Genomic DNA, 83863 nt, shown 5'->3' with positions numbered 1-83863 from the left:
AGAAATCCCTTTACTTATCAGTACTAGCACATGGTGGAAGTTACTTTTTCATTCAACCAGAATTTGTGTTCCGTAAAATGAAAAACTAACTTCCGCCCTTACGTTCTTATATTAAAAAACGGATCGGACAAGGACTGAAAAGCTTATGCAGATTGAACATTCTGCAATGTTATAATAACTTTAAAGCATAGAAAAAAACAAAAAAATCAATATAATAAGGCATATAGACAAAATGTATTAAAAAAATTTTTCGTACATTCTTCTGAGTTGAACAGACGATAGAAAGACAGTATTCATGAGTATGCAGGTAAAGCAAAATGTAAATAAAAAAGTACAGGAGGAGAGAATAATGCAGAAAAAATATGCAGATTTTAAGCTTGGGGTACCGGATTATGTAACAGTGGAAACAGAAGAGGAGAGACTTGTGTGCCAGGGAGGGCAGACGACAGTAGCTGCCGGTGCAACTACTGTGGAATTCCAGGACGCAGGTGAACATGAAGATATACTTGTCACATCCGAGGATACAGTGAGATGCGTGAAGTTGAGATGGAACTATAAGATCCCGAAATCAGCCAGATTTCTGGGAGATGCCTGGGAACGTACCTATGGTGATGTGGAATGGCATGGAATGAGCGGAAACCGTTATCTGCCATGGTATTTTCTGGCGAAGCTTTCTGAGAAGGTTCTCTGCTTTGGCGTAAAGGTCCGTCCCTCTGCTATGTGCTACTGGCAGGTGGATACCAAAGGAATTACTTTGTTTCTGGATGTTCGCTGCGGAAATACAGGAGTACAGCTGAAAGGAAGAAAACTGTGTGCCGCACAGATCGTCTGCATGGAAGCAGAGGGAGCAGATACTTTTGAAACTGCACAGAAATTCTGTGAAAAAATGTGTACAGATCCGATCTTCCCGGAGTTTCCGGTGTATGGAAGCAATAACTGGTACTATGCTTACGGTGACAGCTCCGAAGAGGAGATCTTAAGTGATACCGATTATATCCTGAAACTGACTGAAGGTGTAAAAAATTCTCCGTTCATGGTCATTGATGACTGTTGGCAGGAGCATCATCGCCTGGATGAATACAACGGTGGACCATGGACAAAAGGCAATGCCAGATTTCCGGATATGAAAGGTCTTGCAGACAAGCTGGAGAAAAAAGGTGTCCGCCCGGGTATCTGGGTCCGTCTGCTTCTTAATGAAGATGAGAATATCCCGGATGAGTGGAGAATTTCCTATAATGACTGTCTCGATCCGTCCCACCCGGATGCACTGGCATATATCCGTAAAGATATCGAGAGGATCTGTGATTGGGGATACACGCTGATCAAGCATGATTTTTCTACCTTTGATCTCTTTGGGAAATGGGGATTTGAGGCGAATTTAAGAGACAATTCCATGGAGAAATGGCACTTTTATGATCAGACCAAAACCAGCGCAGAAATCGTAAAAATGCTTTATCAGGAGATTTATGATGCTTCCCGGAGCAATAACGCAGTGATCATCGGCTGCAATACCATCGGACATCTCGGCGCAGGCCTGATGCATCTGAACCGGACCGGTGACGATACCAGCGGACGTATCTGGGAGCGTACCAGACGAATGGGCGTAAATACGCTGGCATTCCGTCTTCCGCAGCACAATACGTTTTACCATATTGATGCAGACTGTGTCGGTATTTTCGGAATGATCCCATGGGAGAAAAATCGTCAGTGGGCAGACGTTCTTGCAAAGAGCGGTACACCACTGTTTGTATCCGCAAAACCCGGAGTTTTAAACCCGGAGGAATTTGAGGAGCTGCATCAGATCATGCTGCGTGCATCAGAACAGAAAGAACACTTCGTTCCGCTTGACTGGGAAGAAATCGACTGCCCGGAGGTATGGGGAGAAAGCGGCGAAACCATCACTTATGACTGGTTTGACAACGAAGGTCCGACTATGGATGCTGCGGTGGAATACTACAATGCCAAGGTAGTTGTTCCGTAAATCAGGAAAAGTGGTTCAGCAATCCAGAAGATTCTCGGCATGATGATATTTTTCCCGGTATTCCCGTGGCGTCATGCCGGTTTCTTTTTTGAAGGCACGGGAGAAGGCAAAGGGATTCTGATAACCGCAGGAAGTTGCGATATTGGCAATGGGGATATCTGTGATCGTCAGAAGCTCCCTGGCATTGATGATCTTGGCTGAAGTCAGAAAGGCCTGAGGAGTAGTACCCAGATGTTTTTTGAAAAGTCCGTAAAGGTGGCTGCGGCTGATGTGGAGGTAGTCTGCGACATCTGTCACTGTGATATCCAGAAACGGACTTTTTTTGATGTAATCCACAGCCTGGGTAATGTAAAAATTATCGTTGGCTTCCATGGTGGTGTAGGAAGCATGAAATTCTTCCTCCAGCATGGCGATGATTCGGTAAAGACTGCTCTGGATATAAGCTTCGTTGGAAGGTGTCAGCTGGGGATGGGTCATCATTTCACAGATCGTTTCCGCATAGGGAATTACAGAAGTAAGCTGCTGAACCGGATTTTCCAGGGTGAGATGACAGTGTTCGGAAAGTGCGGCAGCATTTTCACCGTTAAAACAGATCCAGGTATAGGTCCAGGGATCAGAAGGCTCCGCTTTATAAAGCGTGCTGACAACTGGCGGGATAAAGAAGCACTGTCCGGCTTTCAGGGTATATTTCCGGTTATTGATGTAGAAATAGCCCTGTCCTTTCAGAACAAAATGTACGGTATAATAGCGGCGCACCCCTGGGCCGTAGGACTGATCCGGCGTACATTTTTCCCAGCCGCAGGAAATCAGATGAAGTTCTTTTGATGAAGTTTTCCGGTTCATGACCTGCTTATCTTCCATGATTATCATGCCTTTCCACATAATATGATGTAACTTTTACATATTTCGGGGCTGAAAGCAGATCAGCATTTTCTGCTTTGACAGCATTCCTGAAGTTCGATACCATCAGTGTAAAATATTTGATCAGAGGTGTAAAGAATAAAAATGAATTCATTAACAGTAAAAAGAATCTTTATGACTTTTGTCGGGATTTTTCTGGCCGGGGTTAGTGTGGCCATTTTTAAGGCATCGGATTTTGGAACAGATCCCAATTCTTGTTTTGTTATGGGAGTATGGAATCTTGCAGGAATAAAGTACAGTTATGTTTATATCATCATCAATGCGTTGATGCTGCTGGGAGTATTTTTTCTGGATCGGCATTTTATCGGGCTGGGAACTGTGCTGAACCTGTTTTTTATGGGGATCATCGTGGAAAAAGGAATGCAGCTTTTTGACAAATATCTGCCGGAGAGAACTTTTGGGGTAAGAGTTCTTCTGATGTGCATTGCCGTTGTGATGATGTGTTTTGCGTCAGCGTTGTATTTTACTGCAGATATGGGTGTTTCCGCCTATGATGCCTATGCGCTGATCTTAGATAAAAGAACCCGGATTCCTTTCCGGATGTGCAGGATTGGGACCGATGTGCTCACAACTGCGGCGGGATTTTTTATGGGTGCGGTTGTAGGAGTGGGAACTCTTGTCACTGCATTTTTTATGGGACCGCTGATCGAGTTTTTCAACCGGACGGTGGCAAGGCCGTTTCTTTATGGAAAAGAGAATAAACAGATGCAGAAGCAGTAAAACGAAAGGCAGTTGTCGTGTTAGAAAAGAGCGGCAGCTGCTTTTTTGTTTACAGCAACAAGAGCGCCACTGTCTTGACACTTGTAAAAGAAAAAGGTTTACTGCTGAAGAAAATACCATTATAATAGGAGAAACGCAGTTTTTTTCCTGTAGTAAAATATAACTGTCCGGGAAATATCAATGTCTGGAACATTGTTTACCAGACGATATAGCAGATGATATAATAATATGGGAAATTTTCCGGAATGGAATAAGAAGGGAGAGAAAAATATGGCATATTTAGGCGAAGAGATCAAAAAACTTGGTTTTGGCCTTATGAGACTTCCGCAGAAATCAGAAGGTGTGATCGATGTGGAGCAGACCAAAGTCATGGTGGACAAATTTATGGAAGCCGGATTTACATATTTTGATACAGCATGGGCTTATGCAGGAAGCGAAGATGCTATCCGCGAAGCGCTGGTAGAGCGTTATCCGAGAGAAAAATATCAGCTAGCCACCAAGATGGCAGCCTGGATCAACTGCAAGACAAGAGATGAAGCTCTTGCACAGTTTAAAACATCTCTGGAGAGAACAAAGGCAGGATATTTCGACTTTTATCTTCTCCACAATCTTGGAGAGCACAGAACAAAATATTTTGATGAGTACGGTTTATGGGACTGGATCCGTGAACAGAAGGAAGCCGGTCTGATCAGACATGCAGGATTTTCGTTCCACTCCACACCGGAGGAGCTGGATGCACTTCTCACTGCACATCCGGAAATGGAATTTGTACAGCTGCAGATCAATTACGCAGACTGGGAAAATCCGGCGATCCAGTCAAGAGCCTGCTACGAGGTAGCCAGGAAACATGGAAAACCGGTCATTATCATGGAACCTGTAAAAGGCGGCATGCTTGCAACTCCGCCGGAATCAGTGGAAAAGCTTCTGAAGGCAGCAGAGCCGGAAGCATCCACAGCATCCTGGGCGATCCGTTTTGCGGCAAATCTGGAAGGCGTGATTACCGTACTTTCCGGAATGAGCAATGTTGTGCAGATGGAGGATAACCTTTCTTTTATGAAGGATTTCAACGGCCTTACTGACAGTGAGAAGGAGACTCTTGATAAGGCAAGAGAGGCTATGAGCAAAATTCCTTTGATCCCATGCACAACCTGTAACTACTGCGCAAAGGTCTGTCCGATGGAAATCGGAATTTCCGGTTCTTTTACAGCAATGAATTATCTGACATTGTACGGAAATAAAGCCGCCGCAGCGCATCAGGAAGACTGGCTGGTAGTCAGTCATGGCAGAAAGCGTGCAGATGAATGTGTAAAATGCGGACAGTGTGAGGAAGTATGTCCGCAGCATATTTCCATCCGCGAGGAACTTGAGAAAGTAAGCGAGGCTTTTTGCAAATAAAGGAACTGATCCGGCAGGAAGCGGATCAGGGTAAGGAGAGAGTTTAAAAATGGAAAAATTCAAAGCATTTCTGAAACGGAAGGATATTGAGATCTCTCTGAAGAGATATGGTATCGATGCACTGGGAGCTATGGCACAGGGACTTTTCTGTTCCCTGCTGATCGGTACGATCATCAACACCATTGGCACACAGTTTCACATTCCGTTTCTGACTATGGCAGTTGCCACAGTCAATGATACCCAGTACACAGTAGGTTCTCTGGCATCTGCCATGAGCGGCCCTGCCATGGCAGTAGCCATCGGTTACGCCTTGCATTGTCCGCCGCTGGTATTGTTTTCGCTGATCACCGTTGGATTTGCCTCCAACGCACTTGGCGGAGCAGGCGGTCCTCTGGCTGTACTGTTTGTTGCCATTGTTGCAGCTGAGATCGGTAAGGCAGTTTCCAAGGAGACGAAGATCGATATCCTTGTAACGCCTCTTGTAACCATCGGTGTGGGCGTAGGTCTTTCCGCATGGTGGGCACCGGCCCTTGGAAAAGCTGCTATGAAGGTAGGAAGCGTGATCATGTGGGCAACAGATCTGCAGCCATTCTTTATGGGCATCCTGGTTTCTGTATTTGTTGGAATCGCACTGACGCTGCCGATCTCTTCTGCTGCGATCTGCGCGGCTCTGGGACTTACCGGACTGGCAGGCGGCGCTGCAGTAGCGGGCTGCTGTGCGCAGATGGTAGGTTTTGCGGTTATGTCCTTTAGGGAAAACAAATGGGGTGGTCTTGTCTCTCAGGGAATTGGAACTTCCATGCTCCAGATGGGTAATATTGTCAGAAATCCAAGGATCTGGATCGCTCCGATCGTAACATCTGCTATCACAGGACCTATTGCAACCTGCTTGTTCAGGCTTCAGATGAACGGAACTGCTGTATCCTCAGGAATGGGTACCTGCGGTTTTGTAGGTCAGATCGGTGTGTATACAGGATGGATGAATGATATTGCAGAAGGAACCAAGACAGCTGTTACAGCTATGGACTGGGCAGGACTTTTTCTGATCTCTTTTATTCTCCCGGCAGTTCTCTGCCCGTTGATCAATATGTTTGTACGTAAGCTCGGATGGGTGAAAGATGGAGATATGACGCTGTCATAAGCTATATCAGATCTTACTTTAAAATCAAAAAAGAGTATCACAGGAACTCATTGATAGTGATGAGCTTTGTGATACTCTTTTATTTTAACTTTTATGCTACATGTGATCCGGTGGCATTACTCCGTTCCAGTCCACAGGCCTTTGCATATTCATGGAGTTTCTCTTTTGCGGAATAATTCAGATTTTGAGGAACCTGAATCTGAATGGTTACATACTGATCACCGCGGACGGAAGGGTTCTTCATGGAAACAATGCCTTTTCCTCTCAAGCGGATCTTGGAACCGGACTGCATACCTTCCCTGATCTTACAGATAACATTTCCGTAAAGGGTAGGAACGGTGGCTTCACCGCCGAAAACAGCGGTTGTGTAAGGAATAGAAATGGTGGTATAAACATCCGATCCTTTTCGTTCATAGCCAGGACGTGTTCCTACGGTAACCTTCAGAAGAAGGTCACCAGGCTCGCCGCCGCCGGTTCCGGGCATGCCTTTTCCTTTCAGACGGATACTCTTGCCGGTATCAATACCTGCCGGAATATGAATCTGAAGTGTCTGCGGTGCACCGGAGCTTCCGTCCGGACCGGACAGAGAAATTCTTTTATCAGCACCAAAAGCTGCCTCATTAAAGGTAACGTTGATGCTGGCCTTCACATCAGAGCCTTTTTGCGGAAAATCCTGCTGATGGAATCCGCCGAAGCCGTTGCCGCTGTGAAAGCCACTTCCGCCAAATCCACTGTGAAAGCCGCCACCGTTACCGGTGAAATGCTCATATGTGCCATTACTGCTGAAACCGCGGCTTTCGCCGTGACTGCCGTGGAACATATTTCCGAAGATATCACCAAAAATATCGTCCATGTTTTCACCGTTAAAATGAAATTCCTGATAGCTGCCATTGCCGCCACCCTGGAATCCGCCGAATCCACCGGCGCCAGGATCAGCTCCTGCCTCAAACGCGGCATGACCAAACTGATCATACATTTTTTTCTTCTTTGGATCACTTAAGACATCGTAGGCTTCGTTTACTTCTTTAAATCTATCTGCGGCATCTGCATTACCTGCGTTTGTATCCGGATGATATTTTTTGGCCAGTTTACGGTAGGCTTTTTTTATTGTTTTTTCATCTGCGTTCCGGTCAATGCCCAGAACATCGTAATAATCTTTTTTTACTGCCATGGTATTCACCTTCCCTTATATTATAGTCTGCAGCGTCCCGGATGATCGATCTGTCCTCTCAGGGGACAGATCTCCCGGACTGTCATATATTGAACGTATGTGTATAAAATTCCCCGGGAAAAATCCCGGGGCATTACTTTTATCCTGTTCTACATGTAATATAACACTACTAATTAAAAGTGTCAATACCTGCATTACGGAAAGGAACATTTTGGACTACGATAAGAGATATGATTCTTACAGCTATCAGCTGAAAATATGATATAATACTACCATAAATTCCGGTGCGGTCTGCTCAGTAAATAAAAAACAGAGAGAGCAGCAGATCAGAGAAAGATCCAAAAAAGAAAAGGAGGCGTATAATATGAGAAAAAGAACTCTTCTGTCTAATATAAAGGCAGTAAAAAAGCTGGTACTTCTGACATTTATACTGGCAGCAGCTTTTCCGGCGACGATCCGGGAGGCAAGGGCAGCAGCAGGAACCACTTTTAAAGTCAAAGTCACAGATGGATACCTGGCTCTTCGAAGTGAGAAGGCTTTTGACAAAGGCAATGAGATCGGACAGCTGAATACAGGAGATCTTGTGGAAGTTACAAATCGGAAGGACGCTACCTACTGGTATGCATACGTGCCAAGACTGGATAAGTCCGGATATCTGGACAAAAACTATATCCAGATAGCAGAGAACGCCACAGCTTCCAACGATTCCTGGACAGTAAAGGTAAAAAAAGGCTATCTGGCTCTTCGAAGTACCGCAGCTTACAATGACAGTAACGAGATCGGACGCCTGAATACCGGAGATACCGTTCTTGTAAAGGACAGCAGTGATTCTACTTACTGGTACGTATATGCTCCGGGGCTTGATAAATCCGGATATGTGGATAACCGGTATATTTACAACAGTGGTCTGTGGACAGTTAAAGTAGAAACTGGTTATCTTGCCCTTCGCAACAAGGCAGCCTATAATGAAAGCAATGAGATCGGACAGCTGAATACCGGTGACACGGTTCAGGTGAAGGACACCAGCAACGATCAGTACTGGTATGTATATGTTCCGCAGCTGGATAAGACAGGTTATGTTGACAGAAACTATCTTACCGGAGGCTCAGGTACGACAACTCCATCCATGACTGTTAAAGTGGAAAGCGGATATCTGGCTCTGCGCAGTGCAAAGGCGTATGACAAGGACAATGAGATCGCCCAGCTGAATAACGGAGATACGGTGGAAGTCATTGAGAAGAAAGACAGTACTTACTGGTATGTATATGTTCCGAAGCTTGGAAAAGAAGGATATGTAGATAAGAACTACCTTAAATAAAAAGATAAAGGATGCTTGTTGCCGGATCTGTCTGAAGAGGAACAGAGAGCCGGAACAAGAAACGGGGAGGCAGAAAGATGACTCTGGCACAGCTCAGATATACCATAGCAATTGCAAAAGCCGGATCTATGAACGAGGCAGCAAAAAGCCTTTATATTTCTCAGCCCAGTCTTTCCACGGCAATCCGGGAGCTGGAAGCAGAAACCGGTGTTGAGATATTCCGAAGAACGAACCGCGGAATCGCCGTAACTCCTGCAGGCGAAGAATTTCTGGGGTATGCAAGGCAGGTGGTGGAACAGTACGAACTGATGGAAGCCAAATATATTTCCAAGGAACAGTCACGCAAAAAATTCAGTGTTTCCATGCAGCATTATACCTTCGCAGTCAATGCCTTCGTGGAGCTGGTAAAGCAGTTTGGTATGGATGAGTACGAATTTGCGGTCCACGAGACCAAGACGCATCAGGTCATCGAAGATGTCCGTAATTTCAAGAGTGAGATCGGAATCCTCTACGTAAATGAGTTTAACCATAATGTACTTGCAAAAATGTTTCACGAGTATGGTCTGGAGTTTCACGAACTTCTTAATTGTCGGATCTACGTTTACATGTGGAAGGGGCATCCTCTGGCGAAGCGTGAGAAGATCACGCTGGAAGAACTGAAGGAATATCCGTGTCTGTCCTTTGAACAGGGAAAAAATAACTCCTTTTATTTTGCGGAGGAGGTTTTGAGCACCTATGAATACAAACGGCTGATCAAAGCCGATGACAGGGCTACTATGCTGAACCTGATGGTAGGACTGAATGGATATACCTTATGCTCCGGTATTATCTGTGAGGATCTTAATGGTTCCGATTACTGTGCTGTGAAGCTGGATTCCGATGAGATCATGACAATCGGTTATATTGCCAGAAAGGGTGTTAACATCAGTGCCCTTGGAAAAAAATATCTGGAGGAGATTTCCAGATATAAGGATAAAGCACTGAAATAAGAGAAAATAAAATCTGACAGATCACTGCCGGAGAAGAAGGGAAAAGCTTCTGGTATTTATGATACCGGAGGGCTGTTTTCCTGTGTATTCTCAGATACGTAGCAATGCGTATCATGCAGGAATTTGTCAGATTTTTATTTACATTAAAAATTTTTGGCAGTGGAAATCTTATTTGCAAGACGATCACACGCGGATTACAAAACCATCCTTACGTGGTTTGGCTGTTGGATACTCACAGTCACGGTATCCAAGAACACAGTGACCCACGCCGATATATTCTTCTGGAACACCCCACTGCTTCTTCAGCTCTTTTCCCTCCTCGGAGTCAAAAACTTCTCTTGCACGGTGAATCCAGCAGGAGTCCACGCCGAGAGCATGTGCGGCATTCATGAGATTTCCCATCACAAGACTTCCGTTTTCCACACAGGTGCCCATTTTGCTGTCGGAAAAGACAATGATCACAGTTGGGGCGCCGTAGAACGGATCTGAGGTGCTTCCCATAACAGCTGCGTTCATTTTGGAAAGCCTCGCAACCAGCTCCGGATCCTGTGTCACTACCATAAGAGTGCTCTGCTGTCCCATGCCGCTGGGGGAATATTTTCCTGCTTCCAGGATCGTATCCAGAGTTTCTTTCGGAACAAGTTCTTTTTTGTAGGCGCGGATGCTTCTGCGTTCTAACAGGTTTTTGATGCTTTCATTCATGATCATTACCTCCTGATGTTAAATTTTGTTGAAAATATTTTCTGCAAAAGAAAGTAAATTTCTTTTTATTCTGATAAAAACTATTATAACGTAGATGATTATAGTTTCCAATAGGCAGAAGGATATAACTTTACAATTTATAAAGAAATATTATATAATCTGGTTATGATATTTCTGCGGCAGATGCGGGAGACTTTCGGGTGGAGATACAGAGACAGAATAGTTAAGACAGAAAATATGAGGTGCCAGATGGAAAAGATTCGGAAACATTTTTATTTTTCAGGAAGAGTACAGGGAGTAGGCTTTCGTTACCGCTCTTATTATATTGCACAGTCCATGGGACTGACCGGCTGGGTACGGAATCTCTGGGATGATCGTGTGGAAATGGAATTACAGGGAACCAGAGAAGAAATCCGGGAGATGGTAGAGCGCCTTTCTCAGCAGAGCTTTGTGGAGATCGAGGGGATTGAAGCGAGGGAGATCCCACTGGAGGAGGAGTTTGGATTTCATGTGAAAGGATAGTGAAATGACTGGTTCATTCCAGCTCCAATGCCAGATACAACAGAACAGCGTCCCGGAATTTCCGGGGATTGAGACCACATTTTTTATAAATGTGGTTTAATTTATATTGAAGAGTATTTTTGTGGAGAAAAAGCTTCTCTGCGGTATCAGCCAGAGACATTTCCAGGGAAAAATAAGTTCGCAGAAGGTCCTTTTCATCCGGGGAAAGCCGATAAATAGTTTTTACGAAAAATTCTTCGCGGTCTTTCCGAGACACAGAAGAGAGAATGATTTCCAGAGTGAGATCATCAAAAACTGCATAATTTTCTGTACAGATATTGTCAGTAAGGGGCTGGTGAAGGCTCCTCAGGGTAGTTTCCGCAGTATTCAGGGAAAGTCCAAGCTGATACAGAGGTACAGGCTTTCCAACTGCAATGGCCAGAGTGTCTGCATGCTTTTGGGCAAAATTACGAAGCACTGCGGAAAGAGCAGAAAAATTGGAATTATCTGCAACAGCAAGATAATCTCCGGGATAGCGGAAGGTGTGCAGGGTGATCCCGGCGGTTTTGAAAAAAATTTGGATCTGATGTTCCGAAAGAACAGATCCGATGCCAGAGTCTGATTCCGGAGTTTCTGGCTGCGGAGAGGATTCCGGAGAAAGAGTCGTATTTTCGGGATCTGTCAGGGAAGCAGAACTTTCTGAGGATTCCGGAATCCTGCGGGCGATCTTTACGGAAGGATTTCTGCCGGAAGCAGCCGGATACGTATGAATCAATATCAGCCGTTTGGGCGTATCCGGATCGATCTGAAATTCTCTCAGGCATTTCAGAAGATATTCCGGATTCTGGGTCTCCCCATGGAGAAGAGAGCTGATGATAAACTGCTTTTTGTCCGCCTGGTGCCGGCTGTACTGGCCAAGCTCCTGCTCACGGATCAGAAGGCTGGTGATACGCTGTGCCAGAAAGGCATACTTGCGTACCTTTTCCGGGGAACCGGTGATGCCAATCACAGCCAGAAGACAGTCTTCATGGTAAAGAGGCATGTTGATACCCTGGCGTGTTCCTGTAAAATTGTCAGATTCAGCCACCTCGATGGTAGTACCGGTTACAGCAGCTTTCCGTCCGATCTCATGATAGGTTCCGATCCTGGCAGAGTTTGTACTGGCGATAATGGTGCCGGACGGGTTGATAAAATTGATATCGTAGCTGCAGACGTCCTTGATCGTGTTGACGATCTGCTGGGCAAGAGTGTGGCTGATGTGTGTGATCATGGAATCCTCCTGGAAAGACTGATAGTATTTATATTACGGAAGGCCTGATTTTATATTTATGCAGGTAAACGAAATGAGAATACAGGATCTACAGGGTGCTTTCTTTTGGTCAGTATATCATATATGTTTTATGAATTCAATTTGAGTATGTTATTTATAACAAAAAAATATGAAAATAAAGAAAAAATATAGTATACATAATATATACATCCATGCTTAATTTTATTATGATAAAAAACAGAAGCAAGCTTGAATGGAACGGAGAGTACGGATATCAGGTTTACATAAAGATCATGCAGGAGGAAAATAAAATGAAGGTAGTAACAGCGATCGATTCTTTTAAGGGCAGTATGACATCCATGGAGGCAGGCTTTGCAGCCGCTGAAGGTATCCATCGTGTGGATGCGGACGCAGAAGTTCAGGTAAGACCACTGGCAGACGGTGGAGAGGGGACCGTGGAAGCCCTTGTTGCAGGAATGAATGGAAAAACAGAGTATGTAAAGGTTACAGGGCCTCTTGGCGAGCCGGTGATCTGTGAGTATGGCATCATCGAAAGCACAAAGACTGCAGTGATCGAAATGGCCGGTGCAGCAGGGATCACGCAGGTACCGGACGAAAAAAGAAATCCTCTTTATACCACAACCTACGGTGTCGGTGAGGTGATCAGGGACGCCATCGAAAAAGGCTGCCGCAGATTTATTGTGGGCATCGGCGGAAGCGCCACCAATGACGGTGGTGTGGGAATGCTTCAGGCACTTGGCTATGCATTTCTGGACAAAGACGGAAAACAGGTCCTTCCGGGAGCAAGAGGCCTGAAAGACATCACAGAGATCACAGATGCCTATGTGATCCCGGAGCTTGCAGAATGTAAATTCCGTGTTGCCTGCGATGTCACAAATCCTCTTTGCGGAGAGCTTGGATGCAGTGTCATCTACGGACCGCAGAAGGGTGCTACACCGGAAATGATCCAGGACATGGATCAGTGGCTGGGTGCCTACGCAGAGCTTGCAAAGGAGCGTTTTCCGAAAGCGGATCCAAAGTATCCGGGAACAGGTGCCGCCGGCGGAATGGGATTTGCATTCCTGACCTTTACCGATGCAGTTCTGGAATCCGGGATCAATATCGTGCTGGATGAGACAAAACTTGAGGACTACATCAAAAACGCGGATTTTGTGATCACAGGTGAGGGACGCATGGATGGACAGACAGCCATGGGAAAAGCGCCGGTAGGTGTTGCAAAGCTTGCAAAGAAATATGGAAAAAAAGTGATCGCCTTTGCAGGTGCCGTACAGCGTGACGCAAGAGCCTGCAACGATGCAGGGATCGATGCCTTTTTCCCGATCCTCCGTGGAGTGGTAACTCTGGAGGAGGCCATGAAAAATGAGAATGCAAAGCAGAATCTGGCAGATACTGCAGAGCAGGTTATCAGACTGATGAAATAAAAGATATTGAAGAGAACGATACCGCAAAAAGACAGGCCATTCAAAGACCTGTCTTTTGCAGTTTATAAGGTTTATAATTTGTAAAAACAAGGGAGTTGTAACCGGATAAGATCAGCTGATCCAGATTTTTGCCTTATCCTTCGATCGGCTCAAAATCCACAGCGCCATGCTTGCACAGCGGGCAGATGATATCTTCAGGAAGTTCATCGCCTTCATAGATGTATCCGCAGACTTTACATACCCAGCCTTTTTTGCCCTCGGTCTGTGGCTTTGGTTTTACATGTTTCTGGTAGTAGGTGTAAGTCATGGTATCCTGATCGCTCATGACGCGGGCCTCTGTGACGCTGCAGATGAACATTCCGTGAGTGCCGAGATCCACATAGTTTTCTACCTTCAGGGACATGAAAGCATTGATATATTTGTCCAGGAATACCAGGCCGTTGTCGGAGTGGTTTACTTTCTGGCCGGCAAATTTATCGGTGCTTCTGCCGGACTGGAAGCCGAACTGCTCAAAAACAGAGAACGGAGCATCTGTGGACAGGCAGTTTACGTTCATGATACCGGTCTGCTGAATCACGTGGTGAGAGTAGTTTGCCTTGTTGATGTTGACAGCCACGCGATATGGGTTGTCGGTAAGCTGTGTAACGGTATTGACGATCAGACCGTTGTCCTTTTTGCCATCGTTGGAGGTTACCACATAGAGGCCGTAACCGATGCGGAACAGAGCGGTCATATCATTTTTGTTGGCAAGATCATCGCTTTTTGCAATGTATTCCTGGCAGAGCTCATCAGCCATAGCTTCCATCTGTCTGCGGTTTTCTTCGTTTACTGCAGACATGATCTTAACTGTGGTATTCAGCCAGTTGATCTTTTTGCATTTGGAAAGCATTTCTTTCATGACCTTCGCTGCCAGCGGTGCCCAGCTTCCGTTTTCAATCAGTCCTACAGTGCGGTTCTGGAAGTTGTGCTCTGCCAGACGGGTAATAAAGTCGTTCATAAACGGATAGATACCTGCATTATATGTGGTGGTTGCGAGAACCAGCTTGGAGTAACGGAAAGCATCGCTCAGTGCCTGGGACATATCATCTCTTGCAAGGTCATAGATCAGAACACGCGGACATCCTTTGGCACGGAATTTATCGGCAAGCTGTGCGACTGCTGTTCTTGTGTGGCCGTAAACGGAAGTGTAGGCGATCACGATTCCGTCATCCTCCGGTGTATAGGAAGACCAGGTATCATAGAGACTGATATAATGTCCAAGATCTTCAGTAAGAACCGGTCCGTGGAGCGGGCAGATGGTCTGGATATCCAGAGTTGCGGCTACTTTCAGAAGATTCTGCACCTGCACACCATATTTTCCAACGATGCCGATATAGTATCTTCTTGCCTCATCGTCCCATGGTTCATCTGCATCCAGGGCACCGAATTTTCCGAAGCCGTCTGCGGAAAAAAGAACCTTTTCTGTGCTGTCATAAGTGACCATAACCTCCGGCCAGTGAACCATCGGTGCAAATACAAAAGTCAGATTGTGTTTTCCAAGGGAAAGGGTTCCGCCGTTATCTACGATGATCTGATGACTTTCCAGATCCAGGTCAAAGAAATTCTGCATCATGGCGAAGGCTTTTTTGTTGGAAACAACGATGGTGTCCGGATAAGCCTTCAGGAAGTTTGCGATGTTGGCTGCATGATCCGGTTCCATATGCTGTACGATCAGATAATCCGGTTTCCGGTCACCCAGAACTTTCTGGATATTATCAAGCCATTCGTGAGTAAAATTTGCATCTACCGTATCCATAACCGCAATTTTTTCGTCCAGGATCACATAGGAGTTGTAGGACATGCCGTTCGGCACTTTGTACTGGCCTTCAAAAAGGTCAACCTGATGATCATTAACGCCTACATATTTGATGGTATCTGTGATTTTCATGAGCGATTCCTCTTTTCTTTCTATGGTGGATTTATTTATATGCTTCAGGTTTTGTTTGTTTCTTAACTTTGATAAAAATATAACAGAAATCGACAACAAAAACTGTTGCAAATACAACAAAACAGAAAAAAATTCCAGACTTTACATTTTTTTCGTGCTGGTATAAAATCAGAAACATGCAGCAAAATAAAATACGGATATCTGCTTTGAGAGTCCTCTTACATAGTCCTGGATGCAGAGAGAAAAGTACAGATATGCGGAAGATTATTTTGCCGGTGGGAGGAAAATTTATGGAGCATATCACTTTATTTACGGATATTTTGCCCGAAGAACAGGAAAGGATGCGTGTCTGCTTCAAAGTCCGGGAGAAAGTTTTTCAGAATGGAGAAACCATAATGGAATATTCCAGCTCCATGAAAAAGATCGGTCTGATCCAGGAGGGAAGAGCAGTTCTCTACTGCTGTGACGAGGATGGAAATGAGTATGTCATCGATGAATTGAATAAGGACAGTGTATTTGGCGAACCGTTTCTGCTTTCGTCAGATTCCCAGCATTATTATGTATGTGCCACTACCGTGACGAAAGTGCTGTTTATTGATTATGAGCATGTGATCAAGCGCTGTGAAAATGCCTGTCATCATCACAGCCAGATGGTCAGTAATCTGCTGCAGATGACGGCCCTTCGTTCCAGGCAGCAGACAGATCGGATATACATGCTTTCACGATCCTCCACCAGGAAGAAGCTGATAGCCTATCTGCATTCTCTGGCTGCGGAAAAAAATGCCGGGAAATTCAAGCTGCCCATGTCCTATACCGCACTGGCCCAGTACTTAAGTGTGGACCGGAGTGCTATGATGCGGGAGATCAAAAATCTCTCGGATGAGGGTGTGATCCGAAGAGACGGACGGAATGTGGAGCTGCTTAAATAAAGAAGATCATCATGAGAGACTTGGATTTATCCAGCTTGGCGTGATCCCGAAGGGATTCCGTATGAAGGACGGACATTATGAGGATATCTGTCCGTATTATCATGAACTGTAAGAGAATTTTGAAAGGATTTTTAAATGAAAAATCTTCAGATCACTGCATACACGCAGCATTTTATACGGCAGCAGGTCATGCCGGGAGACATTTGTATCGATGCAACAATGGGAAATGGCAATGACACGGCTCTGTTAAGCCAGCTTGCAGGAAAAAGGGGACGGGTTCTGGCTTTTGACATTCAGAAGCAGGCACTGGAACATACGGAGGAGCGCCTGAAAAGAGATAACTGTCCGGAAAATTATCAGCTTCTTCTGGAATCCCATGAGAATATGGATGTTTATGCAGAAGCAGAAACAGTGTCCTGCATCACCTTTAATCTGGGATATCTTCCCGGCGGAGACCATTCGGTGGCAACCAGAGCAGACAGCAGCAAAAGAGCGGTGGAAAGCGGACTTAAGCTTCTGAAAAAAGGCGGACTTATGACACTTTGCATTTACAGTGGCGGGGATACGGGATATCAGGAACGGGATGAGATGCTTGTGTTTATCCGTCAGCTGGATCCTCATAAATATCTGGTGATCCTGTCGGAATATGCAAACCGGCCCAATGATCCGCCCATACCGGTGCTGATCATCAAACTGCAATGAAGACATAAATCGGTTACTGTCCGAAATACAGGACACAGATCCTGGAGAGAGCTATCATGAATGATTACATATATTATTATCTGCTTGCAGTCAATATCCTGGCCTTTGTGCTTTTTGGAGTTGACAAGCAGAAAGCACGTCGTAATAAATGGCGGATCCCGGAGAAGACTCTGATCTTAAGTGCTGTCATCGGTGGCAGCGTCGGGGCGATCCTTGGCATGAGATTTTTTCACCACAAAACCCGAAAAGCCAGATTTGCAATTGGTGTACCGGTGATACTGCTGGTGCAGATTGGTGTGGTGTGCCTGGTACAGTGGGCGATGAAGTAAAATTATGAAGGCAATAACTATAAATGCAATAACCATAAATACAATACTTGTCTGAAAAAAACAAGACAGCTGTCACAGGACAGAGGAGAGACCAATACTCCACGCCTGGGCAGCTGTTATTTTTTTCATAAAAGGATGCTCAAAAATTCCTTCTTGACAAATACTTTTATGATGATATAATTTGATAATCAAAATATTTTAAGATAAAAGATAATTCAGAGAACAGCAGTACAGATTTATACAGACTGATTTAAGACAGATATCATGGAGAAAAATATGACAGGTAAAATATGCGGAACCGGTTCCTGGGCACCGGACAGAGTGTGGGATAACAACGATCTGGCAAAGATGGTGGAAACCAGTGATCAGTGGATCCGGGAAAGAACCGGTGTGGTACAGAGACATATTGCAAAAGAGGACGAAGATACTGTGACGATGGCAGCGGGGGCAGCATTAAGAGCTCTGGAAGACGCAGAAATGAAGGCAGAAGAGATCGATCTGATCCTTGTGGCAACCATTTCTCCAACAGAGATCATGCCCTGTGTGGCATGTGGGGTGCAGGAGCGGCTCGGAGCGGAAAATGCTACCTGCTTTGATCTGAACGGCGCCTGCACAGGATCTCTTCTGGCACTGAACACTGCGCAGGCATATCTGGCCCAGGGGATATACAGGAATGTCCTTGTGATCGGTGCGGAAAAGCTGTCCGGTTTAACGGACTGGACAGATCGCGGCACCTGCATTCTTTTCGGAGATGGTGCAGGAGCAGTCGTACTGAGAGCAGAAGAGGGTGGAAGCTATGCACAGGTAACCCATTCCATCGGAAAAAAAGGCGGTGCACTTACCTTACAGAGCAGAAATCAGATCCGCTATGAAAATGATCCGAAGGCAAAGGAAACCTACATACAGATGAACGGAAAGGAAGTGTTCAGCTTTGCCGTGAGCAAGGTACCGGAGGCTGTGAAGGAGCTTCTTTCCCGAGAGCAGGTTTCCTGTGAAGATATCAGTTATTATCTTCTCCATCAGGCAAATGAGCGGATCATCTGTTCCGCAGCAAGGAGGCTGGGCGAAGACATTTCCAAGTTCCCTATGAATATGGACAGATACGGCAATACTTCTTCCGCAAGTCTTCTTATCCTCCTGGATGAGATGAAAAAAAGCGGAAAACTGCAGCGTGGTGACAGACTGGTCCTTGCAGGCTTCGGCGGCGGACTGACGTATGGAGCAAGCCTGATCGAGTATTAAAGCCCCTGTTAATGGAATGTTGAAAATAAGAGTGGAACCAAATAAACCGCGGATGCTTTTATCCGCTTGATTTAATTTTCCGGAGGTAAAAGATGAAAACAAGAGTTACAGAATTACTTGGTATTGAATATCCCATCATCCAGGGCGGTATGGCCTGGGTGGCAGATCATCACATTGCGGCAGCAGTATCCGAGGCAGGCGGCCTGGGACTGATCGCAGCTGCAAATGCACCGGCAGAGTGGGTGCGTGAGCAGATCCGTGAGGCGAAAAAACTGACAGATAAACCTTTTGGTGTAAATATCATGCTGATGAGTCCGAGTGCCGATGAGGTTGCGAAGATCGTTGTAGAAGAAGGCATCAAGGTAGTAACAACCGGTGCCGGAAGCCCGGAAAAATACATGGAAGCATGGAAAGCTGCCGGAGTAAAGGTGATCCCGGTTGTTGCATCTGTAGCTCTTGCAAGAAGAATGGAGCGCTGTGGCGCAGATGCAGTGGTAGCAGAGGGAACCGAGTCCGGAGGACATATCGGTGAGACAACCACTATGGCGCTGGTACCGCAGGTCGTGGATGCAGTAAAGATCCCGGTAATTGCAGCAGGTGGAATTGCAGACGGTCGTGGGATCGCGGCAGCCTTTATGCTGGGTGCAGAAGCCGTACAGATGGGAACCCGATTTGTGGCAACAGAGGAATGTCATGTACATGAGAATTACAAACAGTTCCTTCTGAAAGCCAGAGATATCGACACAAGAGTAACCGGCCGTACCACAGGTCATCCGGTCCGTACCTTAAGAAACCCTATGACAAAGGAATATCTGGAGAAAGAAGCAGCAGGCGCATCCTTTGAGGAACTGGAAATGCTGACACTTGGTGGTCTCAGGAAGGCTGTTGTTGATGGCGATGTAAAAACCGGAAGCGTTATGTCCGGACAGATCGCAGGTATGGTAAAGGATGTACCGACCTGTAAGGAGCTGATGGCAAGACTGATCAGAGAGACAAAAGAGACTGTAAAGAAAAACAGCTTTCTTGTGGAGGAATAATAAATGGGAAAAACAGCATTCATCTTTCCGGGCCAGGGTGCACAGAAGGCCGGAATGGGAAAAGATTTTTATGAGAAATACGATACAGCAAAGGATGTTTTCGACTCTGCCGGCAAGTGGCTGGATTTGGATATGAAAGCACTTTGCTTTGAAGAAAATGACAGGCTTGACCTGACTGAATATACACAGGCTGCACTGGTCACCACCTGTCTTGCCATGGAGAAGGTGGTAGAGGAGATGGGACTTCACCCGGATGTAACTGCAGGATTAAGCCTTGGCGAGTACTGCGCTATTGAAGCTGCCGGCGGCATGGAACTGAAGGATGCTGTTACTACCGTGAGAAAAAGAGGAATCCTTATGGAGCAGGCAGTTCCGGCAGGTAAGGGAAGCATGGCAGCAGTTATGGGAATGGAGACAGAGAAGATCGAGGAAGTGCTTGCAGACATTGCAGATGTAAGTATTGCAAACTACAACTGTCCCGGCCAGATCGTGATCACAGGCCTTGCGGAAGCAGTTGAGGAAGCTTCTGAAAAGCTGAAGGCAGCCGGAGGAAGAAGAGTGATCCCGTTAAATGTCAGCGGACCGTTCCACTCCGCAATGCTTGCCACTGCAGGAAAAGAACTGGGAAAGGTTCTGGAGGGTGTCACACTTCATGAACTTAAAATCCCGTATGTGACAAACGTGACCGCAGAGTATGTGGAAGATCCGGCGGAAACAAAAGAACTTCTGGAAAAACAGATTTCTTCTTCCGTGCGCTGGCAGCAGAGTGTGGAAAATATGATCCGTCAGGGAGTAGATACATTTATTGAGATCGGACCGGGAAGAACCCTTGCCGGATTTATGAGAAAGATCGACAGAAATGTAAAAGTATATAACATCCAGACCGTAGAAGATGCAGAGAAGGTCTGCCGGGAACTGGTATAAATATTGGGAAAAACAGATAAAGAATCAAAAGTAAAGTAGGCATAGGGCAGCAGACAGAAATGCCAGGTAACAAATGCGGATCACGGACGACCGCATAACATCAGAAAGGAATTCATATGTCAGAGAAAAAAATCGCAGTCGTAACAGGCGGTGCACGTGGAATCGGGAAAGCCATCGCCCTGGAACTTGCAAAGGCAGGAAATCTTGTAGTGATCAATTATAACGGCTCAGAAGAAAAAGCCCGGGAAACAAAAGCAGAGATCGAGACAGCCGGTGGCCAGGCAGATATCCTGCAGTGCAATGTGGCAGATTTTGATGCATGTGAAGCTTTTTTTAAAGCCGTTGCAGAGAAATACGGACGTGTTGATATTCTGGTAAATAATGCCGGAGTTACGAAGGACGGACTTCTCATGAAAATGAGTGAGGAAGATTTTTCCAGAGTTGTTGACATCAATCTGAAAGGAACCTTCAACTGCATCCGTCATGTGTCCAGAATGATGCTGAAGCAGAGAAGCGGACGGATCATCAGCCTTTCATCGGTGGTAGGACTTCGTGGAAATGCAGGACAGGCCAATTATGCGGCATCCAAAGCCGGGATCATCGGTCTTACAAAATCCGCTGCAAAGGAGCTGGCATCCAGAGGAATCACGGTCAACGCCATTGCACCGGGATTTATCAAAACAGACATGACAGACGTGCTTTCTGACAAAGTAAAAGAAAATATTGCGGCATCTATCCCCATGGGAAGCATGGGAACAGCAGAAGACGTGGCAAAGGCAGCCGCATTTCTGGCATCAGACGGTGCACGTTACATCACAGGACAGGTACTTCGCGTAGACGGCGGAATGGCAATGTAAAGGAGGCTCCCCGGAGTCAGGAGGATAGATTGATGAAAAGACGAGTAGTAGTAACAGGACTTGGAGCAGTAACACCGATCGGAAATGATGTGGAAAGCTTCTGGAACGGAGTAAAAGAAGGAAAGGTGGGGATCGGACCGATCACCCGTTTTGATACGACCGGATACAAGGCAACATTGGCAGCAGAGCTTAAAGATTTTGTGGCAAAGGATCGCATGGATCCGAGAACTGCAAGAAGAATGGAGCCTTTTTCCCAGTATGCGGTAGCAGCTGCACTGGAAGCAGTGGAAAATTCCGGGCTTAAGATGGAAGAGGAAGATCCGTACATGGTAGGCGTTATCATCGGCTCCGGTGTGGGAAGTCTTCAGGCTACCGAGACCAATGAGAAGAAGCTTATGGAAAAAGGTCCTTCAAGAGTGGATCCGCTTCTTGTTCCGAAGATGATCACAAATATGGCAGCCGGAAATGTTTCTATCGCTACCGGCGCAAAAGGAAAATGCACCAACGTGGTAACGGCATGTGCGACAGGAACACATTGTATCGGAGATGCTTTCCGTGCCATTCAGTATGGTGATGCAGATGTAATGCTTGCCGGTGGTACAGAGGGAGCTGTCTGCCCTATCGGTATCGCGGGCTTTGCAAGTCTTACTGCACTGAGTACAAGTGAAGATCCGCTGCGTGCATCCATTCCGTTTGATAAAGACAGAGGCGGTTTTGTAATGGGCGAGGGTGCAGGTGTGGTTGTTCTGGAAGAATTGGAGCATGCCAAAAAGAGAAATGCCAATATCCTGGCAGAGGTTGTGGGATACGGTGCAACTGCAGATGCATTCCATATCACATCTCCGGCCGAGGACGGAAGCGGCGCCGCACGTGCTATGGAAAATGCCATGAAGGAAGCAGGTGTTGCACCGGCGCAGGTAGATTATATCAATGCACACGGAACCGGAACACATCACAATGATCTGTTTGAAACAAGAGCTATCAAGCTTGCGTTTAAGGACGCTGCCAAGGATGTAAAGATCAATTCCACAAAATCCATGGTGGGCCATCTTCTTGGCGCAGCAGGAGCTGTTGAGTTTATCGTATGCGTAAAATCCATTCTGGACGGATTTATCCATCAGACAGTGGGAACAACAGAAACAGAGGAGGAGCTTGATCTGAACTATATGATCGGCGCTCCGGCAAAACAGGAAGTTCGTTATGCAATGAGCAATTCCCTTGGATTTGGAGGACACAACGGAACATTGCTTGTAAAGAAGTATGAGGAGGACTGAAGCTATGGAATTTAACCAGATTCTTGAACTGATCGATCACGTATCTGCATCAGAGCTTACTGCCTTTACATATGAGACAGCAGATCTGACCTTAAGTATGGAGCATGGAAAGCCACAGATCATTCAGGGGGTTATAGGAGAAACTGTGGAAAACATTCCGGCAGTAGGAATGACCGGTGGAAAAGTCCGCAGGGCAGTGAATACAGCACCGGTGGCAGGCAAAGATCCTGTGGTACCGGCTTCAACAGATGAAATGGCAGTGACAGTGACAGGAAAAACTGTGGCAGAAGCACAGGGAGTGAAAGGTACTGAGCAGTCGGAAACCGTACCACAGAGCGGGGAAGATCAGACAGGCAGCCTGGTAACATCTCCGCTGGTAGGAACCTTCTATGCTGCACCGTCCCAGGATCTTCCGCCTTACGTTCAGGTGGGAGACAAGGTAAAAAAAGGCCAGGTTCTTGCAATCGTGGAAGCTATGAAGCTGATGAATGAGATCGAAAGTGATTTTGACGGCGAGATCGCAGAGATCTATGTGGAGAACGGACAGCCGGTAGAATACGGTCAGAAGCTTTTCCGTATCCGATAAGTACCTTCAGATCAGAATCAGAGAATAAGAAAAATTATTGTTTCAGGAGGATAGAGAATGAAGCATCTTGATGTAAAACAGATCGAGGAGATCATTCCACACAGACATCCGTTTCTGCTTGTGGACTATATTGAAGATTATGAGCCGGGTGAATTTGCTGTCGGATATAAATGTGTGACCTTCCGCGAGGATTTTTTTCGGGGACATTTTCCCCAGGAGCCGGTAATGCCGGGTGTTCTGATGGTAGAAGCGCTGGCACAGGTGGGTGCGGTAGCCATTCTTTCCCTGGAGGACATGAAGGGAAAAACCGCTTATTTCGGAGGCATCAACAAGTGTAAATTCCGCAGAAAGGTAGCTCCGGGAGACAAGCTCCGTCTTGAAACAAAGATCATCCGCAGAAAGGGTCCTGTAGGCATTGGTTCTGCAGTGGCATCTGTGGATGGCGAGGTTGCCGTAGAGGCTGAGCTTACATTTATGATCGGGTAAGGTGATTGTATGATTCGAAAGTTACTGATCGCCAACAGAGGCGAGATTGCGGTGCGTATTATCCGTGCCTGCAGAGAAATGGGAATTGCCACAGTGGCGGTTTATTCTGAGGCAGATGAGGAAAGCCTTCACACACAGCTGGCGGACGAAGCAATCTGTATCGGACCGGGACCATCTGCACAGAGCTATCTGAATATGGAACAGATCATCAGTGCAACCATGGTTTCCGGTGCGGATGCCATTCATCCGGGATTTGGTTTTCTTTCTGAAAATGCCAGATTTGCGGAGCTCTGTGAAAAATGCGGGATCACATTTGTGGGTCCGCCATCAAAGGTCATCCGTATGCTGGGCAACAAAAAAATTGCAAGAAGCACCATGATCGCAGCTGGTGTTCCGGTAGTTCCGGGCAGCGAAGGGGATGTGGAGGATATTGAAACCGGTCTTAAGGAAGCTGAGAGGATCGGTTATCCGGTGATCATCAAGGCAGCTCTTGGCGGCGGCGGAAAAGGCATGCGTGTGGCAAACACACCGGAGGAATTTCCGGAAGCCTATGCAACCGCCAGAAAAGAGTCTGAGATCGCTTTTGGCGACGGTACCATGTATATTGAACATTTCGTGGTAAATCCGAGACATATTGAGTTTCAGATCCTTGCAGACAGCTTCGGAAATGTGATCCATCTGGGAGAGCGTGACTGCTCTATCCAGAGAAATCATCAGAAGATGATCGAGGAATCTCCAAGTGCTGCAGTTTCTCCGGAATTAAGAGAAAAAATGGGGCATGCGGCGGTGACGGCGGCGAAAGCAGCCGGTTACGTAAATGCGGGAACGATCGAATTTCTTCTGGAACCGGATGGAAAATTCTGGTTTATGGAAATGAATACAAGGATCCAGGTGGAGCATCCGGTGACAGAGTGGGTAACAGGAATCGATCTTGTAAAGGAGCAGCTGAAGATCGCTTCCGGAATGCCTCTTGAGATCGCTCAGGAGGATGTCCGGATCCAGGGACACGCCATTGAGTGCAGGATCAATGCTGAAAATCCTCAGAAAAATTTCCGCCCTTCGCCGGGAACTATCCAGGGAGCGCATTTTCCGGGGGGAAACGGGATCCGTGTGGATACCTGTGTGTATAACGGCTGTAAGATCCCGCCTTATTATGATTCCATGCTTGCGAAGCTGATCGTTCATGCAGGTAACCGAAAAGAAGCCATTGCAAAAATGCAGAGTGCTCTTGGTGAGGTGATCATTGACGGAATCGATACAAATATTGACTATCAGTACGAAATCCTGAAAGATGAGGATTATCAGTCCGGAAACTTTGACACTGGCTTTCTTGCCAGCCATATCATTGCGGGAGTGAAGATCAATGAGAATTAAGCACATGTTCAAAAAAACAGTCAGGGATATCCGGGGTGAGGAACAGGAAAACATTCCGGAGGTGCCGGATAATCTGATGCGTAAATGCAACGCCTGCAAAGCGGCGGTTTTTGTAGACGAGGTAAAGCAGAATCAATACATCTGTCCCCACTGCGGAAATTATTTCCATGTACCCGCTTATCGTCGGATTAAACTGATCGCAGATAGAAAGAGCTTTGTGGAGTGGGATGCTCACATGGAAGAACAGAATCCCCTTCAGTACAGAGGCTACGAGGAAAAGCTTCAGGGGCTTCGTGAAAAGACAGGGCTTGATGAGGCTGTAGTTACCGGAAAGTGTACTATAAAAGGGACACCTGTGGCACTTGGTGTCTGTGACTGTCGTTTCATGATGTCCAGTATGGGAGAAGTCGTGGGGGAAAAGATCACGCGGGCTTTTGAACGTGCCACAGAGGAGAAGCTGCCGGTAATCCTCTATATCTGTTCCGGCGGTGCCAGAATGCAGGAGGGCCTGGTTTCCCTGATGCAGATGGCAAAAACCAGTATGGCCATCCGGAAGCACAGCGATGCCGGACTTCTTTATGTGCCGGTCCTCACAGACCCGACAACAGGCGGCGTGACGGCAAGCTTTGCTATGCTGGGAGATATTATCCTGGCAGAGCCGAAAGCGCTGATCGGTTTTGCAGGTCCCAGAGTGATCGAGCAGACCATCGGGCAAAAGCTTCCCAAAGGCTTCCAGAGAGCGGAATTTCTTCTGGAACACGGCTTTGTGGACAAGATCGTAAAGCGTGAGGAGCAGAGGATCGTATTGTCGGATATTCTGAGATTGCATCAGAACAAAGCCTTGAATAATGTACAGTCCGATAATACGGACATTAAAAACGGGCTCAATCCTGACAATCAGGAATCAATGGAAACTGTTGAGGAAGATATTAGGATCTGGCCGGACTTCGTCCCATCCGGAGATTTCACTCCCTGGGAACATGTCCAGCTTGCCAGAGCCAAAACACGCCCTACAGGAAAGGACTACATCGAAGCGCTTTTTGACGATTTCATGGAATTTCACGGAGACCGTCACTGCGGGGATGATCCGGCAGTGATCGGTGGTGTGGCATTTTTCCACGGACAGCCGGTAACTGTCCTTGTACAGGAAAAAGGAGAGGGTACAAAGGAAAACATTACCCGGAATTTCGGAATGGTATCTCCGGAGGGGTACTGGAAATCCCTGCGCCTGATGCAGCAGGCAGAGAAATTTCACCGTCCGGTGATCTGCCTTGTAGATACACCAGGCGCATTCTGCGGGCTGGAAGCTGAGGAACGTGGACAGGGTGAAGCCATTGCAAAAAATCTCTATACACTGGCAGGTCTCACAGTGCCGGTGCTTTCCGTTGTGATCGGTGAAGGCGGAAGCGGAGGTGCCCTTGCCTTGGCAGTGGCAGATGAGGTATGGATGCTGGAGCATTCCGTTTATTCCATCCTGTCCCCGGAGGGCTTTGCCTCCATTCTCTGGAAAGACAGCAAAAAGGCAAAGGAAGCAGCAGCAGTGATGAAGCTCACAGCTGCAGACCTTTACCAGATGGGGATGATCGAGCATGTGATTCCGGAAGCAGAGCCTGTAAGCCGTGAGAACATAAATGATATCGCAGGTTATCTGGAAAACGGAATTGCGGATTTTCTTGAGAAATATGGCGAAGAAGAGCCGGAGAAGCTTCTGGAACATCGCTATGAACGTTTCCGGAAAATGTAGAAGCAATAAGTGCAGTGATTTTGTAGCCCGCAAAGTAAAAATCCAGTGGAAAAAATGCCATATTTATGTTACGATGGCTTCATAAACAGAGAACCGGAGAAGCCTTTTTGCTCCGGAGAAACAGGAGCGGGTAGAGTGGACAATCGGGAAGTTATAAATGACGTGCTGGTGAATTTGTTCAATGAGATCCTCCGACTGGAGGAGGAAGCCATCATCACAGATAAATATAAAGATATTTCCAACAATGATATGCACATTATCGAGGCTGTAGGCCTTGGAGGGGGGAACATGTCCTCCATTGCAGCCAAGCTTAAGATCACTGTAGGCTCCCTCACAACATCTATGAACAGTCTTGTAAAAAAAGGCTATGTGAAGAGAGAACGAAGTGAGAAGGACCGGCGTGTGGTATTTATCCAGCTTACAAATAAGGGACGTATGGCATATCATCATCATGCGGAGTTTCACAGGCAGATGACAGAAGCGGTGATCGCAGAGTTGAATGAGAATGAGACAGAAGTGCTGGTAAAAGCACTGGACGGACTGCGTAAATTTTTCAGACAGTATCATGAACAATAAAGAAATGTATAATAAAAGCATCCGGATCGGTAATGAAGGACAATTACCGATCCGGATGCTTTTTGCATAACAGGCATTTTCGATCCGGACATTTATTGAAAATGATATTAAATGCCGCCTTTGTTTTTGTGATACGAGAGGTTATTCGTCCCAGCCATCCTGGAAGCGGATATTTACAGAGATATTGCGGACAACGTCTCCCTCCTGAAGCTCCAGATCGCTCTCATCGGAAACCGGAGGAAGCTTTCCCTCAAATTCCATAAGCTCTGTGTAGATCCAGTCGTATGCAGCTGCATTGGCATTTTCGATGGCATCATCCAGCGTGTCACCGTTGGCTTCACAGCAGGTAAGATCCGGGAAAAAAGCATTGTATTTTTTGTCCTCTGTGGGACGGAAAACTGCGGGATATATAAATTTCATAGGTAAGATTCCTTTCTTTTTTTAAATGAAGTGATTCGTGTAATACCACGAATATGAATAGTTTTACCTGACCAGGATAAGTATATACCAATTTCAGAATGAGGGCAAGCGAGTTCATGACCGAACGAAAGATCCAAATAAGGTCACTGTTCACTCCGTTCTCAGTAACACGCTTCGCGATGCACAGAATTTATGCTGATCGCATAAATTCGCGCGGTATGTCTCGGGTTTTCTGTGACCTTCGCTCACAAAAAACACCTCGCGGAACATTACCAGTGAAAAGTAACAAGAACAGCAGAGTTTTGAGGATATTATAATCAGAAAATTGTCGTATATAAGTAAAAATGATAGATATATAAAACTTTTTATCCTTGTGTATAGGAAATATAGATGCTATACTGTGTAATACAGAGTATGAACGGGGGTTCGAAAGACCTGACGGGAGGCACAGCTATGATTTATACAGCTTTGACGAAAAAAGCTATGAAGGTGGCATACGAGGCACATCATGGACAGACAGATCGAAGCGGGACACCTTATATCTTTCATCCATTTCATGTAGCGGAGCAAATGGATGATGAACTCAGTGTATGTACGGCACTTCTGCACGATGTGATAGAAGATACAGAGATCACATTTGAGGATCTTACCGGAGAATTTCCGGAAGAGGTTGTGGAGGCATTACGTTGTCTTACAAGAGATAAGAATATGAATTATTTCGATTATATCCGGAATCTTCGGAAAAATCCGATCGCAAAAAAAGTGAAGCAGGCTGATCTGCTCCACAATTCTGATGTAACACGTCTTTCTGACTGCGAAAATATGTCTGCTGAACAGATATCACAGCTGCATGGAAGATATAAACGGGCTTTGGAGATACTTCATGATGCCAGGTGATATTATTTTCGCACAAGTCATTTATTGACCTTTATTCAGTTTTTTCATGCGCATGGTCCACACAAAATATCCGTGACCTCAGATATTATTGTGGATCTTCTTAGCGGAAGTATGGATTTCTTGCATTGATCTCCATGTAGCATTTGATCGCATATTTGATAAATTCTATGATTTTTTTCATTTTGTTTTCCTCCTCTTTTCTTTAACTTACAAATGCATTATAATAAACTCTCGGAAATATTACGTGCCAAAAACACAGAAAAAGTAGTCAAATATTGCGGAGAGAAAAATCTATGTTTCCAGTATACGAAGAAAAAAAGAAGAATCTCCATATTCATCTGCGGACCTCAGCCCATGCTTCACCCCATCTTCATAACTCCATAGAGTTTATCTATATCACAGAGGGAACTCTGGAGCTTGGTATGGGACAGGAGCTTTATCATATGGAAGAGGGAGATGTCTCTGGATCGGATGGCCAGAGATCTGGGCATCAGCAGGTTCACATTGTCCAGAGTTTTTTCCGGAACCTTTCACCGGAATTTCAATCAGTTTCTCAATGAGCAGCGACTGAATTATGTGACGATCCATCTGGAATGTAGTGATGAAAGTATTACGGATATCTGTATGAATGCGGGATTTGAAAGTCAGAGGACTTTTAACCGGGTATTCCGGGAACGGTACCGGATGACACCAAGAGAATACAGAACATTATATAAGGAAAAATATTTACGAGAGGAACAGACATGATCACAGTAGAACTGGAACATTTCAGCCTTGATAAAATATGCGATTCCGGACAGTGTTTCCGGATGAAAAAACTTGGAGACGGACATTTTTCCATGGTGGCGGGAGACCAGTATCTGGAAATGTATCAGAAAGACGGAGTGGTGGATTTCTGCTGCTCTCAGGAGGAATTTATCTGTTACTGGGTGCTTTATTTTGATCTGGATACGGATTATGAAGCTTACATGAATGCTGCTAATCCACGGGATAAATATCTGGGTGCCGCAATAAAGGCAGGAGACGGGATACGGATATTAAGACAGGATCTCTGGGAAATGATCGTTACGTTTCTGATATCTCAGCAGAACAATATCAAGCGTATCCGCAAATGTATCGAAACCATCTGCCGGAAGTACGGAGAGCAAAAAATTTCATCTGCAGGTGTGGAATACTACGCTTTTCCGACTGTAGAGGCGCTGAGTCAGGCAACGGAAGAGGAATTAAGAGGATGCGGCCTGGGATACCGGGCAAAATATATCGCAGTAACGGCCAGGACCATTGCATCCGGCCAGATCTCTCTGGAAAAAATCTATGATATGCGTTACCATCAGGCAAAGAAGGAGCTGATGAAGCTTTGTGGTGTGGGAGAAAAGGTAGCTGAGTGTATCTGTCTGTTTGCACTGCATCATATGGATGCTTTTCCCATAGATACCCACATCCGTCAGGTCATGGACGTGCATTACAAAAGAGGATTTCCCAACCGCAGATACAGAGGAATGCGTGGGATCATGCAGCAGTATATTTTTTACTATGACTTGTACTCATAGACTGCGGATGCTATCATAGGTGAAAATAAAGGAAAAATCCACGGAGGAAAAAGTAATCAGAAAATATTTACTGCGATTGAGACAACCACGTATAAAAAAGAAAGAAAACAGATATTATATCCGGGGCTATAAGGGAACGGAAGTGATCATCCGTACAGATCATGAGATTCTGAAGAGGATTGCCTACAGGCGTACCTGCGTGAAACAAGTCTGCATTCCTGGAAGATACGAAACAGAAACAAAATATATCTATACAAGAAAAGAAAACAGAAGAAGCCGCCCAGTCATAGTTCCGGGCATTCCGACCGGGAGAGAAACTGCTATGCCACGTGCCGTGCGGACAGTGCTCCATGCTCTTTCCTATGGCGGGATCGAAGTGGAGGCTTCCAGAAAGCTGGCAGATCTTAAGAAGATGGATCCTATGAGGATCTTTTACAGGACACTGGATGCGGAAGTTTATAACGGAGACTATAAAGTGCCGATCCGTCTGTTTTTTCCAACAGAAGAGGACATGGAAAACGGTGCCGCCTCCGGAAAAAAACCACCGGTGATCCTGTTTTTCCATGGCGGTGGCTGGGTTACGGAAAGTGTAGAGAATTATCAGCGGGTTTGTGCCAGAATGGCACAGTCTACCGGTCAGATCGTGGCGTCTGTTGAATACAGACTGGCACCGGAATACCGTTTCCCAGTGGGACTGATGGATTGTTATGCAGCTGCGAAGACTTTTTACACCAATCGTTTTCTTCTGAATACGGATCCGGATCGTATCACCATTATGGGAGATAGTGCAGGCGGAAATCTGGCAGCGGCTGTATGTATGATGGCCAGAGACCGCGGAGATTTTTTTCCAAAAAAACAGATCCTTATTTATCCGGCACTGAACAACTGTTATACGGAAGACTCTCCCTTTGAATCCGTAAAAACAAACGGAACCGGTTATCTTCTCACAGCGGAGAAGATGGAAGATTATCTGAAACTCTATGAGAGTTGTCCGGAAGACAGGAGGAACCCCTATTTTGCACCGATTCTGGAAAAGAATCTTCGAAATATGCCGGATACACTGATACTTACCGCTGAGTTCGATCCTCTTCGGGATGAAGGTGAGGCATTTGGCGAAAAACTGAAGGAAGCGGGAAATCGTGTGGAAGTGCACAGGATCGCAGGTGCGTTTCATGGGTATTTTGCACTGGGGATCAAATTTCTGCATGTGCAGGAGAGCTTTGCATATGTAAATCGTTTTCTGGAAACAGAGGAACAGGAAGAAGGAAAGCATCATGAAGAACGAATATGCACAGTGGAGAAAACTTGACAATGCGGCGCTGGCGTTCCCGGCGGTGACAGGAAAGAATGATACCAGGGTATTTCGTTTTTACTGTGAACTGAAAGAAGAGATAAAAGAAGAAAACCTGCAGGAAGCCCTGGAGAGGACACTGGAAAAATATCCTCTTTTTCGTGCAGTTTTAAGAAAGGGACTGTTCTGGTTTTATCTGGAGAGACGTGATATTCCGGCAGTGGTAAAGAAAGAAGCAGGTGCACCCTGCAGCGGACTTTATATTCCGGACAAAAAAACGCTTCTTTTTCGGGTGAGCTATTATAAGAACAGGATCAATTTCGAGGTATTTCATGCGCTGACGGATGGAACGGGAGCCATGCATTTTCTGATGGAGCTGGTGAAAAATTATCTTCAGGAGACGCACCCATCCGCAGAGCTTCCGGAGCTTTTTCCGGATGAAAACATTACGGGCAGGGATATGGAGGAGGACAGCTTTTCTCAGTATTATTCTTCCGATGCGCCAAGAAAGAGAGAGTTCAAGAAGCCTGCTTTCCAGTTAAAAGGCGAGAAGCTCAGGCAGGAGGATATGAATATCACGGAAGTCTGTGTTCCGGTAAAAGAGATCCACGCCCGTGCAAAAGCGGCCGGTGTGTCGATCACGGTTTTTCTTACGGCAGCTCTTATCTGGGCAATCCATGAAGAAGTGCCTCAGAATCAGGCGAAAAAGCCCATTGGTCTGATGATCCCGGTAAATTTGAGAAATTATTTTCCATCTCGGTCTATGGCAAATTTTTTCGGATGGATCGAGATCAGCTGTTATTTTCAGTCTGATACAAACTTTGAGGATATTCTGAGATCCGTAAAGGAGCAGTTTGCAAAGGAACTGAGTAAGGACGTGATCGAAGCAAAGCTGAATGATCTGGTAAGCCTGGAGAAGAATCCGATCCTGCGTCTGGTACCACTGGAGATCAAAACCCCGTTCCTTCTTGCCGGGACGACGCTCGGAGGAAGGTCAATCACGGCGATCTATTCCAATGTGGGGATCATCCGGATGCCGGAGGAATATCGGAAATTTATTCAGAGATTCGGACTTTTTGCAAGCACGGACAGTCTGCAGCTGTGTTCCTGTTCTTTTGGAGATGAGATGGTTTTAAGTTTTACGTCCAAGATCCCCAATGGAAATATTGAGCGGAATTTTGTGGAGAGACTGAAAAATGAGCAGGTGTCCTGTACAATTCGGGAGAATGATCTTCCGGGACAGAAAGAGGAGCAGAAACAGCAAATGAAGCTTTTTGAGAGCTTTACGTTTCTGTGTATTGTGCTGGCTGTGGTATGTAATCTGATTGATTATCTGCTGGATGGTCATATAGGATGGGCCTGGTTTGTGACTGCAGGGGCGTTCTGCACCTGGCTGATGGTTTCAGTGGCTTATGTGAAGCGGCGGAATCTTCTGAAGAATGAGATGTGGCAGCTGGTGATCGCAGCTGTTGCAGGAGTGCTTTGGGATGTGTTCACCGGCTGGCGTGGCTGGTCTGTGGATTATCTGCTTCCTCTGGCTGCGCTTGCTGTGATCTGCTCCATGTGGGTGATCACTGCGGTACAGAAACTGGAGGTGGCGGAATATATGATCTATCTTCTGGAAGCAGGAGCTTTCGGAGGAGTGATCCCTGTGATCCTGTTGGTTGCCGGTGTGGTGACGGTGCTGTATCCGTCGCTGATCTGCATATGCGTCAGTTTCCTGATGCTGGTATGGCTGTTTCTGTTTAAGAGGAAAGATATGGTGCGGGAGATGCAGAAGAAGTTCCGGGCATAGAAAATAAAAACAACCGTCGATCTGCAGAGGATTTTTTTGAAGATCTGTCTGCAGACCGGCGGTTTTTTGATCAAATCAAGGAAGTCTCCTGCAGGGTTGCGAAAAGCAATAAGCAGTGGGTGGAAGCTTGTCCGGTGTTCTAAGATCAGAATCCGAAATCTTCATAGTCCCCCGGTGTAAACTTATGATAGATCATATGCTCACCCTCCAGGGACAGACAATACCGGTAGTCATCTGGGATCCCGTCTTCGAAATATACAAGATAATCAAATCCGGTTCCGGTTGTTTTTTCCACGTGTACATGGTCAGAATAAGCACGAAAAACGTCCATCACTTCATCCAGAGTACAGCCATGACGGGCAACTGTGCCTATAAAGCGTACCAGAAATTCACTTGGCTTTCGGTTTTCGTGAACGTAGTCCGAGGCCTGAGGCGGCAGGGTGATGCAGAAACGCCCGTTTTTGGAAGAAGCCGTTACTTTTCCAAGACGGTCACAGGCATAATCTGAGAATTCTTCCATTGCATGCTGCATTTCTTCTTCCGTAAGCTCTGTGCCAAGAAGGCGGTTCAGAGACTGCAGCGGATAATAAAAACGGGTAACTCCGCTCATGTATCCGATCTTTACCTGTTGTTCCTGGATCATATCCAGGAGATTATTTTCCAGTTTTTTGAAATTCATTATGTTTTTCCTTTCCGGGGTCTGAAGGTTTATTGAACTGCATACATTCAGATCCCATTTTTTTCGCAGATATCATTGAGACAGCAGCGGTCACAGTAAGGTTTTGTCCGCGCTGTACAGACTTCTCTTCCATGATTGACAAGACGGTGGCAGAGATCATTGCCTTCTTCCGGAGGGATGATCTTCCAGAGAGCCATTTCCACCTTTTTCGGATCCTTCATGTCATGGACAAGGCCGATGCGGTTGGAAAGGCGGATACAGTGAGTATCTGTTACAATGGCAGGCTTGCCGAATACGTCACCCATGATCAGGTTTGCGCTTTTTCGGCCCACACCGGGAAGCTTCAGAAGTGCGTTAAAGTCTTCCGGTACCTTGTCGTGATACTGTTCGTGGAGAATGCGCATACAGGCGCTGATATCCCGGGCTTTGCTTTTTCCAAGGCCGCAGGGACGTACAATGGCTTCGATCGCTTCCGGCTCTGCAGCTGCCAGGGCTGCCACATCCGGGTATTTTGCATAGAGATCCTGAACTACTACATTGACCCGGGCATCGGTACACTGAGCTGCCAGACGGACACTTACAAGAAGCTTCCAGGCATCATCATAATCCAGTGTACAGTCTGCATCAGGATATTCCTTTTTTAAACGGCTGATAACTTCATAGGCCAGTTCCTGTGTTGTCATTTGTATATGAACCATCCTTTCAATTTCGGTTATATTACTGAACTACTACAGCCAGGATGATACCACAGCATTCGGAGAATTACAAGGTGGACAGGAGTACGGAAGCAGTGTTCGGCATTCGGAAATTTTATCGGCAGAGCAATGTGGGGAATCCCCCCCAGGGGCTTGTTAATACCCTGACAATTTGGTACATTAAACGTGACCTGTGGGGGGACCTGATTTCCCTCACGTGAATAGAAAAGTGCGGAGGAATCAACGTGGAAAAACTTCTCGATGAAATCGAATCTTACTGGAGCACCCGTACAGAAGGGTACTCCGAAGTGAATCATAAAGAGCTTGCGGGAACGCAGAAAAACGCATGGCTTAAGGTGCTGACCAGTCAGTTCCCGGACAAGCCAAAGGAAGAGATCCGTATCCTGGATATCGGAACAGGCCCCGGATTTTTTCCTGTGATCCTGGCAGAAGCCGGATATCATGTAGATGCAGTAGATTATACGGAAGGAATGCTGGAAAAGGCAAAGGAAAATGCGGGAGACCTTTGCCGGAACATCCGTTTTTGGAGGATGGATGCACAGAAGCTGGATTTTGAGGATAATACCTTTGACGTAGTCATTTCACGAAATCTTACCTGGAATCTGGAGCATCCTGATGTTGCTTACAGAGAGTGGGTCCGTGTACTGAAGGCAGGAGGAAGGCTTCTGAATTTTGATGCCAACTGGTACGGCTATCTTTATGAGGAAGAGCAGCGTAAGGCCTACGAAAACGACCGGAAAAATGTGGAAAACAACAGCCTGGATGATCACTATCTCTGTACGGATATTGAGCGCATGGAGCGGATTGCCCTCCAGGTACCGCTGTCAAAGATCAGCCGTCCCCGTTGGGATGTAAAAACTCTCAGAGAAGCAGGACTTCTTGGAATCCGCACAGACACAGAAATATGGAAAACGGTCTGGAGTGAGGAAGAGAGATTGAATTATCAGTCCACACCGATGTTTATGGTAACCGGTGTAAAGCCGGATCATTTCCTGAATCTTCCGGTTGCGGCAGGAGAAAAAACAGAAGGCTTTCTTGAACTCGGAGATGGAGAATTTGTCCTTCCGGCAACCATCATCCGTGGAAAAGATCCGGGAAAAACCGTTCTCGTCACAGCAGGTCTTCATGCAGGAGAGTATGTGGGAATCCAGACTCTGATTGAGCTGTCGAAGCGGCTGAAGCCGGAAAAGGTAAAGGGCCAGCTGGTTCTGGTAAAAGTGCTGAACCGGGAAGACTTTGAGAAGCGTGCAGGCAGTATCAGCTGGGAAGACGGAAAAAATCTGAACCGTGTTTTCCCGGGCAAAAAGGACGGAACAAAAATGGAACGTCTGGCGGCAGCTATCACAGAATCCCTGATCCGGAAGGCGGATTATTATATCGATCTTCACGGTGGTGACGATTATGAGGAGCTGACTCCGTATGTATATTTTGCGGGCGTGGCAAAGCCGGAGATCGTGGAAGCCTCTCGAAAAATGGCAGAGCAGGTTGATGTCCCATATATGGTACAGTCAAATGTGAGTACAGGCGGCGCCTATAATTATGCGGCAAGTACCTGCGATATTCCGGCTGTGCTTCTGGAAAGGGGATGTATGGGAACCTGGCAGCGGGAGGAAGTGGATTCCATGCGCCGGGATGTGCGGAATATTCTCTGCAGCATTGGGGCCTACAGAGGAATCCGCTCCCACAGCACCTATTATCCTCTGAAGATGGATGACGTACGTTACCAGTGTGCCAGTGTCAACGGTCTCTGGTACCCGGTGAAGAAACCAGGCGATATCGTTCATCAGGATGAGTATCTCGGAGAGATCCGTGATTATGAGGGAAATGTCCAGGAAATCTGTCGTGCAGACATGGATGGTGTGATCCTTTATCAGGTATCAAGCCTTCAGGTTGTGGAAGGCGGCCCTGTGATCACCTACGGAAATATCGTAAGAGAAAAAGATGAGCGGAAAACAAGGATCGCTCAGTACTGGACCAGGCGCAGCGACAGCTTTCTGGAACAGAGAAGAGCAGAGCTTCACAGTGCACTTGCAGGCCGCTGGATGGCTGAGCTTAAGAAGTATCTGCCGGAGAAAAAGAATCTCAGGATCCTGGATGTAGGCTGCGGAACCGGATTTTTTACCATTCTTCTTGCAAAGGAAGGCCATCAGGTAACCGGGATCGATCTGACGCCGGATATGATCACTCATGCAAAGGAGCTGGCTGAGGAAGAAAAAGCAGACTGCCGGTTTATGGTGATGGATGCAGAAGCTCCGGATTTTCCGGATGAGGAATTTGATGTGATCGTATCCCGGAATCTTACCTGGACACTTCCGGACGCGGAGCATGCTTATCAGGAATGGTTCCGCGTACTGAAACCGGGCGGAGTGATGATAAATCTGGATGCAAATTACGGGGCAGCAGACTTTGCGGACACTGCGGATCTTCCGGAGAATCATGCCCATCATCAGATCCAGGATGAACTGATGCAGGAATGTGAGGATATCAAGCGGCAGTTGCCTATCAGCTCTTTTCTGCGTCCGGCATGGGATCTGGAAACGCTGAGCCGTACAGGTGTGGAAGAATTTTCTTTTGATCTTGGTATCAGCAAGCGTATTTATACAGAAAAAGACGAGTTTTACAATCCGACCCCGATGTTTTTGATCTTTGCGAAGAAAACGAGGTAGGAGCATGCTGAATATCAAACAGATCCAGTATTTTGCGGCCTGTGCCAAAACAGGCTCCTTCAGCCAGGCTGCAGAGCTGCTTTTTACCACGCAGTCAAATGTAAGCAAGGTGATCCGTTCCATGGAAGACGATATGCGTACTCAGCTGTTTGTCCGTCATACAAAGGGCATAGAGCTGACACCGGAAGGAGAACGTGCATATATCCATGTGCAGAGGATCCTGGAAAATATAGATGAACTGGAAATGCAGGCACAGCCACTTGCAAAAAGCAGCCTGTGTGTATGCTTTCATCCCAGCTCCTGGTTTGCGGATACCTTCGTAACGTATTATGAAGCACATAAGTGCGATGATCTTCATTATCAGGTTTACGCAGCAGATACCCATGAGATCATAAAACGTGTAAAAGCCAGACAGGACGATATGGGATTCGCCTATGTGATGCAGAATCAGCTGGCAGCGTTCCAGTATTTTCTTTCCCGGAATTACCTGGAATTTGAGCTGCTGACGGAAACCGAGGTAAATATTTATACCGGGAAAGGGAAAGCAGATACAGCAGATGAGGGAGATTTTAATATGTCCCAGCTCAGGCTGATCCAGAGATTTCCCGATGAATTTTCCCCGGATAATTACCGGAACCTTGTAGAGGAAAACGGTCATTCCGCAGTGGAGGCAGAGACTGTAGTCGTAACAAACAGTGATTATATCGTGGAACGTCTTCTTGGCTCCGGAGAGCTGTGTAATATCAGTGGTGCGGATCTTTCCGGCCGTGATCCGGGATATTCCTCCGTGAAATATACATTTCCGGGAGAAGGCCAGAAACTTGTTTACGGGTGCATCTGTCGGAGAGGTGAAGAGCTCAGTGAACAGGGAAAGGATTTTCTGGGATTCGTGAAGGAAAGGCTTCAGATTTCCGGGAAGTGATAAAAGAATAAAGCAAAAGACCAGACGGGATTTTTCTGCACGGGACACAGGCTTCTGATACAGAAAAGTCCCGTTTTTTATATGGAATACATATCCATGCAAAACCCGACTGTCCAATATCCCCGTACCGGGGTTGTCCGAAATCTGTTAAATGATAAAATAATATCAGCAGCACACTCCGCGTGCTGAATATAAAAACACTGTGATGCACATAACCTCCGCGCACTCCTATTTGTGCATACGAATGTTTTGTCGAATAATAACACGACCCTTTCAAAAGCAGTTATGGTTTTGAATGCCATAACTGCTTTTGAAATGTGAATGTCTGTCTGAACTGTAAAGGGCAGTGGGAAAGGAAAATTATGAACAAAGAAAATAAACTCGTCATCCGGATCCTGAAGCGGATCCTTCTGCTTGCTGTGGTTATGTTTCTGCTGTCTGTGGTGGTGTTTTGGCTGGCGAGACTGGCACCGGGAGATCCCCTGCAGTCCTTTTACGGAGATTCCCTGGAAATGATGACCAGTGAGGAAGTGGCTGCGGCCAGAACGAGACTGGGACTGGATCAGGGGATCGGGGTACAGTATGTAAGGTGGTTTACCAACGTAGTCCATGGTGATTTCGGATTGTCGCTGAAATACAGGCAGCCGGTTATGAATGTGATCAGACCGCTGATCGGAAATACTCTGGTGCTGGGAGGAATTGCTTATATTGTGATCTTTATACTGGCAGTTCTGATCGCCATATTCTGTACGCTTCATGAGGATCAGTGGATCGATCGGCTGATCTGCAAGATCGGAACAGCAGCCTATTATGTGCCGGCTTTCTGGCTTGGTGTGGTACTGATCCTGATCTTCAGTGTAAATCTTGGATGGTTCCCAAGCAGCGGTGCCTATGATGTGGGAATGGCAGATAGTATCGGCAATCGTATGAAGCATATGATCCTTCCGCTGGTAGTAATGATCTTCAGCCATCTCTGGTATTACGCATATATGATACGTAACAAATTCCTGGATGAGGTGCGGAAGGATTATGTACTTCTTGCCAGATCCAAGGGACTTTCCAAAAGAAAGATCCTGTGGAAGCATTGTCTTCGAAATGTAATGCCGACGATCGTGAGTATCATGGCAGTTTCGGTACCCCATGTAACCGGTGGGACTGTAACTGTGGAGGCTGTTTTCAATTATGCGGGAATTGGAAACCTTGCAGTGGAATCTGCAAAATATCATGATTATAATCTGCTGATGATCGATGTGCTGATCACGGGATTTATCGTATTTTTAAGCAGCTTTGTTGCACAGACTGTCAATGAAGAGATCGATCCAAGAATGAAGGATTCGGAGGTGAGGGTATGGTAGCTGACCGGAAGCTTTCAGAAGCTGAGCTTTTTCAGGTAGTCGGTGCCGGGTGGAAGCAGTATGAATCTGAAAAACGGAAAAAAACATTTCAGGAAAAGCTGAAAGGGAAACCGGTATTTTCCTTGTTCCTGCTTTTTCTGATCATTTTGGGCTGTATATTTGCAAATGTTGTGGCAAATCATGATCCCTCAGGTTTTTATCTCCAGAATCTGAATACACCGCCGGGAAAGGAATTTATCTTTGGAACGGATTCGCTTGGAAGAGATATTTATTCACTGATCTGGTATGGCGGAAGGGTTTCTCTGGTGATCGGACTTCTGGGTGCGGCGATCATTACCCTGGTTGGTGTTACCTACGGATGCATCAGCGGAACAGCAGGTCCAAAGGTGGATTCGGTTATGATGCGGTTTACGGAAATGTGCGGAAGTATTCCGACCCTTCTGCTGATCCTGATCCTGTCTGCGGTTATTCAGGCCAATGATGTGATCAGCATATCTGTGATCATCGGTATTACCGGGTGGTTTGCACTGGCACGTATTGTAAGAAGTGAAGTGCGGCAGATAAGGAACAGTGATTATGTGATGTATGCAAGACTTTGCGGAGGAAGTTTTGGATATGTGATGTATCACCATCTGATACCGAATTTTGTTTCGGCGATCATGTTTGTGGTGATCTCTTCGATAAGCAGCTGTATTACCATGGAATCTACTTTAAGCTTTCTTGGCCTTGGGCTTCCGGCAGATGTAGTTTCCTGGGGAAGTATGCTCTCGCTGGCAAATAAAGCACTGATCATGAATACCTGGTGGGTGATCGTGATCCCAGGAGTTTTTCTGGTCATTACTTTAATGTGCATTACCAGTATGGGAAGCTTTGTGAGAAGTGAGGTAAATAATCATTACAGCAATCTCTGATGCAGTCAGAAAAAATATTTGGACGCAAACCGTGATAAAACATTCCGAAGTGTGGATAACCGGTTTGAAAATAAAGAAAGATGAGGAAAACAGAATGAAAAAGAGAACAGGAATCAACTATGGCAGAAAATATGCGGCGATAACACTGGCAGCAGTGACCGCAGCATGTACAGGAGCAACTGCAGGCAGTGTGGTAACCGTAGCTGCGGCAGAAGAAAACAAAACTCTGGTATATGCAGGTGAGTCAGAAAGTACGATCAATCCCCTTCTGAATAACCATGATGAGCTTCCGGATCTTATTTTTTCAGGACTGATGAAATATGATGCCAATGGAAAGCCGGTAGAGGATCTTGCAGAGAGCTATACCTTTGACAAGGATACCAATACCTATACTTTTAAGCTTCGAGATGGTGTTAAGTGGCATGATGGAGAAGATTTCAATGCAGAGGATGTTGTATACACCTATAAGGAGCTTACAGAGGATGAAACTCTGGGAGCCAGTATCACCAGCAATTACCAGGACATTACAAGTATTGAGGCACCGGATGATCAGACTGTGATCTTTACACTGGATCAGTATGATGCTGCCATGCTGGATTACTTTACCATGGGAATCCTTCCTGAGCATCTTCTGGAAGGAGAGGATGTGAATACTACATCCTTTAATCAGAATCCGGTGGGAACAGGTCGTTATAAATTTGAAGACTGGGATGCTACCGGCGGAATGATCACACTGAAACGAAATGAAGATTATTACGGAAAGGTTCCGAATATTGAAACCGTTGTATACCGTACAGTATCGGATGAGACTACAAAGGCAACCATGCTCCAGTCCGGCGAGGCGGATCTTGCATGGCTGAATTCCAACTATGCTTCTCAGTTCAAGGATAAGGACGGATATAATTACTGGGAGTTCACCACAGCAGATTACCGTGGAGCTGCCATGGATATGAGCACAGATTTCTGGAAGGAAAACGGAGATTCCATCGGCGTTCTGAATTATGCGCTGGATAAGGATTCCATTATTGCAGGTGTTCTTGCAGGACAGGGAGAGGCGGCATACAGCCCGATCCAGAGAAATCCTCTCGGAACAGATAAGGAAGCTAATATCTACTCCTATGATCTGGATACCTTTGCAAAGAAGATGGAAGAGCTGGGATGGAAAAAAGGCGATGATGGGATCTATGAGAGAAACGGACAGAAATTCCACTTTACCATCCAGGTACGTGATTACGAAGAAGAGCGTGTGGATATTGCCAATGTCATGTCTGATATGCTGAAGCAGGCTGGCGTGGAAATGGAAGTAAAGCTTGTTACCAAATTTGACTGGGATGCAGGATACAATGGATTCCTTGCAGGTTATTCAACACAGTTTGACCCGGATATGGCATATGTAAACTTTGTAACCGACGCAAGTGGAAATAACATGCATTATTCCAAGGCAGATGTGGACAAATATCTTGAGGAAGGCCGTCACGGTGAGACTGAGGAAGCCAGAAAAGAGGCTTACAGTGAATTCGAAAAGGCATACGCCGAGGCACCTGGAATCCTTCTGGTTGCTTATCTTCAGGGAGATTATGTAGGCGTTTCCGGACTTGACGGACTGGATACCACACGTGTTCTGGGACATCATTCCGTAGGTGTTATGTGGAATATTGAAGACTGGACCATTACAAAATAAGGAAAAGATCATGCAGGAAACCGTTTTGGAATTAAAAAACTATTCGGTAAGCTTTGACACACCGGACGGCGAGGTACAGGCCGTCCGGAATGTTGATCTCACGGTAAAAAAAGGAGAGATACTTTGTATCGTAGGTGAGTCCGGATGTGGAAAAACCGTTATGTGCCGTAGTGTGATGAAGCTTCTGCCACCGAATGCACATGTAAAAAGCGGAGAGATCAGTCTCTGCGGAGAGAATATCACAGCCTATAAAAGAAAAAAAATGGAAAAGCTGTGCGGAAGCAAGGTAAGCATGGTGTTCCAGGACCCTATGCTGACGCTGAATCCGACGATTCCTGTTGGCAAACAGATCACAGAGGCTATTATCAAAAATCAGAAAGTATCCGGGGATGAGGCGAAAAAAAGAGCTGTGGAAATGCTGAAGCTGGTAGGGATTCCGGATGCAGAACAGCGCTATGGCCTGCAACCTCATTTTTTTTCCGGAGGAATGCGTCAGCGTTGTGTGCTGGCTATTGCACTGGCCTGTGATCCGGAAATATTATTTGCCGATGAGGCGACTACAGCACTGGATGCAACCGTGGAAGCAAAGATTCTGGATCTGCTTCTTGAGCTGAGAGAAAAAACAGGGATCAGTATTGTGTTCATATCTCATGATCTTGGAGCTGTTGCAAGGATCGCAGACAGAGTTGCAGTTATGTATGCAGGAAAGATCATTGAGATCGGGACAGCGGAAGAGGTTTATTATGATCCCCGGCATCCTTATACCTGGGGACTTTTGTCTTCTCTGCCTGTATTTGCAGGTGAAAAAGGGGAGCTGAATCCGATCCCCGGAATGCCGCCCTCTCTTTTGGATCCTCCGCCGGGAGATGCGTTTGCCGTTCGAAATCCCCAGGCGCTGGCAATCGATTATGAACAGACTCCTCCGATGTTTAAAGTCAGTGATACGCATTATGCAGCCACATGGCTTCTGGATGAAAGAGCTCCGAAAATAGAAATGCCCTCCATTTTGAAGGACAGATTACAGGAAAACAGCGGTCGTAAACAGAAAATGGATAAAAAGAAAGCGTCATTTTTACAGAAAACAGAACAGAAACAGGCGCCTGTACTGATCGAAGCCAGAAATCTGAAGCAGCATTTCCGTATCCGTTCCGATTATACGATCCATGCAGTGGATGATGTTTCCTTCAGTATCCGGGAAGGTGAGATCATGGCGCTGGTGGGTGAGACCGGCTGCGGGAAATCCACGACAGCCAGAACGCTTGCAGGAATCTACCGGCCTACAGGCGGGGAGATCTTTTATCAGGGAGAAAGAGTGCCGGATAAAAAGGATCCTTTCGGAATGCGGAAGAAAATGCAGACTGAGATCCAGATGATCTTTCAGGATTCGGGCGCTGCACTGAATCCCCGAATGAGCATACGGCAGATCATGCTGGAGCCTGTAAAGATCAGCCGCAGGATCCGTGACAGAGAAATGCTGGAAAACAGGCTTCGGGAAATCCTGAAGGAGACAGGACTGGATGAAAGCATTCTGTCGAAAAAGCCGGGAGAGCTTTCCGGCGGACAGAGACAGAGAGTTGCCATAGGAAGAAGCCTTCTCATGGAACCACGTCTTATCATTGCGGATGAACCGATCGCATCGTTGGATATTTCTATCCAGGCACAGATCGTCATGCTTTTTAAAAAGCTTCAGCAGGAAAAAAGATTTTCTTTTCTTTTTATTGCCCATGATCTGTCAATGGTACGTTTTTTAAGCGATACAACAGGTGTGATGAAAAACGGAAAGCTGGTAGAAATGGCACCTACAAAAGAGCTTTTTGAGAATCCGCAGCATCCTTATACACAGTCCCTGCTTTCTGCGATCCATATCCCGGATCCGCTGGAAGAGAGAAAACGAAGGCTGATCGAGTATGAAGAGCTACAGTCGCTTGGAGAGGGCTGGAAAGAATTATCCGCATGTCACTGTGTGAGAATATAAGAGCATAATGGAATACATATGTATGACAAAATGGAATGTGAAAAATCCCCCCGCCGGGGTTGTGGCAGAACAGCCGTGTTGTTAAACTTTTGTTATTCGAAATACTGAGAAACAAAGTGCGGAGAGGAAAATATGAGAAAATATATAATAAAACGGTTGCTGCAGCTGATCCCGGTCCTGATCGGGATCACATTTCTTTCTTTTGCCATGATGCGGCTTGCCGGCGGAGATGCAGTAACCTATATGTATGAAAATGCAGGCTCTGCAGTATCCCAGGAGGTCATTGACAATGCAAAGGCGGAATATGGCCTTGATAAACCATTCCTTGTACAATATGCTACCTGGTTTGCGGGAATGGTAACCGGAGATATGGGAGAGAGCTATGTGTCTCACAGAGATGTCTATGAAACCTTTATTTCAAAGCTTCCGGCAACGATGATGCTGACTCTGTCATCGATCCTTCTTACAATTGTTCTTGCGATCCCGTTGGGAATCCTGTCAGCAGTAAAGCACAACAAATGGGTAGATTATCTGATAAGACTTTTAAGCTTTATCGGCAATTCCATGCCGAATTTTTTTGCTGCCATGGTGCTGATGTATTTTCTGTCCATCAGGCTGGGCGTTTTGCCGGTAGTCACAAATGCAGATCTCGGACAGAGTATTATTCTGCCGACGCTGACACTGGCGATCTCCATGGCTGCAAAATATACCAGACAGGTGCGTGCCACGGTTCTGGAAGAACTGAATAAGGATTATGTGACCGGAGCCCGGGCAAGAGGGATCCGCAGTCGTGTGATCATCTGGAAGAGTGTAATGAAGGCTTCCATGCTGACGATCATCACACTGCTGGCGCTGTCCATCGGTAATCTTCTGGGAGGAACTGCCATTGTGGAAAATATCTTTATGTGGGATGGTGTCGGAAAACTGGCGGTAGATGCGATCACCATGCGTGACTATCCGATCATCCAGGCCTATGTGGCATGGATGGCGGTCATTTATGTTCTGGTAAATCTGGTGACAGATATTATTTACCACTATCTGGATCCGAGAGTACGACTTGGAGGTGACAGAGCATGAGTGGAAAAAATAATATCACAGTCCGGAAGCAGAAAATCCGGAAAAATCATACAAAAGCAAAGCTTGTCTTTTTTCTTGTGCTTACAGCATTGCTTCTGTTTGTAGCGGCATTTGCAAAATATCTCTGCCCTTATGATCCTTATGCCCAGGATCTGGCACTTGCCCAGAAACCGCCGGGACCGGAGCATCTGCTCGGGACAGACCGTTATGGAAGAGATATGCTTTCCCGTGTGATCATAGGAAGTACGACCAGTATTTATGCAACGCTGCTCTTGGTTGCGGTGATCACTGTGGTGGGAACGGCTATTGGTATTTTCTGTGGCTGGAAGGGCGGCAAAGCCGATACTGTTCTGATGCGTATCTCCGATCTGTTCCTGGCTTTTCCGGGACTGGTATTTGCCCTGGCAGTAGCAGGTGTTCTGGGAGGCGGTATCCAGAATGCGATCATTGCCCTGGCAGTGATCAGCTGGCCGAAGTTTGCGAGACTTGCCAGAGGGCTTACTCTGACTCAGAAGGACTCCGCATATCTTATGGCGGCGAAGCTTTCCGGAAGCAGTACAGGAAAGCTTCTGCTCAAACATATCCTTCCCAATATCGCAGGCCCCATCCTTGTTACGTCAGTTCTTGATATCGGAACCATGATGATGGAGCTGGCAGGACTTTCCTTTCTCGGGCTTGGGGTAAAGCCTCCAATGGCAGAATGGGGAAGTATGATCAACGATGGAAGAAGTATGCTGCAGATTTCACCGTGGATGGTACTTGCGCCGGGAATGGCGATTTTTATTACAGTAATGATCTTTAATCTTCTGGGAGATACGATCCGGGATTATATGGATCCGAAGGAACGAAACAGGAGAAGAGGATAACAGGCACTTATAAATAAACATAACAGAGAAAGTGAGAGCGGAGATTATGAAGAAAAAGATTCTGGCAGCAGTGCTTGCAGCGGCAATGGTCATGAGCATGACAGGAGTTCCGGCAGCAGCAAAAAGCAAAGAAAAGAGTGAAGGAACTACCTTTGTTTACGGAACTACCGGATACAGTGAAGAAATGGGAGATGCAGGATTAAACCCTCACGACAATTATTCCGGATGGAGCTGTCTGCGTTATGGCGTAGGAGAAACATTGTTTAAGTACAATGACAACATGGAGATAGAGCCATGGCTTGCTACAGACTATGAATTTACAGACGATAATACAGTAAAGATCACCCTTCGTGACGGTGTGAAATTTTCCAGCGGAAGAACCATGGACGGAGAAGCGGTAAAGGAATGTCTGGAAGATCTGATCGCAAACCATGACCGTGCACCTTACGATATGAAGATCGATAAGATCGAAGCAGATGGAATGACAGTAACGATCCATACTTCCGAACCATGTCCGGCACTGATCAATTATCTCGGTGATCCGTATGGTGCCATCATTGATATGGATTATGGCGTACAGGGAGAGGGTGGCTCTGCAAATGTGGCAGGAACAGGCCCCTATGTTGCAACAGAGGTATCCCCAACAGAGATCAAGCTGGTAAAAAATGAGGATTACTGGGGCGGAGATGTAAAGGCAGACAACGTTATCGTAAAATCCTTCTCAGATGGAAGTGCCCTGACAGCAGCATTGCAGACAGGTGATATACAGGGAACCTATGGACTTCAGTATGATAACTATGCACTTTTTGACGGAAATCCGGACTATCAGATCAGTTCTGTAGCAACAAGCCGCTGTTTCTTCGGACAGTTTAATATGAAATCTGAACTGATGCAGGATCAGAATGTGAGAAAAGCCATTGAGATGGGAATTGATAAGGACGGCTTCTGCAGTGTGATCATGGAGGGACGAGGTGTTCCGGCAGTGGGAGCTTTCCCGAGCAGCTTTTCCTATGGAAACGATGCGGTGAAAGCACCGTCCTATGATCCGGAAGAGGCGAAAAAGCTTCTGGAAGAATCCGGATGGACAGATACGGATGGAGATGGCTATGCAGATAAGGACGGAAAGAAGCTGTCCATCACATGGCTGACCTATCCCACTCGTCTGGAACAGCCTAAGCTTGCAGAATATGCACAGTCCACTTTAAAGGACATTGGAATTGAGGTCAATGTTAACAATACAGCAGACCATGCGACATATGCGAAGAACGGAGAATTTGATGTATATGTAAGTTCGCTTACAACTGCACCTACCGGCGATCCGGAATATTTCTTCACAAGTACAGTTGTATCTGATGCTGCCAAAAATTATGGCAAATACAGCAATTCGGATCTTGATGATATCGTGGCGAAGCTGCATGAGACCTTTGATACAGATGAGAGAAGCAAGCTTGCTGTGGACGCACAGCAGACCATTCTGGATGATGATGCGTATTTCTTTGTTTCTCATCTGAATATGGGACTTGTGTCAAAGTCAAATGTATCAGGGCTGACTGCCCATCCATGTGATTATTACGAGATCACAGCAGATCTGGAAGTGAAATAAGATGGAATCATTGTTGAAGCTTGAGCATGTGACGATCTGCTACAACGGAGAGCCGGTTGTACATGATGTGGATCTGGAACTGAATAAGGGGGAGATTCTGGGTGTAGTAGGCGAGTCCGGAAGCGGAAAAAGTACCATTATCAAGGCAATCATGGGACTTCTGGGAAATGAAGGCATGGTGACAGAAGGAGATATCTGGTACAAGGGAAAAAATATAGTGGATATGCCGGAAAAAGAATTACGCAGACTTCTGGGCCCTGAGATCGCCATGGTTTTTCAGGATTCAGGAGCAGCCCTTTGTCCCATCCGCACCGTAGGCGCTCAGATCTATGAGAGTATGCGGGAGCATGAAAGGATCAGCCGTAAAGAGTGTGCAGAGCGCACCGTCAGGATGATGGCTAAGATCGGCCTCAAGGATGGGGAACGTGTTTTGCAAAGCTACCCATTTGAATTGTCCGGCGGTATGAATCAGCGTGTGGGAATCTGTATTTCCATGCTGCAGAATCCGTCGCTTCTTCTGGCAGATGAGCCTACCAGTGCTCTGGATGTAACCATACAGAAGCAGGTGGTTGAGGAAATGCTGCTGATGCGTAAGGAATACGGAACAGCCATGATCGTTGTCACACACAACATCAGCGTGGTGGAAAAAATGGCAGATAAGGTTCTGGTACTGAAAAACGGAAAGGTGAGGGAATACGGAAAAACAGCTCAGGTTCTGACAGCTCCGGATGATCCTTATACAAAAGAACTCATGAGTTCGGTACCTCGTTTGAAACGTACAGGTACCGGAAATGGAGGCAGATGATGACAGAAAACAAAAACATTCTGGAAGTGCATCATTTGAAAAAAAACTTCACCACCGGTAAAAAATCCTTCACGGCTGTAGAAGACATAAGCTTTTCTCTGAAAACGGGGGAAGTATTAGGAATCGTAGGTGAATCCGGCTCAGGAAAAAGCACTGTGGCGAAGATGATCACACATCTGACAGAACCCACAGCCGGAGAAATTTTTCTCATGGAAAAGAATATCACACATGCAAGGGGAAAAAATCTCCGGGAAATCTACCGGGAAATGCAGATGGTTTTTCAGACACCGGCAGAATCCTTTGACCCCAGATGCACTCTTGGGGACGGAATCGGGGAAAGTCTCCGGAATATGGGGATAAGTAAGGCGGAAACGAAGAAGCGTGTGGAAAAACTTCTGACCACCTGCGGATTAACCGGGGAATATGCAGACCGATATCCCCACCAGGTCAGCGGAGGCCAGTGCCAGAGAGCGGCTATTGCCAGAGCCCTGGCTGTGGAACCCAGAGTGCTGATCTGTGATGAAGCAACCAGCGCCTTGGATGTGACTGTGCAGAAACAGATCATGGAACTGCTTCAGAAGTTAAAAAAAGAAAACCAGCTGTCCTTTCTTTTTATCTGCCATGACCTGGCCCTTGTCCAGCTGTTCTGCGACCGAGTGATCGTGATGCATGACGGACGTGTGGAAGAGGAAGGGACACCGGAAGAGATCATTGAGCATCCGAAGACAGAGTATACGGAGCGGCTGATCCGGTCGGTACTGTAATAATAACAGATAAAAACAAAAGAGCGAAGCCCTCAGTAGTGTGAATACTGAGGGCTTTTTTGCAGGTTATACGTTGACGCATTTTCTCTCACCCGATATAATTAAAAAAGAATCGAAACCGGATGAAAACGGAATAAATATAGAGGAGACCACAAAAAATGGCAGAAAATTTACAGATCAGACTGTCAGATCCCGGTGAGGCGGATCGTCTGGCAGAGATCGAGGCAATCTGTTTTCCACCTGCGGAGGCAGCAAGTCATGAGGAAGTTGTGAAGCGTATGGGAGCATTCCCGGAGAATTTCGTTGTAGCAGTAAAGGATGAGCAGATCGTAGGCTTTATCAACGGAGGAACCACAGATAAACCAGTACTCCCGGATGAATTTTATCATGATATCACTCTTCACAGAAAGGACGGGGAGATCCAGACTGTATTCGGACTGAATGTGATCCCGGAATACCGTCATCAGGGGATCGCCGGAGAGCTCGTGGAATATTTCAAGGAGCTTGCGAAAGAGCGCGGAAAAAAAGCCCTGATCCTTACCTGCAAGGAGCATATGATCCCATTCTATGAGAGCCACGGACTGAAGAAGCTGGGTGTGGCAGATTCCTGTCATGGCGGAGCAACCTGGTATGATATGCAGATCTGGTTCTGAGAAATGAAGACAGTAACAGAAGAAAAAAGAAGAGTCAGCTGCAGAAACAAAGGTCAGCTGAATAAGAAACCAGAGGAAAAATAAATGAGAATACGAATGTACAATGTGGGGTTCGGGGACTGTTTCTGTATCCGTGACAGAAAAAGCAGCCTGCTTGTGGATTTCGGGGCAGCCAACAGCAAGATCGAAGGGCGGCCACGGAGAGAGGTCTTTGATGTGATCATCTCAGACCTTACTACTATCCGCAAAAAAAATCTGCTTCTGACACATTTTCATCCGGACCATGTTTCCGGATTGCTTTATATGATGCGTTACCGAAGAGATGCTTACGAATTTGAAAAGATCTATCTTCCGGATGTATTTTCCGGTCCGGAAATGAAATACACACTGGCGCTTCTGCTCCTTGCGGATGTGACAAAAAAGGCCAGCCTTCCGGGAAGACGTGTCAGCCTTTTTGCCCTTGCAGAAGCTCTTTGCGCCAGAAGGGTAAAGATCGACCTTTTATCCAGAGGCTCAGAGTTTGAGGGAAAATATACGGCACTCTGGCCGGATCTCAGTGAAGTCAGCCGGGAAACGGAGGATGTATTTAATTCCCTGATCGAGAATCATGAAAACGCAATGACCGAGCTTGTGAACATTGCGGAGGAGGTACGTCAGCTGTTTCTGTCCATGACAGAGGAGACGCCGGAAGCAGAGCCGAAATCGGCTTCACTGTCTGAGGCATCTTTGGTGGAAGAGGATACAGAGGAATCCGAGCGCTCTTTGACAGGACAGACAGAGCCTGGTGGGGAAAACGAAGGATATACGCAGGAGAAGCTGGAGCTTATAATGGAAAGTACAGGCGCAGCAGCTGAGGATACAGCAGAGACTCCGGAAGAGGCCGAAAAAGAGAGAGCACGTCGCCTCAAACCGGAAAAGCTGGAAAAGAAATTCCGTGAATTACAGGCAACCGAAGAATTTCAGGCACTTCTGGAAAGTGCGGAAAAACAGGGGCATTTTCTGCGTCAGTTCCGTCACAAGATCAGTCTGGCATTTCAGAATACCGGAGACGGAGAGCTGAACCTTCTGTTTACCGGAGATGTACAGCCACAGTACATGAGGATGATCGCAGAAAACTATGATGGCAGGATTCCGCTTCATGAGCATTACTGGTGTATCAAGGTACCACATCATGGTACGGAATCTCATTTCTTTGATTTCAGCAGTTTCTCCCCGGAGAATATGATGATCCCCAACGGAGCCTACTACGACAACAGCAAAAAGAAATCCAAGAATCAGCGCACTTCCATGCAGTACGGCGGTTTATTTTATATTAATGACGCGCATATGTATTGTTCCAACTGTGACTGCTGTGACAGCTATGAGAACGGATGCTCCTGTAGGGAGTATGACGTGATCTCACCGGCTTATTATAAAGATATCTGATCTGTAAAAAAGGCATACTACATGTCACATATTGAAATAATTGTGTAAATGTAACCTATATTATTCACGGCTATGCCGTGAATAATATAGGTTTAATACAGGAGGAAAAATTTTGAAACAGATCGCAGACTTGCACATACATTCCAGATATTCCATGGCAACCAGCAAAGATGGCACGCCTGAGATGCTGGATCTCTGGGCGCGGAAAAAAGGTATCACACTCCTTGGAACCGGAGATATGACACATCCCATCTGGCGGCAGGAGTTGAAGACGAAGCTGATCCCTGCGGAACAGGGACTGTTCCGGCTGAAAGATGAATATGTTTTGCCGGAGGCGGCACGCTATCCTGGAAAAGCACCCAGGTTTGTATTGTCCGGTGAGATCAGTTCCATCTATAAAAAAGGCGGAAAAACCAGGAAGGTGCACAGCCTGATCCTGCTTCCGGGATTCGATGAGGCAGATGCTTTTGCCGCAAGGCTGGAAAAGATTGGAAATATCCATTCAGACGGACGTCCTATTTTGGGGCTGCCCTGTCATGATCTTCTGGAAATGATGCTGGAGGTCAGTGAGGAGGGTATCTATATCCCCGCGCATATCTGGACCCCACATTTTTCCCTGTTTGGGGCAAAGTCCGGATTTGACACCATAGAAGATTGTTTTGAAGAACTGACACCTTACATCCATGCACTGGAGACAGGACTTTCTTCAGATCCGTCAATGAACTGGCAGATATCGGCACTGGATGGCTATCAGCTGGTGTCTCATTCGGATGCACATTCACCGTCCAAGCTTGGAAGGGAAGCGGATCTTCTGGATATAGAGCTTTCCTATCAGGGATTGTGGGATGCAGTGCAGAACGGAAAAGGTCTTGAAGGGACGATTGAATTTTTTCCGGAAGAAGGAAAGTATCATTTTGACGGGCACCGGAAATGCGGTGTATGCCTGAGTCCGAAAGAAGCAGAGATGTATAACGGTATCTGCCCGGTCTGCGGAAAGAAGCTGACCATGGGTGTGGATCACCGGATCCTGCAGTTATCTGACCGTGATAAGAGTTCAGCGGCCATGCCGGAAAGCGGCCGTCCTTATGAAAGCCTGATGCCGCTGCCGGAGGTGATCTCCGCATGTGTGGGATTTTCCACGGCAAGCAAAAAAGTTCAGGGACAGTACGAGGCGCTGCTTGAAAGACTGGGTGCGGAATTTACCATATTGAGAGAGGTTCCGCCGGAAGATATCCGAAAAGCCGGCGGAGAAGTTCTGGCGGAAGGCATCCGGCGGCTCCGTGCAGGAGAAGTGGTGCGGAAACCGGGATCTGACGGAGAATATGGAAAAATAGAATTGTTTTAAGCGAATCAGGTAAGTCCTCTGCGGGATTGCGAATATCGGCTTGATCCAATTAAGAAAATTTCTGAAATAGTGTGAAAAGAAGCAGCTGTTAAATATTTATGTATTGTGAAGAGTATTGCCGGTCATAGCGTGAGCTGCAAAAGGTAAAAGGCGATAATGATAAAGGATTGGAGCAGGATAGAGATCATGAAAGAAAAAATAGGCATCATATCAGACACTCACGGCCTTCTGCGGCCTGAGGTACTGGAAATCTTAAAAGACTGTAAGTATATCCTCCATGCCGGAGATGTCAATAAAGACGAGATCCTGGATGTACTGCGTTCCATGGGGAATCTCTATGTGGTCCGTGGAAATAATGATAAAGACTGGGCGGAAAATCTCCGCACCAGTCTAAGCTTTACCATTGGCGGCGTGAAATTTTTTATGGTCCATAACAAAAAAGACATTGCATGGGAGCTGGGGGACACCCAGGTGGTCATCTTCGGGCATACTCACAAATATTTCGAGAAGATGATCGATGACAGACTGTGGCTGAATCCGGGAAGCTGTGGAAGAAGCCGCTTTGGCGGGGAGGTTACCATGGCGGTGATGACTGTAGAGGATGGAAAATATCAGGTGGAAAAAATTATTTTGGCGGAGAATTCCGGAAAATGATAAAAATTTTGTTTAAAGATCCTTTTGCGCGGATATGTTTCTGGGGATTACTGGAATACGCTGATGCATAAAAGGATTTTTTGTATTTTATTGGATACAATCCTTGTAATTTTGGATTTGTAGCGTATAATTAGAAAACGTTTAAAACAAAAGTGGTCTTACCACTTTTGCAAAAATCGTTTGAGCGCAGAATGTGAACGTAGCTGCGTTCATGAGTATGCAGTAAAGCAAAATGTGAATATGCGCTTTACATGAATCAGGAGGGATGCAACATGAAGCATGTGCAGCAGTTTAGCATCATCCTGTTGATTTCCGTCATTGGAGAATTACTGAAAACCTTTCTTCCACTTCCGGTACCGGCCAGTGTCTATGGACTGATCATTATGCTGGTGGCTTTGCTCACAGGTATTCTGAAGCTGGATCAGGTCAAAGGTGCGGCAGATTTTCTGGTTGAGATCATGCCGGTGATGTTTGTACCGGCAGGTGCGGGACTGATCACAGCCTGGAGCACTCTGAAACCGATCTGTGTACCGGTTCTCATCATGACGTTTATCAGCACGGTGATCGTAATGGTCGTAACAGGAAAAGTAACACAGGGAGTGATTCGTATGGGAAAGAGAGGAACTGAAAAATGATGGAATTCATAAAAAACTCCGCATTTTTCGGAGCAATGATAAGTCTGATCGCCTATGAGATCGGTCTGATCCTGAAAAAAAAGTTTAAAATGGCGATCTTTAATCCGCTTTTGATCTCCATCATCTGTGTTATCGGTGTTCTTTTGCTCTTCCATATTGATTATGATGATTACAATGAAGGTGGAAAATATATCAGCTATCTGCTGACCCCGGCAACGGTCTGTCTGGCAGTGCCCCTTTATGAGCAGATCCATCTGCTGAAAAAAAATCTCAAGGCAGTGGCTGCCGGAATCTTTTCCGGAACGCTGGCCGGGCTTTGCAGTGTTCTGCTTATGGCGAAATTGTTTGGCTTTGATCATCAGGAATATGTCACTATGCTTCCGAAGTCTATCACAACTGCCATCGGAATGGGCGTTTCCGAGGAGCTTGGCGGTATCGTGACCATCACCGTTGCCGTGATCATCATCACAGGAGTTCTGGGAAATATGATCGCAGAGGTTGTCTACAAGGTCGCAAAGATCGAGGAGCCGATCGCAAAGGGCCTTGGACTTGGAACATCTGCCCATGCCATCGGAACTGCCAAAGCCATGGAGCTTGGCCCGGTAGAAGGAGCCATGAGCAGCCTTGCCATTGCAGTTGCCGGATTGCTTACGGTTGTCGGCGCATCGGTGTTTGCGGGAATGATGTAAATATTCATTTATCGGTGTTAAAGTTAAATCCATAGAAGAATAAAAATGTGTGAAAGGTCTGTCATATATGGCAGGCTTTTTTCTTTGGTCAGAATATCCTGGGCAGTTCACGAAAAGTAGTTACTGAGAACGGAGTGAACAATAACCACAGAAAAGGAAACCGGAGATGATTTTACTTCGGATGCAACAGAAGTGCCGGATGCAGCATTCTTTTTTGTGGATCTTAAAGACGAACATATTTTTGTATAAAATAAACAAATGTTCGGAAAAACCATGTTTATACCGTTTTATTGGACTAAAAATGAGCTATAATGCAAACATACAGAAAATATGTTTGGAAAATATGTTCGATAAATCGTGAGACGAACATAGGACAGGGAGGATGGATCTTATGTGGAATACAGAGAGCAGCAGGAAGGCAGTATTGGCGGAAGGAAGATATGTGGAAGCTGAGAACGGACATTGCGGCAGACAGAAGCTTTCCTCAGGAATGGCAATGGTACTGGGCGCACTTCTTACAATGGAGATCATGCTTGGCGGGGCAATGCTGTTTAATTTTGATTTCCGTGGAGCAGATATCGTTGCCGTTGTATTGTCATTCATGGTATTATATTTTGCAGTGGTGGCATCACTGACAGACAAGTAGAAGAACGGAGGGAGAGAGGATGCCAAGGGTCTTTAACCAGAAGATTAAAATTTTATATCTGATGCGCATTTTTCTGGAGCAGACGGACGAAGAGCATCCGATGTCTGTGAAGGAGCTGATCTCCTATCTAAATAGTCTGGGAATCAGTGCAGAGCGTAAGACTGTCTATGATGATATTGAAACCCTGCGGAATTTTGGAATGGATATCCTGAACCGGCGGGAGCACCCGGCCGGTTTTTATCTTGCCAGCCGGGAATTTGAGCTTCCGGAGCTGAGACTTCTGGTGGATGCAGTGCAGTCCTCCAGATGTATCACCAATGGGAAATCCCGACAGCTGATCAAGAAGCTGGAGAGCCTTGCCAGTGTTTATGAGTCCAGACAGCTGCGGCGACAGGGATTTGCAGAGAACAGCATCCGGACTGTAAACGAGAATGTGTATTACAGTATTGATATGATCCAGCGTGCATTAACTGAAGACAGGCAGATTTCTTTTCAATATTGTGAATGGACTGTGGAGAAGAAGCTGTATCCGGAGAATGAGGGGGAACGATATTCGGTCAGTCCCTGGGGACTTGTATGGCAGAATGAGGAGTATTATCTGATCACTTATGACGAGAAGTGTGGAAGGGTTAAGCAGTATCAGGTAGATAAGCTCCAGCAGATCCGTATAGAGAAGGAAGTGCGATGCGGCAGAGAATTTTTTGAGAATTATAATATAGGGGAGCTGACATCCAGGACCTTCGGGATGTTTGGTGGAAAAGAGAAAACCATATGTCTGGAAGCACATAACCGCTTAGTCGGGGTGGTGCTGGATCGGTTTGGCAGAGATATTATGATACACAGGAAGGATCCTGAACATTTCAAAACACTGGTTCGTGTAAATATCAGTGACCAGTTCTTTGGCTGGATAGCCAGTCTTGGCCCGGATGCGGTGATCGCGTCACCGGATGAGGTTCGCGATAAGTACCGGGAATTTCTTGAGAAAAGTCTTTCTAATTACAAATGATAAATATATGATAAAGAAAATCTGTATATAATAAAGATTCAGGAAAATTCACTCCTGAGTCTGCAGGTTTTCAACAGAAATAATATATAAAAAAAATAAATGAAAACAGACAAAAATGAGAAAAATTATATAATAACTGTAACTGAAATATAAAAATAATATAGATAGCATATGTGAAAAAGATAATAGACATTGCGATGTTTAAGTGCTATAATGCTTTCGACTCTTAGAAGGGAATAAATTTTGCCATTTCAGGCAGATTACGGACGGTGAAGATATGACTGTAAAAGCAAGAATGCTGAAGCTTCTGGAGCAGCGCGAGAATGAACTGATATCCGGAGAGGCGGCAGCAGCAGAACTAAACTGCACAAGGGCAGCCATCTGGAAAGCTGTGAAATCCCTTCGTGAAGAGGGATATACCATAGAAGCTGGACCAAACAAAGGCTATGTGCTTCGAGGAGGCAGCCGTTTATCGGAAGAAGGAATACGGCTTTACCTCGATCATCCGGATGTCCCTGTAAAAATATACAGAGAACTGGATTCTACAAACCGGGCAGCCAAGGAGGCTGCATTTTCAGGAGAAGCAGGTCATGGTGCACTGATACTGGCGCGCAGACAGAAAAGCGGAAGAGGCCGAAGAGGCCGAAGTTTTTATTCTCCTGAAAATGCAGGACTTTATATGAGTATCGTTCTAAGACCGGACCGGACTCTGAAGGAAGGACTCCTGATCACTACAGCGGCGGCAACTGCAGTGTGCCGTGCAGTGAAGAAAATCTGCGGGATCGACCTTGGAATCAAATGGGTCAATGATCTGTATCTTCATAATAAGAAAGTGTGTGGGATACTGACAGAGGCTGTTACAGACTTTGAAAGTGGGAACATTGAGTTTGCAGTTGTAGGAATTGGTTTGAATCTGTATATGCCGGAAGATGGGTTTCCTGAAGATATACAGGAAACGGCTGGAGCATTATTTGAAAACAGGAAGGACGCAGAGCATATAAACTGCAGTATTCTTGTGGCAGAGATCGTCAATCAGCTTCTTATGGAAGTGGAGACTCCGGGACTTTCCAGAGAATATACAGAAAATAATATCATTCCTGGAAACATGATCGTGATCACAGACGGACAGTGTACGAGGGAAGCTTATGCAGAATCCATAGCACCAGATGGAAGGCTTCTTGTAAGAGAACAGGATGGTTCAGAAACCCTGCTTTCTTATGGAGAGGTATCTGTACGCAGAAAGTCGGATTAAGGTCAATTGAAATAAATTGTGTATTTTGTATAAAAAACAGATTCTTTTTTGTACAAAACAGGCAAAAATAATATTGACATTCTGGAAATGCGGAGTAAAATAAAGTCAACTACAAGGCGTGGTCATACCAATTATAAAAAGATGCGATCAGCGCCAAGAGAAAAGGAGGGAGAAAAACGGGAGATTTATCAAGTACACTGGCAGAAGAGCTAAACAGTAAGACAGCCTTTACCATTCCGGTGTTTGGTGGAATACCAATTGCAGAATGTGTGGTAGTCACATGGGTCATCATGGCGGTTCTTGTGATTCTGTCTCTGATCTTAGTTCGGAATCTCAGTGTGGAAAATCCGGGTAAGAAGCAGCTGCTTCTGGAAACCGGGGTAAGTTTTCTTCAGGATTTCTTCATGGGTATCCTTGGAGAAGAAGGCAAACAGTATGTGCCTTATTTGATGTCAACCGTAATCTACATCGGAATAGCCAATATCGCAGGCGTATTTGGTTTTACACCACCGACGAAGGACATGAATGTTACCATTGCGCTGGCGCTGATGAGCATTATTCTGATCGAGTATGCAGGCTTTCATAAGAGGGGATTGAAGGGTTTCCTGAAAAGCTTTGCGGAGCCGGTTCCGATCATGCTTCCGATCAACATTCTGGAAATAGCGATCAGGCCTACATCTCTCTGCATGCGGTTGTTCGGTAATGTTCTGGGAAGCTTCGTAGTTATGAAGCTGCTGGAGTTTGTTTGTCCGGCCATTCTTCCCATACCATTCAGCCTGTATTTTGATTTCTTCGATGGATTCATACAGGCGTATGTATTTGTATTTTTAACATCCTTGTTCATCAAGGAAGCAATTGAGTAGTGAAGCGGAAGCTCCGCTTGATCTAAAAATGAAAAAAATTGTATTTTACAGGAGGAAAAAACTATGTTAATCGCAATTGGTGCAGCTATCGCAGTTCTTACAGGTATTGGAGCAGGTATTGGTATCGGTCTTGCAACATCTAAAGCAGTAGAAGCTATCGCAAGACAGCCAGAGGCAGAGAGCAAGATCAGTAAAGCACTTCTTCTTGGATGTGCTCTTGCAGAGGCAACAGCTATTTACGGTTTCGTAATCGGTCTTCTGATCATCATCATGCTTGGCTAATAGGTAAAGACGAGATACTAATTCAGGATTAAGAGAGGCAGGTGGACCAGGTGATTAAAATTGATATCAACCTTGTCTTTACTATTATAAACCTGATCGTTCTTTATCTTTTAATGAAGAAGTTCCTTTTCGGCCCGATCATTGGTGTTATGGAGAAAAGAAAAGCCATGATCGATGAGCAGTTTGCTTCAGCAGAGAAGACAACCACTGAAGCAAACCAGCTGAAAGGACAGTATGAGGATGCACTGAAATCTGCGAAGGAGGAATCCTTCAGTATTGTAGAGCAGGCTAAGGACGAGGCAAAAGTACAGGCAGACAGCATCGTGAAGAGAGCTAATGATCAGGCTGGCCAGATTCTTGAGAAAGCAAGAAGAGACATCAGCACTGAGCAGGAAGCTGCTATGAAAGCGATGGAAGGCAAAGTGGCTGAGCTGGCAATGGATGCAGCATCCAGAATCATGGGAAAAAAGAACGACGAAGCACAGGATATGTCCCTATATGACCAGTTTTTAGAAGGAGCAGGTGATCCTCATGACAGAGACGTCCATTAATTATGCAAAAGCATTATACGGTCTTTCTGTCCCGGGGGAGGCAATCTGCGAAACAGGAAAGATTTTTAAGAATACACCTGAGATAGGTAAAATGCTTGAAAATCCACTTGTTTCCCTCAAAGAAAAAGAACAGGTAATAGAGCGGATTTTTCCGCAGGAAATGAAGAGTTTTCTTAAAGTAACGTGTAAGTATCAGAAGATTGACAGAATCGGAGAGATCCTTGAAGCTTATGATGCTTACAGCCGGGAACAGAAAGGAATTCTCAAGGCAGAGCTTCTTTATGTAACACGTCCTGCCGAAGAGCAGGAAAATAAGATGAAGGAGTTTCTCCGTAGCCAGTTTTCTGCCAGAGAAGTGGAACTTACCCTTACAGAGGATAAAAGCCTTGTAGGTGGATTTGTTCTCCGGGCAGGAGATCGTGAGTACGACTGGAGCCTCATCGGACGTTATAAGAAACTGAAACAGAAATTAACCCGGAGGTGAAATTGAATTGGGTGCAATAAATCCAGATGAAATCATTTCGATTCTCAAGGAAGAAATAAAGAACTATGACGAAATCAGCAAGGACCAGGAAGTAGGCACTGTCATCTCCGTGGGAGATGGCATCGCAACTGTTTATGGTATCGATCATGCCATGTACGGTGAGGTTGTGACCTTCGAGAATGGTCTGAAAGGTATGGTACAGGATGTCCGTGCCAACAGCATGGGATGTATTCTTTTCGGAAAGGATACAGGAATCAAGGAAGGCACCAAGGTTGCCAGAACTGGCAAACAGGCAGGTATTCCGGTAGGTGATAAATTTATCGGAAGAATCGTAAACGCACTTGGTGAGCCTATTGATGGAAAGGGAGAGATCCAGGCAGAGGAATACCGCCCGATCGAGAACCCGGCTCCTGGAATCATCGATCGTAAGTCTGTAACTGTACCTCTGGAAACAGGAATCCTTTCCATTGATTCCATGTTTCCGATCGGCCGTGGACAGCGAGAGCTGATCATCGGCGACAGACAGACAGGTAAAACATCCATCGCAACAGATACGATCATCAACCAGAAAGGTAAGGATGTGATCTGTATCTATGTTGCCATCGGACAGAAAGCTTCTACCGTTGCAAAGGTAGTTTCCAATCTTGAAAAATACGGTGCAATGGAGTATACAACTGTATTCTCCGCAACAGCCAGTGACTGTGCACCGCTTCAGTATATTGCTCCTTACGCTGGTACTGCTCTTGCAGAGTATTTCATGTATCAGGGCAAAGACGTATTGATCGTATATGATGATCTTTCCAAGCATGCAGTGGCATATCGTGCATTGTCACTTCTGCTTGAGCGTTCTCCGGGACGTGAGGCATATCCTGGTGACGTATTCTATCTTCATTCCAGACTTCTGGAGCGTTCCAGCCGTCTGAGTGAAGAGGCAGGCGGCGGATCCATTACGGCACTTCCGATCATCGAGACACAGGCCGGTGATGTATCTGCATACATTCCTACAAACGTAATTTCCATCACAGATGGTCAGATATTCCTGGAAAGTGATCTGTTCTTCTCAGGCATGCGTCCGGCAGTCAATGTTGGTCTTTCCGTATCCCGTGTTGGTGGTGCTGCACAGACCAAGGCTATGAAGAAAGCTTCCGGTAGTGTACGTATCGACCTGGCACAGTACAGAGAGATGGAAGTGTTCACCCAGTTCAGTTCAGATCTGGATGAGGCTACAACTGCACAGCTGAAATACGGAAGCTGTCTGATGGAGCTTCTGAAACAGCCGCTCTGCAGCCCGTTAAGTCTTCATCAGCAGGTAATTACTCTCTGCGTTGCGACTCACAAGCTGATGGTAGATGTAGAAAAGAAAGAGATCAAGAAATATCAGAAGGATCTTCTGGAGTACTTTGATAATGTATATCCTGAGATCGGCAAAGAGATCGAGACTACAAAGCAGCTCTCTGATGAGCTTGTAGAGAAAATCGTAAAGGCGGCAGAAGAATTCAGAGATAAGAGCAGGTAGGTGTTGATATGGCAAATGCAAAAGAAATACAGACTCGTATGAAAAGCATTCAGGACACCATGAAGATCACCAATGCGATGTACATGATTTCTTCTTCCAAGATGCAAAAGGCCAAGAAGATCCTGCAGGATACGGAACCATATTTCTATAATATGCAGGCCGCCATTGCCAGGATCCTCCGTCATATGCCGGATATCCAGCATCCTTTCTTCAGTGAGCGTCATCTTGTTCCGAAGGATGAAAGAAAGGTAGGTACCATTGTCATTACAGGTGATAAAGGTATGGCTGGTGCATACAATCATAATGTACAGAAAATGACAGAAGATTTCATGGAAGAGGTACCGGGACATCACAAGCTGTATGTCCTTGGTATGGTAGGGCGTCAGTATTTCGGCAAGAGAGATGTGGATATGGACGGCAGTTTTCATTATACCGTGCAGAAGCCGACTATGCACAGAGCACGCCTTATCACAGATGAGATCGTACGTGCGTTTTTGGAAAGAGAGCTGGATGAAATTCACATTGTCTATACACAGATGCTGAATGCGATGGCAATGGAAAATGTGAATATGCAGCTTTTACCGCTGAAAAAGGCTGATTTTAAAGTGGGTCAGATTCCGGCAGATATTTATCAGGAGGAGATCGTGTTATCTCCGTCTGCAGATGTACTTCTGGATACTATGATCCCCAACTACCTTACAGGTGTGATCTATGGATGTCTTGTAGAGGCATATGCCAGTGAGAACAGTGCGAGAATGACAGCAATGCAGTCCTCTACAGATAGTGCGAGGGCGATGCTGAAGGATCTTTCCATTCAGTATAATCGAGCACGTCAGGCTGCGATCACGCAGGAGATCACAGAGGTTATCAGCGGTGCTAAAGCACAAAAAAGGAAGTGATGACTATGAATAAAGGTAAGATCGTACAGGTTATGGGACCTGTTGTAGACGTTGTTTTTGAAGACGGACAGCTTCCGGATATCAAGGATGCCCTTGAAGTCGAGAACAACGGTAAGAGATGCGTTATGGAGGTGTCCCAGCACCTTGGAAATAATATCGTGCGCTGCATCATGCTGGGAGCCAGCGAGGGCCTGCAGCGAGACAGAGAAGTAACAGCTACCGGAAGCGGTATCAAGGTTCCGGTTGGAGATAAAACACTTGGTCGTCTGTTCAACGTTCTTGGAGATACCGTAGATGGCGGTGATTCCCTGGACGGTGAGGAGCATTGGGTCATCCATCGTGATCCGCCTTCATTTGAAGAGCAGAAACCGGCAGTTGAGATCCTGGAAACAGGTATCAAGGTTATCGATCTTCTTGCTCCATATGCAAAAGGTGGTAAGATCGGTCTGTTCGGTGGTGCCGGTGTTGGTAAGACAGTCCTTATCCAGGAGCTGATCCAGAATATCGCTACCGAGCATGGTGGATATTCTATTTTCACCGGTGTCGGTGAGCGTTCCCGTGAGGGTAATGACCTTTGGACAGAAATGAAGGAATCAGGTGTTCTTGAGAAGACAGCCTTAGTGTTCGGACAGATGAACGAGCCGCCCGGAGCACGTATGCGTGTTGCGGAGACCGGACTTACTATGGCAGAGTATTTCCGTGATCAGGAGCACAGAGACGTACTTCTTTTTATTGATAATATCTTCCGTTTTGTACAGGCAGGATCTGAGGTTTCCGCTCTGCTTGGACGTATGCCGTCCGCAGTAGGATACCAGCCTACACTGGCAACTGAGATGGGTGAGCTTCAGGAGAGGATCGCATCTACCAAGGAAGGATCCGTTACATCCGTACAGGCCGTATATGTACCGGCCGATGACCTGACTGACCCGGCTCCGGCAACAACATTTGCTCATCTGGATGCGACAACGGTTCTTTCCCGTAAGATCGTTGAGCAGGGTATTTATCCGGCTGTAGATCCGCTTGAGTCTACTTCCCGTATCCTGGAGGCAGATATTGTTGGTGAGGAACATTACGAGGTTGCACGTAGAGTACAGGAGATTCTTCAGAAATATAAAGAGCTGCAGGACATCATTGCTATTCTTGGTATGGAGGAGCTCTCAGAGGAAGATAAGCAGACAGTATTTCGTGCAAGAAAGATCCAGAAGTTCCTTTCACAGCCGTTCCATGTAGCTGAGAACTTCACCGGTATCAAAGGTAAATATGTACCGCTGAAAGAGACGATCCGTGGCTTCAAGGCAATCATTGACGGTGAAATGGATGAGTATCCGGAGAACGCATTCTTTAATGTTGGAACCATTGATGATGTAATTGCAAAAGCAAAAGCCGAGGAGAACCGGCAGTAAGGAGCGGCTATGAGTGAGACATTTGGCCTGGAAATATATGCCAGCAATAAACTGGCTTATGCAGGACGTGCTCAGAAGCTTATTATCCCGGCAGTGGATGGTGAGCAGGGATTTCTTGCTCATCATGCGAATGTGGTAGCAACCATTATTCCAGGTGAGATGCGTTTTGAGGATGCAGATGGAAATACACATGTTTTTGCTGTGAGCAGCGGATTTGTTGAGATGATCAATAACCGTGCCAAGCTGTTCTGTCTCAGTGTAGAAAGCCCCGAGGAAATCGATATCCGTCGTGCGCAGGAAGCGAAGGATCGTGCAGAGGAGCAGCTTCGTCAGAAACAGAGTATTATGGAATACCACAGGAGTCAGCTGGCTCTTGCGAGAGCAATGACACGTCTTAAGGTAACACATAAGCAGTAAATTTAAATCATATAAAAAGATCCATTGTCAGGAAACTGACAGTGGATCTTTTTTTCTCTGTGTTATTTTGTGGATGAAGCAGAATCAGAATCGGTATTTTCCAGATCAGCAATGGGAGAAGCTTCAGATGCTGTATCTTTGTCGGAGTTATCAGAAGTATGAACAGGCTTTTCTGTCAGCTGCTGATATGGACGATAGGGTTCCCAGTAATGCTCTTCTTTTGTTTCGGTTTCCTGTTTCAGCTTCTTTTTCTGCTGAGTAAGAAGATAAATACCTGCAGCAATGATACCTGCAGCAATGATGATCTGCGGAAGGCTGTTGCAGATATTGTATACATAGTCGACTATATTAGTCGGTACAATGAGGTACAAAAGACTTGTGAAACGACTCCACAGGATGCAGATACCAAGCAGGATCAGGACCCATGCAGCTGCACTTTGATGCTTTTGTAAGAATTTTCCCATATCACCGGAAAGCTGATCCATGTGAAGAATGTAATTATCCTCTACAGAGTAGAATTCTTCTTCTGATAGGGATTTCAGATTATGGACATTAAAAAAACTATAGAACCATATTACCGGGAGAAACATGGCCAGCCATCCAAGGCCGGTTATGGATGCCAGTGCGATCGATCCCCAGAACAGCAGCATAATGCTGATTCCCTGTTTTTTAAATCCCATGTACATTTCCCCGGCACCGGGGATCAAGGAAAAGATAAATACCCAGAAACCATGTTTTTGTTTTTTCATAAATTTACTTGCCTCCGTTTATAATTTTATTCGTAAGATCATTCAGATTATTACTGATCTTCTGAGAATGTTCACTGAGCTGGGAACCTACCTCTCTGGAAAGCTGATTCAGGCCGGAACCAATGTCAAGGGATGAAGAAATCTTAACTTTTGTTTCCGGTGAAGGATGAAGAGCCGTAAAATCTGTCTGCGATACAGAAAAAAGCATGATCAGCGCAACACCCATACCTACGGCAGTCCGTAAGCCTGCACAGAGAAGCTTCATCCAATAAGCAGTTTCATGTATTTTTCTGGAAGCCTGAACTTCCGGAGAAGCTGCCTTTTTCAGAATTTCATCCTGCAGATAGGATGGAGCATACTCAGAAGCGGCATCCTCATTCTGAAGAAGTTCATCCAGACAGAAATCACATTGATCCATATGCTCCAGAAAACGGATCATTTCATCCGTATTCATGGTTCCGTTCTGGAATTTCTGGAATTCATCCTGTGGTATGTGCATCTAATCACTCCTTTCCAGCAGTGCCTTCAGCATAGATCTGGACCGGTAGATCTGCGTCTGTACTGTTTTGATATTTTTATTCTGCGCTTTTGCAATTTCTGCGGCGGTTTTTTCTTCGCAGAAATGCTCAATGGCAACCTCCCTGTAGGGGCTCTTTAGCGCTGAACATAAATGTCGGATCCGATCCTTGAAATCTTTGTCCAGAAATGCCTCCTCCGGGGAAAACTCTTTATCATGGAGCTGTTCAAAATAGGTGTCCTCTGTGGGAATGGTACGTCTGCCGGCTGCTTTCAGATGATCCAGACATTTTCTGACTGCAATCTTGCTGAGCCAGGCTTTTTCGTAGGTGCCATCAAAACGGGAGAGATTTTTGTAGGCGGAAAGAAAAACATCCTGTGTCAGATCCTCGGCGTCAAAGGGATTGCCCACCGATTTCAGACAAATGGAAAATATTAAATTTTGGTATGTATGTATCAGATATTCCAGATATTCTTCCCGTGTGATGCAATCAGCTCCCTTCTCTTCCCGTTTCATTTATTATAACGCGGAACCTGAAGGAAAGACTTCAGCTTTTATGGAAAAATATGTAAATCATTGGATAAATGCCGTTTTTATATAGCGGGGAGAGAAAATTTGGTCTATACTATAAGTCGTCAAAGCAGAGATGCAGAAAGGATGAGACAAATGACAGAGACGAAACGCTTATATTATGAAGATGTATATAAAAAAGAATTTACAGCCAAAGTCCTGGAGTGCAGAGAAGCCAAAAAAGGCTTTCATATCATTCTGGATGAGAGTGCTTTTTACCCGGAGGGCGGCGGACAGCCAAGCGATACCGGATATCTCAACGATGTGAAAGTAAAGGAAGTGCATGAAAAGGAGGGAGAACTTCTCCATTATACAGATCAGCCGATGGAAGCCGGAACAGAAGTACAGGGACGCATTGACTGGGTAAGAAGGTTTGATCTGATGCAGCAGCATTCCGGTGAGCACATGGTGAGCGGACTGATCCATGAGGCTTACGGATATGATAATGTAGGCTTTCATATGGGGAGCGATACCATTACCATAGATCTGAATGGCCCGTTGGATGAGGTGCAGCTTGCCGAGATCGAGCGGAAAACAAACCAAAAGATATGGGAAGATACGCAGATAAAGATCATATATCCTACAGCGGAGGAACTGGAAAAAATCGACTACCGAAGCAAAAAAGAGCTTACCGGTCAGGTGCGGATCGTAGAATTTCCAGGGGTGGATATCTGTGCCTGCTGCGGAACTCATGTGACACATACCGGAGAGATCGGAATGGTGAAGCTCCTTTCCGTGGAAAAATTCCGTGAAGGTGTCCGTATTGAGATGATCTGCGGAAAACGTGTTCTGAATTATCTGAATATGATCAACGAGCAGAACCATCAGATTTCTGTAAAGCTTTCTGCAAAAATGGATAAGACTGCGCAGGCAGTGGAACGTCTTCAGGAAGAGAATTTCCGCTTGAAAGGACAGGTTGGTCAGCTGGTAGACGACATGTGCCGGAAAGAGGCAGAGCGTTATGCAGGAAGCGGAAGCGTTCTCATCTTTATGGATGGAATGGATGCAGACAGTGTGCGGAAGCTTGCAGATGCGGTGACACAGACCTGCCAGGGCTGCTGTGCGGTTTTTTCCAGAAATGCAGATGGAAGCTATAAATATGCAATGGGTGAAAAGGACGGAGATCTTCGCCGATTTACAAAGGAAATGAATGAGAAATTAAATGGACGCGGAGGTGGGAAGCCGTTTTTTGTACAGGGGTCGGTGCAGGCATCTGAGAAAGAGATCCGAAACTTTTTTGAGCAGTGATGAAAATGTTTGGAGAATGTCATGCACATATATTTCTCAATGGCTATGATTACCGGAAAGCCGTTGAGACACAGAAAAACGGACCCCGGGATGCTCTGATCCGTGCTCATCTTGAGGAATACCGGAAAAGAGGAATCCGTTTTGTGAGAGACGGAGGAGATCATTACGGTGTGTCAAAGCGGGCTTCCAGACTGGCTCCGGAATATGAAATTGACTATCGCACACCGGTTTTTGCCATTTATAAAGAGGGCCATTATGGGAAGATCGTTGGAAAAAGCTTCTCAGACATGAAGGAATATCACAGAAGAGTTCTGGAAGCTGCCGCTGAAGGTGCGGATTTTATCAAGATCATGACTACAGGGCTTCTGGATTTTGCAGATCACGGGAAAATTACGGGAACGCCGCTTTCAGCAGCGGATGTGAAAGAAATGGTACATATTGCTCATGAAGAGGGCTTTGCCGTGATGAGCCATACAAATGGATGCTATGGCGTACAGGCAGCAGTAGAGGCTGGTGTTGACAGTATTGAGCATGGGAACTATATGGATGATGAGACGATTTCCATACTGGCAGACAGTGAAAGCGTGTGGGTTCCGACACTTGTAACTGTGCGGAATCTTAAAGGCTGCGGCAGATTTGAAGATACGATCCTTGCATCTATTATAAAGACAGGCGAGCAGAATCTGAAGAAAGCTTTTGAAAAGAAGGTTCATGTGGCAGTAGGAAGCGATGCCGGTGCATATCAGGTTCTTCACGGCCAGGGTGTACAGGATGAAAGCAGAGCTTTTTTTGATATACTGGGTGATACGCAGGCAGTACGAAGCTGGATGGAAGATGGAGAAAAAAGGATCCGCACCATCTTCCGTCACGGGTCTTCGAATTTAATACAGGTATAAATATTGGAGGTGCGTGATTTCGCAGGGTTGAAAGTAACCCGGAGATCGGCACCTTCTTCCATTCCGCTTGAGGAAAGGTCCGGAACGTTTTCACGGCTGCAGAGGATCTTTACGCCGTCGTATGTCTGGAGCAGCACGGTATTGGCGGTTGTGCCCAGGATCGTGCCGGTTACAGTAGAAGTAATGTTGCGTACTGAAAGTATGTCCGGATCCTCCCCGGTGATTCCACGGATCTTCATGCCGCTGGTGGATTCACCATTAAATTTACCGGTATAGATAATGTTTACATAAGATCCAGGAGCCATTCCTCCTTTGAAATATACAGGAACGGAGGAAAGTGAAACAGTCAGTTCCGAGCCTGTGGTCTGCGGAATGACAGTCATTGTGCCGGTGCTGACATTTACGATCTTTGCACGGAGATGCTGCTCTTTTTTCTTCGGTTCGGGGGAAGGAGTAGGAGTTGCTGCAGGTACTTTCAGTGGATCCGTATCGGAGACACTGATCACTTTTGTGAAACTGCCGTCATACTGCTTGTCACTCACGAGGGTTTCGTTGATGAATTTACCGCGAAAATGGACATAGATCCACTTGCCGGCCTTGAAGCCTTTTTTGTAGTATTGTCTGACACCGGTGACAGGGAAGGTTACAGTATTTCCCTTTTCTGTGACTATCACAAGGGCATTGGAGGTGAGTGATTTCACTTTGCCCTTTAAAGTGCGGTCCTCCAGAGGAGTTTCATTATGATATTTGTCGGTTATTTTGATGGGAGAAATGGTGCTGATATCGGTTCCGGAAAGCTGTCCTTGGTAGATCACACTGACCTGATCACTGGATACAACGCCGTATTTGCATTCAAGTCTTGTCTGGGAAACATCAAATACATAGGTTTCTCCATTGCTGGAAATCGTCAGGTGTGTACCGTCAAAATCCAGCAGTGTGCCGGTAAGCTCATCCATATAAACACGTTCTTCCGTGGAAGGCTCCTGATCTTCCTGTTCTGTGGAATCTGAAGCAGTAACGTCTGAAATTTTATCCTGAAGAGAAATAATATGATCATCGATCTGATCATTGCTGCAGCCTCCCGCAAAAAGGGAAAGGCCGAGAATCATACATGCAGCAGACAGTTTTTTCATTTGTGTCCTCCGACCCGGGATAACGGTCAGTCCTGTTTATCTGTAAGATCATGGTTTTCCGACGCCGGTATAAAGTTAAAGATCTGGCGGAAAGAATCCCATTGCTCACGGCTGTCGATTCCATGGTTGATCAGACCCGTGCATTCAGTACAGGCATTGGTATCCAGATAATTATCGTAATAAATATGATAGGGATTTTGGGTGTTTTTTTCCTGCGGATCGTTCATCGGATCAGTCTCCTTATCGATTGATAAGGATCAGTATATGAAGGCAGGAAAGATTTTATACATATTAAGGGTATTATAGCAAAAAGATTTTTTGATTTCTACAGGGATTTACGGAAAATCCATGCATTTACTGAAAACGTGTTCCTACAGGCTGAACACGGAACCAGTAGGTATAGAAATACTGAAATCCAAGAGAGCTGTAAAGCTTTTCTGCGGAAGCATTGTTTTTTACCACTTGAAGATAGGCGTGGCTGGCGCCTCTTTTTTTGCCCTCATTGAGAAGACCGGTACAGATCTGACGGGCATATCCTCTGCGGCGATAATCTTCACGCACATGAATGGCATAGATACCGATGTAGTCGCGATCCAGGATCCCAAGACCTGTGGCAATGATCTCGCCGTTTTTTGTTATGGAAGCGCAGACAGTTTCCTTAAGAATGGCACGGTACATGGAAGGAACGACGCTTCGATGAATCGGATTTGTAGTTCTTTTCAGGTCAAAAAGGCTGTGAATCCAGAAATCCGGAATTTCATCGGAAAAAAGCACATCAGTGACAGGCGCATCCAGAACGGCACTGTCCAGGTCTACAGTCATAACATTTGTTATGTGCTGAACGGAATAGCCTCTGTTTTCCAGCATATAGTCAAAATCCGGGGATACAAGGGGGCTGATCTTAAAGATCGCAGGAGTTCCCAGACGCTTATAGACCTGTTCGCAGTAGGGGATTTTTTCGCGCCATGGAAGTGTGGAGGTTCCGAACTGTTCCACACTGTTGGTCCTGTGTGTATAAAAATAAGAAAAACGTAAGATCCATCCGTCATAAAGTTCCATTTTATGGGAAGGCCATGCGTTCAGTGACATATCTTCGATTTTTTTGATCGTTGTTTCCATAGTATTACCTTTCTGATATACCGGGTGGATCATTATCCGCAGTTGATTATTTTGGTATTGGTGCTTTGATAGTAGCACTTACACCAGCAGTGGTCAAGCGTACGAAATATCGGAAAATGGGTAAAAAACGAATAAACGTGAAAAACATGAAAATTTTTTAAAAAAATTAAAAAAAGTACTTGCATTTTGAAAGAAAGTGTTATATACTAACGAAGTCGGTTGAGGGAAACAACAAAAAACAAAATCAAACGACAGAAACAAAAGAATATGGCCAGTTGGTCAAGGGGTTAAGACGCCGCCCTCTCACGGCGGAAACACGGGTTCGATTCCCGTACTGGCTATTAACTGAAAGCGATCAGAACATGTTTCTGGTTGCTTTTTTGTTTATGATCACAAATGGGGATTTTGGGAGGTTTTACTATGATCATTGATAATGTGTATGTTTTTACACCGGACAAAGCGTTTGTAAAAGGCGGGATTATCCTGGATGGGGATAAGATCCGACAGGTTTATGAAGAAAAGGATGCGCCGCAGCTTAGCGGGGACGTTATGGACGGAAAAGGCTGCTACGCCATTCCGGGACTGATCGATCTGCATTTTCATGGATGCAAGGGAGATGATTTCTGCGACGGAGACAAAGATGCGATTGGAAGGATCGCGGAATATGAGGCATCGGTAGGAGTTACAGCGATTGCACCAGCTACCATGACTTTGCCGGTAGAGGAACTGGAGCAGATCCTCCATACAGCTGCAGAATATAAAAAAGAAACAAAGGACTGCCGTAAGGCAGATTTTCTGGGGATCAATATGGAAGGGCCGTTTATCAGCCCGGCGAAAAAAGGTGCACAGGACGCGAGAAATATCCTTCCATGCAATGTGGAAATCTGTGACCGTTTTTTAAAGGCCTCGGAAGGTCTGGTAAAATTTATAGGGATTGCACCTGAAGAAAGTGAACATGCAGCAGAATTTATCCGGGAAGTTCATGAAAGGGTCAATATTTCTCTGGCACATACCAACGCAGATTACGATACAGCAATGGAAGCATGCAGAGCAGGAGCAAACCATGCAGTCCATCTGTATAATGCAATGCCTGCGTTTACGCATCGTGCACCAGGCGTCGTAGGTGCTGTTTTTGATAATAAGGATGTTATGGCAGAGATCATATGTGACGGGATCCATATCCATCCGTCTGTTGTCCGGGCCACCTTTCAGATGATGGGAGCTGACAGGATGATCCTGATCAGCGATAGTATGAGAGCTACCGGTATGCCGGACGGTCAGTATACACTGGGCGGACTGGATGTTAAGGTTGTGGGAAGACTTGCCACGCTGGTATCTGATGGTGCGATCGCAGGATCTGCCACAAATCTGATGGATTGTATGCGTACAGTTGTTAAAAAGATGGATCTTCCGCTGGAAACAGCCGTGGCCTGCGCGACCATAAATCCGGCCAGAAGCCTTGGGGTAGAAGAACAGTACGGATCTCTGGAAGCAGGTAAAAAAGCTCATGTGGTACTGCTGGATCAGGATCTCGAACTGAAAGCAGTGATCAAGGACGGAGTAAAGATCCGATAAGATCATAGAAGATAAAGAGATAAAAAATAAAAAGATAAAAAGAATTTCAGGAGCAGATGACAGCAAAATTCGTGTCAGAATTTGTCGAACGAAAATGCTGGACAAAATGCTCCTGAAATTTTATAATTAATTTCACCAGAGATCTTCTGGTATCGATCACCGCCAGGTCAGGCGGGAAATCCCATTTTTATCATAACTGAATAAACATATATTTTAAGAAGGAAAGGGGGCGTGTATGTTTCTTTATGGAGAATTATCCGTGGTGATATCTGCGATGGCGGTCTGGATGGATCTTAAAGATGCATCTGTAGACAATGGATGGATCCTTTTTTCTTTTATGATCGGTTTCCTGATCCAGATCACAGAAAACGGGCCGAAAGGTGGAGTGATCTTTCTGGCGGGAGTGGCTGTGCCGGTGCTTCTTTTGGGAATCCTTTTCATATTCCATATGATCGGCGCCGGAGATATCAAGCTTCTGTGCGCACTTGGCGGGATCATGGGGCCGCGGACAGTTATGGAATGTATTGTTTATTCTCTGCTTGCAGGTGCAGGCATTTCTCTGGCAATTCTTATTTCTACAGGCGGTATCCGCCGACGATTCCTTTATTTATATCAGTATATGAATGAGTTTTACTGTACCGGTGAGATACGTCCTTATTACAGAAAGGGGATGAGCTTTCCGGAGAACTTTCATTTTACGGTACCCATATTTTTGAGTGCGGTGCTTTATGCAGGAGGTGTGTATTGAAGAAAAACATATTTGCAGTCTGTGATCTGGAGGTGGATTATGCTTTCAATTTTATGGATTATCTGAACCAGAAAAAGAATCTTCCGTTTGAGATCCAGGCATTTACCACGGCAGAAAGTCTCATTGCATACGGAAAAGAAAATCATATTGAGTTGCTGCTGATTTCCGATAAAGCAATGCGAAAAGAAGTCCGTGACCTTGGTATCGGAAAGATCATCATTCTTTCAGAAGGTGTGCATCCTCCGGAACTGGATCAGTATTCAAGTGTGTATAAATACCAATCTTCCTCAGATGTGATAAGGGAGGTGATGGCCTGCTATGGAGAAGAGAAATCTCTTGATCCGGTAACTTTTCCTGTGTTGAAAAAAACAATGGAGATCATCGGTGTTTTTTCTCCTCTTGGCAGATGTCTGAAGACATCCTTTGCACTTGCGCTGGGACAGATACTGGCGAAAGAACGTGCCGTTCTTTATCTGAATCTGGAATCCTATTCTGGTTTTGAGGAACTTCTTGGGAAAAAATTTCCGGCTAATCTGAGTGATCTGTTTTATTATGTTCGCCAGGGAAATGAAAACCTGATCCATAGAATGAACGGAATGATCCAGACAGTAAACAATCTGGATTTTATACCGCCGGTAAGAACACCTTCAGATATCCGGACCGTGGACTGGGAAGACTGGGAGCGGCTGTTGCAGGAGATCGTACTTCACAGTTCCTATGAAGTGCTGATTCTGGATATGGGAGAAAATGCAGATGAGGATTTTCGGCTTCTGGAAATGTGCAGAAAAATCTATATGCCGGTTTTGAATGACACACTTTCCGTTTGTAAGGTGACACAATTCGAAAATCTTCTGCGTATCTGGAATAAAGAAAAGATTCTGGAAAAAACAGAAAAGGTGCACCTGCCCTTTCATATGGACATGATCTCTTCTGACGCTTACGTTGAACAGCTGGTATGGAGTGAACTGGGAGATTATATCCGTGAACTTTTGAGAAAGGAGCGGTCATGAACAGAGAAAAATTCCGGGAAATGTATGATCTGCTCATGGAACAGCTGGATGTTTCCAGAGAACTGTCCGATGATGAGATCCTGGGGGTGATCGATGAACTGATATTAACTCAGGCAAGGGAACTGTTTCTTTCACTGAAGGAGAAAGTAGAGCTCAGACAGGAACTGTTCTGTTCTGTGCGTAAGCTGGATGTTCTGCAGGAACTAATCGATGATGAAAGTGTTACGGAGATCATGGTAAATGGTCCGGATCATATTTTTGTGGAACGTGGAGGAAAACTGACCAGATGGAATAAGGTCTTCACGTCGGAAGAGAAGCTGGAGGATGTAATCCAGCAGATCGTAGGGCGCTGTAACCGGGTTGTCAACGAGTCCATGCCCATTGTAGATGCAAGGCTGGAAAACGGAGCACGTGTGAATGCAGTGGTTTATCCGGTTGCTCTGAATGGTCCTATCCTGACGATCCGCCGTTTTCCGGATGATCCTATCACAATGGAAAAACTGATCGCTTTTGGAAGCATCACCGAAGAATGTGCACAGTTTTTAAAAAAACTTGTTCAGGCAAGATATTCTATTGTGATCGGTGGGGGTACAGGCAGTGGAAAAACAACATTCCTTGGTGCTGTTACAGAATATATTCCAAAAGATGAGCGCCTGATCACCATTGAAGATAATGCGGAGCTTAAGATCCGGGGAATTGATAACCTGGTATGTCTGGAGGCAAAAATGGCCAATATGGCGGGCGCGGTGTCAGTAACGATCCGAGATTTGATCCGGTCAGCCCTTCGAATGAGACCGGACAGGATAATTGTAGGGGAGGTCCGTGGAGGAGAGGCAGTGGATATGCTGCAGAGCCTGAATACGGGACATGACGGAAGCCTTTCAACACTTCATGCAAACAGCAGTCAGGATATGCTTTCCCGAATTGAAACGATGACATTGATGGGAATCGATCTTCCCCTGGAAGCGATCCGAAGGCAGATCGCTTCCGGGGTAGACATTCTGGTACATCTTGGGCGTATGCGGGACAAAAGCAGAAAGCTGCTGGAAATCACAGAAGTATGTGGATTTGAAAACGGAGAGATCCAGACCAGGCCGCTGTATCGCTGGGAAGAAGGAAAGGGACTTGTAAAAACCGGAGAACTTTTGCATTGTGAAAAAATGAAACGGGCAGGAATCAGACTATGAAAGAGCGGAAAGGAAAGAATCAGAAATGGAGATCTACGAGGAAAGATTACAGGATGTATCATTTTACGGGGAAGGAGACTGCAAAATATCTTCTGGAGGGAGCTGCCATATGCGCTGCAGCCGACTATCTGTTTTATCAGAGCCTTCCGGTATTGCTGTTTATGCTTCCAATACCAGTGCTTTTTCTGAAGCTACAGAGGAAAAAATGTACTGCACGGCAGCAGAGGGAGCTGAATTACCAGTTCCGGGATGCTCTGACGGCCATGAATGTGGCGGTACAGGCCGGCTATTCCGCGGAGAATGCGGTGCGTGCCAGTGTAAAGGATCTGGGGAGACTTTATGAAAAGGGAAGTGATATCCTGGATGAATTTCGGTATATCGAAAGTCAGCTGCGTCTGAGCGTTCCGGTGGAAGAGCTGTTTCTGGATCTGGGAAAACGCAGCGGAGTGGAAGATATTGAAAATTTCGCAGCAGTATTTTATACAGCAAAAAGAACAGGCGGGGATATGACGCAGGTGATCCAGAAAGTAGCCAGAATGCTTAGTGATAAGATCGAGGTAAAAAAAGAGATCGAGGCAACGCTGGCCGCAAAGAAATCGGAACAGATGGTTATGAGTATCATGCCGGCCGGTATCATTTGCTATCTGAAACTGACTTCGCCGGGATTTTTGGATGTACTTTATGGGAATCCTTTCGGAATCTGTGCCATGACAGTCTGCATGGTGATCTATGGCTTGTCCTACTGGCTGGGTGTGAAGATCGTAGACATAGAAGTGTAGGTGAGGATAATGTGGATACATATTTTGATATTTATGGTGATCCTTGGGGTGTTTCTGGCAGGAAAAATGGGGCGGCTGCCTCCGGAAGCCGGAAATCCGGAAGAAAAGAAACTGTTTATATGGATAGCGCTTACCGGAAATATCATCGGTATGCTCCTGACATTTCAAAGTGGCGGAGATAAGGTTTATTCATCCGGATACCGTATGGAAAAAGAGGAGACAGGTGCTTATGAAGAGAAATTCAAAGTATCTGTAGACGGAGAAGAAGCTGGTTCCCTGTATGTGCAGGTGCCGGAAAAAGAAACAGAAGGATCCGAAGAAGAACCGGAAACAGAACTTAGCGAAGAACAGCAGCGCGAGAAAGAACTGCAGGATATGATCGTACAATATAATCAGAAAAAAAACGATCCGCAGTACTATTATCTTCCAGATGAATGGAATGGAAAACATCTTGAATGGGAGCAGCCAAAAGACAAAACAGGAAACCTGCTTTCAGCTCTTGGCCTGGCAGCAGCGGCAGCAGCTGTCATTGCAAAAAAACGGGAAGAACAGAATGCTCAGATAAAAAGAAGAGAACAGATGCTGATGGATTATCCGGGACTGATCATGAAATTTACCCTTCTGGTGCAGGCAGGCTTAACTGCCAGAAAAGCATTCCAGAAAATAGCGCTGGATTACGGAAAGAGAGAAGATGGTAAAAAACGTGAGGCTTACGAAGAAATCCAAGTAGCCTGTTATGAGATGGACAGTGGGATTTCCGAAGCAGAGGCTTACCGGAGATTTGGAGAACGGTGCGGACAGGTAAAGTATAAAACTCTGTCAACACTGCTGATCCAGAACCTCCAGAAAGGAAGCAGGTATCTGGCCGATCTGCTGGAAAAGGAATCCGTGGAAGCCTGGGAGGAGCGAAAAAGAAAAGCAAGAGTGTTGGGAGATACAGCAGCAACAAAACTGCTTTTTCCGATGGTTCTGATGCTCCTGGTGGTGATGGCAGTGATCATGCTTCCGGCATGTCTTTCCTTTTACGGAGGGTAGGACCGGAGAGCAGAGAAAGGAAATGTGAGGTGACAAATGAAAATATGTGGAAGTATGTAAAAGAATTTGCGATGGAGGAGGATGCGGTGGGTGTTGTGGAGATCATCCTGATTCTGGTGGTTCTGATCAGTCTGGTCATCATCTTTAAGGAACAGCTTACAGCACTTGTGAAAAAAATCCTTACAAAAATCACAAAACAAAGCAATACGATCTGAAAATGAGAAAAAACGGTGATATCTGCTGATATTTCCGTTTTGGAAAGGAGAGGTACCCCTTGGCAGGAAATGTGAAAAAAGGCAGCATTACGATCTTTCTGGCTCTGATCTTGAGCCTGGTTCTTTCTCTTGTGTGTGCCAGCATTGAATCTGTACGCATGGCAGCTGCCAGGACACAGATACTTAACAGTATGGATATTGGCTTATACTCCCTGTTTGGACAGTATGACCGAACGCTTCTGGAAGATTATGAGCTGTTTGCACTGTATGCAGGTGGAAAAGAAGAACTGGATATGGCTTCTGTATATGATGATTTTCAGACTTATATGAAACCTGTATTGAAACAGAACAGTCAGAAACTGGAGCTTCTCCAGGGCGGATTCAATGGTTATCAGCTTCTGAGCGATGGAAAAGGCGAGGTTTTTTACAAGCAGGCTGTTCAGTATATGCGTGAAACTCTGGGAAGCCAGGGGGTACAGACTCTTCTCGGAAAACTGAAGGATCAGGAAAAGAAGACAGAGGATGCAGAGAAAAAAGGAGAACAGGCAGAAAATAAAGGAACATTGGATTCCTATGATTCTGCAATTACGGATGCCGCACAGAAAAGCGAAGAAGCAAAAAAAGAACAGGAGCAACAAAAAAATCAGGGAGATTTTTCGGATGCAGGAAATGGGGATGATTTTACCGGCGGTGTTGATGAAAGCGTAGAAAATCCTATTCCAATCATCAGAAGAGTCCGTAAAATGGGACTTATTGATCTGGTAGTACCATCCGAACGGGGAATATCGGATGCGGTTACAGACAGAAAAAGCCTTACATCCGGAAGAAAGCTCCAGACAGGACTAATGTTGGATACGGATATACAATCCGATAATTCGTATACGTCCGGAATATTATTTGGACAGTATCTGCTAAAGAAACTGGGAAATTATCGAAGACCGGCAGCGGCAGGGTTGAATTATCAGACGGAATATATTCTTGGAGGGAAGAACAGTGACCGGGAAAATCTGAAGTCCGTGGCAGGAAAACTTCTGGTTATCCGTCAGGGGGTTAACATGGCGTACCTGCTTTCAGATGGTGGAAAACGGATACAGGTCGAAACACTGGCGCTGGCTATTGCATCGGGTTTTCTGATCCCGCCGGCGGCAGCAGTGATCGAAGCGGCACTGATCTTTTGCTGGGCATTTGCGGAGAGTATTCTGGATGTCCGGGAACTTTTCGCAGGAGGGCATGTGCCTCTTATAAAAAACTCCTCAGACTGGCAGCTGTCTTTGAGTAATCTGCCCAATATCCTGGACAAACTGGATTCTTCAAGAAAGGATGCAGGGAATGGAATGTCTTATGAGGATTATCTTCAGGTTCTGCTTATGGCGAAAGGAAAACAGGATAAAGTTCTGAGAGGAATGGATATGATCGAGTGCTCTGTACGTGAAAAGGGAAAAAGACCGGGTTTTCAGATGGACCACTGCATCACTGCCCTGGAAGCGTCTGCAGATGTAAAAGCAAACCGGCGGAAAATATTTACAGTTTCGCGTCAGTATGCGTATGAATAGAAAGAGAGGTGCACAGGGATGCTTTTTCAGGAAGAAAAAGAAGATAAAAATCAGATAAACAGACTGGATCAAAAAAGAGAAAGGCGCTCTCGAAGAGCTTTTTTCCTGCTTTCCCCGATAAGCCGGAAAACGCTTCCTGGAAAAGTATCCCTGTGCACCTTTCTGAAAAAAGCAAGTCTCACCCTGGAGACTGCGATGGCTTTGCCGCTGTTTTTTTTCGGAGTGCTCACGCTGCTTTCTTTTATGGATATTTACAAAGTACAGACGGAGCATCTGACCGGCTTGTGCCAGAGAGCAAAAGAAGCAGGTATGTATGCGTATGGTACCGGCGGCTCAGGTACAGAAACGATCACATTGCCGGACGTATATTCCTATCAACCCATAGGCGGTCTGATCCCGCTTCCTAAAATATGGTTTCACAATACGGTAAAGGTTCATACGTGGAATGGTGTGATATACGAAAATGGAAATGATACAGTGGAGAGCCAGCCTATGGTGTATGTGACAGAATCAGGAAGTGTGTATCACAGAAAACTGGGGTGCAGTTATCTGAATCTGTCTGTTCAGCAGATATCAGGCTCTTCGGTTAAAACTTTAAAAAATGCATATGGAGAAAAGTATCAGGCCTGTGAGCTGTGCAGTCGTGGGCAGGAACCGGCTGGAGTGGTATATATCACAAAAAAGAGTAACCGTTTTCATAACAGGGAAAGCTGCAGCGCATTGAAACGATCAGTACGGATGGTGAAAGAAACTGAGGTTTCCGATGAAATGAGTGCCTGCGGACGATGTGGCTGAAAGGAGAAATCATGAGCAGTGTTAAAATTTGCATGACTGTACTTCTTGGAATTAATACCTGGACAGATATCCGAAAAAAAGAAATCTGTTTACCGGTACTCTTTATATTCCTGACAGGCGGGATCTTGTGGCGGATCAGGCAGGGGCTTCTCTGGCCGGCAGGGATTATTTCCATGGGAATCGGAGTATTTATAATTTTGATCGCTTTGATCAGTGGAGGAATGGTCGGATTTGGAGACGGATTGCTGATACTGACAATGGGCTCTGTGCTAGGAGCCGGAGAACTGGCAGGGATCCTCGGTGGGGCATTATTGTTGTGCGGAATCTACTCAGGCATTGAGTATCTTATTCTAAAAAAAAGTCGAAGTGAGGAAATTCCTTTTGTACCGTTTTTGCTGATCGGATATTTGGGAGGGATATTTTTGTGAGAAAAATAAAAAAGGGGAGTTTTACAATAGAAGCTGCATTGCTCATGCCTCTGGTGCTTATGATACTGATCGGAGTGCTGTATCTGGATTTTTTTGTACATGACAGAGCATATCTCACTGCGGCAGCTTATGAGGCAGCAGTCAGCGGCAGTATGGAAGGATATAAAAAGAAAGGGAACATATATGAAAAGGCGGATACACAGGGAAGAATGCTGGGAGGTATCGGGCTGCTGGGAGGAGAGAATCTTAGCATGCGGACAAATGCGGGAAAAACAGTGAAAGTAAATTACAGACTGGAAATACCGGCCGGATTCCTGGGGCAGAAATGGAAGCTGGAAGTCAGTGGTAAGGCAAAGCCTCTGCGGCCTGTAGGATGGATCCGCAAGGTAAAAGGAACTGTGGATATGCTGGGAGAGGTGACGCCATAAAATGAGAACGGAATATAAAAGAGATATGAATCATAATTATCTGATCCTGACAGGAGATGAGAGAATCGATACAGATTCTTACCAGGTAAGAATGATCGTGGCCAATGCTGTGCCGGATCTTCTTCAATGCAGGATACAGGGAATCGACGGAAAATTCATGGTGTATTATGATATAACTTCCAGGCATTCCATGACGGCGCTTTTTGAGGAAAAAAAGATGGATCTGGAGTCGCTTCAGATGATACTGGGAGGCTTTATCCAGATCATGGAAGAAATGTCCGAGTATCTTTTGAATCCCTGTCAGCTGATCCTGGAACCGGAATATATTTATCTGGATGCGGAAAGAAAAAGTGTCCGTTTTTGTTATATGCCGGGATTTCATGGGGAGGTACAGAAACAGTTTCAGAGTCTTGCGGAGTATATCCTTCCAAAGCTGGATCATGAAGACGGAAAAGCGGTCATGCTGGGATATAGTGTATACAGACGTGCACTGGAGGACAGCTTTCATCTGGAATACATCAAGGAAGAGTTATATAAAATATGTAACAGCGACGAGGAAGATTTTTATCCATATGAAAAGAAGAAAACAGTGGTCCAGGAAGAAAACAGGATGACAGAGGAGGAAAAAGAAGATAATCTGTGGCAGATGGAAAACTGGGAGAGAGCCAGTGTGTCCGGAAATGAAAAACAGAAAAAAGCTTCAGCGGACTCACAGAAGCGGAAAACAAACAAAATATGGAAGCCAGTGGCTGGATTTGGTGCAGCATTGGTGCTTCTTCTGGGAATTACGGCAGGAATGGCCGGCGGATACATTCCAAGAATAAGCAAAGAGATTTTTCTTCTGGGAGTTCTTGCAGCAATGATACTGGGGATGCTGAGTTATATTCTGATCAAAAAAGTCTGTGGAAAAAAGAAAAAACCGGATACGCCGGTGCCTAAACAGAAATATAGTGCGGCGGAAAAAGAGACAGCTGTATATTCTGAAGATCAGAAAGAATCTGGTGCGCTGTCAGGGAGCAATGCCGGTGACAGCAGAAAAGAACTGGAAAAGATCAAAAAAAACATTCCGACAAAAGCGGAGGATTTTTCAGATGGATTTGGTGAAACAGTAGTTCTTTCGGCAGGTGCATCCAAAGGTCCTGCTACATTAGTGAGCCGGGAACCGGGGGAATTGGCTACCATTTATTTGGAAAAAGATATCACAGTGATCGGAAAACTGGAAACTGCGGCGGATGCAGTGATCAATATACCAACTGTCAGCAGGATCCATGCCAAGATCCGAAAAAGGGAGGGGGCATATTATCTGGCAGATCTGAACTCCAGAAATGGGACTTCTGTAAATGGACAGCTTCTGAAAACAGGAGAAGATTATTTGTTGGAGGATGAGGATGAAGTTGATTTTGCACAGGCCCGTTATATTTTTTTGAAATAACAGAGCGAAAAGTTCGGTTTTGTATCGTATTAATATAGGACCGCAGGTTGTCCGCCTGATGAAAATCTGTTAAAATAATGAAATGAATTCAAATTTTCAGATTATAACAGCGAGTTACGGGAAATATTTCCGGAACCGCTGTGGAAAAGAGGCCGGAATTGGAAGAAATAAAAAAAGAACCTGTGACAGTTTTACTGATCCTCATAAATACGCTGATCTTTCTTGTGGTGGAATTTACCGGCGGCTCGGAGAACGGGCAGCATATGTTGGAATGCGGTGCTGCTTATGCACCGTTGATCCTGGGACAGGGACAGTGGTATCGGATGTTTAGCAGTATGTTTCTGCATTTTGGTGCGCCGCATCTGATCAATAATATGCTGGTTCTGTTTGTGCTTGGCCAGAGACTGGAACCGGTAACAGGAAAGATTAAATTTTTTCTGATCTATATATTTGGTGGTCTGGGCGGAAATATGCTCTCTTTGTTTTTTGATATGTATGCAGGAAACACTTCTTTATCTGCAGGAGCTTCCGGAGCTGTTTTTGCAGTCATGGGCGGTATGATCTATGTGATCATACGGCACAGAGGAAGAGTGGCGGATCTGACTGTCAGGCAGATGTTGATCATGGCCGCATTTTCACTGTATTTCGGATTTGCAAGTGAAGGCGTGGATAACGTAGCGCATATAGGCGGTTTGTTGAGTGGTTTCCTGATCGCTGTAATTCTTTATCATCCCAGAAAAATATGGAAAACAGTTCCCTGACCGGGAGTACTCTCAAGCGTGATGTCTCCACTGTGTGCCTGAGCAATCTGTTTTGAAACAGCAAGGCCAAGGCCGGTCCCGGATTCTTTGGTTGTGAAAAATGGCTGAAATATCGCAGCCTGCTGTTCCTTTGAGATTCCACATCCGTTATCCCGGATATCAATGCGGATGCCGGAATTTTCCGGAATGACAGAAAAAGAAATCTTTCCTCCGGGAATGGGAACGGCTTCCCATGCGTTTTTCAGAAGATTCAGAAGCATCTGCCGGACACGGATCCGGTCAAGAGCTATCGATGGCAATGAATCCGGAATATCTGTTTCAAGCGTGATCTCCAGATAATCCAGAGTAGGTTTTATGGAGGAAAGGATCGTTCGGAGATAGCAGCAGGTGTCAATGTTTTCTCTTTTGACATGGCCTGCATTATTAAATGCAGAAAGTTCATCAAGAAGTTCTTTTACATAATCAAGATTATCCATAACATCATCCCAGTGCTCATATTCTTTGACCTCAGGATGTGCAGATGCGATCATCTGGAGTCCGCTGTTAATAAGAGTCAGAGGATTCCGGAGTTCATGTGAAAATTTTGAAAGTGTATAATGAAAATCGTTTTTCAATTTACTGACTGTAGTATCGTTGCACATATTATCACCTCGGAAAAATATTAACATCAGAAATTTCAAATATCAACAAGAACAGTATTGAAAAATTCGAGAAAATACGACAAAATAAGAATATAGATAAAATAATTTTGCAAACAAGGAGGACAAAATAATGGGAGATTGCATATTTTGTAAAATCGCAAATGGAGAGATTCCATCAGCAACACTTTATGAGGATGAGGAATTTCGCGTGATTCTGGATCTGGGACCGGCAAGCAAAGGACACTCATTGATCCTGCCGAAAAAGCATGCAGCGAATATTTATGAACTTCCGGATGAGACTGCCGGAAAAGCAATGATCCTGGCTAAAAAAATGGCAGGAAAGCTGAGAGATGCACTGAACTGTGATGGATTTAATGTTGTGCAGAACAATGGAGAGATCGCAGGACAGACTGTGTTTCATTTTCACATGCATCTGATTCCGAGATATGAGGGAGATGGTGTTGGTTTAACCTGGAAACCCGGAGAACTCAGCGATGAGGTGAGAGATGAAATCTTAAAGAAAATTAAAGAATGACAAATAGCCACTAAAGAGGAAAAATGAACAATCAGACATTTGAAGAGTTTTATCTTAAATACCGAAAAATATCCAGAGGGTATGCGTATGGGGTTCTCCATGACTGGAGTGCTGCTGATGATGTCAGTCAGGATGTACTTTACAAAATGTATCCTATAAAGGATGGCCTGAATATTGATAATGAAAAGATGATGTTTTCTCTGATCAAGACGGCATCTATGAATAAGGCTTTGGATTATATAAAGAAATCAAGCTCCAAGCATGAGTTTGTCTGTCAG

At 45.7% G+C, this 83863-nt stretch carries 86 protein-coding genes, 1 tRNA gene and 2 pseudogenes (1 of these 89 running past the window's edge); 74 read left to right on the top strand and 15 right to left on the bottom strand.

The features are described from left to right. The first annotated feature begins 349 nt into the window (after nucleotides 1-349). The gene (locus DWX61_RS14870) at nucleotides 350-1981 is read left to right on the top strand and encodes a glycoside hydrolase family 36 protein (RefSeq protein WP_244791685.1); all 1632 of its coding nucleotides are present in this window, start codon (nucleotides 350-352) and stop codon (nucleotides 1979-1981) included. 15 nt (nucleotides 1982-1996) lie between these two features. Here DWX61_RS14870 and DWX61_RS14865 read toward each other — a convergent pair whose 3' ends face one another. Further along, nucleotides 1997-2851: an AraC family transcriptional regulator gene (locus tag DWX61_RS14865; RefSeq protein ID WP_286188084.1), complete on the bottom strand. Its 855-nt coding sequence runs from the start codon at nucleotides 2849-2851 to the stop codon at nucleotides 1997-1999. A 135-nt stretch (nucleotides 2852-2986) separates the two neighbouring features. On the opposite strand from DWX61_RS14865, the gene DWX61_RS14860 reads away from it, so the two are divergent. The 3 genes from DWX61_RS14860 (at nucleotide 2987) to DWX61_RS14850 (ending at nucleotide 6158) form a co-directional block, all read left to right on the top strand. Further along, a complete protein-coding gene (locus DWX61_RS14860; protein ID WP_147419225.1) occupies nucleotides 2987-3622 on the top strand; it encodes a YczE/YyaS/YitT family protein in 636 nt (211 codons plus the stop codon). A 270-nt stretch (nucleotides 3623-3892) separates the two neighbouring features. After that, a complete protein-coding gene (locus DWX61_RS14855; RefSeq protein WP_118626100.1) occupies nucleotides 3893-5017 on the top strand; it encodes an aldo/keto reductase in 1125 nt (374 codons plus the stop codon). Between the two features lie 49 nt (nucleotides 5018-5066). After that, nucleotides 5067-6158, top strand: a complete 1092-nt coding sequence (locus DWX61_RS14850; protein WP_015525523.1) for a PTS sugar transporter subunit IIC — start codon at nucleotides 5067-5069, stop codon at nucleotides 6156-6158. A 91-nt stretch (nucleotides 6159-6249) separates the two neighbouring features. Here DWX61_RS14850 and DWX61_RS14845 read toward each other — a convergent pair whose 3' ends face one another. After that, nucleotides 6250-7329 (bottom strand): DnaJ C-terminal domain-containing protein, encoded by a 1080-nt coding sequence (locus DWX61_RS14845; protein WP_118626076.1) that lies wholly within the window; start codon nucleotides 7327-7329, stop codon nucleotides 6250-6252. A 364-nt stretch (nucleotides 7330-7693) separates the two neighbouring features. Between DWX61_RS14845 and DWX61_RS14840 the strand changes: the two genes are divergently transcribed. Both DWX61_RS14840 and DWX61_RS14835 read left to right on the top strand, forming a co-directional pair. Then, nucleotides 7694-8647 carry an SH3 domain-containing protein gene (locus tag DWX61_RS14840; RefSeq protein ID WP_270427332.1) on the top strand — a complete coding sequence of 318 codons (954 nt, stop codon included), beginning with the start codon at nucleotides 7694-7696 and terminating at the stop codon, nucleotides 8645-8647. Nucleotides 8648-8724: 77 nt separating this feature from the next. Next, nucleotides 8725-9636, top strand: coding sequence for a LysR family transcriptional regulator (locus tag DWX61_RS14835; protein WP_118626074.1), 912 nt, complete (start codon nucleotides 8725-8727; stop codon nucleotides 9634-9636). A gap of 183 nt (nucleotides 9637-9819) precedes the next feature. On the opposite strand, the gene DWX61_RS14830 is transcribed toward DWX61_RS14835, so the two are convergent. Beyond that, the gene (locus tag DWX61_RS14830; protein ID WP_118514133.1) at nucleotides 9820-10338 is read right to left on the bottom strand and encodes a nitroreductase family protein; all 519 of its coding nucleotides are present in this window, start codon (nucleotides 10336-10338) and stop codon (nucleotides 9820-9822) included. A 249-nt stretch (nucleotides 10339-10587) separates the two neighbouring features. Here DWX61_RS14830 and DWX61_RS14825 point away from each other — a divergent pair, with 249 nt between their 5' ends. Then, entirely contained in the window at nucleotides 10588-10860 is a 273-nt protein-coding gene (locus tag DWX61_RS14825) for an acylphosphatase (protein ID WP_118607875.1), read from the top strand. Nucleotides 10861-10873: 13 nt separating this feature from the next. On the opposite strand, the gene DWX61_RS14820 is transcribed toward DWX61_RS14825, so the two are convergent. Further along, a complete protein-coding gene (locus DWX61_RS14820; RefSeq protein ID WP_118626072.1) occupies nucleotides 10874-12109 on the bottom strand; it encodes a CdaR family transcriptional regulator in 1236 nt (411 codons plus the stop codon). Between the two features lie 311 nt (nucleotides 12110-12420). Between DWX61_RS14820 and DWX61_RS14815 the strand changes: the two genes are divergently transcribed. Next, on the top strand, nucleotides 12421-13551 hold the full coding sequence (locus tag DWX61_RS14815; protein WP_118626098.1) for a glycerate kinase family protein: 1131 nt from the start codon (nucleotides 12421-12423) through the stop codon (nucleotides 13549-13551). A gap of 133 nt (nucleotides 13552-13684) precedes the next feature. Here DWX61_RS14815 and DWX61_RS14810 read toward each other — a convergent pair whose 3' ends face one another. After that, nucleotides 13685-15478: a flavin reductase gene (locus tag DWX61_RS14810; protein ID WP_118626070.1), complete on the bottom strand. Its 1794-nt coding sequence runs from the start codon at nucleotides 15476-15478 to the stop codon at nucleotides 13685-13687. Nucleotides 15479-15768: 290 nt separating this feature from the next. Here DWX61_RS14810 and DWX61_RS14805 point away from each other — a divergent pair, with 290 nt between their 5' ends. From DWX61_RS14805 to DWX61_RS14740, 14 genes and pseudogenes are all read left to right on the top strand, one after another. Beyond that, nucleotides 15769-16407: a Crp/Fnr family transcriptional regulator gene (locus tag DWX61_RS14805; protein ID WP_182434015.1), complete on the top strand. Its 639-nt coding sequence runs from the start codon at nucleotides 15769-15771 to the stop codon at nucleotides 16405-16407. A 10-nt stretch (nucleotides 16408-16417) separates the two neighbouring features. After that, a pseudogene (locus DWX61_RS14800) lies at nucleotides 16418-16519 on the top strand (GNAT family N-acetyltransferase); the annotation flags it as partial. 23 nt (nucleotides 16520-16542) lie between these two features. Next, nucleotides 16543-17109 (top strand): tRNA 5-(aminomethyl)-2-thiouridylate-methyltransferase MnmM, encoded by a 567-nt coding sequence (gene mnmM, locus DWX61_RS14795; RefSeq protein ID WP_110102720.1) that lies wholly within the window; start codon nucleotides 16543-16545, stop codon nucleotides 17107-17109. A gap of 56 nt (nucleotides 17110-17165) precedes the next feature. Next, nucleotides 17166-17438 (top strand): DUF1294 domain-containing protein, encoded by a 273-nt coding sequence (locus DWX61_RS14790; protein WP_022427174.1) that lies wholly within the window; start codon nucleotides 17166-17168, stop codon nucleotides 17436-17438. A gap of 276 nt (nucleotides 17439-17714) precedes the next feature. Continuing rightward, nucleotides 17715-18680, top strand: coding sequence for a beta-ketoacyl-ACP synthase III (locus tag DWX61_RS14785; RefSeq protein WP_118626066.1), 966 nt, complete (start codon nucleotides 17715-17717; stop codon nucleotides 18678-18680). Nucleotides 18681-18772: 92 nt separating this feature from the next. Continuing rightward, nucleotides 18773-19717, top strand: a complete 945-nt coding sequence (fabK, locus tag DWX61_RS14780; RefSeq protein WP_110102723.1) for an enoyl-[acyl-carrier-protein] reductase FabK — start codon at nucleotides 18773-18775, stop codon at nucleotides 19715-19717. Between the two features lie 3 nt (nucleotides 19718-19720). Continuing rightward, nucleotides 19721-20641: an ACP S-malonyltransferase gene (gene fabD, locus DWX61_RS14775; RefSeq protein WP_118626064.1), complete on the top strand. Its 921-nt coding sequence runs from the start codon at nucleotides 19721-19723 to the stop codon at nucleotides 20639-20641. Between the two features lie 116 nt (nucleotides 20642-20757). Beyond that, nucleotides 20758-21498: a 3-oxoacyl-[acyl-carrier-protein] reductase gene (fabG, locus tag DWX61_RS14770; protein WP_118514116.1), complete on the top strand. Its 741-nt coding sequence runs from the start codon at nucleotides 20758-20760 to the stop codon at nucleotides 21496-21498. A gap of 32 nt (nucleotides 21499-21530) precedes the next feature. After that, nucleotides 21531-22772: a beta-ketoacyl-ACP synthase II gene (gene fabF, locus DWX61_RS14765; protein WP_015525541.1), complete on the top strand. Its 1242-nt coding sequence runs from the start codon at nucleotides 21531-21533 to the stop codon at nucleotides 22770-22772. A gap of 4 nt (nucleotides 22773-22776) precedes the next feature. Continuing rightward, nucleotides 22777-23358 carry an acetyl-CoA carboxylase biotin carboxyl carrier protein gene (gene accB, locus DWX61_RS14760; RefSeq protein ID WP_118368501.1) on the top strand — a complete coding sequence of 194 codons (582 nt, stop codon included), beginning with the start codon at nucleotides 22777-22779 and terminating at the stop codon, nucleotides 23356-23358. Between the two features lie 57 nt (nucleotides 23359-23415). Further along, nucleotides 23416-23844, top strand: a complete 429-nt coding sequence (gene fabZ / locus DWX61_RS14755; RefSeq protein WP_015525544.1) for a 3-hydroxyacyl-ACP dehydratase FabZ — start codon at nucleotides 23416-23418, stop codon at nucleotides 23842-23844. A 9-nt stretch (nucleotides 23845-23853) separates the two neighbouring features. Further along, on the top strand, nucleotides 23854-25218 hold the full coding sequence (locus tag DWX61_RS14750) for an acetyl-CoA carboxylase biotin carboxylase subunit (RefSeq protein WP_015525545.1): 1365 nt from the start codon (nucleotides 23854-23856) through the stop codon (nucleotides 25216-25218). Further along, a complete protein-coding gene (locus DWX61_RS14745; protein ID WP_118626062.1) occupies nucleotides 25208-26962 on the top strand; it encodes an acetyl-CoA carboxylase carboxyltransferase subunit alpha in 1755 nt (584 codons plus the stop codon). Before DWX61_RS14750 ends, DWX61_RS14745 begins: the two co-directional genes overlap by 11 nt. A gap of 135 nt (nucleotides 26963-27097) precedes the next feature. Continuing rightward, the gene (locus tag DWX61_RS14740; RefSeq protein WP_022427168.1) at nucleotides 27098-27538 is read left to right on the top strand and encodes a MarR family winged helix-turn-helix transcriptional regulator; all 441 of its coding nucleotides are present in this window, start codon (nucleotides 27098-27100) and stop codon (nucleotides 27536-27538) included. Nucleotides 27539-27679: 141 nt separating this feature from the next. Here DWX61_RS14740 and DWX61_RS14735 read toward each other — a convergent pair whose 3' ends face one another. Next, the gene (locus DWX61_RS14735; RefSeq protein ID WP_118626060.1) at nucleotides 27680-27958 is read right to left on the bottom strand and encodes a type II toxin-antitoxin system HicB family antitoxin; all 279 of its coding nucleotides are present in this window, start codon (nucleotides 27956-27958) and stop codon (nucleotides 27680-27682) included. A gap of 453 nt (nucleotides 27959-28411) precedes the next feature. On the opposite strand from DWX61_RS14735, the gene DWX61_RS14730 reads away from it, so the two are divergent. The 6 genes from DWX61_RS14730 (at nucleotide 28412) to DWX61_RS14710 (ending at nucleotide 33491) form a co-directional block, all read left to right on the top strand. Further along, nucleotides 28412-28855 carry an HD domain-containing protein gene (locus tag DWX61_RS14730; RefSeq protein WP_118626058.1) on the top strand — a complete coding sequence of 148 codons (444 nt, stop codon included), beginning with the start codon at nucleotides 28412-28414 and terminating at the stop codon, nucleotides 28853-28855. 293 nt (nucleotides 28856-29148) lie between these two features. After that, a complete protein-coding gene (locus tag DWX61_RS19590; RefSeq protein ID WP_330612735.1) occupies nucleotides 29149-29415 on the top strand; it encodes a cupin domain-containing protein in 267 nt (88 codons plus the stop codon). Further along, entirely contained in the window at nucleotides 29312-29602 is a 291-nt protein-coding gene (locus DWX61_RS19585; protein WP_330575552.1) for a helix-turn-helix transcriptional regulator, read from the top strand. Before DWX61_RS19590 ends, DWX61_RS19585 begins: the two co-directional genes overlap by 104 nt. Continuing rightward, a complete protein-coding gene (locus DWX61_RS14720; RefSeq protein ID WP_118626056.1) occupies nucleotides 29599-30405 on the top strand; it encodes a DNA-3-methyladenine glycosylase family protein in 807 nt (268 codons plus the stop codon). The genes DWX61_RS19585 and DWX61_RS14720 overlap by 4 nt, the downstream gene beginning before the upstream one ends. A 19-nt stretch (nucleotides 30406-30424) precedes the next feature. Continuing rightward, nucleotides 30425-31714: an alpha/beta hydrolase gene (locus tag DWX61_RS14715; protein WP_022427165.1), complete on the top strand. Its 1290-nt coding sequence runs from the start codon at nucleotides 30425-30427 to the stop codon at nucleotides 31712-31714. After that, on the top strand, nucleotides 31680-33491 hold the full coding sequence (locus tag DWX61_RS14710; protein ID WP_118626054.1) for a DUF6320 domain-containing protein: 1812 nt from the start codon (nucleotides 31680-31682) through the stop codon (nucleotides 33489-33491). The genes DWX61_RS14715 and DWX61_RS14710 overlap by 35 nt, the downstream gene beginning before the upstream one ends. A 145-nt stretch (nucleotides 33492-33636) precedes the next feature. Here the strand turns inward: DWX61_RS14710 and DWX61_RS14705 are convergent, their stop codons facing one another. Together DWX61_RS14705 and DWX61_RS14700 are read right to left on the bottom strand one after the other, a co-directional pair. Beyond that, nucleotides 33637-34170, bottom strand: coding sequence for a DUF3877 family protein (locus tag DWX61_RS14705; RefSeq protein ID WP_118626052.1), 534 nt, complete (start codon nucleotides 34168-34170; stop codon nucleotides 33637-33639). Nucleotides 34171-34217: 47 nt separating this feature from the next. Beyond that, nucleotides 34218-34853, bottom strand: coding sequence for an endonuclease III domain-containing protein (locus DWX61_RS14700; protein WP_022427162.1), 636 nt, complete (start codon nucleotides 34851-34853; stop codon nucleotides 34218-34220). Nucleotides 34854-35110: 257 nt separating this feature from the next. On the opposite strand from DWX61_RS14700, the gene DWX61_RS14695 reads away from it, so the two are divergent. The 28 genes and pseudogenes from DWX61_RS14695 (at nucleotide 35111) to atpC (ending at nucleotide 64231) form a co-directional block, all read left to right on the top strand. After that, nucleotides 35111-37552, top strand: a complete 2442-nt coding sequence (locus DWX61_RS14695; RefSeq protein ID WP_118626050.1) for a methyltransferase domain-containing protein — start codon at nucleotides 35111-35113, stop codon at nucleotides 37550-37552. A gap of 4 nt (nucleotides 37553-37556) precedes the next feature. Continuing rightward, entirely contained in the window at nucleotides 37557-38474 is a 918-nt protein-coding gene (locus DWX61_RS14690) for a LysR family transcriptional regulator (protein ID WP_118626048.1), read from the top strand. Nucleotides 38475-38836: 362 nt separating this feature from the next. After that, the gene (locus DWX61_RS14685; protein ID WP_110102736.1) at nucleotides 38837-39829 is read left to right on the top strand and encodes an ABC transporter permease; all 993 of its coding nucleotides are present in this window, start codon (nucleotides 38837-38839) and stop codon (nucleotides 39827-39829) included. Further along, nucleotides 39823-40740, top strand: coding sequence for an ABC transporter permease (locus DWX61_RS14680; RefSeq protein ID WP_118607859.1), 918 nt, complete (start codon nucleotides 39823-39825; stop codon nucleotides 40738-40740). Before DWX61_RS14685 ends, DWX61_RS14680 begins: the two co-directional genes overlap by 7 nt. A 94-nt stretch (nucleotides 40741-40834) precedes the next feature. Further along, nucleotides 40835-42421 (top strand): ABC transporter substrate-binding protein, encoded by a 1587-nt coding sequence (locus DWX61_RS14675; RefSeq protein WP_118626046.1) that lies wholly within the window; start codon nucleotides 40835-40837, stop codon nucleotides 42419-42421. 10 nt (nucleotides 42422-42431) lie between these two features. Continuing rightward, on the top strand, nucleotides 42432-44396 hold the full coding sequence (locus DWX61_RS14670; protein WP_118626044.1) for a dipeptide ABC transporter ATP-binding protein: 1965 nt from the start codon (nucleotides 42432-42434) through the stop codon (nucleotides 44394-44396). A 132-nt stretch (nucleotides 44397-44528) separates the two neighbouring features. Further along, nucleotides 44529-45473: a nickel ABC transporter permease gene (gene nikB, locus DWX61_RS14665; RefSeq protein ID WP_118626042.1), complete on the top strand. Its 945-nt coding sequence runs from the start codon at nucleotides 44529-44531 to the stop codon at nucleotides 45471-45473. Next, nucleotides 45470-46339, top strand: coding sequence for a nickel transporter permease (gene nikC, locus DWX61_RS14660; RefSeq protein WP_110102741.1), 870 nt, complete (start codon nucleotides 45470-45472; stop codon nucleotides 46337-46339). The genes nikB and nikC overlap by 4 nt, the downstream gene beginning before the upstream one ends. 46 nt (nucleotides 46340-46385) lie before the next feature. Next, on the top strand, nucleotides 46386-47942 hold the full coding sequence (locus DWX61_RS14655; protein WP_118626040.1) for an ABC transporter substrate-binding protein: 1557 nt from the start codon (nucleotides 46386-46388) through the stop codon (nucleotides 47940-47942). A gap of 1 nt (nucleotide 47943) precedes the next feature. Further along, on the top strand, nucleotides 47944-48747 hold the full coding sequence (locus DWX61_RS14650) for an ABC transporter ATP-binding protein (RefSeq protein ID WP_118626038.1): 804 nt from the start codon (nucleotides 47944-47946) through the stop codon (nucleotides 48745-48747). Beyond that, on the top strand, nucleotides 48747-49511 hold the full coding sequence (locus DWX61_RS14645) for an ABC transporter ATP-binding protein (RefSeq protein WP_118626036.1): 765 nt from the start codon (nucleotides 48747-48749) through the stop codon (nucleotides 49509-49511). Before DWX61_RS14650 ends, DWX61_RS14645 begins: the two co-directional genes overlap by 1 nt. Before the next feature lie 158 nt (nucleotides 49512-49669). Then, on the top strand, nucleotides 49670-50164 hold the full coding sequence (locus tag DWX61_RS14640) for a GNAT family N-acetyltransferase (RefSeq protein WP_118607853.1): 495 nt from the start codon (nucleotides 49670-49672) through the stop codon (nucleotides 50162-50164). A gap of 84 nt (nucleotides 50165-50248) precedes the next feature. Further along, nucleotides 50249-51589 (top strand): MBL fold metallo-hydrolase, encoded by a 1341-nt coding sequence (locus tag DWX61_RS14635; RefSeq protein WP_270427351.1) that lies wholly within the window; start codon nucleotides 50249-50251, stop codon nucleotides 51587-51589. A gap of 154 nt (nucleotides 51590-51743) precedes the next feature. Continuing rightward, nucleotides 51744-52931 (top strand): annotated as a pseudogene (locus tag DWX61_RS14630) (endonuclease Q family protein); the annotation flags it as partial. Between the two features lie 189 nt (nucleotides 52932-53120). Beyond that, nucleotides 53121-53588: a metallophosphoesterase family protein gene (locus DWX61_RS14625; RefSeq protein ID WP_118626032.1), complete on the top strand. Its 468-nt coding sequence runs from the start codon at nucleotides 53121-53123 to the stop codon at nucleotides 53586-53588. A 272-nt stretch (nucleotides 53589-53860) separates the two neighbouring features. Next, complete coding sequence (locus DWX61_RS14620) at nucleotides 53861-54223, top strand: CidA/LrgA family protein (protein WP_015525571.1); 363 nt, start codon at nucleotides 53861-53863, stop codon at nucleotides 54221-54223. Then, nucleotides 54220-54912: an LrgB family protein gene (locus DWX61_RS14615; RefSeq protein WP_118514072.1), complete on the top strand. Its 693-nt coding sequence runs from the start codon at nucleotides 54220-54222 to the stop codon at nucleotides 54910-54912. The genes DWX61_RS14620 and DWX61_RS14615 overlap by 4 nt, the downstream gene beginning before the upstream one ends. Before the next feature lie 391 nt (nucleotides 54913-55303). Beyond that, entirely contained in the window at nucleotides 55304-55558 is a 255-nt protein-coding gene (locus tag DWX61_RS14610) for a hypothetical protein (RefSeq protein WP_059086214.1), read from the top strand. Nucleotides 55559-55577: 19 nt separating this feature from the next. After that, on the top strand, nucleotides 55578-56564 hold the full coding sequence (locus DWX61_RS14605; RefSeq protein WP_118626030.1) for a helix-turn-helix transcriptional regulator: 987 nt from the start codon (nucleotides 55578-55580) through the stop codon (nucleotides 56562-56564). Between the two features lie 277 nt (nucleotides 56565-56841). After that, complete coding sequence (locus DWX61_RS14600; protein ID WP_118368484.1) at nucleotides 56842-57816, top strand: biotin--[acetyl-CoA-carboxylase] ligase; 975 nt, start codon at nucleotides 56842-56844, stop codon at nucleotides 57814-57816. Between the two features lie 146 nt (nucleotides 57817-57962). Beyond that, a complete protein-coding gene (locus DWX61_RS14595; protein ID WP_173754044.1) occupies nucleotides 57963-58679 on the top strand; it encodes a F0F1 ATP synthase subunit A in 717 nt (238 codons plus the stop codon). Nucleotides 58680-58742: 63 nt separating this feature from the next. Further along, the gene (atpE, locus tag DWX61_RS14590) at nucleotides 58743-58961 is read left to right on the top strand and encodes an ATP synthase F0 subunit C (protein ID WP_021652814.1); all 219 of its coding nucleotides are present in this window, start codon (nucleotides 58743-58745) and stop codon (nucleotides 58959-58961) included. A gap of 50 nt (nucleotides 58962-59011) precedes the next feature. Further along, the gene (atpF, locus tag DWX61_RS14585; RefSeq protein WP_022427145.1) at nucleotides 59012-59512 is read left to right on the top strand and encodes a F0F1 ATP synthase subunit B; all 501 of its coding nucleotides are present in this window, start codon (nucleotides 59012-59014) and stop codon (nucleotides 59510-59512) included. Then, nucleotides 59493-59996 carry an ATP synthase F1 subunit delta gene (atpH, locus tag DWX61_RS14580; protein ID WP_118368482.1) on the top strand — a complete coding sequence of 168 codons (504 nt, stop codon included), beginning with the start codon at nucleotides 59493-59495 and terminating at the stop codon, nucleotides 59994-59996. The genes atpF and atpH overlap by 20 nt, the downstream gene beginning before the upstream one ends. Before the next feature lie 7 nt (nucleotides 59997-60003). Then, on the top strand, nucleotides 60004-61512 hold the full coding sequence (atpA, locus tag DWX61_RS14575) for a F0F1 ATP synthase subunit alpha (protein WP_021652816.1): 1509 nt from the start codon (nucleotides 60004-60006) through the stop codon (nucleotides 61510-61512). A gap of 8 nt (nucleotides 61513-61520) precedes the next feature. Next, the gene (atpG, locus tag DWX61_RS14570; RefSeq protein ID WP_118368481.1) at nucleotides 61521-62411 is read left to right on the top strand and encodes an ATP synthase F1 subunit gamma; all 891 of its coding nucleotides are present in this window, start codon (nucleotides 61521-61523) and stop codon (nucleotides 62409-62411) included. Between the two features lie 5 nt (nucleotides 62412-62416). After that, the gene (gene atpD / locus DWX61_RS14565; RefSeq protein ID WP_118062354.1) at nucleotides 62417-63814 is read left to right on the top strand and encodes a F0F1 ATP synthase subunit beta; all 1398 of its coding nucleotides are present in this window, start codon (nucleotides 62417-62419) and stop codon (nucleotides 63812-63814) included. A 9-nt stretch (nucleotides 63815-63823) separates the two neighbouring features. After that, nucleotides 63824-64231 (top strand): ATP synthase F1 subunit epsilon, encoded by a 408-nt coding sequence (gene atpC / locus DWX61_RS14560; RefSeq protein ID WP_118368480.1) that lies wholly within the window; start codon nucleotides 63824-63826, stop codon nucleotides 64229-64231. A 62-nt stretch (nucleotides 64232-64293) separates the two neighbouring features. On the opposite strand, the gene DWX61_RS14555 is transcribed toward atpC, so the two are convergent. Genes DWX61_RS14555 through DWX61_RS14545 form a run of 3 tightly spaced genes read right to left on the bottom strand, consistent with a single transcriptional unit; the run spans nucleotide 64294 to nucleotide 66013 of the window. Beyond that, a complete protein-coding gene (locus tag DWX61_RS14555) occupies nucleotides 64294-64980 on the bottom strand; it encodes a hypothetical protein (protein WP_118368479.1) in 687 nt (228 codons plus the stop codon). Between the two features lie 4 nt (nucleotides 64981-64984). Next, entirely contained in the window at nucleotides 64985-65479 is a 495-nt protein-coding gene (locus DWX61_RS14550) for a hypothetical protein (RefSeq protein ID WP_118607848.1), read from the bottom strand. Then, nucleotides 65480-66013: an RNA polymerase sigma factor gene (locus DWX61_RS14545; RefSeq protein ID WP_118607847.1), complete on the bottom strand. Its 534-nt coding sequence runs from the start codon at nucleotides 66011-66013 to the stop codon at nucleotides 65480-65482. 141 nt (nucleotides 66014-66154) lie between these two features. Here DWX61_RS14545 and DWX61_RS14540 point away from each other — a divergent pair, with 141 nt between their 5' ends. Continuing rightward, entirely contained in the window at nucleotides 66155-67315 is a 1161-nt protein-coding gene (locus DWX61_RS14540; protein WP_118607846.1) for an alanyl-tRNA editing protein, read from the top strand. 5 nt (nucleotides 67316-67320) lie between these two features. Next, a complete protein-coding gene (locus tag DWX61_RS14535; protein ID WP_118607958.1) occupies nucleotides 67321-68211 on the top strand; it encodes an amidohydrolase family protein in 891 nt (296 codons plus the stop codon). Here DWX61_RS14535 and DWX61_RS14530 read toward each other — a convergent pair. The 3 genes from DWX61_RS14530 to DWX61_RS14520 form a co-directional block, all read right to left on the bottom strand. Further along, nucleotides 68181-69344: a hypothetical protein gene (locus DWX61_RS14530; protein ID WP_118607845.1), complete on the bottom strand. Its 1164-nt coding sequence runs from the start codon at nucleotides 69342-69344 to the stop codon at nucleotides 68181-68183. The genes DWX61_RS14535 and DWX61_RS14530 overlap by 31 nt on opposite strands. 26 nt (nucleotides 69345-69370) lie before the next feature. Next, nucleotides 69371-69571: a hypothetical protein gene (locus tag DWX61_RS14525; RefSeq protein ID WP_118607844.1), complete on the bottom strand. Its 201-nt coding sequence runs from the start codon at nucleotides 69569-69571 to the stop codon at nucleotides 69371-69373. Between the two features lie 127 nt (nucleotides 69572-69698). Beyond that, nucleotides 69699-70463, bottom strand: a complete 765-nt coding sequence (locus tag DWX61_RS14520) for a GNAT family N-acetyltransferase (protein WP_118514048.1) — start codon at nucleotides 70461-70463, stop codon at nucleotides 69699-69701. Nucleotides 70464-70732: 269 nt separating this feature from the next. Between DWX61_RS14520 and DWX61_RS14515 the strand changes: the two genes are divergently transcribed. From DWX61_RS14515 to DWX61_RS14450, 14 genes are all read left to right on the top strand, one after another. Beyond that, nucleotides 70733-70804: transfer RNA gene (locus tag DWX61_RS14515), tRNA-Glu, on the top strand. A gap of 79 nt (nucleotides 70805-70883) precedes the next feature. Next, entirely contained in the window at nucleotides 70884-72038 is a 1155-nt protein-coding gene (gene nagA, locus DWX61_RS14510) for an N-acetylglucosamine-6-phosphate deacetylase (protein ID WP_118514046.1), read from the top strand. A gap of 235 nt (nucleotides 72039-72273) precedes the next feature. After that, nucleotides 72274-72786 (top strand): prepilin peptidase, encoded by a 513-nt coding sequence (locus DWX61_RS14505; protein ID WP_021652829.1) that lies wholly within the window; start codon nucleotides 72274-72276, stop codon nucleotides 72784-72786. Then, nucleotides 72783-73796 (top strand): P-loop NTPase family protein, encoded by a 1014-nt coding sequence (locus DWX61_RS14500; protein ID WP_118607843.1) that lies wholly within the window; start codon nucleotides 72783-72785, stop codon nucleotides 73794-73796. The genes DWX61_RS14505 and DWX61_RS14500 overlap by 4 nt, the downstream gene beginning before the upstream one ends. Then, nucleotides 73793-74983 carry a TadA family conjugal transfer-associated ATPase gene (locus tag DWX61_RS14495; RefSeq protein WP_092071684.1) on the top strand — a complete coding sequence of 397 codons (1191 nt, stop codon included), beginning with the start codon at nucleotides 73793-73795 and terminating at the stop codon, nucleotides 74981-74983. Before DWX61_RS14500 ends, DWX61_RS14495 begins: the two co-directional genes overlap by 4 nt. Further along, nucleotides 74980-75762, top strand: coding sequence for a type II secretion system F family protein (locus DWX61_RS14490; RefSeq protein WP_182431173.1), 783 nt, complete (start codon nucleotides 74980-74982; stop codon nucleotides 75760-75762). The genes DWX61_RS14495 and DWX61_RS14490 overlap by 4 nt, the downstream gene beginning before the upstream one ends. Before the next feature lie 9 nt (nucleotides 75763-75771). Next, entirely contained in the window at nucleotides 75772-76797 is a 1026-nt protein-coding gene (locus DWX61_RS14485) for a type II secretion system F family protein (RefSeq protein WP_173754002.1), read from the top strand. A gap of 29 nt (nucleotides 76798-76826) precedes the next feature. Beyond that, complete coding sequence (locus tag DWX61_RS14480; RefSeq protein WP_330364196.1) at nucleotides 76827-77012, top strand: Flp1 family type IVb pilin; 186 nt, start codon at nucleotides 76827-76829, stop codon at nucleotides 77010-77012. A gap of 59 nt (nucleotides 77013-77071) precedes the next feature. Next, a complete protein-coding gene (locus tag DWX61_RS14475; protein WP_270427360.1) occupies nucleotides 77072-78565 on the top strand; it encodes a DUF5702 domain-containing protein in 1494 nt (497 codons plus the stop codon). 18 nt (nucleotides 78566-78583) lie between these two features. Continuing rightward, on the top strand, nucleotides 78584-79360 hold the full coding sequence (locus tag DWX61_RS14470; protein WP_118626026.1) for a hypothetical protein: 777 nt from the start codon (nucleotides 78584-78586) through the stop codon (nucleotides 79358-79360). An 11-nt stretch (nucleotides 79361-79371) separates the two neighbouring features. Beyond that, nucleotides 79372-79788 carry an A24 family peptidase gene (locus tag DWX61_RS14465; RefSeq protein ID WP_118626024.1) on the top strand — a complete coding sequence of 139 codons (417 nt, stop codon included), beginning with the start codon at nucleotides 79372-79374 and terminating at the stop codon, nucleotides 79786-79788. Beyond that, the gene (locus tag DWX61_RS14460; RefSeq protein ID WP_270427362.1) at nucleotides 79785-80216 is read left to right on the top strand and encodes a TadE family protein; all 432 of its coding nucleotides are present in this window, start codon (nucleotides 79785-79787) and stop codon (nucleotides 80214-80216) included. Before DWX61_RS14465 ends, DWX61_RS14460 begins: the two co-directional genes overlap by 4 nt. A 1-nt stretch (nucleotide 80217) precedes the next feature. Then, nucleotides 80218-81648, top strand: a complete 1431-nt coding sequence (locus tag DWX61_RS14455; protein WP_118626022.1) for a DUF6382 domain-containing protein — start codon at nucleotides 80218-80220, stop codon at nucleotides 81646-81648. A 158-nt stretch (nucleotides 81649-81806) separates the two neighbouring features. Next, nucleotides 81807-82409 carry a rhomboid family intramembrane serine protease gene (locus tag DWX61_RS14450; protein ID WP_118514030.1) on the top strand — a complete coding sequence of 201 codons (603 nt, stop codon included), beginning with the start codon at nucleotides 81807-81809 and terminating at the stop codon, nucleotides 82407-82409. On the opposite strand, the gene DWX61_RS14445 is transcribed toward DWX61_RS14450, so the two are convergent. Next, nucleotides 82376-83050, bottom strand: coding sequence for a sensor histidine kinase (locus DWX61_RS14445; protein ID WP_118514028.1), 675 nt, complete (start codon nucleotides 83048-83050; stop codon nucleotides 82376-82378). The genes DWX61_RS14450 and DWX61_RS14445 overlap by 34 nt on opposite strands. A gap of 130 nt (nucleotides 83051-83180) precedes the next feature. Between DWX61_RS14445 and DWX61_RS14440 the strand changes: the two genes are divergently transcribed. Then, nucleotides 83181-83585 carry an HIT family protein gene (locus tag DWX61_RS14440; RefSeq protein ID WP_015525628.1) on the top strand — a complete coding sequence of 135 codons (405 nt, stop codon included), beginning with the start codon at nucleotides 83181-83183 and terminating at the stop codon, nucleotides 83583-83585. 23 nt (nucleotides 83586-83608) lie between these two features. Then, nucleotides 83609-83863 carry the 5' portion of an RNA polymerase sigma factor gene (locus tag DWX61_RS14435; protein ID WP_118626019.1) on the top strand. Its footprint extends 273 nt past the window's final position, so 255 of the gene's 528 nt are visible here — the first part of the coding sequence; it begins with the start codon at nucleotides 83609-83611; the stop codon falls past the right edge of the window.

Source organism: Ruminococcus sp. AF20-12LB, from assembly GCF_003478985.1.
Lineage (GTDB): Bacteria > Bacillota > Clostridia > Lachnospirales > Lachnospiraceae > Blautia_A.
The sequence above is the reverse complement of the archived record's forward strand: the minus strand, read 5'-3'. Positions and strand labels throughout refer to the sequence as shown.

Bases quoted from the DNA above. Each gene is read 5' to 3' on its own strand.
- DWX61_RS14870 (WP_244791685.1), top strand. From the start codon at position 350: ATGCAGAAAAAATATGCAGATTTTAAGCTTGGGGTACCGGATTATGTA.
- DWX61_RS14865 (WP_286188084.1), bottom strand. From the start codon at position 2,851: ATGATAATCATGGAAGATAAGCAGGTCATGAACCGGAAAACTTCATCA.
- DWX61_RS14860 (WP_147419225.1), top strand. From the start codon at position 2,987: ATGAATTCATTAACAGTAAAAAGAATCTTTATGACTTTTGTCGGGATT.
- DWX61_RS14855 (WP_118626100.1), top strand. From the start codon at position 3,893: ATGGCATATTTAGGCGAAGAGATCAAAAAACTTGGTTTTGGCCTTATG.
- DWX61_RS14850 (WP_015525523.1), top strand. From the start codon at position 5,067: ATGGAAAAATTCAAAGCATTTCTGAAACGGAAGGATATTGAGATCTCT.
- DWX61_RS14845 (WP_118626076.1), bottom strand. From the start codon at position 7,329: ATGGCAGTAAAAAAAGATTATTACGATGTTCTGGGCATTGACCGGAAC.
- DWX61_RS14840 (WP_270427332.1), top strand. From the start codon at position 7,694: ATGAGAAAAAGAACTCTTCTGTCTAATATAAAGGCAGTAAAAAAGCTG.
- DWX61_RS14835 (WP_118626074.1), top strand. From the start codon at position 8,725: ATGACTCTGGCACAGCTCAGATATACCATAGCAATTGCAAAAGCCGGA.
- DWX61_RS14830 (WP_118514133.1), bottom strand. From the start codon at position 10,338: ATGAATGAAAGCATCAAAAACCTGTTAGAACGCAGAAGCATCCGCGCC.
- DWX61_RS14825 (WP_118607875.1), top strand. From the start codon at position 10,588: ATGGAAAAGATTCGGAAACATTTTTATTTTTCAGGAAGAGTACAGGGA.
- DWX61_RS14820 (WP_118626072.1), bottom strand. From the start codon at position 12,109: ATGATCACACACATCAGCCACACTCTTGCCCAGCAGATCGTCAACACG.
- DWX61_RS14815 (WP_118626098.1), top strand. From the start codon at position 12,421: ATGAAGGTAGTAACAGCGATCGATTCTTTTAAGGGCAGTATGACATCC.
- DWX61_RS14810 (WP_118626070.1), bottom strand. From the start codon at position 15,478: ATGAAAATCACAGATACCATCAAATATGTAGGCGTTAATGATCATCAG.
- DWX61_RS14805 (WP_182434015.1), top strand. From the start codon at position 15,769: ATGGAGCATATCACTTTATTTACGGATATTTTGCCCGAAGAACAGGAA.
- mnmM (WP_110102720.1), top strand. From the start codon at position 16,543: ATGAAAAATCTTCAGATCACTGCATACACGCAGCATTTTATACGGCAG.
- DWX61_RS14790 (WP_022427174.1), top strand. From the start codon at position 17,166: ATGAATGATTACATATATTATTATCTGCTTGCAGTCAATATCCTGGCC.
- DWX61_RS14785 (WP_118626066.1), top strand. From the start codon at position 17,715: ATGACAGGTAAAATATGCGGAACCGGTTCCTGGGCACCGGACAGAGTG.
- fabK (WP_110102723.1), top strand. From the start codon at position 18,773: ATGAAAACAAGAGTTACAGAATTACTTGGTATTGAATATCCCATCATC.
- fabD (WP_118626064.1), top strand. From the start codon at position 19,721: ATGGGAAAAACAGCATTCATCTTTCCGGGCCAGGGTGCACAGAAGGCC.
- fabG (WP_118514116.1), top strand. From the start codon at position 20,758: ATGTCAGAGAAAAAAATCGCAGTCGTAACAGGCGGTGCACGTGGAATC.
- fabF (WP_015525541.1), top strand. From the start codon at position 21,531: ATGAAAAGACGAGTAGTAGTAACAGGACTTGGAGCAGTAACACCGATC.
- accB (WP_118368501.1), top strand. From the start codon at position 22,777: ATGGAATTTAACCAGATTCTTGAACTGATCGATCACGTATCTGCATCA.
- fabZ (WP_015525544.1), top strand. From the start codon at position 23,416: ATGAAGCATCTTGATGTAAAACAGATCGAGGAGATCATTCCACACAGA.
- DWX61_RS14750 (WP_015525545.1), top strand. From the start codon at position 23,854: ATGATTCGAAAGTTACTGATCGCCAACAGAGGCGAGATTGCGGTGCGT.
- DWX61_RS14745 (WP_118626062.1), top strand. From the start codon at position 25,208: ATGAGAATTAAGCACATGTTCAAAAAAACAGTCAGGGATATCCGGGGT.
- DWX61_RS14735 (WP_118626060.1), bottom strand. From the start codon at position 27,958: ATGAAATTTATATATCCCGCAGTTTTCCGTCCCACAGAGGACAAAAAA.
- DWX61_RS14730 (WP_118626058.1), top strand. From the start codon at position 28,412: ATGATTTATACAGCTTTGACGAAAAAAGCTATGAAGGTGGCATACGAG.
- DWX61_RS19590 (WP_330612735.1), top strand. From the start codon at position 29,149: ATGTTTCCAGTATACGAAGAAAAAAAGAAGAATCTCCATATTCATCTG.
- DWX61_RS19585 (WP_330575552.1), top strand. From the start codon at position 29,312: ATGTCTCTGGATCGGATGGCCAGAGATCTGGGCATCAGCAGGTTCACA.
- DWX61_RS14720 (WP_118626056.1), top strand. From the start codon at position 29,599: ATGATCACAGTAGAACTGGAACATTTCAGCCTTGATAAAATATGCGAT.
- DWX61_RS14710 (WP_118626054.1), top strand. From the start codon at position 31,680: ATGAAGAACGAATATGCACAGTGGAGAAAACTTGACAATGCGGCGCTG.
- DWX61_RS14705 (WP_118626052.1), bottom strand. From the start codon at position 34,170: ATGAATTTCAAAAAACTGGAAAATAATCTCCTGGATATGATCCAGGAA.
- DWX61_RS14700 (WP_022427162.1), bottom strand. From the start codon at position 34,853: ATGACAACACAGGAACTGGCCTATGAAGTTATCAGCCGTTTAAAAAAG.
- DWX61_RS14690 (WP_118626048.1), top strand. From the start codon at position 37,557: ATGCTGAATATCAAACAGATCCAGTATTTTGCGGCCTGTGCCAAAACA.
- DWX61_RS14685 (WP_110102736.1), top strand. From the start codon at position 38,837: ATGAACAAAGAAAATAAACTCGTCATCCGGATCCTGAAGCGGATCCTT.
- DWX61_RS14680 (WP_118607859.1), top strand. From the start codon at position 39,823: ATGGTAGCTGACCGGAAGCTTTCAGAAGCTGAGCTTTTTCAGGTAGTC.
- DWX61_RS14675 (WP_118626046.1), top strand. From the start codon at position 40,835: ATGAAAAAGAGAACAGGAATCAACTATGGCAGAAAATATGCGGCGATA.
- DWX61_RS14670 (WP_118626044.1), top strand. From the start codon at position 42,432: ATGCAGGAAACCGTTTTGGAATTAAAAAACTATTCGGTAAGCTTTGAC.
- nikB (WP_118626042.1), top strand. From the start codon at position 44,529: ATGAGAAAATATATAATAAAACGGTTGCTGCAGCTGATCCCGGTCCTG.
- nikC (WP_110102741.1), top strand. From the start codon at position 45,470: ATGAGTGGAAAAAATAATATCACAGTCCGGAAGCAGAAAATCCGGAAA.
- DWX61_RS14655 (WP_118626040.1), top strand. From the start codon at position 46,386: ATGAAGAAAAAGATTCTGGCAGCAGTGCTTGCAGCGGCAATGGTCATG.
- DWX61_RS14650 (WP_118626038.1), top strand. From the start codon at position 47,944: ATGGAATCATTGTTGAAGCTTGAGCATGTGACGATCTGCTACAACGGA.
- DWX61_RS14645 (WP_118626036.1), top strand. From the start codon at position 48,747: ATGACAGAAAACAAAAACATTCTGGAAGTGCATCATTTGAAAAAAAAC.
- DWX61_RS14640 (WP_118607853.1), top strand. From the start codon at position 49,670: ATGGCAGAAAATTTACAGATCAGACTGTCAGATCCCGGTGAGGCGGAT.
- DWX61_RS14635 (WP_270427351.1), top strand. From the start codon at position 50,249: ATGAGAATACGAATGTACAATGTGGGGTTCGGGGACTGTTTCTGTATC.
- DWX61_RS14625 (WP_118626032.1), top strand. From the start codon at position 53,121: ATGAAAGAAAAAATAGGCATCATATCAGACACTCACGGCCTTCTGCGG.
- DWX61_RS14620 (WP_015525571.1), top strand. From the start codon at position 53,861: ATGAAGCATGTGCAGCAGTTTAGCATCATCCTGTTGATTTCCGTCATT.
- DWX61_RS14615 (WP_118514072.1), top strand. From the start codon at position 54,220: ATGATGGAATTCATAAAAAACTCCGCATTTTTCGGAGCAATGATAAGT.
- DWX61_RS14610 (WP_059086214.1), top strand. From the start codon at position 55,304: ATGTGGAATACAGAGAGCAGCAGGAAGGCAGTATTGGCGGAAGGAAGA.
- DWX61_RS14605 (WP_118626030.1), top strand. From the start codon at position 55,578: ATGCCAAGGGTCTTTAACCAGAAGATTAAAATTTTATATCTGATGCGC.
- DWX61_RS14600 (WP_118368484.1), top strand. From the start codon at position 56,842: ATGACTGTAAAAGCAAGAATGCTGAAGCTTCTGGAGCAGCGCGAGAAT.
- atpE (WP_021652814.1), top strand. From the start codon at position 58,743: ATGTTAATCGCAATTGGTGCAGCTATCGCAGTTCTTACAGGTATTGGA.
- atpH (WP_118368482.1), top strand. From the start codon at position 59,493: ATGACAGAGACGTCCATTAATTATGCAAAAGCATTATACGGTCTTTCT.
- atpG (WP_118368481.1), top strand. From the start codon at position 61,521: ATGGCAAATGCAAAAGAAATACAGACTCGTATGAAAAGCATTCAGGAC.
- atpD (WP_118062354.1), top strand. From the start codon at position 62,417: ATGAATAAAGGTAAGATCGTACAGGTTATGGGACCTGTTGTAGACGTT.
- atpC (WP_118368480.1), top strand. From the start codon at position 63,824: ATGAGTGAGACATTTGGCCTGGAAATATATGCCAGCAATAAACTGGCT.
- DWX61_RS14555 (WP_118368479.1), bottom strand. From the start codon at position 64,980: ATGAAAAAACAAAAACATGGTTTCTGGGTATTTATCTTTTCCTTGATC.
- DWX61_RS14550 (WP_118607848.1), bottom strand. From the start codon at position 65,479: ATGCACATACCACAGGATGAATTCCAGAAATTCCAGAACGGAACCATG.
- DWX61_RS14545 (WP_118607847.1), bottom strand. From the start codon at position 66,013: ATGAAACGGGAAGAGAAGGGAGCTGATTGCATCACACGGGAAGAATAT.
- DWX61_RS14540 (WP_118607846.1), top strand. From the start codon at position 66,155: ATGAGACAAATGACAGAGACGAAACGCTTATATTATGAAGATGTATAT.
- DWX61_RS14535 (WP_118607958.1), top strand. From the start codon at position 67,321: ATGTTTGGAGAATGTCATGCACATATATTTCTCAATGGCTATGATTAC.
- DWX61_RS14530 (WP_118607845.1), bottom strand. From the start codon at position 69,344: ATGAAAAAACTGTCTGCTGCATGTATGATTCTCGGCCTTTCCCTTTTT.
- DWX61_RS14525 (WP_118607844.1), bottom strand. From the start codon at position 69,571: ATGAACGATCCGCAGGAAAAAAACACCCAAAATCCCTATCATATTTAT.
- DWX61_RS14520 (WP_118514048.1), bottom strand. From the start codon at position 70,463: ATGGAAACAACGATCAAAAAAATCGAAGATATGTCACTGAACGCATGG.
- nagA (WP_118514046.1), top strand. From the start codon at position 70,884: ATGATCATTGATAATGTGTATGTTTTTACACCGGACAAAGCGTTTGTA.
- DWX61_RS14505 (WP_021652829.1), top strand. From the start codon at position 72,274: ATGTTTCTTTATGGAGAATTATCCGTGGTGATATCTGCGATGGCGGTC.
- DWX61_RS14495 (WP_092071684.1), top strand. From the start codon at position 73,793: ATGAACAGAGAAAAATTCCGGGAAATGTATGATCTGCTCATGGAACAG.
- DWX61_RS14490 (WP_182431173.1), top strand. From the start codon at position 74,980: ATGAAAGAGCGGAAAGGAAAGAATCAGAAATGGAGATCTACGAGGAAA.
- DWX61_RS14485 (WP_173754002.1), top strand. From the start codon at position 75,772: ATGTGGATACATATTTTGATATTTATGGTGATCCTTGGGGTGTTTCTG.
- DWX61_RS14470 (WP_118626026.1), top strand. From the start codon at position 78,584: ATGCTTTTTCAGGAAGAAAAAGAAGATAAAAATCAGATAAACAGACTG.
- DWX61_RS14465 (WP_118626024.1), top strand. From the start codon at position 79,372: ATGAGCAGTGTTAAAATTTGCATGACTGTACTTCTTGGAATTAATACC.
- DWX61_RS14455 (WP_118626022.1), top strand. From the start codon at position 80,218: ATGAGAACGGAATATAAAAGAGATATGAATCATAATTATCTGATCCTG.
- DWX61_RS14445 (WP_118514028.1), bottom strand. From the start codon at position 83,050: ATGTGCAACGATACTACAGTCAGTAAATTGAAAAACGATTTTCATTAT.
- DWX61_RS14440 (WP_015525628.1), top strand. From the start codon at position 83,181: ATGGGAGATTGCATATTTTGTAAAATCGCAAATGGAGAGATTCCATCA.